Raw genomic sequence first — 115343 nt, forward strand, 5'->3', positions numbered from 1 at the left:
GGGGGGGGGGGGGGGGGGGGGCCCCCCGGCGGGCGGGGGGCGGGGGGGCGGGGGGGGGGCCGGGGGCGGGGGGGGGGGGGGGGGGGGGGGCCGGCCCGCCGCCCGCGGCCGCCCCCCCCCGCCGCCCGGAGCGCGTCGAACGCGGGTCCCGGCGGCCCCGGTTCACTTCGTGGCGCCCCGCGCGAACCCGTTGTAGATGTAGCGCTGGAGGAAGAGGAAGACGACGAGCGTGGGCACGATGACGAGGATCGCGCCGGCCGAGATGTCCTCCCAGTGGGCGCCGAAGGGGCCCTTGAAGCGGAACAGGGCGGTGGACATGGTGCCCAGGTCCTCGGAGGGCATGTAGAGGAACGGGATGTAGAAGTCGTTGTAGACCGTGATGCCCTTGATGATGACGACGGTGGCGATCGCCGGCTTGAGCAGCGGGAAGATGATCCGCCAGTAGATGGTGAGCGCGTTCGCGCCGTCGAGCCGGGCGGCCTCGTCGAGGGAGACCGGGATGGAGCGGATGAACTGCAGGAAGATGTAGATGGACACGATGTCGGTGCCCATGTAGAGCAGGATCGGCGCCCATCGGGTGTCGAAGAGGCCGAAGCTGTTGACCACCTGGAAGGTGGCGACCTGCGTGGTCACGCCCGGCACCAGGGTGGCGACCAGGAACAGCCCCATGACCAGCTTCTTGCCGCGGAAGTGGAAGCGGTCGATGGCGTACGCGGTCATCGAGCCGATGATCACCGTGCCGGTGATGGAGAACAGCAGGATGAACGCGGTGTTCCCGAACGCCGTCAGCATCTGGCCGTCACGGAAGGCGGTGACGTAGTTGGAGAAGTTCAGCCAGTTGCCGGGGAGCTGGAACGCGCCGCCTCCGTCGGTCGCCTCCTTCGCCGTCTTCAGCGAGGTGAGGAACACCACGGCCAGCGGGATCAGGACCACCAGCGAGGCCAGGACCAGGGACAGATAGATGAGGGCCGAGCCGATGCCCCGGGGGCGACGGCCGTCCACCGCGTTGGCGGTCATCGGAGCCTTCTTTCGTGGATACCCCGGCCGTCAGGCCGGGATAGGGATACCTCCCGCTTGCGGGGGAGGAACAAAGCTGCTGCGGAGCAGGGCAGGAGAGGCCGGTTCGCCGCCAAGGCGGACGGGCGTCCACCGCCAACCGACCGGTCCCGGCCACTCACAGAATGACTGATAGCGTGCGAGGCGTGACACGGCAGGTCAAACGGGCGTTCAAGTACCGCTTCTACCCCACGAACGAGCAGGCGGCGGAGCTGTCGCGCACGTTCGGCTGTGTCCGCCTCGTGTACAACAAGGCGCTGGAGGAGCGCACCCGGGCCTGGCACGACGAGCAGCGCCGGATCTCCTACGTGCAGTGCTCCGCCGCGCTCACGGAGTGGAAGAAGACCGAGGAGCTGGCCTTCCTGACGGAGGTGTCCTCCGTACCGCTCCAACAGGCGTTGCGGCACCTTCAGACGGCGTTCAGCAACTTCTTCGCCAAGCGCGCGAAGTACCCGCGCTACAAGTCGCTCAAGAAGTCCCGCGCGTCGGCCGAGTACACCCGCAGCGCCTTCAAGTGGCGCGACGGGCGACTGACGCTGGCCAAGATGGCCGAGCCCCTGGACATCCGCTGGTCGCGCCCTCTCCCGGAGGGTACGCAGCCCACGACGGTGACCGTGTCCCGCGACGCGACGGGACGCTGGTTCGTGTCCCTGCTCTGCGAAGACACCGTCACCCCGGCGCCAGCCACGCATGCGGCGGTCGGCCTGGACGCCGGGATCACCTCCCTGGTGACCCTGTCCACCGGGGAAAAGATCGCCAACCCGAAGCACGAACGGCGAGACCGCGCCCGCCTCGCCCGCGCGCAGCGCGAGCTGTCGCGGAAAGAGAAAGGCTCTGCCAACAGGGAGAAAGCCCGTCGCAAGGTCGCCCGCGTCCATGCCCGGATCGCCGACCGACGCCGGGACTTCCTGCACAAACTGTCGACCCGACTCGTCCGTGAGAACCAAACGGTCGTGATCGAGGACCTCACCGTCCGCAACCTGCTCAAGAACGGCAGGCTCGCGCGCGCCATCTCGGACGCGGCCTGGACGGAGCTGCGATCCATACTGGAGTACAAGTGCGCCTGGTACGGGCGCGAACTCGTCGTGATCGACCGCTGGTTCCCGTCCAGCAAGCTGTGCGGGGCCTGCGGCACGGTCCGCGAGAGGCTGCCGCTGAACTTCCGCGAGTGGACGTGCGCCTGCGGCACGGTGCACGACCGCGACGTGAACGCGGCACGCAACATCCTGGCCGCCGGGCTGGCGGCGTCCGCCTGTGGAGACGGTGTAAGACCTCAACGGGAGTCCTCCCGGACGGGGCAGTCGTCAATGAAGCAGGAACCCCAGCGGGTGACCGCTGGAGTCCCCCGCTTTTAGGCGAGGGAAGAAGTCAAACGAGGTCCACCTTTTCGTCGGGCACGAGGCGGCGCTGGATCCAGGTGATCAGCAGGATGAACAGGAGCAGGACGACGGCGGCGGCGGAGGCCAGGCCCGTCTTGTTGAACTGGAACGCCAGCTTCACCGTCTGGATGACGAACGTGGTGGTGCCGGTGGCGCCGCCGGTCATGATGTAGGGGATCTCGAAGACCGACAGGGAGCCGGACACGGCGAGGATCACGCTCAGGCTGACCACGGGCCGGATGCTCGGCAGGATCAGGTAGCGGAACTGGTGCCAGCGCGAGGCGCCGTCGAGTTCGGCCGCCTCGTACAGCTCGCCCGGGATGGACTGGATCGCCCCCAGGAAGAGCACGAAGTTCAGGCCGGTGAAGCGCCAGACGGACACGCCCGCCAGGGAGACGTTCGCGGACGTCGGGGTGGAGAGCCAGGCGTGGTCGGTGCCGGCGCCGAACCAGGACAGCACCGAGTCGAGGGTGCCGCCGTCCTGGAAGAAGTACAGGAAGACGAACCCGATGGCGACGCCGTTGATCAGGTACGGGAAGAACAGGATTCCCTTGAAGAGGTTGCGCAGGCGCAGGTTGAAGCTCAGGACGGTCGCGAAGTACAGGGCGACGACGATCTGCACGGCGGACGCGGCCAGGTAGTAGAAGCTGACGAAGAACACCCGGAACAGCTCGGGCCGGGTGAACAGCTCGACGTAGTTGTCGGTCCCGGTGAGGTGGATCTCCGGGCTGACGCCGTCCCAGTCGGTGAAGCTGTAGTAGATCATGTTCGCCACGGGCACGTAGGTGAACGTGATCAGCAGAACCAGCGGGACCAGCAGGAACAGCCACGGGGTGGCCCTGCGCAGCGCTCCGCGGCGGGGACGGGAGCGGGAACCGCCCGTCGCCCGGCCGGCGCCGGCGCCCGCGGCGGTGCTCTCCTTGTCCACGCGTGCGGTGGACCTGTGGGTGGTGTGGGTCATGTCGGCCTTTCGGTCGTCCGCGGACGCGGTCGGCGGGCCGGGCCCGGCGAGGAGAAGTCCGTCACCGGGCCCGTCGCCCGCGGTCCGTCAGGAGCCCGCGGTCTTCTCCGCCTCGCTCCACTTCTTGTCGAGCTCGGCGAAGTAGTCCTTCAGGCTTCCCTTCTGGACGCCGCGCGCCATGTCGACCAGCTTCTGCCGGTAGTCGGGCTTGGCCAGGCCGATCTCGGCGGCGTTGTCGATGGCGTTGACCTCGCTGCTCTTGGCGTCGGACCGCTCCAGCATCGTGACACCGTTGTCCTCGAAGGGCTTCAGGGTGTCGGGCAGGGCGCCGGACTTGAGCGTGGGGATCGAGCCTTCGTTCTGCGCGAAGCCGGACTTGTCGGCGAACCAGTCGACCCACGCCCGCGCGGCGGCCTTGTTCTTGGAGTGGATGCTCACCGCTTCCTGGTAGTCGGAGGAGAGCATGCTGCAGAACTTGCCGTTCGTCTGCGCGGGGAACGGCATGAAGCCGATGTCGTCGGGGTTCTTCCCGGCCGTCTTCGCCGCGTTCTGCATCTGGCTGATGGCCCAGGAGCCGAGCTGCATGGTGGCTATCTGACCGCGGGCGATCATGCCCTTGGAGTTCTCCCAGTTGGTGGTCGTGGGGTCCTTCTCGACGAGCTTGTCGTGGACGACGTCGTAGAGCAGCGTGTCGATGACGTTGAGGTCGGTGCCCGCCGCCCACGGGGCGGTGGAGGTGGCCAGCTTGTCGTTGGCCGTGGCGTCGCAGGTGACCGAGCCGACGCTCGCGGCGCCGGCGGTCAGCGGCCACAGGTCCTTGAAGTTCGTGTAGTACGGCACCGCGCCGGTCTTGGCCTTGATGGCCTTGAGGTCGGCGACGAACTCCTTCGGGCTGGTGGGCCAGTCGGTGATGCCGGCCTTCTTCCAGACCGCCTTGTTGTAGACGAAGCCGTCGGCGTTGCCCACGGTGGCGAGGCCGTAGACCTTGCCGTCGACGTTCGCCTTGTCGGTGAAACGGTACTTCTTGCTCAGTTCACCGGCGCTGCCGAGGGAGGCGAAGAAGGAGGGGTAGTCCTTCTTGGCGATCGCGTTCGGGATCATCAGCACGTCACCGTAGTTGTCGGTGTTCATGCGGATCTTGACTTCACCCTCGTAGTCGGTGATGCCGTCGAACTTCACCGTCACCTTGGGATAGATCTTGTTGAACGCGGCCGCGTACTTCTTCAACGTGCCGTTCTGCACCAGGTCCGTGCGGTGTGTCAGGACCGTGATGGTGCCGGACACCTTCGCCGGGTCGGTCGCCGCGTCGGCGGACTCGCCCTTCGTCGCCGCCGCCCCGGTGCACCCGGTCGCGGTGAGCGCCGTGACGGCGATCAGTGCGGCGACGGCCAGCGTCTTCCTCCCCATATACCCCAGCTCCCTCTGTCTTGCGGCTCAGGCCCGCCTTTGGGCTGTCGGCACTATGGCACCGACCAATTGAACCGGTAAAGCTCACCCCCTCGCCGTGATACCCAATCGTTACCCGAGGGTTTCCGGATGGGGCGGAATTCGACCGGTTGGACCTGCGCAAGAACAGCGGAAAACCCACCAAACAGGCTCGTACCGCACAGGACTATACCGGTTTATGGACATCGCTTGCCGGTACAGCTAAGTTGGCGTGCGCCACGACCAGAACGACCTTGCATCAGGTGAGGGGAGCCGCACATGAAGGACGTCACCCTGCTCAGCGACGGGTGGGGGCTGCGCCATGAGGACGCGGTGCTGCCCGCCCGGGTACCGGGCTGCGTGCACAGCGATCTGCTGGCCGCGGGGCTCATCCCGGACCCTTTCATCGGCGCCAACGAACACGAGGTGGCCTGGGTCGGCGACCGCGCCTGGACCTACGTCGCCCGGCTCACGGCCGACACCGCGCACGAGCGCACCGACCTCGTCTTCGACGGTCTGGACACCGCGGCCGAGATCGCCCTGGACGGGGAACCGCTCGGCCGGACCCGCAACATGCACCGCTCCCACCGGTTCGACGTCACCGGCCGCACCGGGGAGCTCCGGGTGCGTTTCGCCCCGGCCCGCGAGGAGGCGGAAGCGGTACGGAAGACGGTCGGCGACCGGCCCAACGTCTATCCCGAACCGTCCCAGTACATCCGCAAGATGGCGTGCAGCTTCGGCTGGGACTGGGGCCCGACCGTCGTCACCGCCGGAATGTGGCGGCCGGTCCGCCTGGAGCACTGGTCGACCGCCCGGATCTCCCAGGTCCGGCCCCTGGTCACGGTCAGCGGGAACCGGGGCCGGGTCGAGATCCACCTCACCGTGGAACGCACCGCCGGCGGCGGTGGCCGTCCGCTGACCGCACGGGCGTCGGTGGCCGGGGTGGACACCGAGGTCACCTTCGAGGACGGCCACGCGCTGCTCGAACTGGACGTGCCCGACCCGCGGCTGTGGTGGCCGCGCGGGTACGGCGAACAGCCGCTGTACGACCTGGCCGTCACCCTCGCCGACGGCGACACCGCGCTGGACACCTGGCAGCGCCGGATCGGCTTCCGCACGATCGAGCTCGACCGCAGCGCCGACGAGCACGGCACCGGCTTCACCCTGGTCGTCAACGGCGTACGCCTCTTCGCCCGCGGCGTGAACTGGATCCCCGACGACGTCCTGCCCTCCCGCGTCACCCCGGAGCGTTACCGGCACCGCCTCACCCAGGCCGCGGAGGCGAACATCGACCTCGTCCGCATCTGGGGCGGCGGCATCTACGAGGACGACGCCTTCTACGACGTGTGCGACGAGCTCGGGCTCATGGTGTGGCAGGACTTCCTGTTCGCCTGCTCCGCCTACCCCGAGGAGCAGCCGCTGCGCGGCGAGGTGGAGGCCGAGGCGCGGGAGAACGTCGTACGCCTGATGCCGCACCCCTCGCTGGTGCTGTGGAACGGCAACAACGAGAACCTCTGGGGCTTCCGCGACTGGGGCTGGGAGCCCGAACTCGCCGGTGACTCCTGGGGCGAGGGGTACTACCTCGGTCTGCTGCCGCGTGTCGTCGCCGAGTTGGACCCGACCCGGCCGTACACCGCGGGCAGCCCCTGGTCCGGTTCCTGGGACCACCACCCCAACGACCCGGCGCACGGCACCCACCACTCCTGGGAGGTGTGGAACCGCCGGGACTTCGCCGAGTACCGCGACAGCGTGCCCCGGTTCGTCGCCGAGTTCGGCTGGCAGGCGCCGCCCGCCCTGGCCACCCTGCGCCGCGCGCTGCCCGGCGAGGACCTCGCCCCCGACTCGCCCGGCATGCTGCACCACCAGAAGGCCGAGGACGGCAACGGCAAGCTCAACCGCGGTGTCGAGCACCACTTCGTGCTGCCCGAGGGCACCGGGGACGCCTTCGACCGCTGGCACTACCTGACCCAGCTCGTCCAGGCCCGGGCCGTCGCCGCGGGCATCGAGCACTGGCGCTCCCACTGGCCGCGGTGCGCGGGCACCGTCGTATGGCAGCTGAACGACTGCTGGCCGGTCAGCTCCTGGGCGGCCATCGACGGGGACGGCCGGCTCAAGCCGCTCTACCACGAACTGCGGCGCCTGTACGCCGACCGGCTGCTCAACCTGCAGCCCGCCCCCGAGGGCGTCGTACTCGGCCTGGTCAACCAGTCGGCCGAGCCCTGGCGGGCCGAGGTCACCGTGCGCCGGACGAACGCCGACGGGACGGTGGCGGCCCAGGTGCCGATCACCGTGGAGGTGGCGGCGCGTGACGCGGTGCGGACCCCGCTGCCCGTGGACGCGCTCGGCCTCCCCGGCGACGGGCAGTTCCTGGTCGCCGACGTGGACGGACTGCGCGCCGTGCACTTCCCCGTGCCGGACCGTGAATTCCCCTATCCGCATCCGGGGTTCGACGTCCGGGTGGAACCGATCGCCGGTGATGCCGATACAGTCGATGTCGTGGTCACAGCGCACACCCTGGTACGAGACCTCTTCCTGCAGCCCGACCGCCTGGCCCCCGACGCGGTGGCCGACACCGGTCTCGTCACGCTGCTCCCCGGCGAGGAGACGAGGATCCGGGTCGGCGGCTGGCCCGGCCCCGACGCCGGACGGGCCCGCGCGGCGCTCTTCTGTGTGGAACCGGCGTGAGCGCACCCACCCAGCGCGTCACCATCAAGGACGTCGCGGCCCGGGCCGGCGTGTCGAAGGGGGCGGTGTCGCTCGCCTTCAACGGCAGGCCCGGGGTCTCCGACGCCACCCGGGACCGCATCTTCCAGGCGGCCCGGGATCTGGGCTGGGCCCCCAACGCCCGCGCCCGCTCCCTGTCGACCGGCACCAAGGTGGACACCATCGGCCTCGCGATCTGCCGACCGGCCCGGCTGCTCGGCCTGGAGCCCTTCTACATGGAGTTCATCTCCGGGGTCGAGAGCGTGCTGGCCGAGCGGTCATGCTCGCTGCTGCTGCACCTGGTGCGGGACGTGGACGAGGAGATCGAACTCCAGCAGCGGTGGTGGCAGGGCCAGCAGACCGGCGGATCGATCCTGGTCGACTTCCGCGAGAACGACCCCCGGGTACCCGCGCTGCGCGCCATCGGGCTGCCCGCGGTGGCGGTCGGCCACCCGTCGCTGACGGGCGGCTTCACCTCGGTGTGGACGGACGACGCCACCGCCGCCACCGAGGCCGTGCGGTATCTGGCGGCCCTCGGCCATCGCCGCATCGCCCGCGTCGGCGGTCCCACCGGGCTCGGCCACAGCGCCATCCGCGCGAAGGCGTTCTCCGAGGCCACGCGGGAACTGGGCATCTCCGACGACCTGCAGATCGCCACCGGTTACGAGGGCGAGGAGGGCGCCCGCGCCACCCGTTCCCTGCTGCTCATGGCCGAGCGGCCGACGGCCATCCTCTACGACAACGACATCATGGCCGTCGCCGGTGCCGCCGTCGCCGCGGAACTGGGCCTCTCGGTGCCGCGCGACCTCTCCCTGCTCGCCTGGGACGACTCCCAGCTGTGCCGGCTGACCCACCCGCCGCTGTCCGCGATGAGCCACGACGTGCACGGCTTCGGCGCCGACGCGGCGCGGACCCTGTTCGCGGTCATCGACGGCGAGGAACCCGCCTCCCACCAGGTCGCGACCCCCTCACTCACCCCACGCGGATCTACGGCGCCACCGCTGAGGTGAGGCCGGTGCCCGCGTCTGCCCCAACACCGGCACCGGCACCGGCACCAGCACCGTGGCGGGTGCCATCCGCCCGGAACGGCACACCGCTCACCGGGACGTCGGTCGCAGGGCGCCGGCCGCAGCCCGGGGCGGGCAGCGCCGCGGGCCGCGGCCGGGTCTTCGGGGTCATGGGCCATGGGTCATGGGCCATGGGCCATGGGTCGTGAGTCATGAGTCATGGGTCGTGAGTCATGAGTCATGGGTCGTGAGTCATGGGTCATGGCCCGGACCCGGCCGGTCCCCGGGACCATGCCGTCAGGAGCCGCCGGCCGCCAGACCCCGGGCGTGCAGCCAGGCCAGGTGCTCCCGCGGGGTCGAGCCGTAACCGCCGCCGTGGTCGGCGTACCGCCACACGCGGATGTCCCGCTCGCCGGTGTACCCGTTGTACGCCGCGTAGACCGTGGACGGCGGGCAGACCGGGTCCATCAGGCCCACGCTGAACAACGCCGACGCGGTGGCGCGGGCGGCGAAGTGCACCCCGTCGAAGTAGTCCAGCGTCGCGAAGGCGCGCTCCCAGGCGTCGGGCTTGTGCCGGCGCAGGTACTTCACCACCTCCACGTACGGGCCGTCGGAGGCGACCTCCGCACCCCGCCGGTAGTGGCACAGGAACGGCACGTCCGCGAGCAGCCCCGCCACCCGGTCGCCGGCCAGCCCCGCGACGGCCAGGGCGAGGCCGCCGCCCTGGCTTCCCCCCTGGACCACGATCCGGTCGGCGTCCACCTGCGGCAGCGCGCGGGCGGCGTCCACGGCACGGACGCAGTCGGTGATCAGACGCCGGTAGTAGTGGTGGCGCGGGTCGTCGATGCCCCGGGTCATGAACCCCTCGACCCACTGGGTGCCCTCCCCCGCGTCCCGGTCCGGGGTGTCGTGCCCCTGGCCCCGGCTGTCGACCACGAGGTTGGCGAAGCCCGCGGAGGCGAAGAGGAGATGGTCGGTGGGCAGGCCCCGGCCACCGCTGTAGCCGATGTAGGTGACGACCGTGGGCAGCGGCTGCCCGGCTCCGGCCGGCACGATCAGCCAGGCGGCGACGGGCTCGCCGTTCCAGCCGGCGAAGCGCACGTCGTACACGTCCACCGAGGTGAGCAGCGTGTCGTGGACCGGGGTGACGCGGGGAGCGCTGTCCTGGGCGCGGGCCTGCTCCAGGGTGTCCTTCCAGAAGGAGTCGAAGTCCTCCGGGGCGGAGTGCGCGGCGCGGTAGGTGAGCAGGTCGTCGAGCGGTATGTCGGTCAGAGGCATGGGGCTGTTCCGTCGTCCTTCCGGTCTGGCGGGGGCGTCGACCACTATGCCGAGCGCGTGACAACGTTGTCCACACTGCTTCAGCACTTCGCGGATCCGGCCCACGGGCTCACCGTCGCAGCCGTCGCGAGCGCAGGCGTGACGGCTCCGTGAGGTCCGGCTGTCCGAGGGCACTGTTACCTTCCGCCCATGACCGCATCGGACGTTCTCCTCCGCCGCCTCGAGCAGGACTCGTCGCTGGCTGCCGCGCTTGCCTGGCCGGGTGGGTGACTTCGACATCGACCGCCGGAACCCCGTCGAGTACCTTGTCCTGCCGTCGGGCCGGCCGCTGCACCCGATAGCCGGATGCGGCGCCGGTGGCACCTATTTCCTCTGCGGGGAGACCGGGGCCGAGCAGCGGGTTGTCCTGCATCCCGATTCCGAGGGCCAGGCCACTCTGATCGGCGCCGATCTCATCGAGGCCATCACCCTCGTCGTCGTGCTGCCTTTCTGGCGCGACCTGGCGAAAGGCTGCGCGATCAGCGAACTCGGCTCGGACCTGCGAGCCGACCATCCGGACTTCGACGCCGAGTGCGACCGCCTCCTGCACACCCTTGGACTCCCTCCCGTCTCCGAGGAGGAAGCCGCCACGCGACTGCTGGCCGTGGCCGCACGCACGGCCCCGGACTACGTACCACGCGTACCTGACGACGATCACCTGCCGTACGAGCTTCTGTTCCCGAGCGGGCCTGCATAGGGAAGCCAGGGCTCACCCGAGGCGGTGGCGTACTCCGCGAGCAGGCCGACGTATTCGTCGACTCTGAGAACGCGCTCGGCCGGCAATGCCTGCAGCCCGTCCCGCGCCTCGTCCGCAATCGCCACTCACAGCGGCCAAGCGGTCAGCAGATCGCCGGGGCCGTAGGCGGCATCGAGGCCCGGACAGTCGACGCCGCTGCGCGAGACCGCCACGACGGGGACGGGTTCGTCGGTGAGGGCGGCCCGGTGCCGATGGAGAGCCGCCAGGTCGTGCCGGTCGAAGGGCGACTGCTCCAGCCACTTGATGGAGCCGACGAAGAGCAGCTCCTTGGCAATGGGGGCGCGATCCGCCCCGACGATGTCGATCTCGACGTCGTTGGTGCGGGTCCAGTAGCCGCCCACCGCGGGCGCCGCGGGGAGCAGGTCGTCGGGCAGTATCCGGGCGAGCGCCTCGCGGATGAGCGGCTCGATCGCCCGGCCGCGCCAGCTGGTCCAACTGTCCCGGATCCGCGCCAAGGTCAGATCGCCCCGCCCGCGCTCGATCTCCTCCATGGCGGGGCCGAGCAGGTGCAGCCAGAAGCGCAGGTAGGGATCTGCCACCCGGTAGCGCCTGTCCTTCGACGGACGCAGCGATACGGGCAGCTCCGCGGCGACGATCCGCTTGTGCGTGAGCAGCTCCAGGGCCCGCTGCAACGGCGTGGCCCCGATTCCGCCGGCCGCACGGGCGATGTTGGTGAAGGTCCGCTCACCGCTGCCGATGGCCGCCAGCACCGTACGCGCCTGAGCATGCGGGGGGAATTCGGCGGCCAACGAGCGCTCGGCCGACACCAGCAGGGCCGAGACGGGGTCATTCAGGGCCTCGCCGAGAAAGCCCCACAGCCCCGCGCCGTGCGGCCACTCCGCGCAGATCAGCGGCAACCCGCCGGTGACCAGCGCGGCGTCGAAGGCTTCCGCCGGCTCCAGCCCGAGCATCCTCCCCACCTCGGCGGGGTTCAGAGGCCCCAGCACCATCTCCCGGCCGCGCTGGTGGAAGGGTCGCCCGTAGCTGTTCAGAGCCTCCATCATCGACAGATCGGAGCCGATGAGGACCAGCAGCACCGGCCTGGTCTCCAGCACCCGGTCCCAGGCCCGTTGCAGCATCCCCTCGAAGGCACCATCGGCATCCATCAGGTACGGCACCTCGTCGATGACCAGCACGCTCGCCCGGTCGGCGGGCAGCGCCGCGGCCAGCACGTCGAACGCAGCGTCCCAGCTCTCCGGCCGCGCGGCGGCCACGAGCCCCGCCAACGGCAGTGTCGACGCCTGGGCGTCCCGGGCCAGCCCTGCCAGATCATCCCTGGAGGACGCACCAGTCGCCGCGTAGAACAGGAACGGAGCTCCGGAGCGCTCCGCGAAACGCTCGACCAGTCGCGACTTGCCCACCCGGCGCCGCCCGCGCAGCATCACGCACCGACCGGGCCGCTCGCCGCCGACCCCTGCCGCCACCTTCTGCAGCTCTCGCTCCAGCGTCGCCAGCTCCTGCCGACGGCCCACGAACTCCACCATGCCTGCCGACCTCCACGCACGTCACTAACAACAATGTTAGTAACATAGACGTTGGCAGAGTGCTCCGCCATGATTGTCCACGGGCCGCGACTTCCCAGCACCGTCCCGGGAGAGGCCAGGGGCCCGACCTCGGACGGCCGGGCCCGTTCGACCTGTACGTTTGCCAGATCGACGACGTGGCGACACGTCACCCGCCAGGCGTTGAAGCGGAACATCTGCGGGCTGATCCTGACCTGCTGCGGAGTCCACTTAAGGGCTCTGACCTGGACTTTCCACGTTGGCATGCGTTGGCCCCCAACGGCCGTTTACTGGTGTCCGCGGACTGGTCGGGGGTGCCGAGGCGGCGAAATCCATGGCACACCGGCGGGACGGGGGGACGACGGGGTCCAGTTCCGCTGGCCGACCATGGACGGCGGAGCGGACAAGGTCTCCCTGATCGAGGCCCAGCGCAATAACCAGGACTTCGGTGCCTGCGATCAGCACAGCTGGCGGTACGTCCGCCCTCCGGCCGAGGACGAGCCGCTCGACCCCGCCTGGCGCCCCATCGACCTGACACGTGACTCTCTCGAGGACTGGGCAGCCGAGGACCGCACTCCGTGGCCCGATGACCGCTCGGTGCTCTGCTGGTGGCTCGCCACCTTCTGGCGCCACAACCACCCGGCGTCATAACCTCCCACATCGAGCAACTCGTCCAGCAGCTCGTAGCACGACATTCGACTCACTGCCGCGCAGGACGCGGCAATCCGACGCGAAGGCGGGTGAGCACCCGACTCCCCTCTGTAGCATCATCTGACCAGGCGTTAGCAGCCCGGCACAGAGACTGGGAGGTCGGACGAGGGATGACGAGCACGCCGAAACCAGCGCAGCCGATCAGCCCAGCCGCCTACGGAGCCCTAGTCGGCGCGCTTAAGACGTCGTCTCATTTGGAGAGTCTGCGGTAGCAGATGAGGCTGCAGGCGATGGCGGTGAAGGCGAGGAAGTGTTCGGCCTTGCGCTCGTAGCGCCGGTGCAGGCGACGGCAGCCGGCAAGCCAGGACATCGTGCGCTCGATCGTCCAGCGGTGCCGGCCCAGCCGCGTGGATGACTCGATGCCCTTGCGGGCGATGCGGTGCCGGATGCCTCGCTTGCGTAGCCATCGGCGCAGGTGGTCGTAGTCGTAGCCCTTGTCCGCGTGGAGCTTGGCGGGCCGTCGTCTGCGCGGGCCGCGGCGGGAGCGGATCGGCGGGATGCCGCGCACCAGCGGTTCGAGTGCCTGGCTGTCGTGCAGGTTCGCGCCGGAGATGCCGACAGAGAGGGGTAAACCGGTCCTCTCGGTGATCAGGTGGATCTTCGAGCCCTTCTTGCCCCGGTCGACAGGATTCGGACCTGTCAGGTCCCCCCTTTCAGGGCCCGCATGTTCACCGAGTCGATCGCGCAGCGCGACCAGTCCAGGTCTCCGCGCGAGCCCAACTCGTCGAGGATGACGCGGTGGAGCTTCGCCCAGACCCGAGCGGCGGTCCATTCGGTGAAGCGCCGGTGCGCGGTCGGCCCCGAAGGGCCGAAGACCGGCGGCAACTGCCGCCAGGTGCAGCCCGTCGTGGCCACGAAGATGATCGCCGCGAGGACCTCACGGTCCCCGTACCGGCGCCGGCCTCCGCCCTGCGGCCGGGTCGGAGCAGGTGGTACCACCCGTTGGAACAGTTCCCACAGCTCGTCCGGCACCATGCGCTCAACCATCACCACACGGTGCAGACTACCCAGCACGCCAAATGAGACGGCGTCTTAGGCGAGGGCTTCGCGGGCGCGGCGCGCGAGATCGGCGGCGCCGGGAACGCGGCGGCGCTGATAGACCGCGAGCGTGGAGCGGATTGAAGTGATCGCCTTGCGGGTGCGGTCGGAGGTCATGCCCTCCATGAGGACGAGGGCCTGGGTCCAGGCGGCGACGGCCTCGTCGGCGCGGGCCAGCTCTGACCAGCCATTCGCCCCGGCTTCACCCGGAGGAACCAATGCGCCCGCCCTACCTGCTCCTCGACATCGACGGCGTCCTCGTACCCTTCCCCAACGCGGACGGCTCGACCCCGGCCACCCACGCCCGCCACGACGTCGTTCCCACCGGCCGGAGCGCCGACAACCCGGTCACCGTCTGGCTCGATCCCAACCATGGTCGCCTGCTCATGGACGTGATCCGTACCGGCCTGGTCACCCCCGTCTGGTGCACCAGCTGGCGGCAGGACGCCACCACCCTCATCGGCCCTTTACTTGGCCTCCCGGACCTGCCGTACGTCGACCTGCCGCGCCCCCGGATCACCACCAGCCACCCCAGCGGCTACCTCTGGAAGCGCGACCACGTCGACGCCTGGCTGGCGGACGCCCCCGCCGTCTGGATCGACGACGACTTCACCAGTCTCGACCACGCCTGGGCGGCGGAGCGCACCGCCGAGGGGACGGCAACTCTCCTCGTCCAGCCCGACCCACACCTCGGGCTGCAGCCCGAGCACCTGTCCGAGGTCACGAAGTGGGCCTCGCAGTTACCCACAGCCCGCGCCGCCTGACGACTGGTGCCCTCGCTGCCACGAGCAGCGAGGGCACCAGGGTGCGCTGTGGGGCCCAACTCGCCCAACCCGCTCCGCCGCAGGTCAGACGGCCTTTCGTTGAACGAGTCAGACGTTGAACCTGAACTCCACCACGTCCCCGTCCTGCATGACGTAGTCCTTGCCTTCCATGCGTGCCTTGCCCTTGGCGCGGGCCTCGGCGACCGAGCCGGCTTCCACCAGGTCGGCGAAGGAGATGACCTCCGCCTTGATGAAGCCCTTCTGGAAGTCGGTGTGAATGACGCCGGCGGCCTCGGGGGCGGTGGCGCCCTTCTTGATGGTCCAGGCGCGGGTTTCCTTGGGGCCGGCCGTCAGGTAGGTCTGCAGGCCGAGGGTGTCGAAGCCGACGCGGGCGAGGGTGGCGAGGCCGGGCTCGTCCTGGCCGACGGACTGCAGGAGCTCCAGGGCCTCGTCCTCGTCCAGCTCGGCGAGGTCGGCCTCCAGCTTGGCGTTGAGGAAGATCGCCTCGGCGGGGGCGACCAGGGTGCGCTGCTCGTTCTTGAAGTCCTCGTCGATCAGCTCGTCCTCGTCGACGTTGAAGACGTACAGGAACGGCTTGGCCGTCAGCAGGTGCAGGTCGTGCAGGAGCTCGTTGCGCTCGGTGCCCTGGACGATGCCGTGCGCGAAGAGGGTGTCGCCCCGCTCCAGGATCTCCTTGGCCTCCTCGACGGCCTTGACCTTCGGAGCGACGTCCTTCTTGATCCGCGACTCCTTCTGCAGGCGCGGCAGGACCTTCTCGATCGTCTGCAGGTCGGCGAGGATCAGCTCGGTGTTGATCGTCTCGATGTCGTCCTTGGGCGAGACCTTGCCGTCGACGTGGACGACGTTCTCGTCCTTGAAGGCGCGGATGACCTGGCAGATCGCGTCCGACTCGCGGATGTTCGCGAGGAACTTGTTGCCGAGGCCCTCGCCCTCGGAGGCGCCGCGCACGATGCCCGCGATGTCCACGAAGTCGACCGTCGCTGGGAGGATGCGCTGCGAGCCGAAGATTTCGGCCAACTTGGCCAGCCGCGGGTCGGGCACGCCGACCACGCCCACGTTGGGCTCGATCGTGGCGAACGGGTAGTTGGCCGCGAGCACGTCGTTCTTGGTCAGGGCGTTGAACAGGGTCGACTTGCCGACATTCGGCAGACCGACGATTCCGATCGTGAGCGACACGTTGCGACTTCCCGTACGTGAGAGGGGGCTGGGCTGCGGGCCCGGTCCTTCTTCGGTGCGCGGGCGGGCCGATCCCCCAGTCTACGGCGTGCCGGGGGCGGCCCCGGTTCCGCGCCGGTGCCTGGCCGAGCTGTGCCCGTCGGCGTGTCTGAGGGGCTATTCGACACATAAACCGACCTAAGTTGGTCCAGTGGAGCATCACAGGACGCGACCCCCGCACGACGGACCGCGACGCGGGACCCCGCCGCTGCCCTCACAGGCGGCACGCGGCGGGGTCGGTGGTGCGCGGCCCGGACAGCGCCGCCCGGCCCACCGGCCCCCGCCTCGGCGGGCACCGGTACGGCAGTCCGGGCCGGCCCCGGCCGAGGCGGCGCGGCGGCTGCCGAACCCACGGCTGACCGGGCTGGGCGGCGGGCTGTTCAGCTGTGCGGCGATGTTCGCGCTCGGCTGCGTGGACGCGGTGCTGTTCGGGTCATCCCTGACGGCCTACGGCGTGCTGTTCCTGCCGGTGTGCGCACTGACCGCGGCGTGGATCAGGCGGGGCGATCTGGTGACCGCGCCCGTCGTCGTGCCGATCGCCTTCACGGTCGGGCTCGCCGTGGTGGCCGACGGCGGAGGCGGGCCGGCCGGCCGGCTGATGGGCCTGGTGACCGCCCTCGCCACGCAGGCGGGCTGGCTGTACGGGGGGACCCTCGTCGCCGGCGCGATCGCCGCCGTGCGCGGGCTGCGTCCGGCCGGCCGGGGGGCCGCCTACCGACATCCGCCACCGGTGTGAGTCGGCTGTGAGCCACGGCCGCAAGGGGAGGAGGCCCCGTTCGGCAGGCCGGGAGGGGAGCAGTCCCCGTTCGGCGGGCCGGGAGGGGAGCAGGCCCCGTTCGGCAGCACTGCCCGGCCGCCCCACTCGGCCGCCTCGTCGCGACGGCCCTACTCGGCCGCCCGCATCGCCGCGCCCACGATCCCCGCGTTGTTCTGCAGCTGCGCCGGGACGATCTCCGCCTTGATGCCCTCGATGAAGTGCAGGAACTTCTGCGACTTGCGGCTGACGCCGCCGCCTATGACGAACAGTTCCGGAGAGAACAGCATCTCGACGTGGGCGAGGTACCTCTGCACGCGGCGCGCCCAGTGCTCCCAGGTCAGGTCCTCGTCGTCCTTGGCCTTGCTGGAGGCGCGCTTCTCCGCGTCGTGGCCGTGCAGCTCCAGGTGCCCCAGCTCGGTGTTGGGCACGAGGACGCCGTCGACGAACACCGCGCTGCCGATGCCGGTGCCGAAGGTCAGCAGGATGACCGTGCCCCGGCGGCCCTGGCCGGCGCCGAAGCGCATCTCCGCCACGCCGGCCGCGTCCGCGTCGTTGACCACCGTGGTGGGCAGCCCGCCCAGCCGCTCGGTGAACAACGCGCGCGCGTCGGTGTCTATCCAGCTCTTGTCGACGTTCGCCGCGGTGCGGACGGTCGCCCCGCCCGTGACCACGCCCGGGAAGGTCAGCCCGACCGGGCCGGTCCAGCCGAAGTGGTCGACGACCTGCCGCACGCCGTCCGCCACCCCGTCGGGTGTCGCCGGCTGCGGGGTGAGCACCTTGAAGCGCTCCTCCGCGAGGTCGCCCCTGTCGAGGTCCACAGGGGCGCCCTTGATTCCGGATCCACCGATGTCAACGCCGAAGATCTGCATGGCTCTACGTTACGACGAACGACTGACAGTCACTCCGCCGAGGTGCCGGTGCGCTCCGCGATGAGCGTCGCCGCCTCCTCGCGCAGGTCGCGCCGCAGCTCCTTCGGCAGCGAGAAGATGATGGACTCCTCGGCGGTCTTGACGATCTCGACGTCCTCGAAGCCGCGCCGCGCCAGCCACTCCAGCACCTGCTCGACCAGGATCTCCGGGACGGAGGCGCCGGAGGTGACGCCGACCGTGGACACGCCCTCCAGCCAGGCCTCGTCGATCTCGTCGGCGAAGTCCACGAGGCGGGCGTCGCGGGCGCCGGCGAGCTTGGCGACCTCCACCAGCCGCTTGGAGTTGGAGGAGTTGCGGGAGCCGACCACGATCACCAGGTCGGCCTCGGCGCCCATCTCCTTCACCGCGAGCTGGCGGTTCTGGGTGGCGTAGCAGATGTCGTCGCTCGGCGGGGAGATCATCTGCGGGAACTTCTCCTGCAGCGCGTCGACGGTCTCCATGGTCTCGTCGACCGACAGCGTGGTCTGCGACAGCCACACGACCTTGGACGGGTCGCGGACCTCGACCTTCGCGACGTCGCCGGGCCCGTCGACGAGCTGGATGTGGTCGGGGGCCTCGCCGGAGGTGCCGATGACCTCCTCGTGGCCCTCGTGGCCGATCAGGAGGATGTCGTAGTCCTCCTTGGCGAAGCGGACGGCCTCCTTGTGGACCTTGGTGACCAGGGGGCAGGTCGCGTCGATGGTGGCGAGCCTGCCGCGCGCGGCCTCCTCGTGCACGACGGGCGCCACGCCGTGGGCGGAGAACATGACGATGTTGCCCGGCGGGACCTCCTCCGTCCGCTCGACGAAGACGGCGCCCTTCTTCTCCAGGGTCTGCACGACGTACTTGTTGTGCACGATCTCGTGGCGCACGTAGATCGGAGCCCCGTACTGCTCCAGGGCTTTCTCCACGGCGATCACGGCGCGGTCGACGCCCGCGCAGTAGCCCCGGGGAGCGGCGAGCAGGACACGTCGGCCAGACGAAGCAGTCATGGCACCCATCGTAAGGCCGCGTCCGGGGCCGGAGATCACTCCGGGGCGAGGCAGGGGCGAGGCAGGGGCAAGGCGGGGCCGAGGGGGGCCGCGCTGTCGGTGGCGGCCGTTACCCTCGCGGCATGGCTGTCAACACGTCCGCGGAAGCGCCCCTGCCCGTGGGGGAGGTCTCCCGGCTCATCGGGGGGTGGATCGACCGGCTCGGGGCCGTGTGGGTCGAGGGACAGATCACCCAGCTGTCGCGGCGGCCCGGCGCCGGCGTCGTCTTCCTCACGCTGCGGGACCCGTCGTACGACATCTCCGTGAGCGTGACCTGCTACCGGCAGGTGTTCGACGCCGTCGCCGACGTGGTGGGCGAGGGCGCCCGGGTCGTCGTGCACGCCAAGCCGGAGTGGTACGCGCCGCGCGGGCAGCTGTCGCTGCGGGCCGCGGAGATACGGCCGGTGGGGGTCGGCGAGCTGCTCGCGCGGCTGGAGCAGCTGAAGAAGTCCCTGGCCGCGGAGGGGCTGTTCGCGGCCGAGCGGAAGAAGCCGCTGCCCTTCCTGCCGCAGCTGATCGGGCTGGTGTGCGGGCGGGCGTCGGCCGCCGAGCGGGACGTGCTGGAGAACGCCCGGCACCGCTGGCCCGCCGTCCGCTTCGAGGTGCGCAACGTCGCCGTGCAGGGCGTGCACGCCGTGCCGCAGGTCGTGCAGGCCGTGAAGGAGCTCGACGCGCTCGACGACGTGGACGTGATCATCGTGGCGCGGGGCGGCGGGAGCGTGGAGGACCTGCTGCCCTTCTCCGACGAGCAGCTGGTGCGCGCGGTCGCCTCCTGCCGTACGCCGGTGGTCTCGGCCATCGGGCACGAGCCCGACAACCCGCTGCTGGACTTCGTGGCCGACCTGCGGGCGTCCACCCCGACCGACGCGGCGAAGAAGGTCGTGCCGGACGTGGGCGAGGAGTACGAGCGGGTGCGGCTGCTGCGCGACCGGGCGCGGCGCTGCATGGCGGCGTTCGTGGAGCGGGAGGAGCGCGGGCTGGCGCACGCGCTCGCGCGGCCGGCGATGGAGGACCCGCACCGGATGATCGAGGCACGCGCCGGCGACGTGGAGGCGCTGCTCGAGCGGGGCCGGCGCTGCTTCGGGCACCAGCTGGACCGCGCCCTGTCGGAGCTGACGCACACGCACGCGCGTGTGGTGGCCCTCTCCCCCGCCGCGACCCTCAAGCGCGGGTACGCGGTGCTGCAGCGGGCGGACGGCCACGTCGTCCGCGCCCCGGACGAGGTCACGCCCGAGGAGGCGCTGCGGGCGCGGGTGGCCGAGGGCGAGTTCACGGTTCGAGTCGACGCATAGGGTGGGCGGATGACCAGCAAGGCGGATGAGGCGCTCGGGTACGAGCAGGCGCGGGACGAGCTGATCGAGGTCGTACGGCGGCTGGAGGCGGGCGGGACGACGCTGGAGGAGTCCCTCGCGCTGTGGGAGCGCGGCGAGGAGCTGGCGAAGGTCTGCCGGCGCTGGCTGGAGGGCGCGCGGGCGCGGCTGGACGCGGCGCTGGCGGAGGAGGAGGCGGCGGCCGAGGGGGGAGCGGCCGAGGGGAAGCGCGACGGAGCGTAGCCGCGCCGCCGGCGGCCTCTGGTCGCCCTGATACCCGGCGGCACCTTCGGTGCGTCCGGTGCCTCCGGTGCTTCCCCGGCGCGGCATACCGCCGGCGCGTCCGGTGCGGCTACTTCAGCTTCAGCGCGCGCGCCATCTCGGTCAGCTGCCCGAACGAGCCGGTGCCCGCCACCACGGTCGTCGAGCCCTTGCCCGGGAGCACCAGCGCGTCGTACCGGCCACCGCTGTAGCGCTTCCACGTCCGGCCGTCGATCTTCTGGGTGACTTCGGTCGCCCGCGCGCCCTGGCTGGCCTCGTCGATGAAGACGGCCGGCTTCTGAGTCGACTGCTCGATCTGCACGTACTGGTCGTCGGGGGTATGGAAGCCCAGATGCCAGGAATCGAAGTGGTCGCCCTGGAAGCGCACCGAGGTCGCCTTCCAGGTCTCCGGCAGTCCCTCCGGCGCGGCGACCGGGTACGACGCCGCGCGGCGCGCCGTGAGCAGCTCGACCCGGTAGTCGACCCGCTTGATGTCCGGAGCCGAGTCGTCGTGCGGGATGAAGACGTAGATGACCGCCGCCGCGATCCCGATCAGGCCCAGGGAAAGGATCATGTCCCGGACCGTCTTCTGCTTGCCGTTCGAACCTGCCACGCCCCCTATGGTCGCAGGTGTCCGGCGCGCTCATCCGTGGGGTCCCCTGCTCATTTTGTATGCTCGACGATAGAGTCGGGGGTAACCCTCATCCGGCCGTCGTCGTATCAGAAAGGTGCGCTCCGATGACCGAAAACCATCATCTGCCGTCCGAGCTCGAAGTGCCCAGCGAAGCCCCCGACCGCAACCTCGCCCTGGAACTCGTCCGGGTGACCGAAGCCGCCGCGATGGCCGCCGGCCGCTGGGTCGGGCGCGGCGAGAAGAACGGCGCCGACGGTGCCGCGGTGCGCGCCATGCGGACCCTGGTGTCCACGGTCTCGATGAACGGCGTCGTCGTCATCGGCGAGGGCGAGAAGGACGAAGCCCCGATGCTGTTCAACGGGGAGCGCGTCGGCGACGGGACCGGGCCCGAGTGCGACATCGCCGTCGACCCCATCGACGGCACCACGCTGACCGCCAAGGGCATGCCGAACGCGATCGCCGTGCTGGCCGCGGCGGACCGCGGGTCGATGTTCGACCCGTCCGCCGTGTTCTACATGGACAAGCTGGTCACCGGCCCGGAGGCCGCCGACTTCGTCGACATCGACGCGCCCATTTCGGTGAACATCCGCCGGGTCGCCAAGGCCAAGCGCTCCACCCCCGAGGACGTGACCGTCGTCATCCTGGACCGGCCGCGCCACCAGGGCCTCATCCAGGAGATCCGGGAGGCCGGCGCGCGCATCAAGCTGATCTCCGACGGCGACGTCGCCGGGTCGATCTACGCGCTGCGCGAGGGCACCGGCGTCGACATGCTGCTCGGCATCGGCGGCACGCCCGAGGGCATCATCTCGGCCTGCGCGGTCAAGTGCCTGGGCGGCACGATCCAGGGCAAGCTGTGGCCCAAGGACGACGAGGAGCGGCAGCGGGCGGTGGACGCGGGTCACGACCTGGACCGCGTGCTGACCACCGACGACCTGGTCTCCGGCGAGAACGTCTTCTTCGTCGCGACCGGCATCACCGACGGCGAGCTGCTGCGGGGCGTGCGGTACCGGTCCGAGACCGCCGTCACCGACTCGATCGTGATGCGGTCGAAGTCCGGGACGGTGCGGCGGATCAACTCCGAGCACCGGCTGAGCAAGCTGCGGGCCTACAGCGCGATCGACTTCGACCGGGCCAAGTAGCCGACTCGCCGGCTGCCCGCAGGGGCTGCTCGCGGCAACCGCGCTCAGCGCGAGAAGGGGCGCCCTCTGGTGCGGAGAGGGCGCCCCTCGGCGTTGGTGCCGGCTATCCCGCGGCCGCTATGCGGGCCGCTCTGGCGGCCTTCTTCAGCTCCATGTCGCGGCGGCGGCGCCGGGCCAGGACCACACGGCGCTCCGCGGCGGTGAGACCGCCCCAGACGCCGTACGGCTCGGGCTGCAGCAACGCGTGCTCGCGGCACTCGACCATGACCGGGCAGCGCGCACAGACGCGCTTGGCCGCCTCCTCGCGGGACAGCCGGGCGGCGGTGGGCTCCTTGGAGGGGGCGAAGAACAGGCCGGCCTCGTCGCGGCGGCACACCGCCTCGGTGTGCCAGGGCGCGTCTTGGTCCCTGTCTCGCACTGGCACCCGCTGGGCCGGCACGGCAGCTACCTGCAGGGACGAATGCGGCGGTTGCAGCACGGTCTACTCCTGACGACGGCTTCGCGAGCGAGAGACGATGCAGCAAGGCCTACCCGCTGTACGCGTGCCTATGCACTGAGTCCCCGACGGCCGGCGCCCCCGGCACCGCCCCCGCGCCACCGCCCCCCACCGCCGCCCGCACCATGTCACGCGAGCGGCCGGAGACGGCCGGACGACGGCCGGACGACGGCCCGACCGCGGCCGGGTTCACGACCGTCAACGGTCCAGGTGCCTGCGCAAACCCTTGTCGACCTTGCGCTGCACACGGTCGAGGATGTCCGCGACGACCTTGCCCCGCTTCGGCCGCCCCTCCACGTTGCCCAGCACGGCCCAGCCGTCGATGTAGACCACCGGCGCCTCGGGCTCGGGCGAGTCGAGCGCGTCCACCTCGAAGTTGCCGAGCACACCGCCGCCGGTGCCGCGCAGCGACACGTTCTCCGGGACGCGGACCTGGATGTCGCCGAAGACCGAGATCGCCTTGATCATGACCTGCTGGTGCTCGAAGAGCGCCTCGCTGAGGTCTATCTCCACGCTGCCGAACACCGCGTACGCGTGGATGCGGCGCCCGGCGCGCCAGCGGCCCCTGCGGGCGGCGGAGGAGAAGACCGCGACGACGCTGTCGTCGGCGTCCGCCGGTATCGCGCCGGCGGGGGGACGGCCCGGGGCCGCGGCGTACGCGGGCGCGTCGCGGCGCTGGTGCGCGCCCGGCAGGTCCTTCACCAGGGGCTCGAGCTGGCCGACGGTCTTGGCCCGGTAGACCTCCTCGACCCGCTCGGCGTGTTCCTCGGCGGTCAGGCGGCCCTCGGCGAGGGCGTCGCGCAGGATGTCTGCGATACGGTCGCGGTCGGCGTCCGAGGCGCGCAACTCGGAGACGGCGGGCGCGGGCGGCGGCTGCTTCTGAAGGTCCACGGCAGCAGCGTACCGAAACGCGATAGATCGCGACTACCCCTCGTCCCACGCCTGTGGAAAACCGTGCCGCCGCGCCGTGCCGCCCGGGACTGAGCCCAACCTCACAGGCTCCGCGCCGACGGCAGGTTCTACGCTGGTGAGCGCCCGTCGGCGCTGACGGGCCGCCGTCCGTCGAGTGAGGAATGGGCACGATGCCTGAGTTCGCGTACACCGATCTGCTCCCCCAGGGAGAGGACACCACCCCCTACCGGCTGGTGACCTCCGAAGGTGTCTCCACCTTCGAGGCCGACGGGCGGACGTTCCTCAAGGTGGAGCCGGAGGCGCTGCGCAAGCTGGCCGAGGAGGCCGTCCACGACATCCAGCACTACCTGCGCCCGGCCCACCTCGCGCAGCTGCGCCGGATCATCGACGACCCGGAGGCCAGCGCCAACGACAAGTTCGTCGCCCTGGACCTGCTGAAGAACGCCAACATCGCGGCCGCCGGCGTGCTGCCGATGTGCCAGGACACCGGCACGGCGATCGTCATGGGCAAGCGCGGGCAGAACGTGCTCACCGAGGGCCGTGACGAGGAGACCCTCAGCCACGGCATCTACGACGCCTACACCAAACTGAACCTGCGCTACTCGCAGATGGCTCCGCTGACCATGTGGGAGGAGAAGAACACCGGCTCCAACCTCCCCGCCCAGATCGAGCTGTACGCCACCGACGGCGGCGCCTACAAGTTCCTGTTCATGGCGAAGGGCGGCGGCTCGGCCAACAAGTCGTTCCTCTACCAGGAGACGAAGGCCGTCCTGAACGAGGCCTCCATGATGAAGTTCCTGGAGGAGAAGATCCGTTCGCTGGGCACGGCCGCCTGCCCGCCGTACCACCTGGCGATCGTCGTCGGCGGCACGAGCGCGGAGTACGCCCTGAAGACGGCCAAGTACGCCTCCGCCCACTACCTGGACAACCTGCCCACCGAGGGCTCGCCGCTCGGCCACGGCTTCCGGGACGAGGAGCTGGAGGAGAAGGTCTTCGAGCTCACCCAGAAGATCGGCATCGGAGCGCAGTTCGGCGGCAAGTACTTCTGCCACGACGTGCGCGTGGTGCGCCTGCCGCGGCACGGCGCGTCCTGCCCGGTCGCGATCGCGGTGTCCTGCTCCGCGGACCGCCAGGCGGTCGCGAAGATCACCGCCGAGGGCGTCTTCCTGGAGCAGCTGGAGACCGACCCGGCGCGGTTCCTGCCGGAGACGACGGACGAGCACCTCGACGAGTCCTCCGACGTGGTGAAGATCGACCTGAACCAGCCGATGGACACGATCCTCGCCGAGCTGACCAAGTACCCGGTCAAGACGCGCCTGTCGCTGACCGGTCCGCTGGTCGTGGCCCGCGACATCGCGCACGCCAAGATCAAGGAGCGGCTGGACGCGGGCGAGGAGATGCCGCAGTACCTCAAGGACCACCCGGTGTACTACGCGGGCCCCGCGAAGACCCCCGAGGGCTACGCGTCCGGCTCCTTCGGCCCGACGACGGCCGGGCGCATGGACTCCTACGTCGAGCAGTTCCAGGCGGCGGGCGGCTCCAAGGTGATGCTCGCCAAGGGCAACCGGAGCAAGCAGGTCACCGACGCGTGCGCCGCGCACGGCGGCTTCTACCTCGGCTCCATCGGCGGGCCGGCCGCGCGCCTCGCCCAGGACTGCATCAAGAAGGTCGAGGTCCTCGAGTACGAGGAGCTGGGCATGGAGGCGGTCTGGAAGATCGAGGTGGAGGACTTCCCGGCGTTCATCGTCGTCGACGACAAGGGCAACGACTTCTTCCAGGACCCGGCGCCGCAGCCGACGTTCACCAGCATCCCGGTCCGGGGCCCCGGCCTGTCCTGAGCCGCCCGCAAGAGCCCCGCGGACCCCCCGGCGTCGCCGGGGGGTCTGCGCATGTTCCGGGAGGGACCGGCAGTTCCCGCACGCCGGGCCGGACGGATCTCCCGGGCCTCGGCGACGAGTGCCGCCACGCCTGCGAGACACAGAACCTGATGCACCGGGTGGCTCGTCATGGAGGGGGAGCAAGGGCAGAGGGAGTGCGGACGGGAAGCCATGAGTGAGCGGGGCAGCGGTGCGACGGCGGCGGTGAAGGCAGCGACGTCCCGGGCGACGGGGTGGTGGCCCGCGTACGGAAGCGCGGGCCACCGGGCGTCCTGGACGCGGGGGCGGGCGCTCGCCGCGCCGGCCGTGCTGACAGCGGTGCTGCTGGCGTTCCATCGGCTGGTCCCGAACACCCCCGGGCACCTGGGCAGTCTGCTGGAATCCTTCCTGCCCTGGTCCGGCCTGGTGATCACGGTGCTGTTCGGCCTGGCACTGCTGCGCCGCTCGGCTGTCGCGCTGGTGGCCCTGCTCCTGCCGGTGGCGGCATGGACGCACCTCTTCGGCGGGCTGCTGCTGCCCGCGACGAAGCCCGGTGGACACGACCTGGTCGTGGTGCAGCACAACGTCAGCGACGAGAACACCGACCCCGCGGGCACAGCCCGCTCCCTGGCCGACGCCGGGCCCGCCCTCATCGGCCTGGAGGAGCTGCTGCCCGCGGCGCTGCCGGTCTACGAGAGAACTCTCGCCCCGCGCTACCCCTACCACGCGGTGCTGGGCTCCGTCGGACTCTGGTCGAAGCACCCGCTCAGCGATGTCCAGAAGCTGGACATCAAACCCGCCGGGATCACGGAGCCCTGGAGCCGCGGACTCCGGGCAGTGGCCCACACCCGGCGCCGTGAGATCGCGGTCTACGTCGCGCACCTGCCCTCGGTCCGGGTCCACGCGACCGGCCTCGCCTCCTCCTGGCGCGACGAAAGCGCCCGCCTGCTGGGCAAGGCCGTCGCCGCCGAAAGGCTGCGCACGGTGATACTTCTCGGCGATCTCAACAGCACGGTCGACGACCGCGGTCTGACCCCGCTGACCTCACGGATGAACGTGCCGGCACGGGGCTTCGCCCTCAGCTTCCCCGCTGTCCTCCCAGTGGCCCGGATCGACCAGGTCATGGCCCGTACGGCGACCGTCGGTCACATTCGCGCCCTGCGCGCCACCGGCAGCGACCATCTCCCGGTCATCGCCCGGGTCACCCTGGGCTGAGGACATCTCCCCGGAGCCGACTGGCGCGAATCGCGTCGGCGGTCCAGGCAACGCACCTCGGCGGGGGCCGGTTTCGCCCCCGCCGCCCCTTCCCGTCCCGTCCCCAGGGGCTGCCGCCCCCTTCCCGTCCCATCCCCAGGGGCTGCCACCTCCTTCCCGTCCCGTCCCCAGGGGCTGCCGCCCCCTGCGACCCCGCTCCCGGGGCTCCGCCCCGGCCCCCGTTCGGCCCTGAACGGGCCTCGTCCTCGAACGCCGCACGGGCCGAGTGGTGGGCCTCCGCCCCGAGCCCCGGACGGGCCCCGTGGCGGCCTCCGTCCCCGGACCCCGGACCCCGGACGGGCTGAGTGGTGCCCGTGACAATTCGCTCCTGCGGGGAACAGGGGGCCCGTCGTCGGTGCTGTGGATCGTGGAGGTGATCGTCGATGGGCGACGAGCAGGACAAGGGCGGGTACCGCATCGAGCGGGACTCCATGGGCGAGGTGCGGGTGCCTGCGGATGCCAAGTGGCGGGCGCAGACGCAGCGGGCCGTGGAGAACTTCCCCGTCTCCGGCCGGCGCCTGGAGCGCGCCCACATCGAGGCGCTCGCCCGGATCAAGGGCGCCGCCGCCAAGGTGAACGCGCGGCTCGGAGTGCTCGACGAGGACGTCGCCGGGGCGATCCAGGAGGCGGCGGCGGAGGTCGCCCGCGGTGAGTGGGACGAGCACTTCCCCGTCGACGTCTTCCAGACCGGGTCCGGCACCTCGTCCAACATGAACGCCAACGAGGTCATCGCCACCCTGGCGAGCGAGCGCCTCGGGCGGGCCGTGCACCCGAACGACCACGTCAACGCCTCGCAGTCGTCCAACGACGTCTTCCCGTCCTCGATCCACATCGCCGCCACCGCCGCCGTCACCCGCGACCTGATCCCGGCCCTGGAGCACCTCGCCGCCGCCCTGGAGCGCAAGTCGGAGGAGTTCGCGGACGTCGTGAAGGCGGGGCGCACGCACCTGATGGACGCCACGCCCGTGACGCTGGGGCAGGAGTTCGGCGGGTACGCCGCCCAGATGCGCTACGGCGTGGAGCGGCTGTACGCCTCGCTGCCCCGGCTCGCCGAGCTGCCCCTCGGGGGCACCGCCGTGGGCACCGGCATCAACACCCCGCCCGGGTTCTCCGCCGCGGTGATCGAGGAGGTCGCCCGGGTCACCGGGCTGCCGCTCACCGAGGCCCGCGACCACTTCGAGGCGCAGGGCGCGCGGGACGGGATCGTCGAGACCAGCGGGCAGCTGCGGACCGTCGCCGTGGGGCTGACGAAGATCGCCAACGACCTGCGGTGGATGTCGTCCGGGCCGCGTACGGGACTGGCCGAGATCAGCCTGCCGGACCTGCAGCCGGGTTCGTCGATCATGCCGGGCAAGGTCAACCCGGTCGTCCCCGAGGCCGTGCTCATGGTCGCCGCGCAGGTGATCGGCAACGACGCCACCGTCGCCGCCGCCGGGGCGTCGGGCAACTTCGAGCTGAACGTGATGCTTCCGGTCATCGCCGAGAACGTGCTGGAGTCGGTCCGGCTGCTCGCGAACGTCAGCCGGCTGCTGGCCGACCGCACCGTCGACGGGATCGTCGCCCACCGCGACCGCGCCCGCGAGTACGCCGAGTCGTCGCCCTCGGTGGTCACCCCGCTCAACAAGTACATCGGCTACGAGGAGGCCGCGAAGGTCGCCAAGAGGTCGCTGGCGGAGCGGAGGACGATCCGTGAGGTCGTCCTGGAGAGCGGGTACGTGGAGCGCGGGGACCTGACCGTCGAACAGCTCGACGAGGCCCTGGATGTCCTGCGTATGACGCGTCCGTAACCTTTCGCCACGGCACCGTGAACCGTGCCGCGTTCCGCGGCGTCGTATGCCTGGGGCACCTAAAATCTGTTCATGGCAGAGGGCGGAGCGGTGAGAGCGGTGAGAGCGGACGGGGAATCAGGCGGTTCGACGGCGTTCTGGGCGCCCGGGAGCCAGATCCTGTGGCGGTACCGGGAGAACGCGGGCGAGCGCTTCCACATCGCGCGCCCGGTCACCGTCGTACGGGACGACGAGGAGGTCCTCGCCGTCTGGATGGCGCCCGGGACGGAGTGCGTCAAGCCGGTGCTCGCGGACGGCACCCCGCTGCACCGGGAGCCGCTGCGGTCCCGGTACACCAAGCCGCGGACCGTCCGGCGCGACCGGTGGTTCGGCACGGGCGTGCTGAAGCTGGCCCGGCCGGGCGAGCCCTGGTCGGTGTGGCTGTTCTGGGAGCCGGGCTGGACGTTCAAGAACTGGTACGTGAACCTCGAGCAGCCGCTGGCCCGCTGGGAGGGCGGGGTGGACTCCGAGGACCACTTCCTGGACATCTCGGTGCGGCCGGACCGCAGTTGGTGCTGGCACGACGAGGACGAGTTCGCGCAGGCCCAGCAGGACGGGCTGATGGACGCCGGGCTCGCCCGGCGGGTGCGGGAGGCGGGCGCGTCGGCGGTGGAGGTGATCCACGCCTGGGGGCCGCCGTTCTCGGAGGGCTGGCAGAACTGGCGCCCGGATCCGTCCTGGGGGGTACCGTCTCTGCCGGAGGACTGGGACCGTACGTCCGCGCACGTGTCCGCATGAGACCCTTGATGCGCCCCCGGCCCACAACCGTAGGATCGTCCTCCGCAAGGGCGCACAGTGGCAACTCCCGGAGCATGCGCTGGGCTTGACGACGTCACCGAGGGGCGGCAGGACGTGAGCGAGGGGTACGAGGGGAACACCGGCGCGAGTCACGAAAGAGTCGCCGGTGACACAGGAACAACCTCTGACCACGCGGGAATTCCGTTCCGGGGACACGTATTCCGGGTATCGGGATTCCTGCGGGACGAACTGCACGCACGGCGCGCAGCCCCGGACGGACGGATTCGACACGCGTGACGGAGCAGCCCATCTCCTTCGAACGCCCGCAGCCGGGCGCCGACCCCGCGGACCCTCGCGGGGCGCTCCTGCACACCCCGACGCCGGTCACGCCGCCGGCCGGTGCTGCGGCCTTACCTCTTCAGGCGCGCACGGGTGAGACGCCCTCGACGCCGGGTACGGCCGTGCCGCGCGGCGCGGGCACGGATCCCGTCGGCACCGACCCGGAGCACTCCCAGCCCGCCGGCGTCGAGCCCGGCACCCACCGTCCGCGGCCGGTGTCCGAGACGATCCCGGTCCAGCCGGGCGGCGAGCAGGAGCGCCCGCAGGCCGGCCCGGGCCCGGAGCGGCGCACCGGTCAGGGGCTGCCGCCCGGGCGGCCCACGCCCATGCGGCGGGACGGGGACCGGCTGAGGTTCGTGGGGGCCGCGACCCGGCGGATCGCCCGCGGCATCGACCTGGACGAGATCGTCATGGGGCTGTGCCGGGCCACCGTGCCGACCTTCTCCGACGCGATCCTCGTCTACCTGCGCGATCCGCTGCCGGTCGGCGACGAACGGCCCACCGGCCCGCTGCTGCTGCGGCTGCGCCGCACCGACCGGATCCCGGCGGAGCGGGACACCGAGGGCGGCTTCGCGCCGGTGCCGCAGGCCGAGTCGCCGGACTTCCCGGAGCTCGCGGCGCTCGGTGCGGAGCTGTGCGAGGTGCGGCCCGGCAGCGCGCTCGCCGAGGTGCTGCGGGGAGTCCGCCCGGTCTTCACGGACGCGCCCGCCGCGCGCGCGGCGCTGCCGGAGCTCATCGGCGACGGCGGCGAGTTCTGCGTGCCGGACGGGCAGCGGGCGATCCTCGCCCCGCTGCGCGGCCGGCGCCGGGTGATCGGCGCCGCGCTGTTCCTGCGCCGCCCGGAGCGCCTCGCCTTCGAGCCGGACGACCTGCTGGTGGCGGCCCAGCTCGCCACGCACAGCGCGCTCGGCATCGACAAGGCCGTGCTGTACGGGCGTGAGGCGTACATCGCCGACGAGCTGCAGCGCACCATGCTGCCGGAGACCCTGCCCCGCCCGACGGGCGTGCGGCTGGCGTCGCGTTACCTGCCGGCCGCCGAGACCGCGCGCGTCGGCGGCGACTGGTACGACGCGATCCCGCTGCCGGGCAGCCGGGTCGCGCTGGTCGTCGGGGACGTGATGGGGCACTCCATGACGTCGGCCGCGATCATGGGCCAGCTGCGGACCACGGCGCAGACCCTCGCGGGCCTGGACCTGCCGCCGCAGGAGGTGCTGCACCACCTCGACGAGCAGGCGCAGCGGCTCGGCACGGACCGCATGGCGACCTGCCTGTACGCCGTCTACGACCCGGTCTCGCACCGGATCACGATCGCCAACGCCGGCCATCCGCCGCCCGTCCTGCTGCACCTGGGCGGCCGGGCGGAGGTGCTGCGGGTGCCGCCGGGGGCGCCGATCGGGGTGGGCGGCGTCGACTTCGAGGCCGTGGAGCTGGACGCGCCCGCCGGGGCGACCCTGCTGCTCTACACCGACGGCCTGGTCGAGTCCCGGCTGCGGGACGTGTGGACGGGCATAGAGCAGCTGCGCGAGAAGCTCGCCGCGACCGCGCAGCTGACCGGGCCCGACCATCCGCCGCCGCTGGAGGCGCTGTGCGACGAGGTGCTGGACATGCTCGGCCCGGGCGACCGGGACGACGACATCGCGCTGCTCGCCGCCCGCTTCGACGGGATCGCGCCGAGCGACGTGGCGTACTGGTTCCTGGAGCCGGAGGACGCGGCGCCCGGCCGGGCCCGCCGGCTGGCCCGGCGCGCGCTGGCCCGCTGGGACATGGAGGAGCTGAGTGACTCCGTGGAGCTCCTGGTGAGCGAGGTCGTCACGAACGCGGTGCGGTACTCCTCGCGGCCGGTCACGCTGCGGCTGCTGCGGACCGACGTGCTGCGCTGCGAGGTCGGCGACGACGTGCCGCAGCTGCCGCGGCTGAGGCAGGCCCGGGCGACCGACGAGGGCGGGCGCGGGCTGTACCTGGTGAACAAGATGGCCAGGCGGTGGGGGGCGACGCGGCTGAGCACCGGGAAGGTGGTCTGGTTCGAGCTGAACCGGACGTAGGTGCCTGCTGGGCCCCACCGGCCCCAGGAACGCGTGAAGGGCGCCCGGCGAATCGCCGCCGGGCGCCCTTCACGCGTGGTCGCCCGCTACGGGGCCACCGGGTTGACCGGATCGACCGGGTTGCCGCTCGTCGGGGTCTGGCTCGGCGTCTGGCTCGGCGTCTGGCTGGGTGTCTGGCTCGGCGTCTGGCTCGGCGTCTCGGTCGGTGCCTGCGACGTCGGCGCCTCGCTGGTCGGCGTCTCGCTGGTCGGCGTCTCGCTGGGCGTCTCGCTCGGCGTCTCGCTGACCGTCGGCGAGGACGTCGGCTGGACCGCCGCGCCCTGCGTGGTCTCCAGGTCGAACTTCAGGCCGGTCTTGGAGACGCCGAAGGTGTACGCCGCCCAGATCTGCGCCGGGAAGCCGCCGCCGTTGACGCGGGGCAGGCCGCCCGCGTTGTACATCGAGACCTGCGCGCCGGTCTTGGCGTCCTCGCCGAACAGGCCGACCGAGGTGACCAGGTCGGGCGTGTAGCCGGTGAACCAGGCCGACCGGTTCTCGTCGGAGGTGCCGGTCTTGCCGGCGACCTTGCGCCCGTCGCGCTGGGCGTTGTCCCGCACCGACACCTTGGCCGTACCGTCGTCGACCACGCCGGTGAGCACGGAGGTGACCGTGTCGGCGGCCTCCCGGCTGATGACCTGCGCGCCGATCGGGTCGGGCAGCTCGACGCTGTGGGTGCTGTGCTCGACGGCCTTGATGATGGTCGGGGTGACCTTCTTGCCGTGGTTGTCGAGGGTGGCGTAGACGCCGGCCATCTGCAGCGGGCTGGCGCCCATGGTGCCGAGGGTCTGCGCGGGCACCGCCTGCAGGTCGGCGGTGTCCATGCCCAGGTGTCCGGCGACCTCGAGCACCTTGTCCATGCCGACGTCGACGCCCATCTGCGCGAAGACGGAGTTGACGGACTTGTTCATCGCCGTCTGGACGGTGATGTCGCCGTAGTTCTGGTGGTCCTCGTTCTCGGGGGCGAACCCGACCTTGCTGCCGCCGTCGACGACCTGGCGGTTGCTGGTGCCGTCGTAGACGGTGTTCGCGCTGATCGTCTTCCCGTCCTGCGTCTCGGCGCCCTCGTCGAGGGCGGCGGCGAGGATGACCGGCTTGAACGTGGAGGCGGGCTGGTAGTCGGTGCGGGTGGCGTTGTTGCGGTAGTGCTCGTAGTAGTTCTTGCCGCCGTACATGGCGACGACCGCGCCGGTCTTCGGGTTCACGGACACGGCGCCGGCCTGGACGTTGCCGTCGACCTTGCGCTTCTTCTTGTCCAGCTTGCTGGTGAGCTGCGACTTGGCGGCCTTCTCCAGCGCCGTCTGCTTCTTCTTCTCGATGTTGAGCGTGACGGTCCAGCCGCCGGCGTTGACCATCGTCATGGCGTCGTTGGTGTTGTCCGCGGTGCCCTGGGCCACCAGATGCCGGGCCAGCTGGGCGTTGGCCGCGTCGACCAGGTAGCCGACCTGGCCGCCCATGCCGGGCGCGGCCTTGGGCGCCTTCGGGATCGGGAACTTCATCTCCTGGCGCTTGGTCTTGTCCAGCCAGCCCTCCTCGACCATGTTGTCCAGGACGTAGTTCCAGCGATTCCTGACCAGCTCCCTGCCGGTGTCGGAGGCGACCGCCCAGTCGTACTGGCTCGGCGCCTGGAGCAGCGCGGCGAGGTAGGCGCCCTGCTGGACGGAGAGCTTCTCGGCGTCGACGCGGTAGTAGGCCTGGGCGGCGGCCTGGATTCCGTAGGCGCCGCGGCCGTAGTAGCTGGTGTTGATGTAGCCGGCGAGGATGTAGTCCTTGGACTTCTCGCGGTCCAGCTTCAGGGAGATGACCAGTTCCTTCAGCTTGCGCGTGATGGTCTGGTTCTGGGTCAGGTAGTAGTTCTTGACGTACTGCTGGGTGATCGTCGAGCCGCCCTGCGCGCCCTTGCCGGAGAGCGTGTTGATCAGGCCGCGGGCCGTGCCCCGGAAGTCGACGCCCGCGTCCTTGTAGAAGGTCTTGTTCTCGGCGGCGACAAAGGTGAGCTGGACCTTCTTGGGCACCTTCGCCAGGTCCACGATCTCGCGGTTGCGCTCGCCGGTGCGGGTCATGAGGCTGCCGTCGCTGTACTTGTAGACGTTGCTCTGCAGCGTCGCGTCGGCGTTCCCCTTGGGGATGTCGATCATCATGTAGAGCACGACGAAGGCGAGCATGCCGAGCAGGGTGAAGCCGAAGACCGTGCCGACGATCTTCTTCCAGGTGAACAGCCGGCGTATGAGACTCCTGCCGTCGCCGTTCCCGTTGCCGCCCTTGCCCTTGCTCCTGCCCTTGGCCGCCCTGCGGGCCGCGGCCCGGCCGCCCCCGGCCGCCGGCGCCCCGGACGCGTCCGTGGTGGCCGTCGTTCCGGACGAGCTCAGGGGCGTCGCGCGGCGGGCACCGCGCTGCCGCGCTCGTCTCTCTTCCGCTCGTCCCATTGGTCCGTTCCGCTCCGCTTCGCTCATGTGTGCTCGGATGTCACACAGGTTCGCCGCACAGGTCAGCTCAGAAAGCTAACACCGTGAGGTGCGGCAAAGGCCCGCCGATCCGGCGTTCCGCGGGCGTGAGAATCAGCACCCGCCCCAACAGAGCCGACGGCCGGCGGGCGCCGAGGGTTGCCTCCGGGAGGCAAAGTGCGACGCACGCGACAGTGCGGGCACCCGGCGGTGCGCCCGACCGCGGCCACCGGCCGGGCCTCTGTTCCAGAACCGTGACAATCGGCCGCCACCTGCGCGGGCGCACGGGCCGCCACGGTCCCCGCACGCGGCGTATACACACGGCGTATACATGGTGCGTACAGTGCTCGCCATGTCCATCGGTCACACACTCCTGGGACTCCTGGAGTCCGGGCCCCGCCACGGTTACGACCTCAAGCGGGCCTTCGACGAGAAGTTCGGTCACGACCGGCCGCTGCACTACGGCCAGGTCTACTCGACGATGTCCCGCCTGCTGAAGAACGGGCTCGTCGAAGTCGACGGCATCGAGCCGGGCGACGGACCCGAGCGGAAGCGGTACGCGATCACCGAGGCCGGCGTCACCGACGTCGAGCGGTGGCTGGCGACGCCGGAGAAGCCCGAGCCGTACCTCCAGTCGACCCTCTACACCAAGGTCGTCCTCGCGCTGCTCACCCGGCGCGACGCCGCCGACATCCTCGACACCCAGCGGGCCGAGCACCTGCGCATGATGCGGATCCTGACCGACCGCAAACGCACGGGCGACCTGGCCGACCAGCTCATCTGCGACCACGCCCTGTTCCACCTGGAGGCCGACCTGCGCTGGCTGGAGCTCACCGCCGCGCGCCTGGACAGGCTCGCGGAGGCGGTGACCCCGTGAACCGCACGCCCCCTCACCCGCCCGCGCCGGCCGGCTCCCTGCTGGTGGCCCGGGACCTGCACAAGGCCTACGGGCCGACGGCCGCCCTCGACGGCGCGGGCTTCTCCATCCACCCCGGCGAGGTCGTCGCCGTGATGGGCCCCTCCGGGTCCGGCAAGTCGACTCCGGGTTTGTGCACCTCAATACTCCCACAGGGGCGCGACCCTGTGTAGCCGAACGCGCGCGGGCGGCAAACTCGCAGGTCGGGGCACAGACGCGAGGCGCCCCCAACTGCGTGCCTTGCTCGCACAGTTGGGGGCGCTGGGGACCGCCCTGGACGGGGGCACCGGGACGGGGTCATGCGTGCTGCCCTTGCGCCTCGCAGCGCCCCGGAGCGGCAGCCATCGGGGGTGGTGCTAGGCGCCCTGTATGGCGCCCTGGGGTGCGTCGCTCTCGCGGTAGGGGTTGCCCTCGGCTGGAGTCACGCGCCAGAAGGTTTCCGCCATCGCCTTGAACTGACGGTGTGTCGGATTCAGGCCCGTGTGTTTCAGCGCCCAGACCTCAACTGGCAAACGCTCATTGTCAGTTGGTTGCGCCTGCGCCCCACACGCGAGGCACTCGGCGGAGTAGATGCCCTGCGGGGTGCCCGCGCCGGTTTCCGGCCCGAGTGTCCATTCAGCGGCTTTGATGATCGAGCGGGTCACAGTTCCCCCCTGCTGCGCCGGTTTGCTTCGGCCACAAGGGCATGCAGCCTGATCCTGCTGCCCTTTCCCTCGCAGTGCGGACACGCGCAGGGCGGATATCCGCTGGAGAGATCAGGCACGGTCGCAGGTTTCACTGTGTGCTTTCGGCGCACTTCGGTGCGGACGCCGGTTTCCGGATTGATCCGGTACACCTCAATGGTCATCACTGGACGCGCCCCCCGGGGCCCACCTGGGCGCCTGCGCGGGCGCTCCTCGGCTGGGGAACGATGTGTGCCACGTAAGGCCGGACCAGGGAGCCCGTGCGTTCCCAGGCTTCCTCTGCCTCCCAGTCGCGGGGTGGGAACCGCTCGGCGCGCTCCTGCGGACGCGGCTGCCGCGACTGGGCCGGGGGCGGGGCGTGCCGCTCCCTGCGGGTCCTGCGCGCTGTGACCAGCCTCGCACCCCAGACGTCCGGCGTGGGGCGCCTGCGGGGCGCTGGGGGCGCAGCGGGGGGTGTATAGGCGGCAGTGTGCTTGCCGGGGGTGCGTCGCCGGAATACGGCTCTCACCCGTTCGAGGGTTCGTGATAGGTAGGACATTGTCAGCGCTCCTCTGAAGCGTTGGCCACGCCCCCGGACGTTCGCCGCGTCGCGGGGGTACTTGCTGTCTGTCCAAGCTCCCGTCCGGCTGAGTCGCTGCCTAGCGGCCCCATGTAGGCCCGTTGTAGGCCAGACTTGAGACATGCGCGGAGAGACAGCGGCCCACATGATCCGGCGCCTGCGGCTGGGCGAGGGGTGGAGTCAGGCACGGCTAGCGGCAGAGGCTTGCCGCGCGGCCGGTTTACCGCCCGACACACTTACGAGGCAGGACGTTTACCGGTGGGAGAAAGGCAAACGCACTCCGCGCGAATGGCTTCCGTTCCTTGCTGCCGCGCTCGGCGTGCCTGCGGTCGAGCTTGAACAGGCAGCCGCAATGGGTGCCCAGGGAAGCGCCCCGGTAACCGTCGCTGACTTCCTGCCGGAGACTGATCCGCTTACCCCTTTGAAGGTGCGTCAGGGGCGCCGTATTGGCGCGGGTGATGTGACGGACCTAGCCGGACGCGTCCACGGTCTGCGCCTTGCGGATGACGTCCTGGCAGGGGGTGACCTAATCGGGCCTGCGCTGCGTGAGCTGAAATCCGCTATCAAGCTCTACCGCGAGGGAAGCCACACAGAGGATATCGGGCGCGCTTTGCTTTCCCAGATTGGCGAGTTGGCACAGATCGCCGGATGGATTGCCTCTGACGCTGGGCGCCACGAGGAGGCGGAACGTATTTACAAACTGGGCATGAGTGCTGCCCAGCAAGCGGGGGACGCAACGCTAGTCGGTAATCTCGCCGGATCGCTTGCTTATCAGTACAGCAATACCGGACAGGAACAGCAAGGCTTGTTGCTCGCTCGCGCAGCGCTGGAACAGGCAGGCGACGACGCGTCCCCGAAAGCACGTGCGCTGTACCTTGACCGCGTCGCCTGGGCGCATACGAAAGCTAATGAGGCGCAGCCTGCAATGCGCGCCCTGGGCGAGGCATCCGAAGCTCTGGCCGAAGATAGCGAGGGCCGCGAATCTCCCCAGTACCTCTACTGGGTTGAGGCAGGCGAATTGCAAGTCATGGAATCGCGCGTCTATACGGAGCTGAAGCGCCCATTGCGCGCCGTGCCGTTGCTGCGGGAAGTCCTCGCCCGGTACGACGCAACGCATACGAGAGAACTTGCTCTCTACCTTTCTTGGCTTGCCGTTGCTTTGGCTGATGCTAACGAGCCGGAGGAGGCAGCAGCAACCGCCCAGCGCGTCATCACGCTTTCTGCGGACGTGGCAAGCGAGCGGACAGCAGAGCGCGTAAAGGTGGTCCTGCGTAGACTTGAGGAGTACCAGGACGTGCCAGAGGTGCGGGAAATCTTGGATGAGGCAGCATAGGGGAACTTATGCGACGCATGGCCCGGGCAAGCGATCTGGCGAATATGGCATTCGCAGGGAGATGCGACCGCTGTTTTCGGCAATTCCCGTTTACTCGCCTTCATCCTTCAGACCACGAGGAAGATCGCTTGTATTGCGACTCATGCTTTATTGAGGTGTTCGAGTACGATCCGCCTCCCGCACATCACTAGACGCAGGAAACGCCCCCTCCGTCCGCCCGTAGGCGAGACAGGAGGGGGCGTTTCCGTGGTCGACTGTTCAGCGCTCGCGCGTCAGGAGCAAGTATTTCTGCCGCTCGAAGATTTCTGCCTTGACTCGCTCGACCTCCGCGCGACGCTCGACGCGCTTCCTCGCCCGATGCTCCTGCACCCTGGCCAGGACCCAACGCGCGCGCTCCTCGGACAGCGGGCGCCCGACAGGCGGCCCCCACTCCGCAGGGAAGACAGAGGCGCCCCGCATAGCGTCCGCCCTTTCGACCCTGCCCGTTCTCAGCGTGCTTGTTTCCATGACTACTCAACCTCGATTCCGGACGGCGTCTTTCTTTTCGCTGCGCCTCGCAGTGCACCGACTGCCGCAGCGACTAGCGAACCCTCTTCCGATTCGTCGACGTACGCGAGTTTTACGTAGTCACGGCTGCCCATAAATTCTGGGCGAGGATTACGCCGCTCGTATTGCTCGCCTGCGTGCATGGCGCCCTCGCGTCGAGCTGCCGCTACCTCGCCCGGAGAAAGGGGGCCGTCCGCGCCGGACAGGCGCCTGCTCCGCATTGCTCGACGCGTCTCCTTTTCCTGGGCTGCGTTTGCCCCCGCCCTTACGGCAGCCTCGCGCCCTTCCCGCCATTCTTCAACGGCGCGTAGGTGTGCGCTCAAAGCGCGCTCGTGCTCCTGCGCGCGTCGAGCCGTGCCGTTCACCAGGGCGCGCGCGTCACTCTCGCTTATCGCAGGGTGCCCGGACCAGGTTTCGCGAATCGACATACCCAGCTCTGCGCACTCCTCGCGCACCTTCAACGCGGAACGCCGGGTTTCCTTCGCTACCTCGGCGAGGGGTATCAAACAGTCACACATGCTTTCTCTCCTAAATGGTCCTACGGGAATGACGGGGCTGCCCATCGAGGGCGATTTGAACGGCTCCGGAACGGCGAGTGCCGGCGGAGCGGGAACCTTTGCAAGATCGTGGCTAAAGCCTGGCTAAAGCACCTCGTCGCGTGCATTTTTCATCAACTCCTTGACAGCGTCATCACATGCCCCCAACTCATTATCGAACTGATTGGAATTGAGAGGCTCCCAGCCGTTGAAGGCCCTCCACAGCAGAGTGTCAACCTGCTCGGATTTGGAGTGCGACCACTCCAACAATTTGATGTTTTCCTCCGAAGCAACCAGTTTTGCTGCCGCCTCTGTCTGCCACAGATTTTGGCGGGCCGGGATGTACTGACGGTTCCACTGATTCAGGCGTTCCGTCGCCGTCGCCTGGAGGTAGTTTCGTACTGCCTTGCTCGCATTCTTGAAGGACTCAAAGCTTGCTTCAAACTGGACGTACGCGGTCCGTCGAGCGTCGGCCTGCCTCGCCTCCGCGTTCGCTTTGAGTTCCCTCTCTCCGTGGGCGTAGACGAGCATGCTGCCTGCCAGACCCCCGATCAGAGCTCCGACAAGCGACGTGACAGCGCTACTCGATTTCCCTCTCATCTGTTGCATGTAATACGTCTACCTCGGGACACGAGACTCGGCACGCTGTTAGCAGCCGTACGGGTGATCGTTCCGCCAGAATTCGCCCCGCGCAATTTTTTCCGAGTTTGGGCCGGGGCTGGGAAGCGTGCCCCACTAAAAATCGCAGGCGCTCAGAGTCCGCGCGCTCGACGTTCGGCCCGCCATTCGCGGTGGTAGTGGGTAAGGCACATGCCGCGCGAGTGCTGGAGGCGCGCGCAGTCCGGCACGGTGCACGGTCCTAGCCGTTGTTCTCTGGCGTGCCGGTAGCAGGGGGCGCATAGGCCCTTTACGTGCGCGTGCCCTGGGCATCCCTGGGTGCGGCATTGCTCGGTCATGGCTGCCCCCTCTGCTGTGTCGGCACGGCTGCCGGTCGAGAGCGCCCAGGCGGGCACGTGCGGGGCGCTCCTGCGTCGGGGGGGGGCGCCCCCCGGTACCGGCGGGCGCCTGCGGGGCGCCCAGGCGGCAGCGTGGGGGCGCCGTGCGGGGCGGTATGGGAATGGCTCCGGACCAGTGGGGCGCGGAGCCTGATTGCCTTGTCCAGGTTGGGCATGGCGAATGCGCCTCAATCTTCGCTGCGTTTCTTGCATTGGTCCAGTGATGCAAGGCGCCCATTTTTGTGATGTGCACTGCCCCGGCATTGCACCCTGCCGTGATCTTGTTTCCTTTCTCTCTGCCTTTCCTGGCCCGTTCCCTGCCCTGCCGCCTGCCCTGCCTTATAGGCAGGGGCAGGGAGGCAGGGTTGCAAAGGGACATACAGCCCTGCCGCACGGCAGGGTTAAGGCAGGGTTCCGGCAGGGTCGGCAGGGTAGTGCTTATGAGCCTGCCCGACAGTCTTAGGGATCACCTGGGCGTGATCTATAAGCCATTCCAGCGCCCAGTCAATGTCTGCGTTTCCCCCTGTGACTCCTCTACGTATCGCGCTCTTGCTCACCCCTGGGCTGTCCGCGACAAAGCCCAGGACGGCCGTACGCAGCTTCTCCGGAGGTTCTGGCCTATACCCCTTATCTTCCATTGCCCGCGCTGGCCATAGGTTGGCTACGGGCATAGGCTTTTCCTTGAAGTCGATCACTAGGTCTGCGAAGTGTTGCGGAGTCTTTCCCGGTACAGCATGGGCGCGCACCCATGCTGGCCGGTCTTTCTCGACTCGGAGTCTGCTCTTTCCGATCACACCCCTGCCAATCGGATGGACAGGGTCAAGGAAGTACGAGACTCCCGTAATCGCTGACTTTTTATGCTGTGAGCCGATGGCGCGGTTTCCGTCGTGCGGTACATGGTCGAGCACTGCGACGGCCCATTGAGCGGCAGCGAACGGCTTCGTCACCTTTGCATGCCATGCCGCTACGTCCTCGGCATCCTTCCCGTTCAAACCTTCCAATGCCATGGCCTCTGTCATGCCGTCGAATATGGCGAGGCTGCCGCCGATAGAGACGAGTCGTTGAAACTCGGTTTCGTCGGCGTCCGTAAGCGGGCCGTTCGGGCTGTAGTAGTGGAAGTAACCGGCTATCTCGTCACGGCTTGCGCCGAGCAGCTTTAGGCGCCGGACAATAGAGGCTGCGTCGTCCTCGAAGTCGATATAGGCAACGTGCCTGCGCGCCCGGATCTCCTGTACGGTCACCAGACAGGCAAGCCACGACTTGCCCGCTTCCGACTCGGCATGTACGCCGTTGATTTTTCCACGGTAGAAAATACCTAGCGCCATATCGCCGGACAAATGACCGACGTCGGTTTGTGTCTCACTCCCTGCCGCTTCCCATACTTCAGCAATGTCTATCGGCGCCCACGACAGACCGCCCCCGTTTCTCTGTGCGAGGATTTTACGGACGCGCGTCTTAACTTCCTCAATGTCAAGTTGCCGTTGCACCTCACGGAGTATGACTCCCTCGCGTTTTTGCCCCTCAATGAGGGCGTCTATTTCCGGGTCGAGACCTTCTACGGGCAGCACTCCGGCCACCTGAGAAATAAGGCGCTGAACTTCCTCGGGCAGTGATGCAAACTCCATCGAATTCGGGTTGAGCATCCATGCAAGAGTGAGCCGCCTGTATCCGTTCGACTGGGCTATTCTCTCCGCCTCACTCACTCGACGCCCTCGCCGTATGGGCCAGATATGACCCCCGTAACTCCGCCTGCCGCTACGGCTGCCCGTACGGCGTCGTGCACGTCCGTGAGGGCGCCTCGCAATACCGGGCATGTGTCGTCGTGGCCAACCACCATGCGCCAAATACCGGATGGATCTCTAACGATGCCGTCAACGCTCGATCGGCAATGCGAACAACGGTACTGCCGGGCAAACTCCTTGATTGCTTTCGGGGGTCCGCTGGGCGCCGGCACAGGCTTTCTGGGACGTCTTTTCTTGGGCATATTCTCTGCCTCTCTGATAGATGGGCTGTCTCTCTCGGCTGCACTCTGTTGAGTTGTCAATGTGCACGCGCGTGAGGCGCTGTCATTACTGGTGGAAGTTGGGCAGCAAAAGTTCTGCGAGGCGTTCCCGCTGTTCGTCGGTGAGGGGTGGCCATTCATTCACTGTGGCGAGGTGTTCGGCCAGAGTGAATGCCTTGAGTTCTCTCCGGGCATCGTCGGCAAGCTCGGGTCTGTCCGCGTGCCAACGTTCGTGTGCGGCTATCTGCGCCTGTACGCGTCGCGCGTCTCTTGGAAGAGTCATGTACTCATGCTGTGCGCATGCGGATATCGGCCAGCCCTGGGCGCCCTCTTTCCTGAAAGCGTGTCAGTGCAGATTGCTAGATCAAAAATGGGCAGCGCCCCGGAATCCGCATTAGGATTCCGGGGCGCTGCCTTTCAGGGTGCGGACTGGGGGAGACCTTCGGCACACGGGCAGTCCGGTACTTCCGGCGCTGCGCCCCTGCCCCCTACGGCGCCCCCTGGGCGCCTGCCGGACGCTACGGCGTCCCTGCGGCGCCCTGCCCGTCCCCCGGCTGCCCCTGGCGCCCCTGGCTGCCCCTGGCTGCCCCTGTACGGCCCCGAAGACGCGAAAGCGCCCCGCCCAGAGTCGAGGGCGGGGCGCTGCGCGCGGACGGCTACGCGGCTAGCTCCTGGGCGTGCGTAAGGCTCTTGGGCGTAATGACGATGGTGGACACGTCGAGTTCCTCCGAGGGCGCGCCTGCGGGGCGCCTGCCCCGCCTGCGCGTAGGCGCCTGCATGACCTTGACTGTCATAAGGGTGCGGATGATTTCCCGCTTACGGCCCAGGCTCAATCCGGCCCAGATGCTTTCAGCGTTCGCAGGGTCGAGGGCGAACGGCGTAAGCGGAGACTCGCCGACAGCGTCAATCAGGGTGCGCTGAATCTCGCCCAGGCGCTTAGTGATTTCTGCCGTTCCCGCTTCTAGCTGCGTCATGTCGATAGCGCCTTTAGCGAACGCTACGGCTAGCCCGTCCTTACGCCCCTGAAGTTGCGTCCGCTCCTCGCATAGCGCGCCGAAATCAGCGTCCTGCCTGGGCGCCATCAGTACGGCGACGTCCGGCCGCGACAGGCGCTCAATCACCGTTGCCTCAATGTATGCGTCGAGCAACAGGGCAGACTGCCGACCCTTGCCGCACTGATTGCAGAGGTACAACGGCATTTTGTCACTCGGCCTCTTGAGACGCTGCCGCATGACTCCCCCCTCGCACTGACCACACTCGAAAATGAGGCTGCCCAGCCACTTAGGCTGATTACCGGGCGACGTCCGACGCTTAGGGTCGCTGAAAAGCTCGATAAGCGCTTGCCGTTCCTCCTCCGTAATGATCGGTTCATAGACGTTCCGAGCGACAATTTCGCCCCGCCAAACGGCGTGACCGGACACGCGCGGACTCGTCAGAATACCTACAACGGTTTCCCGCGACCACTTATACGTGAGGATGTTCCGACCGTTGCGCAGCATCTTGCGCCCATCTTTCTCTGACACAGTCTTGACGCCTCGCCGATTAATGTCCGCGATCAAAACGGAGACTTTGACGCCTGCGAACAGTTCATCTTTCCAGTGGCAGATTTCCGCCGCTTCCTCTGCGTTGTGCTGGGACATGTCCAGTACCGGCCGGTCCTCATAAACCCGGTCGGCAATATCCGCTTTCGGGTTGACGCAGTAGGAGCGGACGCGCCCAGTGTCTACGCCCCAGCCGAACGGCCTTACGCCTCCGCCCCATTCACCGTTCCTGGCACGGCGCTTGTGTGACAGGGCGACGCGCTCACTCTTGTGCCCGGACTCCTCTTCTGCCTTGACGATATCCCGCAGGAAGTCGGCACGTCCGGCAGCGCGCTCGAAGTTGTACTCTCCGCCCCGCTGTTGACTGAACAGCTTTACGCCGTACGTTCGGGCGAGGCGGATGAATTCACGTCCCTCGCCTACATCGCGTGTCAACCGGTCTGCATGCCACACGATGATGATTGCGATAAGCCCTAGCCGAATGTCCCTCAACAGGGCCTGAAATCCGGGGCGTTCCTTCCTCTGGTCGAAAGCGCTAATGCCGACGTCCTCATAGCGCGCGGAGACAGGGTGACCGATTTCCTCGCCGAAGTCGTCGTTTTCGTTGTGCTGCGAGGCAACGCCCTGCCCCAACTTCAGTTCGTCGAGCGACACGCGCCCATAGGACGCGTTGAGCTGGGCGAGGGCGACGGATGCGGGCACGTCCGGCCTGGTCAGCGCTGTTGTCATGGGTCCGGGTAACCTCCGCTTGCGGCCCCTGCTAGGGGCGAGGCGATTGGGTCACACAAACCCGGAGTGGGGAAGTCGACGCTGCTGCACTGCCTCGCCGGGATCGTGACCCCCGACTCGGGATCGATCCTGTACGACGGGCGCGAGATGGCGACGATGAACGACGCCGAGCGCAGCCGGCTGCGGCGCTCGGAGTTCGGGTTCGTGTTCCAGTTCGGGCAGCTCGTGCCGGAGCTGACCTGCGTCGAGAACGTCGCCCTGCCGCTGCGCCTGAACGGCACCCCCCGCAAGGAGGCCGAGCAGACCGCGCTGTCCTGGATGCGGCGGCTGGAGGTCGACGACCTCGGCAGGAAGCGCCCCGGCGAGGTCTCCGGCGGCCAGGGGCAGCGCGTCGCGGTCGCCCGGGCGCTGGTCACCGGCCCCCGGGTGGTGTTCGCCGACGAGCCGACCGGCGCGCTCGACTCGCTCAACGGCGAGCGCGTGATGGAGCTGCTCACCGACGCCGCCCGCTCGGCGAACGCCGCGGTCGTGCTCGTCACGCACGAGGCGCGGGTGGCCGCCTGGTCCGACCGCGAGATCGTCGTACGGGACGGCAGGTCCCGGGACATGGAGCGCATCGCATGAGCGTGCGGCGGTGGGCCGGGGATCTGGCCCTGGGGGTCCGCTTCGCCTTCGCCGGCGGACGTGAGGGCTGGACGCGCGCCCTGCTGACGGCCGTCGGCGTCGGGTTGGGGGTCGCGCTGCTGCTGCTGACGACCGCGCTGCCGAACGTGCTGGCCGCACGGCACGACCGGGAGACCGCGCGCACGGACATCACCTACAACCAGGATCAGCTGCCGAAGGCGGACGACACCCTGATCGTGGCGAACCTCGAAACGACCTTCCGCGACAAGGACATCCGGGGCCGGGAGCTCGAACCCGAGGGGGCGCGGGCGCCGCTGCCGCCGGGGCTCGCGAGGTTCCCGGCGGCGGGCGAGATGTTCGTCTCCCCGGCGCTGAAGCGGCTGCTGGAGTCCGACGAGGGCAAGCTGCTGCGCGAGCGGCTGCACGAGAGGATCGTCGGGACCATCGGCGAGAGCGGTCTGATCGGCCCGGCCGAACTCGCCTTCTACCGCGGTGGCCAGGGGCTCGAGTCGAGGATCAACAACGGCCTGATCACCCGGATCGACCGGTTCGGGGACCCGCACCCGAGCCCCGAGCGGTCCGACCCGGTGCTGCTCCTGTTGATCCTCGTCGTGTTCGTGGTGCTGCTGATGCCGGTCGCGGTGTTCATCGCGGCGGCCGTGCGGTTCGGCGGCGAGCGACGCGACCGGCGGCTCGCGGCGCTGCGACTGGTCGGCTCCGACAGCCGGATGACCCGGCGGATCGCGGCCGGGGAGGCGCTCGGCGGCGCGGTGCTGGGGCTGGTCCTCGGGGGCGGTCTCTTCCTGATCGGACGTCAGCTCGCGGGTTCCGTGGAGGTGTTCCGCATCAGCGTGTTCCCGAGCTGTCTCAACCCCTCCCCCGCGCTGGTTCTGCTGGTCGCCGTAGCGGTCCCGGCGGCCGCCGTGCTGGTCACGCTGCTCGCGCTGCGCGGGGTGGTCATCGAGCCGCTGGGCGTGGTCCGTACGGCGAAGCCCGCGCGCCGGCGGCTGTGGTGGCGGCTGCTGCTGCCGCTGGCCGGCCTGGCGATGCTCTACCCGATGGTCGGGAAGGGCCGGGACAACGGCGACTTCAACCAGTACCTGGTGATCGGCGGCGTCATGCTGCTCCTGGTCGGCGTCACCGCGCTGCTGCCGTGGATCGTCGAGACGGTCGTCGCCCGGCTCGGCGCGGGCGGGGTGGCCTGGCAACTGGCAGTGCGCCGACTCCAGTTGAGCAGCGGCACGGCCGCACGCATGGTCAACGGCATCGCGGTGGCGGTGGCCGGGGCGATCGCGCTGCAGATGCTGTTCGCCGGCATCGAGGGCGACTACACCAAGGACACCGGGTTCGACATGAAGCGGGCGCAGATGCAGGTGTCGGTGCCGAGGGAGGTGCCGCTCGACCGGGCGGCCGCGCAACTGCGGGGGACCCGGGGGGTGCGCAAGGCGTACGTGTACTCCGAGGGCTATGTCGGCGACCGGCGCAGCGATCCACGCGTCACCGCAAGACTGACGGTGGGCGACTGCGCGTCGCTGCGCGAGCTGGCCGACCTGCCGTCCTGCCGCGACGGGGACGTCTTCGCCATGCACGGCGCCGACGACGGGGACACCCAGACGGCCGCGCTGGCCAAGGACTCCGGGACCGTGTACCTCGACCCGGGCTACCAGGACACCGGGAAGAACGCGGAGATCCCCTGGAGCCTCCCGGCGACCCTGAAACCGGCCGCGGCGCGCAAGGACATGACCGGATACAAGCGGGACGGCTTCCTGTCCACGCCGAAGGCGGTGACCTCCCGGGCCGCACCGGCCCTGAACAGGCAGGTCTACCTCGACATCGACGAGTCCGTGCCCGACGCGCGCGACCGGGTGCGGAACACGGCGGCGGCCATCGATCCGCTGACGGAGCCGATGGTGTGGACCGCCGCCCGGCAGTCGCACCGGTTCGCCTCCATCCGCACCGGCCTGAACGTGGGCGCCGCCTGCGTGCTGGCACTGATCGGAGCGAGCCTGCTGGTGTCACAGCTCGAACAGTTGCGGGAACGCCGGAAACTGCTGTCGTCCCTCGTCGCCTTCGGCACCCGGCGCCGCACCCTCGGCCTGTCCGTGCTGTGGCAGACGGCGGTCCCGATCGGCCTGGGGCTGCTGCTGGCGGCCGCGGTCGGGCTGACGCTGGGCACGGTGCTGCTGCGGATGACCGGCACGACGGTGCGCGTGGACTGGGCGTCGGTGCTGTCGATGACCGGCGTCGGGGCGGGGGTCGTCCTGCTGGTGACCCTGCTCAGCCTGCCCCCGCTGCTCAGGCTGATGCGCCCGGACGGCCTGCGCACCGAGTAGCCCCGGCGCGGGGACGGCAGCCGTCCGGCTTCCCGTCCGGGATCCCGTGCGGCTTCCCGTCCGGGAGGCCGGACGGTTTCCCGTCCGGCCTCGGCCGTCCGGTGAGCCCTTCGCCCCCGCGGGCGCGGGGCTCACCCGGTTGAGCCGAGGACCCGTACGGGAAGCGGGCGCAGCGCCTCGCGCAGGGCTGCCGCCAGTTCGGTGTACTCACCGCCGCGGGCGGCCCCGGTGCGCATGGCGAGGGCGACGCGGCGGGTGGGGGCGGGGTCGGCGAAGCAGGCGGTGAGGAGCCGGCTGCTGCGGGTGGTCTCCACCTTCAGCGCGGTGCGCGGCAGCAGGGTGCAGCCGAGACCGCCGGCCACGAGCTGCACGAGGGTGGACAGCCCGGCCGCCGTGGTGGTGACCGGCGCGCCCTCCCGTCGCCCACCACCACCCTCAACCGAGGGGCTTCGCCCCGCCCCCTTGATCCCGCGGCCGGCCTCGCGGCAGATGTCGAGGGCCTGGTCGCGCAGGCAGTGCCCCTCGTCCAGGAGCAGCAGGTTGAGTTCCTTCAGGGCCTCGCGCGGGATGCCGTCACGGCCGCCGAGCCAGTGGTCGGAAGGCGTGACGAGCACGAAGTCCTCGTCGAACAGCGGCAGTTCGACGATGCCGGGCACGCCGAGGGGCACCGCGAGCAGCAACAGGTCGAGGCGGCCGCCGGTCAGGCCGTCCAGCAGGCTGGCGGTCTGCTCCTCGTGGACCTGGAGGTCGAGGTCCGGGTAGCGTTCGTGCACCAGGTTCAGGACGGTGGGCAGCAGGTAGGGCGCCACGGTCGGGATCACGCCGAGCCGCAGGGCTCCGGTGAACGGGGCCCGGACCGCCTCGGCCTCCTCCATGAGCGCCGCGACCTCGTCCAGCACCGCCCTGGCCCGCCCCGCGAGCCGCTCGCCCGCGGGCGAGAGCAGCACCTTTCGGGTGGTGCGCTCCAGCAGCGTCACCCCGAGGGTGTCCTCCAGCGCCGACACGGCGCCCGAGAGGGCGGGCTGGCTCATGCCGATGACGGCGGCCGCGTCCCGGAAGTGCAGGTGCTCGGCCACCGCCGCGAAGGCGCGCAGCTGGGCCAGCGTGGGCTGCCGCCTCTTGTTGCTCACCGTCACTGATAGCCACCTCCGATCAACACGACCCAGTGTAGCTATTTCCGTAATCAATGCACCGTGTGCCAACATCAGCAGCGTCCAACCCATGGGAAACGCTGCCAAAAGCAGCGTTTCTTCGCTGCAAGGAGAGCGCGTGCTCACTGTCGGTGACAAGTTCCCCGAGTTCGAACTGACCGCCTGCGTCTCGCTGGAGAAGGGCAAGGAGTTCGAGAAGATCGACCACAAGACCTACGAGGGCAAGTGGAAGGTGATCTTCGCCTGGCCCAAGGACTTCACCTTCGTGTGCCCGACCGAGATCGCCGCCTTCGGCAAGCTGAACGACGAGTTCGCCGACCGCGACGCCCAGGTCCTCGGCTTCTCCGGCGACTCGGAGTTCGTCCACCACGCCTGGCGCAAGGACCACGACGACCTGCGCGACCTGCCGTTCCCGATGATGGCGGACTCCAAGCACGACCTCATGCGGGCGCTGGGCATCGAGGACGAGGAGGGCTTCGCCAAGCGCGCCGTCTTCATCGTCGACCAGAACAACGAGATCCAGTTCTCCATGGTGACCGCCGGCTCCGTCGGCCGTAACCCCAAGGAGGTCCTGCGGGTCCTGGACGCCCTGCAGACCGACGAGCTGTGCCCGTGCAACTGGTCCAAGGGCGACGAGACGCTCGACCCGGTCAAGCTGCTGGCCGGGGAGTGACCTGAGATGTCGCTCGACTCCCTGAAGTCGGCCGTACCGGACTACGCCAAGGACCTCAAGCTCAACCTGGGCTCGGTCATCGGCAGCTCCGACCTGCCGGCGCAGCAGCTGTGGGGCACCGTGCTGGCGACCGCGATCGCCTCGCGCTCCCCGATCGTGCTGCGCGAACTGGCGCCGGAGGCGAAGGCCAACCTGTCGCCGGAGGCGTACACCGCCGCCAAGTCCGCCGCGGCCGTCATGGCGATGAACAACGTCTTCTACCGCACCCGTCACCTGCTCTCGGACCACGAGTACGAGAACCTGCGCGCGGGCCTGCGGATGAACGTCATCGCCAACCCCGGCGTGGACAAGGTCGACTTCGAGCTCTGGTCGTTCGCGGTGTCCGCGGTCAACGGCTGCGGCGCGTGCCTCGACTCGCACGAGCAGGTGCTGCGCAAGGCGGGCATCGGCCGTGAGGTCGTCCAGGAGGCGTTCAAGATCGCCTCGGTGGTCCAGGCGGTCGCCGCGACCCTGGACGCCGAAGCGGTGCTGTCCGAGCTCGCGTGACTTGTGCCAACCGGCCGTCGTACGAGGGCCCCGCTCACCCCTGGTGGGCGGGGCCTTCGGCGTCCCGGCCGCCGTCCGCGGCCGCGAGCGGGGCCTTCCCGGCCGGCACGGCCGCTTCCTGGGGCGCGGTGGCGGCCGGGAAGGGCTGGGCGCGCAGCACCGCCTGTTCGCGCGCGTACGACCGCAGGTACCCGACCACCGTGTTCGTCACCGCCACCAGCGGTACGGCGACCACCGCGCCGCCGATGCCGGCCACCATGCCGCCCGCGGCCACCGACAGCACCACCGCCAGCGGGTGGACGCGCACCGCCCGGCCCAGGATGAACGGCTGGAGGATGTGCCCCTCGATCTGCTGCACCGCCAGCACGACCGCGAGCGTCATCACCGCCGTGAACACGCCCTGGGTGACCAGCGCGACCACCACCGCCAGCGCCCCGGAGGCCACGGCGCCCACCAGCGGGATGAAGGAGAACAGGAAGATGAACACGGCCAGCGGGACGGCCATCGGCACGTCGAGGAAGTAGATGCCCAGGCCGATGAAGATGGCGTCTATCAGCGCCACGAGCACCGTGCCGCGCACATAGGCCGTCAGCGTGCGCCACGCCCGCGGTCCGGCGCCCGCGATGCCCGGCCGGGCCGCGGCCGGCACCAGCCGGAGCAGCCAGCGCCAGATGTTCTCGCCGTCGTAGAGCAGGAACAGCGTCGAGAAGAACGCCAGCAGGATGCCCGTCAGCGCCTCGACGACCACCGTCACGCCCTCGAGCCCCGCGGACGTGATCTGGTCGGTGTTGGCCCCGACCGCGTCCCGCAGGTTCTTGGCTATCTGGTTGACCTGCTTGTCGGTGACGTGGAAGGGGCTGTTGAGCAGCCACTTGCGCAACTCGTCGATGCCGTCCTGGATCTGGCTGGAGAGGTTGTCGATGTTCTCCATGACCTGCCAGGTCACGAACCACCCGATCAGACCCATGACGACGAAGCCGAGGATCGCGGTCAGCGCGGTGGCCGGGCCGCGCGGCACCCCGTGCCGCCGCAGGCGGGCCACCGTGGGCTGCAGCAGCGCGGTGATGAGCACCGCGACCACGAAGGCCAGCACCACGAGCTGAACGGCGCTGATGACCCGCATCAGCACCCACACCGTGCCGGCCAGCACCAGCAACCGCCAGCCGGCCTCGGCGGCGACGCGCACCCCCCAGGGAACGGCCTGCGCGGGATCGGGGCGGGCCGCGACGACGGTCACCCGGTCGGGGAGCGGGATCTGGTCCTCGGCGGGCGCCTGTTCCTCCTCGGCCGCCTCCCGCGCCACCTCGGCACGACGCTCGTCGAGCCGCTCACTCACCTCGGTCAGTCCGGCACCGAGCCGGCCGAGCCACCCTGGCACTCGCGACATGATCCGTCCTCTTCCCCCGTCTGTCCCCATCACTCCCCCCTGGAGCCCCTGGAGCCGCCGTGTCCGACCGTACAGGGCGAAAGCCCCTCCCCCTAGGACGGGGAGGGGCTGCGCGAGGTTGAGAGACGAGGCCGCGGGCCTCGGCGGCTCAGTACCAGTGGTTGGCCTGCCAGAACGACCACGCGTCACACGGGCTGCCGTACCGGCTGTTCATGTAGTTCAGGCCCCACTTGATCTGGGTGGCCGGGTTGGTCTGCCAGTCGGCGCCGGCGGACGAGTACTTGGAGGCCGGCAGGGCCTGGAAGAGGCCGTAGGCGCCGGAGGACGCGTTGACCGCGTGGTAGTTCCAGCTGGACTCGTGGTCCACGATGTTGCTGAAGCACTGGAACTGGCCGCTCGGCACCATCTGCCGCGCCATCGCCTGGATCTCGGCGACGGAGTAGGAGCTCTGGACGGCGAAGGTGGAGGCGTCGCGGGTGGCGTCGCGGCTGGCCGCGGCCTTCGCCTCGGCGCGCTCCTTGGCCTCCTTGGCCGCCTTCTGCGCGGCTTCCTTCTTCGCGATCGCGGTCTCGGCGGCTGCCTTGCGGGCGGCCTCCTCGGCGTCCTTCTTGGCGGTGGCGTCGGCGGCGATGGCCTGCGCGTCGGCCTGCTGCGTCAGGGACGCGGTCTGCACCTGGGCCTGCTGGCCCGCCGGGATGTCCGCGAGAAGCGTCGCGTCTGCTGCCGCCTCTGCGTCGTTGGTCTGAGCGGTGCTGCCCGAGGCAACGCCGACGACGCTTCCGACAGCGGTGACCGCGGTGGCCGAGGCCACTGCGAATCCCCGGACCGAGATCCGGCTCACACGGTTTCCTTCCAGCATCGCCCGCTTCGGTGACCCTGGCGGACGCAATCGTGCCCCTGACGCTGGCCTCCCAACTGCGGGGTCACGGGAGGCACGGGCCCGGTGGGCAACTCCCGCGGGGGGAGCGCCGCGTGGTGCTCGGGCGGCATACGACGACGCTATGGAGTTGGCGGTGGTGCTTCGGTTGTGCCGTACCTCCCCCGGCGCCCGAAGGGGCTGGGGGCACCCACAGGGGGTACAGATACAGGTGTGTCGTATGCGGGGCCTGACAGGAGTGAGACTCTGCCGCAAGCGGACGCCGGGTGGCAATTCCGCGTTGCGTGTGAAAGCTCACATCCGTTTTCACCCTGGGTATTTCAAGGAACCGCCACATACGAAGGCGCCGCCCGGCTAGGCTCTCGACCTTTGCCGGGCGGCGCCGACTGACGCGCAATTACCCCTTATGGGTCATCGATCATCAGATCTGTCAGACCTTTCAGACCTTTCAGACTTGTCAGATCTGCCCTTCTTCCAGCATTTCGGTCACAAGGGCCGCGATCTGGGACCTCTCGGACCGGGTCAGCGTGACGTGCGCGAACAGCGGATGCCCCTTCAGCTTCTCCACGACGGCGACCACACCGTCGTAGCGGCCCACCCGCAGGTTGTCGCGCTGCGCCACGTCGTGGGTCAGCACGACCCGCGAGTTGGCGCCGATGCGGGACAGCACGGTCAGCAGAACGTTCCGCTCCAGCGACTGGGCCTCGTCCACGATCACGAACGCGTCGTGCAGGGAGCGTCCGCGGATGTGGGTCAGCGGGAGGACCTCCAGCATCCCGCGCGCGGTGACCTCTTCTATGACCTCGCGGCTGGTGACCGCCGACAGCGTGTCGAAGACCGCCTGCGCCCAGGGGCTCATCTTCTCGGCCTCGGTGCCGGGCAGGTAGCCCAGCTCCTGGCCGCCCACCGCGTACAGCGGACGGAAGACCATCACCTTCTGGTGCTGGCGCCGCTCCAGCACGGCCTCCAGGCCGGCGCACAGCGCGAGCGCCGACTTGCCGGTGCCGGCCCGGCCGCCCATCGACACGATCCCGACGTCCGGGTCGAGCAGCAGGTCCAGCGCGATGCGCTGTTCGGCGCTGCGGCCCTTGATGCCGAACGCCTCCCGGTCGCCGCGCACGAGGCGGACGTTGCCGTCGGGTGCGACGCGGCCGAGGGCCTTGCCGCGCTCCGACTGGATCGTCAGGCCCGTGTGCACCGGGAGGTCGGCGGCCTCGGGGACGTAGACGTGCCCCTCCTCGAAGAGGATGTCCACCTGGTCGCCGGGCAGCGTCAGTTCGGACATCCCGGTCCAGCCGGAGGAGTCGGTGATGGCGAGCTCGGCCCGGTACTCCTCCGCGAGGAGCCCCACCGACGACGCCTTGATCCTCAGGGGCAGGTCCTTCGACACGACGGTGACGTCGAACCCCTCGGCCTGCAGGTTGCGGGCGACCGCGAGGATGCGGGAGTCGTTGTCCCCCAGGCGGTAGCCGCTGGGCAGCACGCTGGGGTCCGAGTGGTTGAGCTCGACACGCACGGTCCCGCCGAGTTCCCCGATCGGTATGGGGGCGTCGAGGCGGCCGTACCTGACCCGGTAGTCGTCGAGCAGGCGCAGGGCCTGCCGGGCGAAGTAGCCGAGTTCGGGATGGTGCCGCTTCGCCTCCAGCTCCGTGACCACCACGATGGGGAGCACGACCTCGTGCTCGTCGAAGCGGGTCAGGGCGTTCGGGTCGGCCAGCAGGACGCTGGTGTCGAGAACATAGGTGCGCCGGTCGGGCTTGTGGCGCTTTGTGCTGGTCACCACGGAAGGACGTACCCCCTCGGATGAGGTCGGGGAGCGACGAGAAGGAGCTGGACCGGTCGACGGCCGCGTTGCACAACGGGCCGAGAACCGGCCCTCCGCCGCTGCGTCAGTGCTGTGACCGCACGATCGGGCTGGTGCAAAGGGCCTCCCGGGCGGACGGCCCCGTGCCGTCCGCTGAGATCCGACACCCGTGGTTCGGGCGTCGACCTGCTTGCCTTATGCCCTCGATTTCACGCCGCCATGCCACGGCGCGCCACAGCGCCCTGGTGAACTCCTCGTTACTTCCGCCCCAGGAACGGCGCTACGGGGCTCCCCCGGGGAGCGCGTGGGGAGCCTGCCGGGAGCGCGTGGGGAGCGCGTGGGAAACCCAAGGGAAACCCGTGGTGGGCCCGTGGTGGGCCCGTGGTGGGCCCGTGGGGAGCCCGTGGGTCAGCCGCCGTAACGGCGGTGGCGCATCGCGTAGTCGCGCAGGGCGCGCAGGAAGTCGACCTTGCGGAAGGCCGGCCAGAAGACTTCGCAGAAGTAGTACTCCGAATGGGCGGTCTGCCACAGCATGAATCCGGACAGCCGCTGCTCGCCGCTGGTGCGGATCACGAGGTCCGGGTCGGGCTGGGCGCGGGTGTAGAGGTGGCGGCCGATCATGTCGATGTCGACGGCCTCGGCGAGTTCCTCCATCGAGGTGCCCCGCTCCGCCGCGTTGAGGAGCATCGAGCGCACGGCGTCGGCGATCTCCTGGCGGCCCCCGTAGCCGATGGCGACGTTGACCAGTATCCCGTCGACGTTCGCGGTGGCCTCCTCGGCCTCCTTCAGGGTGCGCTGCATCCCCGACGGCAGCAGGTCCAGCGCGCCGACGTGGTGCACGCGCCAGCGGCCGTCGGCGGCGAGGGAACGGACGGTGTCCTCGATGATGCCGAGGAGGGGGACGAGTTCCTCCTGCGGCCGGCCGAAGTTGTCGGTGGAGAACAGCCAGAGGGTGACGACCTCGACGTCCGTCTCGGCGCACCAGCCGAGGAACTCCTCGATCTTGTCGGCGCCGGCCTGGTGACCCTGAGCGGTGGTGGAACCCGCGGCCTTCGCCCAGCGCCGGTTGCCGTCCATGATGACGCCGATGTGCTTGGGCACCTGGGCGTGGTCCAGGTGGCCTTCCACCCGGCGTGCGTAGACCCTGACCAGCAGGCCGCGCAGCTTGTCGCGCAGGTTCACGTGATTGTCAGCCCCTCCGTACTGATCGGACAGGCACGGCCCGGGCTCGGCGTTCGGCCGAGGGCGGGCCCTGTCCGCTGGCGGTCCGGGGGCTCCGCAGGGCGGTCCCCGGAGGCGAAGCCTACCCCCGCCGCGCCGAGTCTCCGCCAACGGGTGCGGGGCCGGAGGGCCCGTGGGACACGGCCTGTTGGCGCGTACGGGGGGCTGCAGGGGGCTGCGGGGGCCTTTCGGCGAGCCAGTGGGGTCGGGGGGCCGCCCACCCCACCTGCGGCTCCCGACCGGGAGGGGCTGCGGCTCCCGACCGGCAGGGGGCGCGTGCCGCCGCGCGCCGGGGGCTGTGCCGCCGCGCGCCTGAGTCCGGGACGAACGGGCGCCGGAGTCCGTGACGAACGGGCGCTCGCCGTCGTCGGTCGGGGCACAAAAAACGGGCCGGTCCGTGGGGGGGAGACGGACCGGCCCGAGGGGGGGGCTTCCACCATAACCCTTCGTAAGTGCTCCTGCGTGCATCGGCGGCCCACAATTACTCTCCGAATTCGCGCGGCGACGCCCCGATGCCCACGCGGTGGATCACGGCGGGGTGGCGCGCCACCCTCATCCAGGCCCCTCACCAGGGCAGATGCGGCGGAATCGATGGGGAACGCGGGCGGGACCCCAGGCCTTGCCGCGCTCGGAGCGCCGTACGACGACTTGCCCCGGCGTCCCTCCGGCGGGTGAACGTCCGCTCGCGCCCCGTCGCCCCGAGACGCCGGCCGAGTGACGCGGCACCGCGCAGCCCCCTCCACTGCGCGGTGCCGCCCGCGCAGCTTTGCTGGCGCGAATTACCTTGGTCTGAACTTACGCGATGAACGGGGACGGAGGCGAGTCGCCGTCGATAACAATGCGATCAACGCGCGTAGCCTGCAAAACTGCGGGCGCGATATGCCCGCAATGCACCGATTCTCCCGGCGGTCCGTCGTCCCGCAGTCTCATCCCGGGCTCAGTGGCTTCCGGGCCTCGATGAGGTGCCGGGTGCTGTGGGCGACGAAGGGGCCGTCGGACTCGATTCGCTGGTGCAGGGTGCGGAGCCGCGGTGCGTACGCCTCGACGGTGAAACCGGGGACCATCCAGATCACCTTGCGCAGGAAGTGGACGACGGCGGCGATGTCGTGGAACTCCATGCGCAGCCGCTCGGCCCTCAGGTCGACGACCTCCAGTCCGGCTGCCTCGGCCCCGGCGCGCTCGCGGTCGGGGTGGCGGGCGTTGCGGGACGCGTCCGGCTGCGGCCCGAGGAAGTACTCGACGAGTTCGACGGCGCTGCCGGGTCCCACGTGCTGGGCGAAGTAACTGCCGCCGGGCTCCAGGACCCGGGCGATCTCCGCCCAGTGCGGCGTCACCGGGTGACGGCTGCTGACGAGGTCGAAGGCGCCGTCCGCGAAGGGCAGCGGCGCGTCCTCGGCTGCGGCGACGACCACGGTGCCGCGCGGCCGGAGCCGGGCGGCGGCCTTCGCCACGTTCGGCGGCCACCCTTCGGTGGCGGCCGTGAGCACCGGCGTTCTCCCGGCCCGGCCGAGGGCGAAGTCCAGCACCTCCCCTCCCCCGGTCTGCACGTCCAGCGCGGCCGTGGCCCGCGCGAGCCGCCCGGCCAGCGACACGGCGTACCCCCAGGAGGGCCGCTCCTCCGTGGCCCGCCCCTCGAACCAGGAGAAGTCCCAGCCCTCCGTGGGGACGGAGGCACCCTCGGCCACGAGGTCGTCGAAGGCACGGGAAGCGGCGGAGGTGCTGGATCTGTCGTCGGCGGCCATGAGGCGATCGTCGCAGGATCAGGCGGGCGGGCGCCGCCGGTTTCTCGGCGCCGTCCCGCCCGCCGCGTCGCGCCGTCCCGCCCATCGCGTCGCGCCGTCCCGCCCGCCGCGTCGCGCCGTCCCGCCCGCCGCGTCGCGCCGTCCCGCCCATCGCGTCGGCGTCGTGCTACGGCACGAGCGGCCGGACCTCCTCGGCCACGAACCGGACGAAGCCCTCGGGGTCGGGTTCGTCGCCCGTCGGCTGGAGGATCACCCGGTCGGCCCCGGCCTCGGCGAGCCGCTGAACGGCCTCCGCGACGGCGCCGGCGTCTCCGGCGGCCCCGAGGTCCGGCACGGACTGCAGCCCCTCGGCGACGAGTTCGGCGTGCAGGCGTTCGGCGGCACCGGGCCCGGTGACAGCGAGCAGATAGACGACGACCTCGTGCGGATCCGCCTGCCGCCCCGCCGACTCGCGTCCCTCCTCGATGAGCCGGCGGGCGTGCCGCACCCCGTCGGGCGAGGTGGACGCGGTCAGCAGCGTGCCGTCCGCGGCCTCACCGGTGAGCCGCAGGGATCGCGGCCCGGTGGCTCCGGCGAGGACGGGCGCGGGACCGGCGGGCGGCCAGTCGAGTGCTACGTCGTCGAGGGTGACGTACCGTCCGCTGTGGGTGACCCGTTCTCCGCGGAGCAGGGCACGCAGGGCGAGGAGGTACTCCCGCAGCAGGGTGACGGGCGACTCCGCTCTGGCGCCCACCTGTCCCATCCAGTCCTGCACTCCGTGTCCGACGGCGAGGACGGGGCGTCCGGGGAACATCCGGTGCAGGGTCGCGGCCTCCATCGCGGTGAGGGCGACGTTCCGCAGCGGTACGGGCAGCAGACCGACCCCGATGCGCACACGCTCGGTCCAGGCGAGGGCCGCGGCGGCCGCCGAGATGCCGCCCTCCATGAAGCAGTCCTCCCACAGCCAGAGTTCATCGAGCCCGCTGGCGTCCGCGACACGAGCGACATCACGGAGTCTTTCGGGAGGCAGTTGGGGCCGGAAAACGGCGCCGAGTCCAGTCATGCACCCTTCCTAACCCGGTCGGCGGCACGAGGACAACACGTTAACGATCAGCCGACGCCGCCGGCGCTGCCGCCGTGGGGGTCGGGGGCGTGGCGTTCGTAGTGCAGGAGGACGACACCGTTGCCGAAGGTGCGGCTCGCCACGAGCCGGAGGGCGGCGCCGATCTCACCGCCCTCCGGGGAAGAGACGCCTGCCCTGCCCGAGGATCACGGGATGGACGTAGACCCGGTACTCGTCCACCAGCCCCAGCCGCATGAACTCCGCGGCGACCTCGGCCCCGCCCAGCCCGAGATCCCCACCGGCCCGCTCCTTGAGCGCCCTGACCTCACCGGGCACCACGTCCCGCACGACGACGGTGTTCCACTCGCCCTTCTCCACCGTCCGCGAGTACACGACCTTCGGCATCTCCCGCCAGATCCCGGCGAACTCGACGATCGCCGCGGGGGCGTCCGGATCGGCGTCGGCGGCGGGCCAGTAATCGGCCATGAGCTCATAGGTACGCCGCCCGCTGAGCAGCCCCCCGAACCGCCGGACGGTGTCATTGAGGTGCCGGTGCAACTCGTCGTCGACGCAATGCCAGGAAATGTCGTGCCCGGGCCCCTCGGTGTAGCCGTCGAGGGAGACGGACATCATCAACACGATTTTCCTCATCACTCACTTCCCTGGTGGCGGCCCCAGTTGCTGTCCGTGGGCCGCTCACTGCGGTCCGGACCGTCCCCGCAGGCTTCGGTGGGCATGCCCGGGTTGCGGCTCAGGCGCTGGTGGATCACATAGAGGTGGCGCGGGCCCGGGACGGCGATCACACCGGCGGAGCGTGGGTCGCCGGCGAAGAGGACCTCCCGTACCTGTGCCTTGCGCTCGGGTTTGGCGCGCTTGCCAAGGCGTCCACCCCACCAGACGGAACGCACATGAGAATGCATGACCATCGTCACCTGCTCACCCGGCGTTCCGGGGTCGGGGAACTTCAGCCAGGCGTGACCACTGCGTACGCCCGGCATGTTGCCGATACCGCTTTCCGGGGCCTCGTGGACCTGCCAGGGGTACTGACGCAGGAGACGCCGCGCGCGAAACGCCCCTCTCCAGTAAGCCCACTGGAGGAACGTCCGGTAGAACGTGTAGGCCATCGGGACGAAGAAGAGCCAGAGAGTCCACGTGATCGACATGCCTACGTACCACGCCAGGAGGCCCGCCCAAGCGGCGGGCCAAAGGATCTGACCGAGGGCGGCCCCGGTGAGAAGTCTCGCCCAGGCACGCCGAGTCGCCGGATCGTCCCATGCCGTGGCGTGGTGGGTGGGGGACATGTCAGTCCTTGCCGGATGCGTCGTCGAATACGTCTCGGAGTGGGTTGTCGAAGCTGACAGTGCGGGCGACGTCCTCGAGAAGGGCGCGGTAGTGACGTGCACGATTCACTGCTGTCGTGGCCAGCGCGAGGATCGCGATCCGCCGACCGTCGGGGCACGGAACATAGGCCGTGGCCTGAAGCAGCTCGCGCTGGGCGCCGTTTCCCTTCTCCGGTGGCACAGACAGGCGACGCTGTACGAGCGAACCCGGACCACACGGCAGATCGAGTGTCTCGATGTGCTCGGCATCCTGCGCGCCGGCAGCGGCGCGAGCGGCCAGGACGCTGCGCGGGGCCCAGTCGCTGGGTCGTGACGCAAGGGTGAACAGGGACAGCAGCATCCTGCCGTCCCCCTCGTCGTCCGCGTGCACTCCAAGGCAGCAGAGCACAGTGCCGGCCTCCAGGAACAGCTGAGCCAGCCGGAGGACCGGACCGAGATCCGTCGGCGGCTGTCGCCGGGCCATGGCGTCGGGCAGCGCGGCCGGCAGGAGACCCGGGGTGCTCCCTGAACCCGCCCCGCCAGACCTGTCTTCGGCCTCCGCCAGTTCTCGCAGCGGGAGTGGGACGAAGCCGGGGGGCAATGCGAACCAGACGTCGGCGTCCTGACTCCGGGCCGAGACGTCGATCACGTATGAGTCGCTGCTCATGACGCTTCGCCTGCTCCGACGACGAAGAAGTGCAGGACACCCAGGGTCGCCGGGATGTCGACGCCGAGAGTTCTGGGCCCGTCGAGAAGGTTGGTGGCAGTCGTGGCCGTATCACTGTCGAGGCTGTCCACTGCGCTGCTGACGACGCCGTAGGCGGCTGTGCCGGCTCCCAGGTAAGTCGCCGGTTTGTCGACCGCCTCGACCGCCGGTGCGAGCCGGCCGCCGAACACCCAGGGCTTGGCCAGAATGTTCACCGCGCCTTCGGTCGCGGCGGCCTCGGTCCTGATCGAACTCCCCATCGTCCTCCCCGATGTCATCGCGTTGGTTCCGAGTCTCGTCAGCTTCTGATTGAGAGTCAGCACCTCGTCGGCCTCTCCGGCGAGGGAGAGCAGTTCGCCGGACTCCCCGATGGCACGGAAACCCAGGTAACCGCCTTTGAGTACCGCTCCCAGCCCAGGCAGCATCCCCAGAAAGTCCCCCGCGACCCCGAGCGTGTTGCTCCAGAACTCGGCATCCAACTCGCCGTGAAGGAAACCGTCTTTCAGGGAGGACATGACCTCCGGGTCGGTGACGCGAAGGCTGAAGGCCGCTCCGCTCAGCAGGCCGGCCGCAAGGAACAACACCCATGGCGCGACAACGGTGAGGCCCAGCAGGGCGATCACGCCGAGCACGGCCGCACACGCGCTGAGGATGTCCGGCAGGTTGTCCGCCGCCCAATTCGTCAACTTCTCCCAAGCGTTCGGCTCGTGCGGAGCAAGCTTGTGCGTGGCGTCGCCGATGTGCCGTGCTCTCTTGCGGGCCGTTTCCTCATGTTCGGTCGCGAGGGCGCGTGCACGACGGAGTACGTCGTTCAAGTCCTCCTGTGCCGTCGCCGCCGCGGCGTTCGCTCTGGTCAGCGCCGAGTCGGCGTCGTCGTCGGCCCGGTTCTCGCCCTTGACCGGCGCGGAATCATTCCCGGTCCCGTCCGCACGACCCCGAGCCCGTTCCAGCGCCTCTCGCGCGTGCTCGGCCTCACCGTCCAGCTTCTTCGCCCGTCGCTGGAATTCCTCCAACTCAATTATCCAGAGATGTAGTTGCTTGGCGGCCTTACTGACGGAGCGAGCGCCGTTCTTCAGGTTGAGCGGCAAGGGGCCACCCTCGAGCTGATCACGGAAGGCTACCGCCGCATCCCCCTCCCAGTAACTTCCGTCCATCAGTGCGGTGACTTTGGAGTGGGCTTTCTCCATCTCCTTCGCACAGCCTGTCAGCCTGTGGTGGATGTCCCGTACCAAGTCGGTTCTGCCGGGGCACGGATTGAAGCCGAGATGCGGGTACGGGTTTTTCACGCCCGGGTCAGATTTCAACCCCTGTGGCCGGTCGGCGTCCGCGGCGGGCACCGTCACTTCCCCCCGCCTTTCCGTCTCGCCTTTTCCAAGGCCTTCTCCAAGGCGACGTCCACCTCGCGGAAGTCGTCCCTGGCCTTCTTGGTGATGTCCGTGAGTTCCTCGATCTGCTCAGCGATCTCCTTGGCCCCGAAGTGCCAGTCTTTCTGGAATCCGTCGCAGGCCTGGTCGAGGTCATCCGTGCCGAGCCCGCTGACGCCCGAGTCGTGCAGCACCTTCTGCAGGGCGACGAAGGAGTTCTTCGCCTTCTTCAGATCCTTGAAGAACCTCTCCAGCTCGGTTCCGTCGACTCTGAGCCGTTCAGCCACGTGTGGCCCCTGTTCATGTCTTGCCCGGCTTCACGTTCTGCGTCAGCGGTTGACGGCCTGGATCTCCTGGACGACTACGTCCTGCGTCGCGCCGAAGGTGCCGTCGGGAAGGTCGCCGCCCGCACCGCCGGAGCCCGTCCAGTGGATCTTCCAGGTGACGGTGGCCTTGAGCGGGTACGAACCGTCGCCCGAGGAGCGCAGGTACCTCACCCCGCAGGGCGGGGTCTCGTCGGCCTTGCCCTTGGCGTAGGGCTCGCCGATACGGCCGTCGTGTATCTCGCACACGCCGGAGGCCGGGAAGGTGACTGCGTCCTCCGTGCCCGGGTCGATCTTCACGGACACCGGCTCGGCGGTGGTGGCGGCGGAGATGCCGAGCAGCGGGACGCTGGCGGTGACGGAAACCGGCTTGAACTTCGCCGCGTCCAGCCACGCCCACGTCGGGAGATTCACCTTCGTGGTGTTCTCCGGGGCCAGGTCCACCTTCGTGGAAGGAACACGCACCTCCGCGTAGGCGAGCTGCGCGAGGACTTCCGGGGTCACCGCCTGGGGGATGTCGGCCGGCGGGTCGTCGTTGTCGTCCACCCAGAAGATGGGCTTGGTGCAGTCGAGTGACGCGAGGTCGCCCTCACGGCCGGGCGTGACGTAGGAGTCCCACCAATAGCCCTTACCGCTCTTCTCCTTGTTGAAGTCCTTGTACGGATGACCCTCGACATAGTGGTCGCGCTGTTTCGCGTCCCACTCGTAGCCCGTCGACCCGGCCTCCCAGATCGGCTTCAGGTACGCCTCGAGTTCCTCCGGCGTGTACTTCGGCGCGTAGTAGCAAGCGGGTGGGGTCCAGGTCGTCGCGGACGTCACCGGCCCTGCCGACTGGCCCGAGCCGTTCTTGGAACGGTCGAAGACGACAGCGCCTGCCGTCGCGGTGACCTCCTGACCGGTCCGCCCGCCCCCGACCTGGGTCTCGGAACCGGTTCCCTTGCCTCCGGGCACGAAGTCGGCCCAAGCCGCCGGGCCTGAGGCGAGCACCGTCACGCCCGCCACGAGGACGGCGCCGCCCATGATTCTCGTTACGGCTGGCACTGAGCAGCCCCTCGCGCGGAGATGATCTGCGACGTCTGCCAGACACCCTCGGCGTTCTTGTCCAGCCTGGTGTTGTACAGCACGTAACTGTTCTTCGTCGCCGGGGTCTTGGCGATCTTGTTCGTCTTCTTGTCCTTGCTGTAGCCCTTGCTCTCGTCGGCACAGAAGGTGAGAACGGCGGATGTCTTGCTCTTGAGTGTCACGACACGGTCGTAGTAACGGGCTTCACCGGTGATCGTCGCACCGGCCTCCTTGAACTGATCGACCCAGGAGAGCGCAGCCCCCAATGCCTTACCGGTGTTGTAGTAAGCAAGTGCGCTGCCTTTGGGGTCCGTGCCTGTAATGGCGGCATCGACGGCGCGCATGCGTTCCGCGCTGTCGGCGAGCACCGCATCCTTGACCGGGTCGCCGGTCTCCGTGTCCTCGAAGACCAGTTTCAGGTCCGACGGAAGTTCGATCTTCGGTCGACCAGCCGCCGACGTGGCGGACCTGCTCGGTGAAGCGGATGCCTTCTCTCCCGTGTCGGCTCCCGCGATCTTGTCGTTGGCCTTGTTCTTGGAGCTGTCGTCGCTCCCGCACGCGGACAACGACAGGGCCGCAGCGGCGGTCAGAGCGATCGCTGCGAGCAGGGTGGGGCGGGGGTTCACAGTCGGCTCCCGGTGAGGCGAGGCTTCTCTCGAGCGAACCAACGCTATCGGCGCACAAGAAGTGACACCAGCGCGAGACTTGTCAACCGATGGAGCGTATGAGAGCAAATCGGCGGTTCGAACGCCTACTTGAGCAGTAACGGTTACGTAACACGCTGTGCGGCGTGGCGGGGGAGGTGAGCGTTCCGTTCACGAACCCGCAAAGGGTTTCACGTCGCTGTGACCGCTCCGAGCACCAGTCCCGTCAGCGTGCCGGTCAGCATGAATGGGCCCAAGGGGATTGAGGACTTGCGGGTGACGCGGCGGGTGGCGAGCATGGCCGCGCCGTACAGGGCGCCGTAGAGGAGGCCGGTGAGGGCGCCGGTCAGGAGGGTCGGCCAGCCGTACCAGCCGAGGGCCGTGCCGAGGGGGAGGGCGAGTTTGACGTCGCCGAAGCCCATGCCGGACGGGTTGATGAGGAAGAGGACGAAGTAGGCGGCGCACAGGGCGAGGCCGCCGAGGAGGGCCGTCGGCCAGGAGCCTGCCGCGGCGGGGAGCAGGGCCGCGACGGCCAGGAGGAGCGTGGTCGTGGCGGCCAGCGGCAGTGTCAGGACGTCGGGCAGGCGGTGAACCCGGACGTCGATCAGGGCGAGCAGGATCGCCACCGGCGTGAGCAGGAGCCAGACCGCCGTCTCCGGGTGGGGGCCCGACGCGGTGGCCAGCGCCGCGCAGACCAGTGCGGTCGTCGTGGACGTCGTGAGGGTGCGCGGGCCGTACGCACCGCAGGGGCCGCTCGCGTCGAGGGTGGGGCAGGTCGCCCGGCCCAGCCAGCCGCCGTACGCGCCGGTGATCGGGTGACCGGCGGGGCAGCGGGAGTTCCAGGGCTCGTCCGGTTCGACGGAGAAGCGGTGGGCGGCGCGGGGCAGTACGAGACCCGTGCCCGCTCCCCAGAGGGCGGCCGCGACGATCAGCAGTACGCGCACGGCGGGGACACTACGGGCACGGCGGTCGGCAGCGCATGGGTCCGGGGGCCCATCCGGGGCCTACTCGGGCGCGGACGGGGCGGATAGGTTCGGTCGGCGGACGTGGTGGTGGCGGATGTGGTGGTGGCGGGAGGGGGCCTGGCGTGGGGCGGCGTTGGCGGGACGGGCGGGGCAGGCTGGTCGTGCACCGGGAGGGTGGCGCGGGGGCCCCGCTCGCCGTGCCTCTGGAGATCGCCACCTCCTATCGGGCCCGTACCAAGGGGTTGTTGGGGCGGGACTGCGTCGACGGGGCGATCCTGCTGTCGCCCGCCAGCGGCGTGCACACCTTCCGCATGCGCATCCCCATCGACGTCGCCTACCTGGACCGCCGCCTGCGGGTCATCGCGGTGCGCACCATGAGGCCGGGGCGGCTGGGGTTGCCCCGGCTGCGTTCACGGCACGTGCTGGAGGCCGAGGCCGGGGTGATGGCCGGGTGGGGGCTCCGGGTCGGCGTGCGGGTCGAGGTGGAGGAGGAAGTGGTGTGAGGTGCGTGGTGGGAAGTGGGGGGTCAGTCGGCTGGTTGTTCGTCGTCGGTGGGCCAGGGGGTGTGGCTTGGGCGTCTGTGCCGCCACCAGTGTTCGGGGTTCTCGGTGGACGTGGGCTCGGTGCGGTCGCGGAAGGTTTGGTCCAGGAGTGTCACCGCTGAGCGCAGGGCGTCCGCGTGTGTCTCGTCGATCTCGGTGAGCAGCCGGCCCAGTTCGTCCCGGGATTCCAGGTCCCTGCGGAACAGGTCCTCCCGGTAACGCCCCGAGGGACCCCAGTCGGCCTCGAGGCGGCGGACCAGCCTCTCCCACACGCGCAGGCTGTAGTGGACACGCCCTTCCACGCTCGCCGTCGTACCCCTCGGGTATCCGGTGAGGAAGGCGTCGGCCACGGGTGTGGGGACGGGCTCCCGGTCCAGGACCTCCGGCAGGAACTCGACCCGTGCGCGCGGCAGGTCCGGCACCGGTTCCTCCACCGCGTCGACCCGGTACGCCGTGCCGGCGGCGGCCTCCGTGTCGACGGCCTCCAGGCGGCAGCGGACCGCGCGCCCGTCCGGTACGGCGACCCAGTACGCGCTCGGCAGATCGAGGTCCGCGGGGTCGGCCGGGTACAGGACGGAGCCGTCCAGGCGGGCCGCGAGGCCGTGCGCCAGTCGCGGCTCCGTCAGGTCGCCGGCCGTCTCGTCGGCCACGGTGACGGTGACGTCCAGTTCGAGCGCGAGGTCGCCCGGGGGCAGCCGGCGGTACGTGCACAGCACCGGAGCCTCCCAGTGCCGTCCTTCCTGGTCACCGTCCGCGTCGGCCACGTCGACCGACCCCTCCGGGAGCCCGAGCAGGTCCGCCAGGGCTCGCCGGAGACGCGCCGGGTCGCCGTCCGCGACGGTGAAGAGGTTCGCGATCATCTGTACGTCCCGTCGTAGATCTCCTTGGCCTTCTGGACCTTCGCGGGATTGTTGACGAACTTGGGGTCGCGCTGCAATTGCTGCGACCTGCTCAGGTCGCCCTTGTTCCGGGCGATCTCCTTCAGCGCGGCGTACTCGATGCGGTCCAGTTCGACCAGGCCGGGACCGGACTTGGGGAAGACCGTGCCGTTGCCCTCCACCTCGTACCTACGGCCGTTGATCTCATACGTGTTGCCGTCGGCCGACAGGGTGGCGCGGCCGTTGGCGATGCCCTCGATGTCGGAGCGGACCAGGTCCTCGTTGCCCCGCAGGATGATGGTGTTGCGCTCCTTGACCTGGCCGCCCGCCGCTCCGCTGACGGTGTGCCGCTTGTTCGGGAACTTGAGGGTCTTCCCGCGCGCCGGGCCGGCGATGTCGTCCCGCGCCTTCCACTCGTTCGCCGGCCTGTTCTTCCCCGCGGCGTCCTCGGCGGCCTGCTCGGCCTCGTCGGCCTGCTTGCGGGCCTCCTGGGCCTGCTGCTTGGCCTCCTCGTCGCAGCCTTCCTCGGCGAGGACGACGTACGGGGAGGCCGCGCGGCCGGAGGCGAGCACGGTCGTGCCGGTGCCGGGTCCGCCCGCGTACGGCACCCTGCGGGCCGGTGCGGCGATGGTGCAGCCGGACTCGCGTGCCTTGCGCTCGGCCTCGTCCGCGGCCTCGTCGGCCTTCTTCGCCGCTTTCTCGGCGCCCTCGACGTCGCCGGCCTTCGCGGCGCGCTTCGCGTCCTCCGCCGCCTCGCCCGCCTTCTCCGCGAGCCGGCCCAGCTTGCCGAGTTTGCCGAGCACTCCGGCCTTCTCGGCGACCTTGCCGATGTCGTAGCCGGGGATGAAGAGGGAACCGACGTTCCAGATGACGGTCGTGACGGCGCGGGTCTTGTTGCCCTTGTTCCACTGGTCGGCCACGTCGTCGCCGATGAAGGTGTCGTACAGGACCGTGCCGCCGGTCTTCAGGGACGCGCCGCCCCAGTCCCGGAGGGCGCCGAGGTAGTCGCCCTGGGACCACTTGCCGGAGGCGTCCTCGGAGTTCTTCAGCCAGTCGTCGCCGAGCTGCTTGCCGTAGTCGGCGAGGCCGCTGAGCGTGTCGCCGGGGTGGCTGACCATGTCCCAGATGCCGGTGAGATCGCCCCAGACGCCGTCGACGAAGAGGCCTTGGCCGACCTGTTTGACCTGGTCGCCGGCGCAGCTCAGGAATGCGCCGAAGCCGCTGAAGCAGCCGTCGTCCTTCTTTTCCTCGTCGTCGGGCTGCTTGTCGTCGGCGTTCTGCTTGTTGTCGTTACGGTCGTTGTCGGTGCCGTCGTTGTCGGTGCCGTCGTTGTTGTTGCCGTCGTTGTTGTTGCCGTCGGCGTCGTCCGCGGGGTCGTCGTTTCCGGTGCCGGACGTGGTGCCGGCGTTGCTTCCGGTGGTGCCTTCCGTCGTGCCGCCGGTGGTCTTCTGGGGGTTGCCGTTGTCGTCCCCCGCCCGGACGTCCGTGCCGCCGCCGTCGGAGGGGGCCGGGCAGGCCGAGCCCGTGACCTCGCAGACCTTCGCGCGGATGCCGCCGTATATCTGGGTGCCGAGGCCGCTGACCAGCAGCGCGACGATGATCGCGGCGACGATGGCGACGAGGCCGGCGTACTCCACCGCCGTCTGTCCCTCGTCGCGGCGCCAGCGGATCATGCGGGCCAGGGAGAAGGGGCAGCGTTCGGCGCGCTCCAGACCGGGGGTCTCGTACCACTGGCGGCTCTCCCCGCGGAGCAGGAAGACGAGGACGAGGACCGGCAGGACGAGCTGCACACCACCGCGGGCCGACCCGGCGACGAGGTTGGCGAGGCCGGTGAGGATCAGCCAGACCTGTACGGCGATCAGGCCGCGCCGGACCCGCGGCCCGCCCTCCCAACTGCGCCGGGCCAGCCACCAGCCGAGAGTGCCGGGCGCGGCGGCGTAGACGAGCAGGGCCAGGACGCCGCCGTCGAAGGCGTCGTAGGAAGCCGCGGTGAGCAGCAGGCCCAGGCCGCCGACGATCGTGATCGCGAACAGGGCGTGGACGATGACGAGAGCGGCCGACAACGGTGCGGGCATGCTCCGGCGCCCGCTCCCCGGCTCCCCCGACGGCCACGCGGCCGCCCCGCCTTCCGGCACTCCCCCGAGCGACGACATGTCCTCCCCCTCGTCAACTCCGGCGGCTCGGGGGTGTGTTCACGTCCTCGCGGGCAGCGTCACCCGGATCCCCCGCCGCTCCCCCGCCGCCGGTCCACGCCATGGGTCGACGGTAGGGAGGGGACGGCTGGGCCGCATGGGCCCGTGGGCCCAAATCGGCGCCCAATGCCGCCGCGTCGGCCGCACGGTCCCGGCGAGCGCGCCGACGTCGTGGTCGTGGCTGAGGTGTACGAGACAGACCGCCGTGTGACGCATGGTGCGGTGCCTGCGGTACCTGCGGTGGCGGCAGGGAGCGCAGGAACCGTTCGCCGTGCGGTGTCCTGAACTCGCCGGACGGGGTACTCGCGCCCCCATCGGATCGGACGGCGGCCGGTCACGGACCCCGCCCGGCCGACAGGACCAGGAACAACAAGAGAAGAAGAAACAGGAACAGGAACAGGAACAGGAAGACGGGAGGTGATCGTCGTGTCGAGTACGCAACCGCACTCCGTTCCTCGCGGCGGGGAGCCGGACGGTTCCGGCGCGGAACCGGTCAGCGAACTGGTGCAGCGGGCGTCGCACCAGCTGACGGAGCTGGTGCGCGGCGAACTGAGGCTGGCGCAGGCGGAGATGAAGGAGAAGGGCAAACGGTACGGGAAGGGCGGCGGGCTGTTCGGCGGCGCCGGCGTCGTCGGCTTCCTGACCCTGCAGGCCCTCGTGGCCACCGCCGTCGCCGCGCTCGCGGTGCCGTTGCCGGTGTGGGGCGCGGCGCTGATCGTCACGGCTGTGCTGGGGCTGATCACCGGGCTCATGGCACTGAGCGGGAGGAAGCAGATCCGCGAGGGCGCGCCACCGGCCCCCGAACAGGCCATCGCCGGCGTGAAGTCCGACATGACCGAGATCAAGGAGCGTGCACACCGATGACCCAGCCGCCTCACGACGAGCAGACCGCCTCCAGCACGGAGGAACTGCGCGAGCAGGTCGAGGAGACCCGCAAGGAACTCGGGCAGACGGTGGAGGCGCTGGCGGCCAAGACCGACGTCAAGGCGCGGGCGCAGGAGAAGGCCGCCGACGTCAGGGCGCAGGCCCAGGAGAGGGCGGCCGACGTCAAGGCGCAGGCCGTCGCCAAGGCCGGGGAGTTGCGGGCCAAGGCGTCCGACGTCGCGCACCAGGTGCAGGAACGCCTGCCCGACCCGGTGTGCCAGAAGGCGGCCGAGGGGGCGCGGACGGCGCGGGACAACCACAGGGTGCTGCTGGCGGTGGCCGCGGGCGCCGTGCTGGCGTGGATGGCGTACCGACGCGGGAAGTGACGGGAAGGGCGGGGCCGTGAAGCCCCCGAAGCCGGCGGATTCGATCGTCGGCGGCGTCACCACGGTCCCTTGAGCGGCCGAGCAGCCGAGCAGCCGTCGGCCCGTCCCTGTCGTTGGCCGTTCGGGTCGGGACGGGACGGGCCTGGGCGTCGGGAGTTCGGCTCGCTCAGCCGTCCGAGCGGGGGAAGGACACCTCCACTCGGCGGTTCTTCTTGCGGCCGGCCTCCGTCGAGTTGTCGGCGATCGGGTACTGCTCGCCGTAACCGCGCACCTCGAAGGTGATGCCGGGGTCGTTCAGCTCGTCGTCCAGGACCTCCTGTACGGCGTTGGCGCGCTGCCGGGACAGGACGTCGCCGTGCGCGGACGAGCCCAGGTTGTCCGTGAAGCCGAAGACGCGGATCTTCGTCGCGTTCTGGTTCTTGATCTCGTCGGCGATCGCGGCGATGCGGGACTTGGCGTCGGCGCTGAGTTTGGCGCTGTCCTTGCCGAACAGGACCTCCGCCTGCAACGCGAATTTCACGTCGCTGTTGGTGTCCTCGCGCCGTTCGTCGCCGCTCTCGTCCTCGACGACCGACTTGATGTCCAGCACCTTGGGCTCGGCGAGGGTGGCGCCCTCGGGGAGCTTGAGGTCGGGGTCGTTCGGGTCGACCTTGACGGGGGCGGAGGCGGAGGGTTCGGTGCCCGGCGGGACGCTGGGGTTGTCGTCGGCACGGGCCCCTACGGCGCCGACGATGTTGGCGGCGACCATGAGGGATGCCGCGGTGACGACCACCACCAGGCGGGGGGCCGCCGTTCGGGTCTGGGTGTGGGTCATGATCGGCCTCACCCGGAGATCTTGATGGTCGCCGAGGCGAAGGTCGGCAACTGGAACGTGACTTCAGCCGTGCTGGACGGAGGCGCGGGGAACTGCATGAACACGGGAATGGAGTCGCCAGCCTTGATTCTAGGCATGTCCGTTGTCGTCAGTGGGCGACCGTCGGTGTCCCGCAGGACGTAGTACCGCTTCTTGGTCGAGGAGTCCACGAGTGTCGCTCCGCCCAGCGATGACCCGTGCCTGATGATCTCGGTTTCATCACCCTGCGTACGAATGGGGATCCGGGTCGCCTCAGAGCCGTCGTTCTTCACCTCACCGTTGACGGTGATGAACCCCCCGGAGTCCCTCGTGGCAGAGGTGATCTTGAGGATCAGGCCTGACTCGCCCTTGAGCTCCGCCAAAGGCTCATCCGTCCCCTCCTGAGGATTCGGGTCGGATCCCCCACCCTTGGAAGCGGAAGCCGACGCCTCAGGCTTCTTGTCGTCACTCCCACCACCGCAGCCGGCCACGCCGAGGGCCAGACCGGCCGCAACGGTCAGCGCGACCACTCTCCTGCGGGCCTTCGCAGTGAACCGAATGCTCATGCTTCTGCTTCCTTCGTCACTCGTCGTTCGCTTGTCAGTCGGCCAGATGGACGTCGAAGAGGTCCTCGGGTCCCGGCAGGTCGGTGAGGTCTTTCGGGTCCAGCTCCCAGTCCCGGTCCTTGCATGTGAGCTTCGGCAAGGTGTCCTTCCCGGCTTCCTCGCCGGGGAGTTGGAACGTGCAGAGCGGTTCGATCACGGCGGTGGCGGAAGCCGTCGCGTACTTGTTCTCCGTGCCGGGCACGATGGTTTTCCCCACTGGCTTGTCCGTCTTGACGTCGACCGTGAAGCCCAACAGGTCTTTCGGAACGCACTTCTCGACATGAGCGCCGTTATGTGCGGCGAGTGCGTCGGCTCGCCAGCACGACGGCTCGAGCCCTGTCACGTTCCCGTCGAAGACGTCCTGCCACTTCGTCGGGTCGAGCACGTCCTCCGCCCATTTGCCGGCGAGCTTGTCCCGAAGGTCCTGCGCCGCCGCGAGGGCAGCCGCGTCGGCTGCCGTCTGGGCCCCGTTCCGGGTTGCCGCGGCCTGGCCGACCGCAAGGTAGGCGAACGCGAGAAAGAGCAGGCCCGCCACCACCGTGATGTAGATGGGGAAGGCCTGCCCTGCGTCGCCGTACTTGCGCAGCGGCATCAGCCGCCGATGACCTCGTCGATCTTGTTCGTGATGGCCTCGTAGATCGACTGCCCGATGTCCGTACCCGTGATCGCCAGCACGATCGCCACGACCACCGCGATGATGCCCAGGTACTCCACGGCCGTCTGGCCCTTGTCGTTGCGGGCGGCGCGGGTCTGCAGGTACGCGACGGTGGTGTTGATCCAGTTGCTCATGGTGTTCCCCTCCCGGTACGGCCGGCCGGGCACCGGCCGACGGCTGCGTCTCTGGGTCGTGGACGTAACCGGCTTCCTCCCCGCCGGTGCCGCTTGCGACACGAGAACCGTACGGCGGGACTTCCCGTCGGTCGGAGGGTCCCAGGGCCCAATCCCGGGCCCAATGCGAGACCCAGACGCTCCCCCGTGACGTCATCACGCCTCACCCCACCCCTCGGCCCGAACCCGGCGCCGTTCCCAGCCACTTGGCGGCGGCCTCGGAACGGCTGGTGCTGTGGAGCTTGGCGAAGATGCGGTTGATGTGGTTCTTGACCGTCTTCTCGCTGATGAAGCAGGTGGCGGCGATCTGCTGGTTGTTCATGCCGGACGCGATGAGGTCCATGATCTCCGCCTCCCTCGTGCTCAGTTGGTACCGCGACCTGTCGGGAGCGGTCGGTCGGCCGTTCATCCATGCCGACGACGACTGTCCCACATCCGGTTGCAGTTGCGAAAGGTTTTCTGAAGAAATAGCCGGAACGGGGACATTGACGTGCGAGAAGTTGCCGAGCGCGTACGGACGTTGGGCTGACGGGTTAACAGAGGGGGTCGCGGGGCCGCTGTGTGCAGTCGCATCCGCCCCGCCCAAACCCTCGGGCAGCGGTGTCGCGCTCGGGCTCCCTTCCCGGCGCAGTTGTTCCAGCAGTGCTCCCGCCGCCGTCGGCGTGAAGTGGGCTCGCCCTTCCTTGATGTCCCGTACCGCCGCGACCAGTTGGTCCGCCGTGAACTCGCCGTGCACCAGGTAGCCGCCCGCGCCCCGGCGCAGGGCCTCCTGGACGATCTCCGACTCGCGGCTGTAGGTCAGCATCACCACCGGGGCGATCCGCACCAGGTACGGAAGCGCCGAGATGCCGTCCACGCCGGGCATGCGGACGTCCAGCAGGACGACGTCGGGACGGTGCTGCTGGGCCGCCTCCCAGGCCTGGCGGCCGTCCGCCGCCTCCGCGACCACGGTGATGTCCTCGCGGCCGGACAGGAGGGCCGTCAGGCCCGCGCGCACCACGGGGTTGTCGTCCGCGACCACGACCCTGAGCGGCGCGGGGGGCGAAGGGGACGGGAAGCCGTCGAACGGGTGGGGCGGCGGCTGCGGAGGGCCGGGGGGCGGTGTCGTCGGGTCCGGCATCGGGCGGCCTCCTCTCGTGTCGTCGGGGGTTCGGGAGTGACGGCGGTTCAGGGACTCATGCCTCATGTGTTTGCTGTCGCGACGGCTGCCAGCGGCAGCTCCAGGCGGACCTCCGTGCCCCGGGGGTGTCCGCCGCGGCCGATACGGATGCGGGCGCCCACCGAGGCGGCCCGCTCGACCATGCCGACCAGGCCGAAGTGCCCGGCCCTGCGGAGTTGTTCGAGGTTGGTGCCGGGGGGCAGGCCGCGGCCGTCGTCGTACACGCTGATGCGCAGCAGGTCGCCATGGACGCCGGCGCGTACGTCGACCCGGGTCGGGTCCGCGTGGCGGTGGGCGTTCTCCATGGCCTCCGAGGCGATGGTCAGGAGCTGGCGGGCCACCGCCGGGGGCACCGGCGGCACCGCGTGCTCGCCGGTCGGCCGGTAGTCGGCGGTCAGGCCGGTGCGGGCGCTGAAGTCGCTGGTGCGGGCCGCCAGTTCGACCAGTACGTCGATGCCCTGGCCGGGATCCGACTCGCGGCGCAGGTCCGCGAGGAGTTCGCGGGACTCGGCCGCGGCGCGGCGGGCCGAGCGGGCGACCAGTTCGGCCTGCTGCCTGACCAGTCGCGGGTCCATCCGGGCCGCGCCCGCTGAGCCGGCCAGGCCGTCCGCGGCCAGTGCCACGCCGTGCAGGGTCTTGGCGACCGAGTCGTGCATCTCCCGTGCCAGCCGGGCGCGTTCGGCGCTCACCGCCTCGGTGACCGCCAGTCGCGCCTGCACCGCGGTCAGGGCCTGGGTGGCGGCGCCGAAGCGGAGCAGCAGGTTGCGCAGGGCCGAGCCGACCGCGCCCGCGACGATGCAGAGGCCGGGCAGCAGCAGGGACTCGGCGGGGCTGGTGTGCAGGTCCTTCGCGGTCTGGTGGACCAGCAGGAGGATCAGGGACTGGAGGGAGGCGAAGACGGCCGCGCCCCGCCAGCCGTAGACGATGCCGGCGAGGAGGGGGGTGCAGACGCTGACGTAGGCCAGGGTGGTGTCGGGGCCCGCGGAGATCAGCAGCAGCGAGCCGAAGAGGGTGTCCACCGCCAGGAGGGTGGGGTGGCGCAGGAGCAGCGGGCCGAAGCGCTCCCAGTCGCGGAACAGGACGTAGGAGCCCATGAACGTGACGACCACCGCCGCGCCCACCAGGCGGGTCGCCAGGCCCGGGGAGGCGTTGAGCAGGGCGGAGGGGGCGGCCAGGGCGATCATGGCGAGGCGGAAGCCGAAGACCTGGCGGCACATCGCCTGGAGGGCGTTGATCTGGATGGGGATGGTGGCCGAGGCCGGATCGGCGGGCGTGAGGGCGGAAGCGACGGAAGCGACGGGGGCGGCGGAAGCAGCGGGAGCAGCGGGAGCAGCGGGCGGAGTCTGCGGGGACCGGTCGGGACGGGCTGCTTCCGCTCGCGGCAACGGAGGCAACGGGGGCATCGGGGCCGACGGGACCGACGGGACCGGCGGGGTCGTCCGCTCAGGTTCGTCGCCCGCTGCCCGGCGCTGCTCCTGCGGCGGCTTCGACTGTGCCGACCGAGGCTGCGGCAGTCCTGGCTGCGGAGCCCCCGGCTGCGGAGCCCCCGACTGCGCCGGAACCACGGCCCCGCCGGGCTCCGAGTCATTCGCCGGCACGGCCACGCCCGGCATGTCCACCGCCCCCGCGCCCCCCGCCCGAGACCCGTCCGCCCGCTCCCACCCTGGCGGCAGTGCCGGCGGCAGTGCCGGCGTCACCGATGTCACCGGGATGTCGGGGGCGCCCGTGCGGACGTGGGCCGGGAGGACCGTGCCTGCCGGAGGGGTGGTGATCTCCGGCGTCTGCGGGCGGCGCCGCCGGATCCCGAGGCGTTCCTTCGTCGTCGTCATCGCCAGTACACCCGCCCGCCGTCTACTTGCCCGTGATCGAGCCGAAGTCCGTGCCGGAGCCGAGGATCAGGCCGGCGCCGAGGAGGATCATGGTGGCCGGGACCATGAAGGTCGTGATCATCATGGTGGCCTTGGGGACCGCGCGGGCCGCCTTGCGGCGGGCGTTCTGCGCGTCCGTGCGCCGCATGTCCTTCGCCAGGGACACCAGGGTGTCCACGATCGGCGCGCCCAGTTCCTCGCCCTGCTGGAGTGCCGTCACGAACATGGCGACCTGCTCGGACTCGTTGCGCCGGCGCAGTTCCGCGAACGCCTGGCGGCGGCTCATGCCCAGGTCCATCTGGCGCAGGGTGATGCGCAGTTCGTCGGCCCAGGGGCCCTCGTACTTGGCGGCGACGCGGTCCAGGGCCTGGCGGAAGCCGAGGCCCGCGCTGACCACGACCGCCAGCACGTCCAGGAAGTCCGGCAGCGTCCGCTCGATGACGTCCTTGCGGATGCGGATCGCGGACCAGATGCCGACCTCCGTCCAGAACGCGCCGAAGGCGAACAGGACGACGGCCAGGATGAAGTTGCCCTTCATCAGGAACACCAGGCCGCCGACGCCGCCCAGGAAGCCGTAGACCGCGCGGCGGGCGGCGTAGCGGTCGATGGTCAGGCCGCCCGGGTTGCCCGCCAGGTCGATCTTGCGGCGGTACTTGGCGACCATCTTGGGGCCCATCAGGCGCAGGATCGCGGGTGCGTAGCGCATGCCGAGGCGGTCAACGACCGAGTCGACCGCGCCGGTGCGCGTGGCGCCCACCTCCAGCGCCAGCGCCAGGTCGCCGGGGAGCTTGGCGTCCGCGCGGTACATGCGGATGCCGGCGAAGACGCCGTACACGCTGAGGCCCGTCACCAGTGCGAGCAGAAGTGCCATGGTCGTCCTCCCTCCGGGTCTCAGACGTCGATGCGGGACAGGCGGCGGATGAGGACGAAGCCGACGGCGTAGAGCGCGAAGGCGACGATCACCGCGCCCTGGCCGACCGGTGAGCCTGTCATGCGGTCCAGTGCTCCGTCCTTGACGCCGTTCATGAGGAACAACGAGCCGATGCCCAGGACCGGAACGGCGTACGACGTCATGTTCACCTGGGAGAGCTGGGTGCGGACCTCACGGCGGGTCTCCTTGCGCTCCTCCAGCGTCTCGGTGAGGTTGCGCAGGGCGCTGACGACCTGGCCGCCCGCCCGGTTCGACAGGACCAGCGTGGTGACCAGGACGACCAGTTCGCGGGAGGGGAGCCGGTCCGCCATCTCGCCGAGGGCGTCGTCCATGGACGCGCCGAGGGCCAACTGGTTGGCGACCTGGCCGAGTTCCTCGCCGGCCGGCGCCTCCAGCTCCTCGGCGGCCATGCCGATCGCGGTGCGCAGCGCCAGTCCGGCCTGGGTGGCGTTGGCCAGGATGCGGGACATCTCCGGGAGCTGGTTGATGAACTTCTCGATGCGCTTCTGGCGCTGCCAGTTGAGGAACTGGAGCGCCAGCCAGATGCCGAGCAGCCCGGCGAGCGGGCCGAAGAAGGGCGCCAGGGCGGCCTGGCCGACCAGCCACAGCCCGGCCACCAGGGCGAGCATGGCGGCGAAGAACTCGCCCGGGGTGACGTCCAGACCGGTGGCCGCCAGGCGCAGCTCCAGCTTCCTGCCCATCTTGGTGCGGCGCAGGCGGCGGTCCAGGCCGGGGAAACGGCGCCGCCGGCCGGCCACCGGGATCTGGCCGGTCGCCGACAGGCGGTCGACGAGCGCCTGTCGCTGCGCCTTGCCGGTGGCGTAGGCGTGCAGGCCCGCGACGGCCAGGACGCAGGTCAGCAGGGTGATGCCGGTGGTGAGCGTGATGAGCGTGTGCAGATCCATCGGTCGGTCCTACCTGGCTTCTCGGGTGGCTAGCTGGTCTGCGGACTGGGCGACGCCGAAGGCCTGGGGGATGGGCTGGCTCGCCATGTAGAGGCGGTCGGCGGTGCGGCGCGGCAGCGGGTAGTACTCGAAGGCGCCGTAGATGCGGCCGTCGGCGGCCATCGGCCGGGCGTTGAAGCGGGCCACCGTCGCCAGGCGGTACGGGTCGCTGCCCTGGCTGTCGAGGATCGCGATCTCGGTGATGCGGCGGGCGCCGTCGGCGAAGCGGGTCAGCTGGATGATCACGTCGATGGCGCTGTTGATCTGGTCGTGCAGCGCCTCGAAGGGGATCTCCACCTCCGACATCGACGCCAGCGTCTTCATGCGCATCAGGGCGTCCTCGGCGCTGTTGGCGTGCACGGTGGCGAGGGAGCCGTCGTGGCCGGTCGACATCGCCTGGAGCATGTCCAGGGACTCGCCGCCGCGGACCTCGCCGACGACGATGCGGTCGGGGCGCATCCGCAGCGAGTTGCGGACCAGGTCGCGGATGGTGACCTGGCCCTTGCCCTCGACGTTCGGCGGGCGGGACTCCAGGCGGATGACGTGGGCCTGCTGGAGCTGGAGCTCGGCGGAGTCCTCGATGGTGATGATGCGCTCGCCCTCGGGGATCAGGCCGGAGAGGGCGTTGAGCAGCGTCGTCTTCCCGGTGCCGGTCGCGCCGGAGACGATCACGTTGAACTTCGCCTGCACCAGGCCCGCCAGCAGGTACAGCATGTGCTCGTCCAGCGAGCCGAAGCCGATCATCTCCTGCAGCGTGAACGAGCGGGGGAAGCGGCGGATGGTGAGCGTCGCGCCGGTCAGGGACAGCGGCGGGATGATCACGTTGACGCGCTCGCCGGACGGCAGCCGCGCGTCCACCATCGGGTTGGACTCGTCCACCCGGCGGTTGACGGTGGAGACGATGCGCTCGATCGTCTGCATCAGCTGGTCGTGGGAGGGGAAGCGCAGCGGGAGCTGCTCGACCCGGCCGCCGCGCTCGACGAAGATCGCGTCGGGGCCGTTCACCATGATCTCGGTGATCGACGCGTCCTCCAGCAGCGGCTCCAGGATGCCGAGGCCGAGCGCCTCGTCGACCACCCTGCGGATCAGCTGTGAGCGCTCGACCGTCGACAGCACCGGGCCCTCGCGGCTGATGATGTGCCCGAGGACGCGCTCCAGCCGGGCGCGGCGCTCCGCCGCGGCCAGCGACGACATCTCCGCGAGGTCGATCTCCTCCAGCAGCTTGGCCCGGTAGGAGGTGACGAGGTGGCCGTCCTCGCCCCGGTGGCCGTTCTCCTCGGGGGAGTTGATGCGTGCCCGCAGGCTCATGGTCCGGTGCTCCTCGTGCTGTCCTCGTTCAGTGGTCGAGCGGCATGGTGGCGGTCTTGTGGGCCGGGCCGAAGTCCCAGCCGGGGACGATCGACGGGATGTGCACGGTGGCGGTGACGGTGACCTCGTCGCCGCCGAAGGCGGACGCGCAGCTGGTGTCGTCGGCCAGGAAACCGCTGACGGCCTGGTCGCAGGCCGCGTCGGCGCCCCGGTCGAGGGAGGCGCTGCGCGCCCCCGCCCGCGCGGCCGTCCCCGCCTGCTGGGCGGTGTAGGCGATCAGGCCGAGCTGCACGACCGCCATGCCGACGATGAGCAGGACGGGCAGGAAGCCCAGGTATTCGAGAGCGACCTGGCCGCGGTCGCGGACGGTGCGGCGGCGCGGCGTCCTCGTGGACCGGTACCGGTACGGCATCTCAGTGCGTCGCCTCCTCGACCGCGCCCGCGTGCCCCTGCACGGTGAACGGGAAGCTGACCGTGCCCGGGAAGAGGATGGGGACCTCGATACGGACGTCCGCGGTGACATAGCCGCCCCCGGCGCCGCACCGCACGTCCGCACCCCCCTGCCACGCGCCCGACAGGTCCTTCAGGCCCGCCTCGGCGCACCTGGCCTGCATGTCCCCCTCGGCGGCGGTCCCCGCCCGTACCGCTTCGTCGGCAGCATTCCCCGCGAGCGTCCACGTGTACCCCACCAGCACGAGCTGCCACAGCACCACCAGCGTGATGAGGATCGTCGGCGTCATGCCGAGGAACTCGACGGTGACCTGGCCGCTGTCCCGTCCTCGGTCCCGCCCTCCGCCCTCTTTCCTGTCCTCTCTGCGCGGGTCCGTCCGCATCCTCATCCCCCTGCCTCCCTGCGGCGCCGGAAGCTCACCGATCCCCGGTCGCCCCGCAGCCGTCCGCCCCTCTGGGCGCCCTCCGCGGGCTTGACCAGGCCCAGTTCGCCGGCCAGGCCCCACAGTGCCTGCTTGACCGCGCCCTTGCTGTCCAGCTCGTGGATGCGGCCCGCGTCCACCGCGCCCTGGAGTTCCTTGAAGTTGGCGGGGATCGCGATCCCGGCGACCGCCGTGCCGGTGATCTTCTGGATGAGCGGCGGCTGGATCTCCGTGGCGCGGGTGTGCCGGTTGACGACCACCGTCGTCTCCTCCGCCTTGCGGATCTGCAGCCGGTCCCACATCCGCACCGTCCGCTTGGCGCCGCGGACGGCGACCACGTCCGGGGTCGTGACGAGCAGGGCCCGGTCGGCCATCTCCACCGCGGCCGCGCCGGCGCCGCCCAGTTGGGCGCCGCAGTCGATGACGACGACCTCGTAGCGGGAGCGCAGCGCGCTGACGATCTGACGGGCGGCCCGGTCGGTGACCTCCTCGCCGCGTTCGCCCTCGCCGGGGGCGAGCAGCAGCGCGACGCCCGTGTCGTGGCGGAAGACCGCGTCCGCCAGCACCCGCGGCGAGATGTCGGTGATAGCGGCCAGGTCCACCACCGACCGGCGGAACTGCACGTCCAGGTACGACGCCACGTCCCCGGTCTGCAGATCCATGTCCACCAGCACGGTGCCGCGTCCCGACGCCTGTGCCGCGAGCGCCAGCTGGATCGCCACCAGCGTCGCCCCGACCCCGCCCTTGGCGCCGCTGACGGTGACGACGGTGCCGCCGACGCCGGTGAACACGTCGCCGGCGCTGCCCAGATGGCGCCGTACGCCGACCGACCACTGGGCCACCGCCTGCACCCGGCTCGCCAGTTCCTCGTAGCTGAGCGGGAGGGCGACCAGGCCGCGCGCGCCGTAGTCCATCGCCGCCTGGAACAGCCCCGGACTGGCGTCCGAGGTGACCAGGATGACGCCCACCGCCGGGAAGCGCAGTGCCACTTCGCGGATGAGCTCGAGGGCCGGGACGGGGCCGATCCGCTCGTGCACGACCACGACCTCGGGCAGTTCGTCGATCGACTCGGCGGCCAGCCGGGCGAGGGTGTCGACGAGCTGGGTGGAGTCGACGACCGGGGCCACCGGTTCGGCGTCCGGGAGCTGGCTGAGCAGGGTCGTGATGGACCGGACGGCGTCCGCGTCGCCGACTGCCGGGAGGATCCTCGTGGGCATGCGGGCCTCTCACTTGTCCTTCGCGAGCTGGTACGTGCGGTCGCGGTCGGGGACCGTCGTGTCGCTGCCCGGCGCGACCAGCGCGAGCCGGACCCGCTGGGCGAACGACTCGGCGTAGGTGATGCGCTGGGCGTCGAGGGTGGAGAGCGCGAAGGTGATCGGGACGGCGTCGGTGGGCTGCCGGTTCTTGCTGCTCTCGGTGGGATCGAGCGCGGTGATCCGGCCGACGTCCAGGACCTTGGCGTTCGTCACGATGATCTTGGACTGCGCGGGGTCGCCGTCCCGCTCGCCCGCGAAGGTGGCGTACACGTTGACCGTCGAACCGGGCGTGATCTTCCCCGCCACGCCGGTCGCCGCGTCGATCATGATGGCGACCTCCTGCTGCCCCGGCTGCAGGGCGGGCTGGTCCACGATCATGTCCCGCTGGAGCAGGGATCCCGCGCGCAGGGTCGTCACGGCGATCTTGCCCCGGATGTCGCGCAGGTCGGTGACCGCGGTGTCGGACAGCCAGCGTTCGGGCATCTTGATCTTCTCGAACTGGCCCGTGTTCAACTGGGTGTAGGGCGCCACCTCGGACTTGACCTGGTAGGCCGTGACCTCGGGGCCGACCTTGGACTTCACGTCGCTGATGACGGACAGGACACCGGCGAACGCGCCGAGGGCGCAGACGACCGACAGGAGCAGGAGCAGCACGCCGCGGCGCTGACGGGAGTTCATGAACCGTACAACCTCATCGGGGATATCGGTCGAGCGGAATCGAATGACGTGCGGGGTGTGAGCGGCCGGTCCGGGAGCGGACGGGCGGGACACGAGTCCCGTGCGGCGCCCCGGTGTTCAGTCCTCATCCGGCGGGGATCTGGTTCTCGTGGTACGGCGATGTGGCAGAGCAGAAGACGCACCGGTCGCCGATGACGTCGATCCCGCACCAGTGGCAGGTGCCCTGCCGCACCGACGTGACCAGCTGGTACAGCACCGACAGGTCGGGCAGGTAGGCGGCGAACTCGATCAGCTTGCCGGTCCCCCACCAGACCGCGGACTCGGCCGGCGCGGCGGTCTCCCTGAGTCCTTGGACGTTCCAGTCCTTGGCGAGGGTTCCGGCGACCCAGTCGGACTGGAGCTGGCCCTTGGCGACGAGCATCCAGGTGCCGAACTCCGGTCCGGACAGGGTGGCTCCGGGGCCGATCCTCACCAGCTGCGGCTCCGGATGGGCCAGCACGCCGAACTGGCTGCCCGGCACCCAGGACTTGGCGTGCGACTTCAGACCGACGGGGACGCGGTCGAGCCGGGCGACGGAACCGAGCAGCGCCCCGGCGTGGATGTAGTGGGTGAGCAGCCGGCCGGCCGAGGCGAGCACGCCGGGGCTGAGGTCGCAGGATGCCAGCTGCCGCAACTGGCGGGCCAGGACCGCGAGTCCGAGCGGCGGCAGGTCGGGCCGGAACAGGGCGATACGGTCGCTCTCGAGGAGGGAGCGGATCGTGTGCAGCCGTCGCTCCACGCCGCGGGAGACGGCCTGCGAGCACACGACGACGACGTGCCCGTGCTGGTCGATCAGGCCCTGCATCCCGGCCAGCGCCTGCTCCAGCGGCTGTCGGTCCAGGTCCTGCAGGACGACGGCGGGCAGGGTCCGTTCGTCCTGCGGTGGCAGCGCCATGTCGGCACTGGTCACGGCAATGGCAGTTGGCACGCGCAGCTCCCCGTGTTACGCCTGTCGATCCACCGGGGTTACGCCGGTACACCGAGATGACTTCACTGCGTGACTACCTCAGCACTGTATCCACGCCTCCGTGGCCGGAGAACAGCGATTCCGTAGCTGACGGGCAACTGTCCGCTCGCAAGACACGCCAAACCAGGGCACGTTGAGCATCTCGCCGGTCCCCTCGCCCCGCCGGGTCTCGAATTTGGGTCCGCATTTGGGCCCCCGGGCCCATGCGGTGGGCCCACGCGGCTTCGGGGCCGGGTACCTCCGCCCCGGACCCACGCCGCCCCGGGGCGGGGCACCGCAGCCAAGGACACCGCCAGGAGCGAGAGATTTGGTCTGGACCTATTGACAGGCCGATTGGTCTGGACCAACTTGTTGTCATGTCCCCACACATCAGATCGGCACGGCTCTGGTCAGGAGCCGTCACAGCCGCCCTCGCCCTGTGCCTCACCGGCACCGGCCAGGCGTCCGCAGCGGACGTGAACAACGCCAGGAACTCCGGGTTCGAGTCCGGCCTGAGCGACTGGACCTGTTCGGCGGGGAGCGGAACCACCGTCTCCTCGCCGGTCCACGGCGGCTCCGCCGCGCTCAAGGCGACGCCCGCCGGGCTGGACAACGCCCGGTGCGCCCAGACCGTGGCCGTGCAGCCGGGCACGACGTACACCCTGAGCGCCTGGGTCCAGGGCGGGTACGCCTACCTGGGCGTCACCGGCACCGGCAGCACGGACGTGTCGACGTGGACGCCGGACTCCACGAGCTGGAAGCAGCTGTCCACGACCTTCACCACGGGCTCGTCGACCACCTCGGTCACGGTGTACACGCACGGCTGGTACGGGCAGGCGGCCTACTACGCGGACGACGTGTCGGTGTACGGGCCGGACGGGGGCGGCGGCAGCGACCCGGCCCCGACGGTCCCGGCGGCGCCGGGCGGCCTCGCGGTCTCCGGCACCACGTCCTCCTCCGTCTCCCTGGCCTGGAACGCCGTGTCGGGCGCGACCGGGTACAACGTCTACCGGGACGGCACGAAGGTGACGGCGGTGACCGGCACGTCGGCGACGGTGACCGGCCTGGCGGCCGCCACCTCGTACTCCTTCCAGGTCACCGCGACCAACGCGGCGGGCGAGTCGGCCAGGTCCGGCGCGGTCACCGGGACGACGGCGGCGTCGACCGGCACCGGCGGCGGCACCCTGCCCGCGCACGCGGTCACGGGCTACTGGCAGAACTTCGACAACGGCGCGACGGTCCAGAAGATCTCGGACGTGCCGTCCCAGTACGACATCATCGCGGTGGCCTTCGCGGACGCCACGACGACGCCGGGCGCCGTGACCTTCACCCTGGACTCGGCCGGGCTCGGCGGCTACACGGTCGACCAGTTCAAGGCGGACATCAAGGCCAAGCAGGCGGCCGGCAAGAAGGTCATCGTGTCCGTGGGCGGCCAGAACGGCACGGTGTCGGTGCGCGACGCGACGTCGGCGGCGAACTTCGCGGACTCGGTGTACTCGCTGATGCGAACCTACGGCTTCGACGGTGTGGACATCGACCTGGAGAACGGGCTCGACGCCACCTACATGACGCAGGCGCTCAGGGCGCTGTCGGCGAAGGCGGGTCCGTCGCTGATCCTCACGATGGCCCCGCAGACGATCGACATGCAGTCGACGTCGAACGCGTACTTCCAGACGGCGCTGAACGTCAAGGACATCCTCACGGTCGTCAACATGCAGTACTACAACAGCGGTTCGATGCTCGGCTGCGACGGCAAGGTCTACAGCCAGGGCTCGGTGGACTTCCTCACCGCGCTGGCCTGCATCCAGCTCGAGGGCGGTCTCGCCCCGTCCCAGGTGGGTCTCGGCCTGCCCGCCTCCACGCGCGGCGCGGGCAGCGGGTACGTGTCGCCGACGGTGGTGAACAACGCCCTGGACTGCCTGACCAAGCTGACCAACTGCGGCTCCTTCAAGCCGTCGAAGGCGTATCCCGACCTGCGGGGCGCGATGACGTGGTCGACGAACTGGGACGCGGCGAGCGGCAACGCGTGGTCCGGCGCGGTGGGCCCGCACGTGCACGCGCTGCCGTAAGTCCGGCCGGAGACACCGACCGTCCGTGACCCTGATGTGGCGAGCCGGCAGGCCGGAGGGGCTAGAAGAACTCCGACCACGGCTGGTCCCAGATCTGCTTCCCGCACAGCACCAGGAACAGCAGCCCCGCGACGGCCAGCGCGGTGTTGCTCAGCGGGCCGTTGCGCCACTGCCGCGGTGTGCGCGAGGAGTTGAGCAGCCACATCAGGGTCAGCGCCAGGAACGGCAGGAAGGCCGCGCCCAGGACGCCGTAGAGGATGACCAGGCGGAAGGGCTGGCCCTGGAAGAGCAGCACGATCGGCGGGAAGGTGAGCCACAGCAGGTAGGCGCGGAACGGCCAGGAGCGCTCGCGGGCGCCGGAGGCGACCTGCTCGCCGCTCGCCGTGCCCGTCCCCGTCCCGCGGGAGCGCGCGACGAAGTCCGCGAACATCAGGCTGACCCCGTGCCAGACGCCGATCAGCGACGTGAAGGAGGTGGCGAAGAAGCCGATCAGGAAGAACTTGGCCGTCGCGGTGCCGTATTCGGCCGCGAGGATGTCGCCGAGCTGGATCAGGCCCTTGTCGCCGCTCGCGACGGCCACGTGCGCGGAGTGCAGCAGCTCCGCCCCGACGAACAGCATGGCCACGACGAAGACGCCCGTGGTGGCGTAGGCGACGCGGTTGTCCAGCCGCATGACCTTCATCCAGCCGGTGTCGGTCCACCCCTTGGCGTTGACCCAGTAGCCGTACGCGGCGAGCGTGATGGTGCCGCCCACGCCGCCGATCAGGCCGAGGGTGTTCAGGACGGAGTCCTTCTCGTCCGGCAGGACCGGCAGCAGGCCCGCGAAGGCGTCGGCCAGGTTCGGGGCGACCCTGACCGCCAGGTACACCGTCACCAGGAACATGACGCCCACCAGGACCGTCATCACCTTCTCGAACACGGCGTACTTGTTGAACCAGACGAAGACCAGGCCCACCAGCCCGCAGCCGACCGCCCACCACTTCAGGTCCGTCACGCCGGGGAACAGCGCCTGCAGCGGCAGCGCGCTGGACGACATCGCCGCCGCGCCGTAGACGAAGCCCCAGACCACGGCGTAGACGGCGAAGAAGTACGTCGTCCAGCGGCCCAGGCTCGCCCAGCCGTCGAACAGGGTGCGGCCGGTCGACAGGTGCCAGCGGCCCGCCGCCTCGGCGAGGGAGATCTTCACCAGGCAGCCGACGACCGCCGCCCACAGCAGGGTGTAGCCGAAGTTGCTGCCGGCGACGAGCGTGGCCACCAGGTCACCGGCGCCGACGCCGGTCGCGGCGACGACGATGCCCGGGCCGATGTGCCTCCAGCGCGCGCGGGGGACGGGGGCGGGGGTGCCGGCCGTCCGGGTCTCCTCGGTGTTTCCCGTGGTGTCCGCCATGAAGGTCAAGAAAGCTCAAAGCGGGCGGGCAGGCAAGAGGGCGTGCGAGACACGGCCGGATCGCGCGGGGTCCGCCGCACCACCCCTTGGCCCGCTATTGACCTGTCCATGCCATTCATTGACGATGGCGCCACCCGCACAGCACGTCGCTGAACCACCCCCCGGCTCCACTCCCCACGTCCGGCGACCCCGGACTCCCCGGAGAACCAAGGAGATGTCATGCGACTACGTGTACGAGGCACCGGCGCCCGCGGCGGCAGACGCACCGCCGCACTCGCCGGTCTGCTGGCCCTCGCCCTCGCCGCACCCGTCTCGGCGACCGCCGACAGCGCGCACCGCAGGGCCCCCTCGGCCGACGACGTCCGCCAGTACGAGATCCACGTCGACCACAGCACGCCGGTCACCCGCACCGCCATCGCGGCGGCCGGCGTGACCGTCGACGAGGCGGACGAGGAGACGGTGGTCGTCTCCGGGCGGTCCGACCAGATCCGCACGCTGCGGGCGGCCGGGTACGACGTCGCGCCCGTGGGCGCCGTTCCGGACAGGTCCCAGGGCGAGGCGCGGCTGTACGACTTCCCGTCGGCCGACTCGAAGTACCACAACTACGCCGAGACGAACGCCGAGATCGACCAGCGGCTCGCGGCCTACCCGGCCATCATGAGCCGGCGGGTGATCGGCACCTCGTACCAGGGCCGGGACATCGTCGCCATCAAGGTCAGCGACAACGTGGCCACCGACGAGAACGAGCCCGAGGTGCTGTTCACCTTCCACCAGCACGCGCGCGAGCACCTGACCGTGGAGATGGCGCTGTACCTGCTGCGCGAACTCGGGGCGGGCTACGGCAGCGACTCCCGGATCACGGACATGGTGAACAGCCGGGAGATCTGGATCGTCCCGGACCTCAACCCGGACGGCGGCGAGTACGACATCGCGACGGGTTCCTACCGCTCCTGGCGCAAGAACCGCCAGCCCAACTCCGGCTCGTCCTACGTCGGCACGGACCTGAACCGGAACTGGAACTACAAGTGGGGCTGCTGCGGCGGCTCTTCGGGTTCGACGTCGTCGGAGACGTACCGGGGCGCCGCCGCCGAGTCGGCGCCCGAGGTGAAGGTGGTCGCCGACTTCGTACGCAGCCGGGTCGTCGGAGGCAAGCAGCAGATCACCGCGGGGATCGACTTCCACACCTACAGCGAGCTGGTGCTGTGGCCGTTCGGGTACACGTACTCCGACACCACGACCGGGATGACGGCGGACGACTACAACGCCTTCAAGACGGTCGGGCAGAAGATGGCCGCCAGCAACGGCTACACCGCCGAGCAGTCCAGCGACCTGTACATCACCGACGGGTCCATCGACGACTACCTGTGGGGCGTGCACAGGATCTTCTCGTACACCTTCGAGATGTACCCCACGTCGTCCTTGGGCGGCGGCTTCTACCCGCCCGACGAGGTGATCGAGCGGGAGACGTCACGCAACCGGGACGCGGTGCTGCAACTGCTTGAGAACGCCGACTGCATGTACCGGTCGATCGGCAAACAGGCCCAGTACTGCGGCTAGTCGGGCACCCGGCTGCCCGGTCGCCCGGCGCCCGCCCGGCTCTTACTCGGCGTCCTCTTCGAAGTAGGCGTCGAGGACCGCGTCCAGCCGCTCGTCCCACTCCTTGAAACGGCTCCTGGCCGGCGCCTCGATCTCGATCGGGTACCAGCGCCGGTCAGGGGTGTGCACCGTGATGGTGAGCCGCTTGCCGAAGCGGGGGACCGTGGTCTCCACCGCGCCGATCTCGTCCCAGCGGAACTCGCACTCCTGGTCGTCCAGGACGAGGCGGACTCCCTTGCGGTCGGCGACGATCCGGGCCCGGCGGTCGGCGGCCTCGAAGACGGGGCCGCCGGCGGGCTCGTCGCCGTCCGCGGTGCCGTCTCCGTCGGCGGCCTCCCGCTCGGCCGCGCCGGGCTCCACGGACGCCTCGGACGCCTCCGGCTCCGCCGTGTCCTCGACGGCCTCGGTGTCGGCCTCGGCGACGGCGTCCCGGTCCTCGGCCTTCTCCGGCTCGCCGGTCGCGGGCGAGGTGAGCCCGGGGATGAAGGCCGGGTCGAACCCGGCGCCCGTCACGGGCTCGCCCTTCAGGGGCTGGCTGCTCGAACCTATGCGCTGCTCCACAGCGGGCAGTATGGTCGACGATCCTGTGCCGGGGACAGTCAGCCCCGACTTCGTTATCAGACCCCTACACGAACACCGCTCAGCACCGCCGCCACCGCGAACCCGGCACCCGACAGCACCGTTTCGAGCGCCGTCCCCGTCCGGGTGGCGACCGATCAGGGAGGCTCCATGACCGCCGGCAGTCCCTCCGAAGCGCTCGCGCGCCTGGCCGGGGAACGCGTCGACCACCGCTTCAAGGGCCTCCCGCCGGACGCCGACGGCCTGACCGTCGGCGAGCTGGCCGCCCAGCGCCGCAACCTGTTCACCGGCGGTTTCACCACGCCCGTGCTCGCCCTGTCCGCCGAACGCCTGGAGCACAACCTGGCGCTGATGGAGGCGTACGCGGCCCGGCACGGCCTCGCCTTCGCCCCGCACGGCAAGACGTCCATGGCGCCCCAGCTGTTCCACCGGCAGACCGGGCGCGGCGCGTGGGGCATCACGCTGGCGGTGCCGCACCAGGTGCGCGTGGCACGGGCGTTCGGCGTGCGGCGGGTCTTCCTCGCCAACGAGGTCGTCGACCCGGCCGCCCTGCGCTGGATCGCGGCCGAGCAGGACGCCGACCCGGACTTCCGGCTGATCTGCTACGTCGACTCCGTGCGCGGGGTGGAGCTGATGGACACCGCCCTGCGCGGGGCGGCCCGCCCGCTGGAGGTGGTGGTCGAGCTGGCGGCCGGCGCCGGTGCGCGCACCGGCGTGCGGACGGAGGCGGAGTGCGCGGCCGTCGCCGACGCGGTGGCGGCGACGCGGACCCTGCGGCTGGCCGGGGTCGCCGGGTACGAGGGCGAGGTGGAGCGGGCCGACCCGGAGCGGGTGCGGGCGTGGCTGCGGCGGCTGGTCGCGCTCGCCGTCGGCTTCGACCGGGCCGGGCGCTTCGCCGGGCGCGACGAGATCGTCGTCAGCGCGGGCGGCAGCGCCTGGTTCGACGCGGTGGCCGAGGTGTTCGCGGAGATCCCCGGGCTGTCCTCGCCGGTGCTGAAGCTGCTGCGCTCCGGGGCCTACGTCTCGCACGACGACGGCCACTACCGCAGGCTCACCCCCTTCAACCGGGTGCCCGAGGAGGGCGCGCTGGAGCCGGCGTTCCGCCTGTGGGCGCAGGTCGTCTCGCGCCCCACCCCCGACCAGGCCTTCGTCAACGCGGGCAAGCGCGACGCCGCCCACGACCTCGACCTGCCCGTCGCCCAGGTGGTACGCAGGGACGGCGCCGAGCGCCCGGCCGCAGGGATCTCGGTGACCGCGCTGTCCGACCAGCACGCCTGGCTGCGCACGACCGCCGAGGCGGACCTCGAGGTCGGGGACTGGCTGGGCCTGGGCCTGTCCCACCCGTGCACGTCGTTCGACAAGTGGCCGCTGATCCCGGTGGCCGAGGCGGACGGCACGGTCGTCGAGTACATCCGTACGTTCTTCTGAGGCGTACGTTCTTCTGAGGCGTGCGGGGAGTCCGGGGAGTCCGAGGGAGAGGAGCCGGCCGTGGAGGATCTCGTCATCCGGGACGCGGACGTGGTGGACGGCAGCGGTGAACCGTCGTACCGCGCGGACGTGGTGATCGACGACGGCAGGATCGTGTCGATCGTCAAGGAGGCCGCGGCCGCCGGCTGCCAGCGCCCCAAGGCCATGCGGGAACTGGACGCGGAGGGCCTGGTCCTCTCCCCCGGCTTCATCGACATGCACGCGCACAGCGACCTCGCCCTGCTGCGCGACCCCGACCACAGCGCGAAGGCCGCGCAGGGCGTGACCCTGGAGGTGATCGGCCAGGACGGGCTGTCGTACGCGCCCGTCGACGACCGCACGCTCGCCGAGGTGCGCGACGCGATCGCCGGCTGGAACGGCCACGGCGACGACGTCGACTTCGACTGGCGCTCCGTCGGCGAGTACCTGGACCGCCTCGACCGCGGGATCGCCGTCAACGCCGCCTACCTGGTTCCGCAGGGGACGGTGCGCGCGCTCGCCGTCGGCTGGGAGGACCGCGAGGCCACGCCGGAGGAACTGGACCGGATGCGGCGACTGGTCGCGGAGGGCCTGGAGCAGGGCGCGGTCGGCATGTCGTCGGGGCTGACCTACCCGCCCGGCGGGTACGCGAGGGACGCCGAACTGACCGAGCTGTGCCGGGTGGTGGCGTCCCACGGCGGCTACTTCTGCCCGCACCACCGCTCCTACGGGGCGGGCGCGCTGGAGGCGTACGCGGAGATGGTGGCCGTGGCCCGGGAGGCGGGCTGCCCGCTGCATCTGGCGCACGCCACCATGAACTTCGGCGTCAACGAGGGCCGGGCGCCCGAGCTGCTGGCCCTGCTGGACGAGGCGCTGGACGCCGGGGCCGACATCAGCCTCGACAGCTACCCCTACGCCCCGGGCTGCACGACCCTCGCGGCGCTGCTGCCGGGCTGGGCGGGCGAGGGCGGTCCGCGGGAGACCCTGAAGCGGCTGGCGGACGAGGAGACGGCCGAGCGCATCCGGCACCAGCTGGAGGACGTCGGCTCGGACGGCTGCCACGGCGTGCCCGTCGACTGGGACACGGTCGAGGTCTCCGGGGTGCGCGACCCGCGGCTGGCGGGCCATGTGGGCCGCACGGTGCGGCAGTCGGCGGACGCGCGCGGCGAGGCCCCCTGGGCGACCGCCCGCCGCCTGCTGCTGGCGGACGGCCTCGGCACGACGGTCCTGCTCCACGTCGGCCACGAGGAGAACGTGCGGGCCGTCCTGCGCCACCGCGCGCACACCGGCGGCTCCGACGGCGTCCTGCACGGCGCCAGGCCGCACCCGCGCGCCCACGGCACCTTCCCCCGGTATCTGGGCCATTACGTCCGCGAGTTGGGCCTGCTGTCGCTGGAGGAGTGCGTGGCCCACCTCACCTCGCGCCCGGCGGCCCGGCTGCGGCTGCCGGACCGGGGGCTGGTCCGCGAGGGGTTCCGGGCCGACCTGGTCCTGTTCGACCCGCGGACGGTGGCGGCGGGCGCGACCTTCGAGGAGCCGCGCAGGCTGCCGACGGGCATCCCGTACGTGCTGGTCGACGGGCGGTTCGTGATCGAGGACGGCCGGCGCACGGACGTGCTCGCGGGGCGGGCGGTCCGCCGGACTCCGGTGTGACCGCCCGCCGTCGACGCGCTACGGCTTGGGCAGCGTGCACCCGCTCGCGCTCAGGTTGAGCTTGTTGCCGGCGCCGAAGCAGGCCGGGATCTGGTAGGTCTCCTCGGCGTAGTTGATGCCCTGACGGACGGTCACGTTGCCGCTCTCGTCGACCTCGCAGGGGTTGTTCACGGTGCAGGTCTGGCCGTCCTCGTTGCCGGTGTTGTTGACGGCGACGACCTTGCCGGTGGCGTTGTCGACGACGGGCGATCCGGACGTGCCGCCGATGGTGTTGCAGGCGGAGGTGTAGCGGACGGAGTCCTTCCAGGTCCAGTCGCCCTCCTTGAGGCGGTAGACGAAGCCGTCGATGTTGCAGGCGTAGGTCTTCTTCCAGTAGCCGGAGACGACCGTGATGGCGGTCCCGGCGACCGGGTGGGTGTCGTTCAGCGTCAGCGCGCTGATCCCGTACGTGCTCTTGATCTGCGCGTAGGTGGTGGTGAGCTGGTAGATCGTGACGTCCGTGTCGGTCATCGTCGAGTACGCGACCTTGCTGGCGCGCAGCGTGCCGACCCGGGTGGCCGAGGCGTTGAGCAGGCCGAAGCTGCGGCTGGACGCCTGGTCGACGATGACCTCGCCGGGCGCCGGGAACCCGGTCTCCAGGCAGTGGCCGTTGGTGAGCACGAGCGCCGGGTCGGTGTCCGCGGAGTTCGGGAAGCGGATGACCGAGCCGGAGCAGTTGCTGAGCGACACGGTGCCGGCGAAGTTGACGGCCTGGAGGGTGGGCGCGGCGGCGCGCTCGGTGGGCGCCGGTGCCGCGACCGCGGGTGCCGCACCCGCCCCGGCGATCACCAGGGCGAAGAGCGCGGCGCCGAGAGGCTTCTTCATGTGGGGTCCCCTCTTGCGACGGGGCGACCGGAGATCCTCCGGCCGCCCGCGAATTTGTCATGTGCATTGTGAGGGGAGGGGGGCGGATGGGCAAGAAGGTGTTTCCGGCCGCGACTCCGGCCCCCGGGGCAGCGCTCGGGGCGCCCCTCGGGGTGCCCGACGGGCGCCGGGACTTACGGCGGGCGCCGGGACTCGCGGCGGGCGTCAGGACTCCCGGCGGGCCGACGGTGACCCGGCCGCGCCCAGCGTGTCGTCGACTTGCCGGTGGAGCAGCGCCTCGCGGCTCATGGAGACGCGGCTGGAAAAGGACACCGCCGGCCCGAGGTACCGCTCGCGCCTGCGCCGGTCATCCAGGCCCTTGACGCCCGCGTCCCGGTCGAGTCCGCACCGCGGCTCGGCGACCGGCGGGTCGGCCCGGCAGCGGTCCAGCACCCGCGGCCCGCTCCCGGTCGGGGGCCCGCCGCAGGCGCGAGCCCAGGGCTTCCGGCCGCTCGACGAACTCGGCGTTGCGGCCGGGGTGATCACCGCCCCACCGCGCCGTTCAGCGCCGACTGCCGCGACAGCGCCTCCCACGCCGTACTCATGCGCCGGAGCCGGACCGGCGCGAACCGGACCGGCACGGACCGGACCGTCACGAACCGAACCAGCGCGAACCGGACCGGCGCGAAGCGGAGCGCCGCGGACGGCTGACCGGCGGGACCGCCACCGCCGACCGGACCACAGTCAGGCGCGGCCGTCCGGCACAGCGCCACGGTCAGGCCGCCGTCCCCCGCGCGGGGACCGACACGCCGGCTCGGTGCAGACGTAGCGCTCGGGCGGTCGTGCCCGACCGGCACATACCCGCCATCGGGACCACCGGGCCGCGACCGACCGACGCGCCGACCCGGAACCGGCGGCCCGCTCCGGTGGCCGTGCCGATCCCACACAGGCCCCCCCTCGGGACCGCCGGGCCGTTCGGGCGGTGCCGGCGACTCGGCGCAGACGTGCTGTCGGGGCGACCGGGCCGCGACCGACCAATGCGCCGACCCGGAACCGGCGGCCCGCTCCGGTGGCCGTGCCGATCCCACACAGGCCCCCCTCGGGACCGCCGGGCCGTTCGGGCGGTGCCGGCGACTCGGCGCAGACGTGCTGTCGGGGCGACCGGGCCGCTCGGGACGGGGGTGCCGGCTCAGGCACCGGCGTGCCGGCACCGGGGGCGTGGCCGGCGGGAGGGACGGGCGGTGGTTGGGAGGGGGCTCACCTGGGGCCCTTGGTCGCTCCTCTGCCGCGGCCCGGCTTGCCGCCGTTGCCCCGGGCCGGTTCGGTCGTGGTGGCGGCGGACGTGGTCGCGGGCGCCGTGGTGGGGTCCGCGGTGTCGCCGCCGCCCGCGGCGGCGGTCGGGGAGGCGGACTTCTCCGCGGCGGTGGGCGACGGACTCGCGGACGGGTTCGCGTCGCCGGAGCCGGACGACGCGGCGCCGCCGGGCGGCGCGGCGGGTGCGACGGACACCCCGTCCTTCTTCTTCGCCCCCTCCTCCTGGCCCTGCGTCCCCGGCCGCGGACCGTCGGCCGAACCGGAGCCGAGGAGACCGGCGACGACGGCGACCAGCAGCACGCAGGCTCCGCCCACGGCGACCGGGACCCGGCGCGTCGGCCGTCCGTGCCGCCGCGAGCCGCCGACGACCGCCGGCCCGTCGTCCTCCGCGGGCTCACCGGGCTCACCGGGCTCACCGGGCTCACCGGGCCGCGCCGGGTCGGCGTAGCCCACGTACTGCTCGTACTGCTCGAGCACGCCCGGACCGGCCGAGTGACCGTCCGCCGGGTACCCGTCCGCCGGGTACGCGTCCGGCGGGTGCCCGTCCGCCGGATACCCGTCCGCCGGATACCCGTCCGGCGGATACGCGTCCGCCGGGGCGGCGATCACGGGCAGCTCGGCCGTCTGGTCGAACGCGTTCTGCCAGCCGTGGGCGGCCGCCGGATCGGCGTACTCCTCGTAGCGGGGGGCCGAATGGGGCATCGGCTGGTACACGTTCGGCGGCACCTGGGGCTCGTCCATGGCCGGATACGCGCCGTCGCCGCCGTGCGCACCGGTCGCGCCGTTCGCGGCTTGTGCGCCGTGCGCCCCGTTTTCGTGCTGAGGGTGCCAGGACATGGCCGCGCATTGTAGGGACAGGTGGGGCCCGCGGGACAGCCGTAGGCGATAACCGCACAAACCGCCGCGTCTCACGTGGCGGAAAACACGGCCCAAAGGGCGTTACCGGGCCGTAAGCTCCCTGTCATGCAGGTGATCCAGTCGACCAAGCTCGCCAACGTCTGTTACGAGATCCGGGGCCCGGTTCTCGAGGAGGCGATGCGCCTGGAGGCGGCCGGCCACCGCATCCTCAAGCTCAACACGGGCAACCCGGCCGCGTTCGGCTTCGAGTGCCCGCCGGAGATCCTGGAGGACATCCTCCGCAACGTCTCCACGGCCCACGGCTACGGCGACGCCAAGGGCCTGCTGGCGGCCCGCCGCGCGGTCGTCATGCACAACCAGACCCTGGGCATCGAGACGGACGTCGAGCACGTCTTCATCGGCAACGGCGTCTCCGAGCTGATCGTGATGGCGATGCAGGGCCTGCTGGACGACGGCGACGAGGTGCTCGTGCCCGCGCCCGACTACCCGCTGTGGACGGCCGCGGTCTCGCTCGCCGGCGGCACGGCCGTGCACTACCGCTGCGACGAGCAGTCCGACTGGATGCCCGACCTCGCCGACGTGGAGCGGAAGGTCACCGACCGCACCAAGGCGATCGTCATCATCAACCCGAACAACCCGACCGGCGCGGTCTACGAAGAGGCGATGCTCAAGGGCCTGACGGACATCGCCCGCCGCCACAACCTGCTGGTCTGCTCGGACGAGATCTACGACAAGATCCTGTACGACGGCGCCACCCACACGCCCACCGCGAAGATCGCCCCGGACCTGCTCACCCTCACCTTCAACGGCATGTCCAAGGCCTACCGGGTGGCCGGCTACCGGGTCGGCTGGATGGCGATCTCCGGTCCGCGCGCGCACGCCGAGTCCTACATCGAGGGCCTGACGATCCTGGCGAACATGCGCCTGTGCGCGAACATGCCGGGCCAGCACGGGGTCGTGGCCGCCCTCAGCGGGCGCCAGACGATCAACGACCTGGTGCTGCCGGGCGGGCGCCTGAAGGAGCAGCGGGACACGGCGTACGAGCTGCTGACGCAGATCCCGGGGGTGAGCTGCGTGCGGCCGAAGGGCGCGCTGTACCTCTTCCCGCGCCTCGATCCCAAGGTGTTCAAGATCAAGGACGACCGGCGGATGGTGCTGGACCTGCTGCGCCAGGAGAAGATCATGGTCGTCCAGGGCACCGGGTTCAACTGGCCGGAGCCGGACCACTTCCGGGTCGTGACCCTGCCCACGGTGGGTGACCTGCGGGACGCGGTGGGCCGGATCGGCACCTTCCTGGACGGCTACAGCCAGCCCTGAGGCCGCGCAAGAGGACGAACGGCCCTGTTTCCCGAACGGCGCCACTTTAGACGAAATCTAAGCTAGGATGGCTTCCTGTCAGCGCGCAGGAGGCCATCCATGTACGAACCGATCCGCACTGCTCCGTCCAGTCGGTCCGTCCACAGCACGATGGCCGGCGCGCACACGAACGCGAACACGAACACCGACTTCCCCCACCGTTCCCGCGAGGAGGAGCTGGACATCCAGCTCGCCGGCCATCTGGCGGCCCTGCTCGCCGTCACGGACGAACTGCGGGCGCTGAGCCCCTGCTCCGCCTGGGACGAGGCGGCCGAGCGGGTCGCCGGCCAGGTGGCCCGGCTGCGCGGCGGACGGCCGCCGGCCCGTACGTCCGCGGCGCCCGCCGGCGCCGACCCCGCCGCCCTGCACCGGCGGGCGCACGCCCTGGCCGGCCGCGCCCTGGTCGTGGCGGCCTCCCGCGCCGACACGGGGGCCGCGATCCTGGCCGCCGAGCAGATGGACGCCCACGCGGCGGCCCTGGAGCCGCGCGAACTCGCGTCCCGCTGAGCCCCCGAGGGCTCCCCCGAGACGGCCCCGGTCCGCGTGCACCCGCAGCGACGCGCGGACCGGGCGCCATGAAAGTGACGGCGCGAAAATGACGGCGGCCGTTCCGGTTGCGTACCGGGACGGCCGCTTCACTCCCCGTTCACCCCCGCGGCCCGGGAACGTTCCCTTCCGCGCACACGATCACCCTGTGAGACGCATCGCAGGAATCGTCCTCGCGGTCCTGCTGATCGGCGGCGTGGTGGCAGCCGTCGTAGCGGGCCGGAAGGCTGAGGACACGAGCACGGCAGCGAAGACCGTGCGCATGGTGATCGGATCGGAGAAGGCGGACTACTTCGCCGATCCCGACGTGGTGAAGGCCCTGGCCGCCAAGGGTTACACCGTGCAGGCCGAGACCTCCGGCTCCTGGGCCATGGAGGGGCTCGACCTCAAGGGCTACGACCTCGCGTTCCCGTCCAGCCAGGCGCCCGCCGCCCAGCTGGCGGCCCGGTACAAGGTGCACGGCAGCCTGCCGCGGCCGTTCTACTCGCCGCTCGTCGTGGTCGCCCACCGCGGCGCCGCCAAGGTACTGGCGGCGAACGGCCTGGCGACCCTCGACACCGCGCACCGCGGCACCCTGGACATGGCCGCCTACCTGGACGCCGCCCGCCACGACCGCACCTGGCAGCAGCTCAAGGGCGCGGACGGGTACGGCGAACTGGGCGGGACCCTCTTCGTCGCCAGCACCGACCCGGAGACCTCCAACTCGGGCGCGCTCTACCTCGCCGCCGCCTCCTACGTGGCCAACGACGGCCGGGTGGTCGCGAGTGACGCCGACCTGAACCGCACCGCGCCGCTGCTGCGCAAGCTGGTCAGCGTCCAGGGGGCCCAGCAGGCCGGCAGCGACGCGCTCTTCCGCGACTTCGTCAGCGGCGCCGGCAACCCGCTGGTGCTGGTCTACGAGTCGCAGGTCGCCTCACTCCTGGCGGACGGGCAACGGCCCGACGACCTCGTCGTGCTCTACCCGGACACCACCGTCGACAGCGACCACACCGTCGTACCGCTCACCGAAGACGGCCGGGCCCTCGCGCAACTGCTGTCCACCGACCCGCTGTTGCGCAAGCTCGCGGTCCGGCACGGGTTCCGCCCGCAGGGGGCGGCCGCCGGATTCGGCGCCTCCGAGACCTATCTGAAGAAGGAACTGACCGGCGTCCGGCAGGCGCCCGTGCCCACCTCCGCGGTGCTGCACGAGATGGCGCGCCGGGCCAGGGGGGACGACAAGTGACCGACAACGGCAACGACTTCACCCTCACCCCGCCCGAGGCCGTCACGCCCGTGCCGGCCGAGAAGGCCGGCGGGCTGGTGCCCGTGGCGGACGACGTCCGCGCGGCGATGGCCGAGAAGGCCGCCGCGTACGTCCAGGGGCTCGCCGCCCTGGACGCCCGCTCCCCCGAGTTCGCCGGCAAGGTCGGCGAGATCACCGCCCTCGGCTCCGGCGAGATGCGGGCCGCCGCCGCGCAGTCCAACCGGATGCTGGAGCGCACGGTGCGCAGTCTGCCGTCCAAGGGCGGCGACGCGAGCGCGAAGGTGGCCGGCTCGCTCGTCGAACTCAGGCGGGTGGTCGAGGACCTGGACCCGCGCGACCAGCCGGCCGGCCGTGGCCGCAGGCTGCTGTCCCGGCTGCCCGGCGGCAACCGGCTGCGCGACCACGTCGCCAAGTACGCCTCCGCGCAGGGAACGTTGCACGCCATCGTGGGCTCGCTGCGCGGCGGGCAGGACGAACTGCGGCGCGACAACGCCGCGTTGCAGACCGAGCGGGTCCGCCTGTGGGAGACCATGGGCAAGCTGCAGGAGTACGTGGTGCTGACCCAGGCGCTGGACGCGGCCGTCGAGCGGCACCTCGACGAGACCGCGGATCCGCAGGCGGCCGACTCGCTGCGGGCCGACGTGCTCTTCCCCGTCCGGCAGAAGCACCAGGACCTGCTCACCCAGCTCGCCGTGTGCGCCCAGGGCTACCTCGCCATGGACGTCGTACGCCGCAACAACGAGGAGCTGATCAAGGGCGTGGAACGCGCGGCCACCACCACGGTGTCCGCGCTGCGCATCTCCGTGATGCTGGCCTCCGCGCTCGACCACCAGAAGAAGGTCGCCGACCAGGTCGACGCCCTGCGCGGCACCACCGAGGACCTGGTCCGCGGCAACGCCGAGATGCTGGCCACGCAGAGCGGGGAGATCCAGCGGATCGCCGCCGACCCGGCCGTCGGCGCCGAGACCCTGCGGTCGGCGTTCCAGCAGATCTACCGCACCCTCGACGCGATCGACACCTACAAGGTGCAGGCGACGGAGGCGATGGCCGCGACGGTGGAGTCCCTCAGCGCCGAACTGCGGCAGGCGAGCGCCCACCTGGACCGCAGCCGGTCGCAGGGCGCGCTGGACGGAGGGCTCGCATGAGACGCCCGCTGGCCGCCGTCCTCGCCGCCGTCGCCCTGCTCACCGCCTGCTCCGCGCAACGGGACGAGGACCCCGGCGACCCCGGTGCCGCCGAACCCGGCACGCTGCGCGTCCTGGCCTCCAGCGAGCTCGGCGACATGACCCCGGTCCTCGACCGGGTCCGCCGGGACACCGGCATCCGGGTCCGGCCCACCTACATGGGCACGCTCGACGCGGTGAACCTGCTCGCGGAGGGCAAGGCGGACGGGCGGTACGACGCGCTGTGGCTGTCGTCGAACGACTATCTGCGGCTGCGTCCCGAGGCGGCCCGCCGGGTGGTCTCCGAGACGCCGGTCATGTCCAGCCCGGTCGCCGTCGGCGTCCGGACGGCCACCGTCAAGGCGCTCGGCTGGCGCCCGGACGACGTCACCTGGTCCCAGGTCGAACAGGCCGTCCAGGACGGCAGGCTCACCTACGGCATGACCGACCCGGCCCGCTCCAACTCCGGCTTCGCCACGCTCGTCTCGGTCGCCTCCGCCCTCTCCGGCGCCCAGTCCGCGCTCACCGACGCGGACGTCACGAAGGCCACCCCGCGGCTGAAGGAGTTCTTCGCCGGGCAGAAGCTGACGTCGGGTTCGTCGGGCTGGCTGGCGACCGCCTACCGGCGGCGCGGCACCGTCGACGCCCTGCTCAACTACGAGTCCGTGCTGAAGTCCCTGCCGGGCCTGACGGTGATCCGCCCCCGGGACGGCGTCGTCACCGCCGACTACCCGCTCTCCTCGCTCCGTTCGACGACCGCGACGGCCCGCAAGGACGTCCGCCGGCTCACCGAGGCGCTGCGCACGCCGGCCGTCCAGCGGCTGATCACCGAGCGCACGCACCGCCGCCCGGTGGTGACCTCCGTGCGGCCCGCGGCCGGTCTCGACCCCGGCCGGCGGCGGGAACTGCCCTTCCCGGGCAGCCGGTCGGTCGCCGACGGACTGCTCGACGCGTACGAGAACGAACTGCGCCGCCCCTCGCGCACGGTGTACGTCCTCGACACCTCCGGCTCGATGGACGGCGACCGGCTGACCCGGCTGAAGACGGCGCTGCGCGACCTCACCGGCGACTTCCGCGACCGCGAGGAGGTCACCCTGATGCCGTTCGGGTCGGACGTGAAGAGCGTGCGCACCCATGTGGTCGACCCGGCCGATCCGCGGGCGGGACTGGACGCGATCCGCGAGGACACCGCACGGCTGTCCGCCGACGGCGGCACCGCGATCTACACGTCGCTGGAGAAGGCGTACGAGCATCTGGGCGCCGGCGAGGACACGTTCACGTCGATCGTGCTGATGACGGACGGCGAGAACACCACGGGCGCGAAGGCCGGCGAGTTCGACGCCTTCTACCGCTCGCTCACCCCGGCGCGGCGGCAGACCCCCGTCTTCCCGATCCTCTTCGGCGACTCCGACCGCCGCGAGCTGGCGCACATCGCCGACCTGACCGGCGGCCGCCTCTTCGACGCCCGGCAGGGCTCGCTGGACGGCGCCTTCGAGGAGATCCGTGGCTACCAGTAGACGCCTGGCGGGATACCTGGAGTCCCGCAAGAACATCACCGGCAGCCTGTGCGGGCTCGCCGGGCTCGGGCTCACCTTCGCCGGGGCGGCGGGCCCGTACTGGCCGGTCGTGGTGGCCGGACTGTACGGCGCGGGCGCGCTGATCGCGCCGCCGGAGCGTCCGGCGCTGCCGGACTTCCCCGACCCGTCCGCCCGGCTGGAGGCGGTGCGGGACGACTTCGAGCAGCTCGGCGGCTATCTGACGGACGTCGAGCTGCCGCCCGCGGCCGCCGGGCGGCTGACCGAGCTGACGCGGCTGCTGGCCGGGCTGCTGGACCCGGGGTGGGCCGCCGAGGTGCTCGCCCAGGACCCGGAGGGCGTGCACGTGCTGTCCCGGACGGTACGGCAGGACCTCCCCGAGGCCGTCGACGCGTTCGTCCGCACCCGGTGGTGGACCCGGCTGGCGCCGGGTCAGGAGCCCCCCGAACGCCACCTGGAACGGCAGCTCACACTGCTGCAGGAGGAGGCGGAACGCCTCGCCGCCTCCCTCCGCGAGGCGGAAGCCCGCCGACAGGAGTCGCACACCCGGTACCTGGAAGGCCGGGGCGGAACGCCCTGAGCCGAGCGCGGCCGCGGGCTGGGCCGGCGCGCAACCCGCCGGACGCAGGCGGCGCACCGGACGCGGACGGCCCGCCGGGCACGGCCGCCGGGGGGCGCGCGGCGCACCGGACGCAGGTGGCGCACCGGACGCAGGTGGCGCACCGGACGCGGTCAAGCACGCACGGCGCAGCCGGCACGCGGCGCGGGCAGAACGCCGGGAGCAGCCGACACGCCGGGCGGGGAGACGCGCCCCGGCGGAGAACAGGCGAGGACCCGCCACACCGACGTCCGGGACCTCCCCGGATGGTCACCACGGCCAGCCGTGAGCCAAGGCAGAGCGACCTGAGCCGGCGCGCGGACGGCCCGCCGGGCGCGGGCAGAGGTCCGGGTGCGGACGGCCCGCCGGGCGCGGGCAGAGGTCCGGGTGCGGACGGCCCCGCCGGGCGGCAGGCAGCGCACCGGGTGCAGGCAAGCGCACGCGGCGCGGGCGGCGCTCGGCGCGGGCAGGGCGCCGGGCGCAGGCGGCGCACCGGGCGCGGACGGCGCGCCGTGGTGGGGAAACGCGCCGCGGTGGGGAACAGGCGAGGGCCTGCCGTCGCGGGTCCCGTCGGGGCGGACGGGGGGTGGGACGGCAGGCCCAGGGCCCCTCACGCCGTTGTGCGGGACCTCGCCGGCTTGTCACCGCGGCCGGCCGTGACGATCACTGGTCAGGGCAGATCGGACCGGCCGCGGAGTTCGGTGCCCGGGCTCAGCCCAGGCGCTCCACCAGGGCGTGGTACTGGTCCCACAGCTCCTTGGGCGTGTGGTCGCCGAAGGTGTTCAGGTGCTCGGGCACCAGGGACGCCTCCTCGCGCCAGACCTCCTTGTCGACCGTGAGCAGGAAGTCCAGGTCGGACTCCGACAGGTCCAGGCCGTTCGTGTCGAGGGCCTCCTTCGTCGGCAGGACGCCGATCGGGGTCTCGACGCCGGCGGCCTTGCCGTCCAGGCGCTCCACGATCCACTTCAGGACGCGGCTGTTCTCGCCGAAGCCGGGCCAGACGAACTTGCCCTCGTCGTTCTTGCGGAACCAGTTGACGTAGTAGATCTTCGGCAGCTTGGACTGGTCCTTGTCCTTGGCCACGTTGATCCAGTGGGCCATGTAGTCGCCCATGTTGTAGCCGCAGAAGGGGAGCATGGCGAAGGGGTCGCGGCGCAGCTCGCCGACCTTGCCCTCGGCGGCGGCGGTCTTCTCGCTCGCCACGTTGGCGCCGAGGAACACGCCGTGGTTCCAGTCGAAGGACTCGGTCACCAGCGGCACGGCGCTGGCGCGGCGGCCGCCGAAGAGGATCGCCGAGATCGGCACGCCCTTGGGGTCCTCCCACTCGGGCGCGATGATCGGGCACTGGGCGGCCGGGACGGTGAAGCGGGCGTTGGGGTGGGCGGCGGGCTCGGCGGAGTCCGGGGTCCAGTCGCGGCCCTTCCAGTCCGTGAGGTGGGCCGGGGTCTCCTGGGTCATGCCCTCCCACCACACGTCGCCGTCGTCGGTGAGGGCGACGTTGGTGAAGACGGAGTTGCCCCACAGGGTCTTCATCGCGTTGGCGTTGGTGTGCTCGCCGGTGCCGGGCGCGACGCCGAAGAAGCCGGCCTCGGGGTTGATGGCGTACAGGCGGCCGTCCTCGCCGAAGCGCATCCAGGCGATGTCGTCGCCGATCGTCTCGACCGTCCAGCCGGAGACCGTGGGCTCCAGCATGGCGAGGTTGGTCTTGCCGCAGGCGCTCGGGAAGGCGGCGGCGACGTACTTGGACTCGCCGGTGGGCGGGGTCAGCTTCAGGATGAGCATGTGCTCGGCGAGCCAGCCCTCGTCGCGCGCCATGACGGAGGCGATGCGCAGGGCGTAGCACTTCTTGCCGAGCAGGGCGTTGCCGCCGTAGCCGGAGCCGTAGGACCAGATCTCGCGGGTCTCGGGGAAGTGGGAGATGTACTTGGTCCGGTTGCAGGGCCACGGAACGTCCTGCTCGCCCTCTTCGAGCGGGGCGCCGAGGGAGTGGACGGCCTTCACGAAGAAGCCGTCGGAGCCCAGCTCGTCCAGGACCGGCTGCCCCATGCGCGTCATCGTGCGCATCGACACGGCGACGTAGGCGGAGTCGGTGATCTCGACGCCGATGGCGGACAGGTCCGAGCCGAGGGGTCCCATGCAGAACGGGACGACGTACATCGTGCGGCCCCGCATCGAGCCGCGGAACAGGCCGTTCTCGCCCTGGAATATCTCCCGCATCTCCGCCGGGGCTTTCCAGTGGTTGGTCGGGCCCGCGTCCTGCTCCTGCTCGGAGCAGATGAAGGTCCGGTCCTCGACGCGCGCGACGTCGGTCGGGTCGGAGGCGGCGTAGTAGGAGTTGGGGCGCTTGATCGGGTCGAGTTTCTTGAAGGTGCCCTTCGCTACGAGCTCCTCGCACAACCTCTCGTACTCGGCCTCGGATCCGTCACACCAGACCACGCTGTCCGGCTGGGTCAGTTCGGCGATCTCGTTCACCCATGAGATCAGTTCCTGGTGGTTGGTGGGGACGACGGGGGGAGCCGCGATGTCGCGCGCCACGATTGCTCCTAAATGAGGGATTTTTTTGTTGGAGGCCCCGTGGGGGCTGCGACCCGGATGCTTCGTGGCTGGATCTTCAGCGCTCATCCGGTGCCGACCGCACTCATTTGATCATCCGATCATACCGCCCATATGTCCAGAGGACCTCACAGGTGAGCGGAGTGAGGATCGCCACGTCCGATTCGTGTTCACCGCGTTTATTTGCCCGTACGTAGCGTTCACCTGAAGTTTTCTTTGCGTAACGGCCATCGGGCCCGCGTGAGACGATGGCAACGCCCGGCCAGGTCAACGGGGCGACCAGTCCCTGAACTTACGGTTGCGTAGGTACGATGACCCGTATGACTGCGTCCGTCCCCGACGCGGCCACGGACTCGCCGGCCGACGGCCGTGGTCCCGCCGCGCACTCCGTGCCCCGCCAGATCAAGCAGCACGCCCAGCACCTCGCCGAGCCGCTCAAGCCGAAGCTGCGCGGCTGGCTGCACCTGGGCATGTTCCCGGCCGCGCTGGTCGCCGGCCTGATACTCACCGCCCTCGCCGACTCGGCCCGGGGCCGCATCGCCTGCGGGATCTACGCCCTCACCGCCTGCCTGCTGTTCGGCGTGAGCGCGCTGTACCACCGGGGGAACTGGAGCCCCCGCATGGACGGCATCCTGCGCCGGCTGGATCACGCCAACATCTTCCTGATCATCGCCGGCACCTACACCCCGCTGACCCTGCTGCTCCTGCCCGGCACGAAGGGGCAGTGGCTGCTGTGGGGCATCTGGGCCGCGGCGGCCGCCGGCATCCTCTTCCGGGTCTTCTGGGTCGGCGCCCCGCGCTGGCTGTACACGCCCTGCTACATCGCGATGGGCTGGGCGGCCGTCTTCTTCCTGCCCGACTTCATGCGCACCGGCGGTATCGCCGTCCTGGTCCTGGTGGTCGTCGGCGGCCTCCTCTACAGCGCGGGCGGTGTGATCTACGGCATCAAGCGGCCGAACCCCTCCCCGCGCTGGTTCGGCTTCCACGAGGTGTTCCACACGCTGACGCTCGCCGCGTTCGTCGTGCACTACGTCGGCATCTCACTGGTGGCGTACACCCACATCTGACCGCTCCCCTTCCCCACCGCACGGCCACGGCTTTCGAGCCGTGGCCGTTTTTCGTGCGCCCGCGACGGATGCCGCGGGCGGGAGCGGACACGTATTGACACTCCCTTGATTTTGAGAGTTACTCTCATTTCATGGCTACTTTCATTCCTGCGCCCGAGGTGCGGCCCGACCCGCGCCGCTGGTGGGCCCTCGGGGCCCTGGTCGCGAGCATGCTGACGCTCGGCTTCGACATGACGATCCTCAACGTGGCGCTGCCCACCATGGCCGCCGACCTCGGCGCGACCACCGGCCAGCAGCAGTGGATGGCGGACGCGTACGTCGTCGTGTTCGCCGCGCTGATGCTGCCCGCGGGGCTCCTCGGCGACCGGTTCGGACGGCGCCGCATGCTGATCACCGGTCTCGCGGTGTTCCTCGCCGGCTCGCTGGTGGGCGCGCTGGCCGGGGACGTGCACTGGGTGATCGCGGCCCGGGCGTTCATGGGCGTGGGCGGCGCGCTGGTCACCCCGCTCGCCCTGTCCGTGCTGCCCTCGCTGTTCGGGCCCGACGAGCGCACCAAGGCCGTCGGCGTCATCTCCGCCGCCTCCGCGCTCGGCCTGCCGCTCGGCCCGATCATCGGCGGCTGGCTGCTCGACCACTTCTGGTGGGGCTCGGTCTTCCTGGTCAACGTCCCGATGGCGGCGATCGGCATCACCGCCTGCCTCTTCCTGCTCCCCGAGACGCGCGACCCCGCCTCCCCCGAGGTCGACGCCGTCTCCACCGCGCTCACCGCGGCCGGGCTCGGCGCCCTCGTCTACGCGATCATCGAGGCGCCCGGCCGGGGCTGGGGCGACCCGCTGGTGGTGGCGATGCTCGCCGGTGCGGTGGTCCTGCTCGCCGCGCTGGTGCTGCGCGAGCGCCGGGCCGCACGGCCCATGCTCGACATGGCCCTCCTCGCCCACCGCGGCTTCCTGTTCAACACGCTCGCCGCGACCCTGGTCATGTTCGTCCTGTCCGGCCTGCTGTTCGTGCTGCCGCCCTACCTCCAGGCCGTCCTCGGCCACGACGCGCTCGGCACCGGTGTGCGCCTGCTGCCGATGATGGGCGGGCTGCTGGTCGCCGCGCGGGGCGCGCAGCCGGTCGTCGAACGGTTCGGCGCGCGGGCCGTGGTCACCGCGGGGCTCGCGGTGCTGGCCTTCTCCGCACTGCTGGGCAGCCGTACGACCGCCGACTCCGGCTACGGCTTCACCGCGCTGTGGCTGTCCGTCACCGGCGTCGGCTTCGGCTTCTCCGTCGTCCCGGCGATGGACGGCGCGCTCGGCGCGCTGCCCCGCGACCGGGCCGGCAGCGGGTCGGGGCTGCTGATGACGCTGCGCCAGGTCGGCGGCGCGCTCGGCATCGCGCTGCTCGGCAGCCTGCTCTCCGGCGCCTTCCGCGACCGGCTCGACGTCACCGGGCTGCCCGCGTCCGCCGCCGGCACCGCCCGGGAATCGGTGGTCGCCGCGCACATCGTCGCCGGCCGGACGCACTCCGCCGGCCTCACGGCCTCCGCGAACGAGGCGTACGTCCACGGCATGGGCCTGGTGCTGCTGGTGTGCGGCGTCGCGGCGCTCGTCGCGGCCCTGCTGGCCGGCGCGCTGCTCCCCGGCACACGGACCGCCGGAGCCGAGGCACAAACCAACGGGACCGAGCCGCACGCAGCCGGAGCCGAGCCACAGACCGACGGGACCGAGGTACAGCCCACCGGAGCCGAGCCGCAGGCCACCGGGACCGAACCGCAGGCCACCGGGACCGAGCCGCAGGCCCCCGACATGGCCGTGCCGCCCGCCGATGCCCGACAATGAAGCCCATGACGGCCGCACCCTCCCCCCTCTCCCCCTCCGAGCGCCCCCGGCTGAGCCTGCGCGAGCGCAAGAAGATCAAGACCCGCGAGGCGATCCGCACCGCGACCTTCGAACTGATCGGGGAGCAGGGCTACGAGGCCACGACGATCGACCAGATCGCCGAGCGGGCCGAGGTGTCGCCGTCGACCGTCTTCCGGTACTTCCCGACCAAGGAGGACATCGTCCTCACCGACGAGTACGACCCGGTGATGCTGGAGGAGCTGCGCGCACGGCCCGTCGACGAGCCGTGGATCGATTCGGTGCGGCACATCATGGGCAAGGCGCTGGACCTGCTCGTGCAGGAGAGTCCCGAGGTGGTCCGGATGCGGGCGCAGCTCGGGGTCCAGGTCCCCGCCGTCCGCTCCCGGATCTTCGAGAGCATGTCGCAGACCGCGCGGCTGATGCGCGGGGCCATAGCCGAGCGCTTCGGCCTGGACCCGGACAGCCTCGAGGTCCGCGTCTACGCGATGTCCCTCATCGGCGGCCTCATGGAGGTCAACATGTACTGGGCGGAGCACGACTTCACGGGCGACCTCGGGGACCTCATGCACCGCGCCCTGGACGTCCTGGAGCACGGCCTGCCCACCGAAAAGCCCTGAGACCGGACCCCTCTCCCGTGACATCCTGACCGGGTGAACGGTCCCGAGATCCACGTCGAGTTCGCCCCCGGCCTGGCCCTGTTCGTCCCGCACGGCCGCCGCGGCGCCGCCACCGCCCTGACCACCGACGGCGTCTCCTCCCTCGGCCACGTCGTGGAGTCGGCCGGCGTCCCGCTGACCGAGGTCGGGTCGCTGTGGGTGAACGGCCGCGAGGTGCCGTCCTCGTACGTCCCCGCGGCCGGCGACAGCGTCTCGGTCCGGCCCGTCGAGCGCCCCCAGCAGGTGCCCGGCGCGCCCCTGCGTTTCCTGCTCGACGTCCACCTCGGCACCCTCGCCCGCCGTCTGCGCCTGCTCGGCGTGGACACCGCCTACGAGTCGACGGACATCGGCGACCCCGCCCTCGCCGCCCGCTCGGCCGCCGAACAGCGGGTCATGCTCAGCCGCGACCGGGGCCTGCTGCGCCGCCGCGAACTGTGGGCCGGCGCGTACGTCTACAGCACCCGGCCCGAGGACCAGCTCCGGGACGTCCTGGACCGGTTCCGGCCCGAACTGCGGCCCTGGACCCGGTGCACCGCCTGCAACGGGCTGCTGCGGGAGGCGAGCAAGGACGAGGTGGCGCATCAGCTGGAGGGCGGCACGCAGCGGACGTACGACGTCTTCGCGCAGTGCCTGGACTGCGGGCGCGCGTACTGGAAGGGCGCGCACCACGACCAGCTGGTGGCCATCGTGGAGCGCGCCCTCGCCGAATTCGCGGGCTGACCCCCGGACCGGCCCGAACCGGCCCGAACCGGCCCGGACCGGACCGGCCCAGGGGTCAGCCCGTAGGTCACCTCTTCTTCACGTCGCCCTTTCCGCAGGCCGTCCCGTCCTTGTTCCGGTCCAGGCCGAGCGGGTCGTCGCGGCCGTTGAGCTTCAGCCGGCCGTAGTCGTTCTTCTTCAGCCAGTCGCACCGCGCGGCCGCCGACTTCCTCACCCCGGGCGGGAAGGCGGTCGGCACGCACACGTTGACCGAGCCGTAGTGCCGGTCGCAGCCCGCGATGAAGGCGCTCACCTTCTGCGAGGCGCGCTTCGTGCCGGGCCCGGCGACCTTGCCCGACAGGGAGTCGGCGAAGGAGTGGACGTGCGCGGAGGCGCCGGTCGCGCTCAGCGCCTGCGGGCCTTGCAGGTGCACCCACTTGGCCACCGACGGCACCCCGCCCGCGTCGACCGCGAAGAGCATGTACCAGCCGGGCGGGGCCAGGTTGGGGTTGCTCGTGACGTTCAGGTCGACGGTGTTCCCGTCGTTTGCGTCCACCGACAGCGGCAGGTCCACGAACCGCTGGTTGGGGTCGGAGGAGTGGGTGACGGCGGCCGGGCGGATCAACTCGGCCTTGGCGATGGGCCGGTCGACGGTGATCCGCTGGGTGTCGCCGTAGTTCCACTCGGTGTCGATCACCGAGGTGATGGCCGGCCGCGTGCCCTTGAGCAGGTAGGGCGGCGTGTAGATGGACACGTTGTGGTTCCAGGTGCCGTTGCCCGGGTTGTCGCCGGTGGCCATCACCCGGCCGTCGGGCAGCAGGAACGCGGACGAGTGGTAGCCGCGGGCCTGGGGGTCGGCGGTCACCGGGTCGAAGGTGTCGGTCGCGGGGTCGTAGAGCGAGGACTCGTAGACCGGGTCGGCGCGGTTGTGCAGCGCGCCGCCGGTCTCCAGCACCTTGCCGTCGGGCAGCAGCACGGCGGAGACGTACATCTTGCCCTGGCCGCCGGTCTCGGCGACCTTGCCGGCGCCCAGGTCGACCGTGCCCTGCGGGATCGGCGGGCCGGCGACGTAGGACGGGTCGGCCTGCTTGAGGTCGATGACGTCGGTGAGCCGGTTCGCGTCCGGGTTGGAGTCGATGTTGCCGCCGCCCAGGGTGAGCACCTTCTGGTCCTGCGCGGGCGGCAGCAGCACGCTCGCCGACTGGTCGCGCTGGTCCTTGTTCTGCAGGCCGGGGACCTGCGTGATGGTGTTGGCGGCGTAGTCGTAGATCGCGCTGCCGGTGCCCGGGATGTTGTTGCCGAAGACGTGGCTGCCCGAGTAGAACAGGCGGCCGTCCTGCATGAGGATCATCGACGGGTACAGGCCCCAGTACGACCAGGTCTGGTTGACCTGCCACAGCGGCAGCCACTTCTGCTGCGCGTCGGACCAGTACTCGGCGGTCACCGAACCGGTCGAGTCCTCGCGCAGGCCGCCGAAGGAGATGACGTCGCCGTTGCCGAGTTCGGTCGCCGACGGGTACCAGTGGCCGTCGTTGAGGTCGTTGGTCTTGCTGTAGGTCTCGGTGACCGGGTCGAAGACGTACGAGTCCTTGAAGCCCTCGTAGCCGTGCGAGCCGTCCGCCGCCGGGAACGCCTTGTTGCCGCTCATCACCAGCACCCGGCCGTCCTGCAGCTGGACGTGCCCGGCGCAGAACATGTCCTTCGGCGTGGGGATGATCTTGTAGCTGCCGTCGGCCGGGTTGTAGACCGCCGAGGTGAAGGTGCCCGCGGCGAAGTTCTCCTCGCTGTTGCCGGAGCCCGCGATCAGCAGCACCTTGCCGTTGTTGAGCACGACGGAGTGCATGGAGCGCACCGGGTTCTGCGTCGGCAGCACGTCCCAGCGGCCGTTGGCGCACTCGTCGGCGGTGGCGGTGCAGGTCGCCGGCGGGAGCGTGTCGGGGACCTGCTCCATGGTGTAGTCGTCGGTGGTCGCCGAGCCGGTGCCGTAGACGGACACGCCCCAGGTGATGCGGTCGGTGCCGGCCGGGACCTCGGGCGTGCGGACGGTGGCCCGGGTCCAGGCCGACTGCATCTCCAGCGTCTTGAGATCGGTCCAGTACTGCCAGCCGGCGGTGGTGTCGTGCCGGAAGAGGGTGACGTTGGCGTCGGGCGTGGTCGTCTTGTACCAGAGCCCGAGGTCGTACTGCTTGCCCGCGGTCACCACCGGCGCGCACTCCGCCGACTCGGTGATCAGCGCCTTGCGGTCGCCGTCGGCCCGGCGGGTCAGCGACACCTTCATGGCCGCCGAGCCGCTGTGCGCGTCCGCCGTCGTCTCGAACGTGAAGTCGTTGTCGCCCCAGCCGGACTTCTCCCAGCAGTACGGCATCCCGTCGGTGCCGGCCGTCTCGAAGCCGGGGTTCTTGACCAGGTTGGCGGCCTGGGCGGACTGGGGCGAGGTGAGGAGGAGACCGGCGGTCAGGGCCCCCACCCCGACCAGTGCGGTCCTTCTTCGGCGCTTGTTCACACGGCTCTCCTTGCTGCGGTGCGGCTGCTGTCTTTCCCGGGACCGGCTTTTCCGGGACCGGCTTTTCCGGGACCGGCTTTTCCGGGACCGGCTTTTCCGGGACGCGGTCGGCGCGGGAGGTAGACCAGCGCTTCGGTGCCCATGAAGCGCAGGACGAACGTCGTCACCAGCGCGAGCGCGGTGGCGGGCAGCGCGCCCAGCCCGAACCGGTGGACGAGCACCGCGATCAGCGGGATGCGCAGCACCAGGTCGGCGTTGGCGAGCAGCGCGAACCGGCCGACGCGGTCCCACCCGCCGCGGTGCCGGCGGCGGTCGCGGAACAGCAGGTGCTCGATGAGCAGGAAGTTCCAGGCGACACCGAACTGGTTGGCGAGGATCTCCGCCGGCACGTAGTGCATCCCCGCCCGGTTCAGGGCCCACAGGCCGAGCAGGTTCGGCACGAAGCCGCTCGCGCCGATCAGGCCGAACGCCAGCATCCGGGCGAGAGGTGAGGCGGTGCGCAGGCCGATCAGGTGGCGCAGGAAGCGAAAACCCTCCCGCGCCGTCGACTTGGACTCCCCGGCGAACCGGTCCTGGAAGACGAACGGCACCTCGGTGACCGCACGCGGACGGCTGCGGACCGCCAGCTCGAGGAGGATCTTGTAGCCGAGGGGCTTGAGGGCGCCCGCGGCGATGTCGCCGCGCCGGATGGCGAAGAAACCGCTCATCGGGTCGCTGATGCCGCGCAGCCTGCGCGGGAAGAGCGCCTTGGTCAGCCAGGTGGCGCCGCGCGAGACGGCCACCCGGTAGCCGTCGGCGAGCCCGGCCCGGCTGCCGCCCTCGAGGTAGCGGGAGGCGACCACCAGGCCGGCGTTCGCCCGTTCGCCGGTGGCCACCAGCTCCGGCACCAGGGACGGCGGGTGCTGGCAGTCGCCGTCCATGACGACGATCCAGTCCGACCCGGCCGCCCTCATGCCCTCGACGACCGCGCCGCCGAGCCCGCCGACCGGTTCCTCGCGGTGCAGGACGGTCACCGGGAACGGGCAGTCCTCGGCCGCCTCGCGGATGACCTGCGGGGTGTCGTCGGTGGAGTCGTCGACGAAGACGACCTCGCAGGGCAGCCGGGACGGCACCGACTCGGTGATCTGGTGCAGCAGCCGGCGGACGTTCGCCGACTCGTTGAACGTCGGTACGACGATGGTGACGGCGCCGGGTTCGGGGACCTCGACGGCCCGCGCGGCGGGGTCGTGCAGTTCTCCGGGGGCGGTGTACTCGTGGGTCATCGGACGCCTCCGGAGGTCGTCCGGATCTGCCGGATCTCGATGCGGTCGGGCCCGGTGCCGAAGGTGGCGACCGGCGTCGAGTGCTCGATGGCGGCCTTGACGTTGGGCAGGTCGACCGCGTCGCGCCGCACGGTCGGGGAGGCGACGACGTAGTCGAGGTCCCGCCAGCCGCGCGGCATCGTCTTCGTCACGGCCGGGTCGAGGTCGGCCTTGTAGAACCAGATGACGCCGAGCCCGGGCCGGTAGCCCTGGTGCACGAGGTCCAGCCAGAGGGCGTCGTCGACGAGGACGCGGGTGTCCTGCGGGTCCTCGACCTCGGTGGCCAGCCAGTGCGAGGCGGCCCGGTAGGGGGCGTTGGCGTCGGTGGTGACGGCGGTGCGGTCGCCGTCGTACCAGCGCGGTACGACGTAGGAGCCGGCGGCGACGGCGAGGACGGCGGCGAGCGCGTACCGGCCGCCGGTGACGTACCGGCTCTCACCCGCCGAACGGCGCCTGCGCAGCACGGCGTGGGCGACGGAGGCGGCGCCTCCGGCGAGCACCAGGGCGAAGAAGGGCAGGGCCTGGATGACGTACATCGCGGGCAGGTAGCCGGTCGGGCGCATGGCGACCAGCGCCAGGATCGCCACCGCGAGCGACGGTCCGGCCAGCGCCCGGGCGGTGACCGACCACCGCCAGGTGACCAGGAGCAGCAGGGCTCCCGCGAGGCCGCCGACGATCAGCACGCGGTCGTAGTACAGCCACGACCGCAGCACCCCGTGCGAATCGGAGCCCGCGTCCAGGATGAAGCCCGAACCGGGCCTGGTCATCTGGTACTTGAGGCCTTCGAGCAGCGAGACGTGCCCGTCGCCGGGGATCAGCTCGCCCTTGAGGAGGGCGAAGAGGGGGTAGGAGAAGCCGATCAGCGCGCAGGCCGTGACGGCGCCGGTGACGGCGAACTTGCGGGTGTCGCGGTGGCTGTGCCGCCACATGGTCAGCAGCAGGGCCGGCAGGACGACGAGCATCGTCTCCTTGGTGAGGACGGCCGTGGCGGCCGCCAGTCCCGCGCCGAAGTGGTGCCACAGGTGGCGGCTCGGGGAGGCGGCGAGGGCGAACGCCAGCAGCGTCCACATCACCGCGATGTTGTCGAGGAAGATCTCCCGCTGCAGGACCACCGACAGCGGCGAGAGCCCGAACAGCGCCATCGCCAGCCCGGCGGCCCAGCGCGGCAGCGACAGGCGGCGGGCGACGACGTAGACGAGGACGGCGCTGACCGCGCTGATCACCAGCATCGCGCCGCGCATGCCGGCCACGGTCATCGCGCCGGGGCTGACCAGCGACGGGATCCAGGTCAGCAGGGCGATCTGGATCCAGCCCAGCGGCGGGTGGTCGTACCAGTAGGTGTAGTGGGCGAGCCCCCGGCCCTGCTGGACCGCCCAGGCCTGGGCGAGGTAGGTGCCCTCGTCGTCGCTGAGGGTCGGGTAGGCGGCGATGTTCCAGCCCTGCACGACGAGGATCGCCACGAGCATGCCGCACAACAGGAGGTCGGGCCGGGAGGAGCGCAGCCGCTGCGGCGGGCTCGTCCGGCCGGCCGAACCGGTTTCCGGCGCAGGCCGGCGCTGCGCGGCGACCTGGACCGCGGTCACCGCGGGGAGGGTGGAGGTCACGCGGGGACGTCCTCTCGGAGGTCGCGGTTCACTTCGGCTTCGGCGAGATGCGCGCCGACATGGGTCGTCAGCTCCCAGTCGCTGCGGCCGCGTTGCTCACGCCAGACGGCGCGGATCGCGGCCCCGGCGAGGAGGACCTGGTAGAACGGGGCGCCCACGACGAGCTTGAGGTAGTGGACGAAGCGGACGCGCAGCTCGTACTGCCTGCCGAAGTCGTGCAGTCCGACGACCTCGAAGACGAACGTGACCGCCGCGGTGACCAGGGGCAGGAAGGTGAGGAGGGCGATCCCGACGGGCACGTCGAGGAACAGCGCGACGGCCGCGTTGAGCGGGATGACGACGCCGGAGAACGCCTGCAGGAACGGCGTCATGAGCGTGTACCGGGCGAGCAGCCGCTGCCCGAAGCCGGGGAGCTGCTTCCAGTCCTTCTTCCGGTACACCTGGAGGAAGCCCTGGTTCCAGCGGGTGCGCTGCTTCAGCAGCGACATCAGGGTGCCCGGGGTCTCCTCCCGGGTGACCATGTCGGAGTCGTAGGCGACGACGACCTTCTTGCCGACGCTGGACAGGCGCACGCCCAGGTCGCAGTCCTCGGCGAGGCAGCCGGGGTCCCAGCCGCCGGCCTCCCGGAGCACGCCGGTCCGCACGAAGACGGTGTTGCCGCCGAGCGGGATGAACCCCTTCTGGGCGTGCAGGTGGAGGCGGGAGCGGAACCAGAAGAAGTACTCCAGGCAGTTGCGCAGGCTGTACCAGCTGGAGTGGAAGTTGATCAGCTGGACGCCGCCCTGGACGACGTCCGCCCCGGTGGTGCGGAAGGCGTGGTCGACGTGCGCGAGCAGCTCCGGATGGACCTGGTCCTCGGCGTCGAAGACCCCGACGACGTCGCCGTGGCAGTGCGGCAGCGCCGTGTTCATGGCCTTCGGCTTGTTCTTCTTCTCGTGGGTGTCCACGACGACCCGCACGCGCGGGTCGCGCCCGGCCGCCCGCTCGGCGACGGCCGTGGTCTCCGGATCGTCGTGCCCGACGATCACGATGATCTCGAAGTCGGTGTGTGCGGACTCCAGCAGCCGCTGGATGGTGTGGTCCAGCACGGCCTGCTCGTGCCGCGCCGGGAGCAGCAGCGAGAAGGAGACGTGCTCGTCCCCGTCGGGTCTGCTGAACCGGGTGGCGGCGAGCACCTCGGGCGTGCGCCACGCGTGCATCTGCCACCACAGGGTGAACGCCGCCATCCAGAACAGGGTCAGCGAAACGGCAGCGATGAGTAACGACGTCAGCAAAAGGTTCCTCCAGATCCCCGAACCCCCCAACAAAGCGATTTGTCCCTCTCGCACCACTGTGCAGAGATTAGGGGGGTGAAGGGCGCAGGGCCTTTCAGTGAAGAGCGCGTTTCGCAACAACAGGCCCCAGAGTGAACAATTCGAACGTCTGTTGCGTCTCGGTGCCGCGTTCTGGGCCGTTTCAGCTGTTCAGCGCGGTGCGCAGCCGCTCCGGGTCGGTCGTCGGGGCGTCGCAGGTGAAGTTGCGGCAGACGTAGGCGGCGGCCCCTCCGTCGATCAGCGGGCGCCCTTCGAGCAGCGGGAACTCGTCACCGTCCACCGCCCCGACCGCGACGACCGCGCCCGGGGCGGTGCCCAGGAGCGCCGTACGGTGCAGGGTCCGCGTCGCCTCGTCGTCCAGGGACGGACCGACGACCGCGACCTCGCGCGGCCCGTCCAGCCACGCCTCGGCGACGGCCAGCCCCCAGCCGATGAACCGGGGCACCCGCGGCCCCAGCGCCTTCACCACCCCCAACGCCCGCTCCGCGGCGGTCCGGTGAGGCTCGGACCCGGTGTGGGCGGCATAGCTCAGCAGGGCGCCCGCGGCCGCGCTCCAGCCGGACGGCGTGGCGTTGTCGGTCGGGTCCTGCGGCCGGCGGATCAGCTTCTCCGCGTCGTCCGCGGTGTCGTACAGCGCGCCCGAGCAGGCGTCCACGAAGCGGGCGAGGACGTGGTCGAGCAGCAGCCCGGCGAATTCCAGCCACACGCCCTCGCCGGTCACGGACGCGAGCGCGAGGAAGCCCTCGGCGACGTCGGCGTAGTCCTCCAGAACCCCCGCGTTGGCGCCGGCCCGCCCGTCCTTGCTGGTGCGGGTGAGCCGGGCGTGCTCGTCCAGGTGCAGCCGTACGAGGAGATCGGCGGCGCCGGCCGCGGCCTCGACCAGGTCCGGACGGTCGAAGCAGGCGCCGGTCTCGGCGAGCGCGGCGATGGCCAGACCGTTCCAGGCGGCGACGACCTTGTCGTCCCGGCCCGGGGCGGGCCGCCCGGCACGCGCGGCGAACAGCCGGCCGCGGACCGACTCCACCCTCTCCGCGTCGAACACGCCCTCCTGCTGCGGCAGTCGCAGCACCGAACGGCCGTGCTCGAAGGTGCCCTCCTCGGTCACCCCGAAGTACCGGGCGGCGAGTTCGGCGTCGTCGTCGCCGAGCACCTCCCGCAACTGCGCCGGATCCCACACGTAGTACGCGCCCTCGACGTGCCGGCCGCTGCCGTCGTCGCTGTCCGCGTCCAGCGCGGAGGCGAACCCGCCCTCGGCGGTGCGCAGTTCGCGCACCATGAAGTCGGCCGTCTCCAGGGCGACCCGGCGGGCCGTCTCCGAGCCGGTGGCGCGCCACAGGTGGGTGTAGACCCGGCACAGCAGCGCGTTGTCGTACAGCATCTTCTCGAAGTGCGGGACCACCCAGCCGCGGTCCACGGCGTAACGCGCGAAGCCGCCCCCGAGCTGGTCGTAGATCCCGCCGCGCGCCATCCGCTCGCAGGTGTCCTGGGCCATCTGCAGGGCGCCCTCGGCACCGGTGCGGGCGTGGTGGCGCAGCAGGAACTCCAGCACCATGGACGGCGGGAACTTCGGCGCACCGCCGAACCCGCCGCGCTGCGCGTCGTACTCCCGGGTCAGGCCGAGCAGCGCCTGGGCGATCTCCGCCTCGCCGGGCGCCTGCGTGCCGCCGAAGCCGATCTCCCGGCCGGCCAGGTCGCGCACGATCTTCCCGGCGACCTCCGCCACCTCCCCCGGCCGGTCCGCCCAGGCGGCCCGTACCCCCTCCAACACCTGCCGGAACGACGGCGTGCCGTGGCGGGGCTCGGGCGGAAAGTAGGTGCCGGAGTAGAAGGGCTCGGCATCCGGCGTGAGAAACACCGTCATGGGCCAGCCCCCCTGCCCGGTGGCGGCCTGCACGGCCTCCATGTAGACGGCGTCCACATCGGGCCGCTCCTCACGGTCCACCTTGACGCTGACGAAGTGCTCGTTCAGGAACTCGGCGGTGGCCTGGTCCTCGAACGACTCGTGAGCCATGACATGGCACCAGTGGCAACTCGAATAGCCGACGCTGAGCAGCACCGGTCTGCCGGTCCTGCGGGCCTCCGCGAAGGCCTCCTCCGACCAGGGCCACCAGTCGACGGGGTTGTCGGCGTGCTGAAGCAGGTACGGGGACGTCTCATGGGCCAGTCGGTTCACCGTTCCACTCTCCCACGGGCTCGGGCGCCGCGTGGAAGCGTCCCCGGCGCGGCGCTCCCTGCTGCGAGCGCCCTCCGGTGAGCTCCCTCCTATGAGCTCCCTCCTGTGAGTGATCGCCGCCCTCTCGCGCTGTCGCGCGGCCCGAAGGACACTCGTAGGCAAAGGAGTTGCCGCCGGAGGGGGACGTGGCATGCGGGAGAGTCATCGGGCGGAGGCCGAGCGGCTGCTGGCCCGGGCCGTGGAGGAGGAGGTGCGGCGGTCGGGCGGCCGGGTCGACGGGGGTGTGCTGCTGTCGCGGGCGCGCGGGGCGCTGGACGCGATGGCGCAGACGGCCGCCGAGGAGTACGAGACGTACACCCGCGCGCTGGACGAGGCCGAGGCCGGCCGGCTCACCTTCGCACAGAGATACGCCAGAGAGGCTTCGGGGACCCCGCTGCTGGTGGCCGCCGTCGCCGCGCTGGCCGCCTGCGCGGCCGACCTGGCCCTCGGCACCGGCACGGGGACGGCCCTCGGCGCGGGCGCCACCGTGGGCGTGGCGGGCGCGGCGGCGACGGTCGTGAAGGTGGCCGGTTCCCATCTGCCCGCCGCGCACCACCGCGCCGGCGCCGTGAGTCAGCCGGGCGGGCCGGAGCAGCTGCGGCTGCAGTGGCTGACCGCGCTGGAGGTGCGCGGCATCCGTCCCTTCCTCGACCAGCAGCGCGTGCGCGCCGCCTCCACGGGCCCGAAGAAGGCGGGTCCGCAGCTGCGGGGCGCGGACAAGAGCGCGGCGGCCCGCGGCCGCAGCGTGCTGGCCCAGTCCTTCGGCCAGCTCCCGGAGGCGGTCGGCCCGTTCGCCGGGCGCCGGCCGGAGACGGCGC

The 115343-nt window shown here is 70.8% G+C and carries 97 protein-coding genes and 3 pseudogenes (1 of these 100 cut by a window edge); 40 read left to right on the plus strand and 60 right to left on the minus strand.

The genetic code is table 11. The features are described 5' to 3' along the window. Positions 1-162: 162 nt before the first annotated feature. A complete protein-coding gene (locus tag ACH4ZX_RS05720; RefSeq protein ID WP_398267992.1) occupies positions 163-1017 on the minus strand; it encodes a carbohydrate ABC transporter permease in 855 nt (284 codons plus the stop codon). 185 nt (positions 1018-1202) lie between these two features. Between ACH4ZX_RS05720 and ACH4ZX_RS05725 the strand changes: the two genes are divergently transcribed. Next, on the plus strand, positions 1203-2411 hold the full coding sequence (locus ACH4ZX_RS05725) for an RNA-guided endonuclease InsQ/TnpB family protein (protein ID WP_398267995.1): 1209 nt from the start codon (positions 1203-1205) through the stop codon (positions 2409-2411). Positions 2412-2424: 13 nt separating this feature from the next. Here ACH4ZX_RS05725 and ACH4ZX_RS05730 read toward each other — a convergent pair whose 3' ends face one another. After that, complete coding sequence (locus ACH4ZX_RS05730) at positions 2425-3396, minus strand: carbohydrate ABC transporter permease (protein ID WP_398267998.1); 972 nt, start codon at positions 3394-3396, stop codon at positions 2425-2427. A gap of 87 nt (positions 3397-3483) precedes the next feature. After that, positions 3484-4803 (minus strand): ABC transporter substrate-binding protein, encoded by a 1320-nt coding sequence (locus ACH4ZX_RS05735; protein WP_398268001.1) that lies wholly within the window; start codon positions 4801-4803, stop codon positions 3484-3486. Between the two features lie 297 nt (positions 4804-5100). On the opposite strand from ACH4ZX_RS05735, the gene ACH4ZX_RS05740 reads away from it, so the two are divergent. Further along, a complete protein-coding gene (locus ACH4ZX_RS05740; protein ID WP_398268004.1) occupies positions 5101-7506 on the plus strand; it encodes a glycoside hydrolase family 2 protein in 2406 nt (801 codons plus the stop codon). Continuing rightward, positions 7503-8534, plus strand: a complete 1032-nt coding sequence (locus tag ACH4ZX_RS05745; RefSeq protein ID WP_398268007.1) for a LacI family DNA-binding transcriptional regulator — start codon at positions 7503-7505, stop codon at positions 8532-8534. The genes ACH4ZX_RS05740 and ACH4ZX_RS05745 overlap by 4 nt, the downstream gene beginning before the upstream one ends. Before the next feature lie 294 nt (positions 8535-8828). On the opposite strand, the gene ACH4ZX_RS05750 is transcribed toward ACH4ZX_RS05745, so the two are convergent. After that, entirely contained in the window at positions 8829-9809 is a 981-nt protein-coding gene (locus tag ACH4ZX_RS05750) for an acetylxylan esterase (protein WP_398268010.1), read from the minus strand. Between the two features lie 262 nt (positions 9810-10071). Here ACH4ZX_RS05750 and ACH4ZX_RS05755 point away from each other — a divergent pair, with 262 nt between their 5' ends. Beyond that, positions 10072-10545: a hypothetical protein gene (locus ACH4ZX_RS05755; protein WP_398268013.1), complete on the plus strand. Its 474-nt coding sequence runs from the start codon at positions 10072-10074 to the stop codon at positions 10543-10545. Positions 10546-10670: 125 nt separating this feature from the next. Here ACH4ZX_RS05755 and ACH4ZX_RS05760 read toward each other — a convergent pair whose 3' ends face one another. After that, complete coding sequence (locus ACH4ZX_RS05760; protein WP_398268016.1) at positions 10671-12089, minus strand: ATP-binding protein; 1419 nt, start codon at positions 12087-12089, stop codon at positions 10671-10673. A 282-nt stretch (positions 12090-12371) separates the two neighbouring features. Between ACH4ZX_RS05760 and ACH4ZX_RS05765 the strand changes: the two genes are divergently transcribed. Continuing rightward, positions 12372-12758 carry a CPCC family cysteine-rich protein gene (locus tag ACH4ZX_RS05765; protein ID WP_398268019.1) on the plus strand — a complete coding sequence of 129 codons (387 nt, stop codon included), beginning with the start codon at positions 12372-12374 and terminating at the stop codon, positions 12756-12758. Positions 12759-13008: 250 nt separating this feature from the next. Here ACH4ZX_RS05765 and ACH4ZX_RS05770 read toward each other — a convergent pair. Both ACH4ZX_RS05770 and ACH4ZX_RS05775 read right to left on the minus strand, forming a co-directional pair. Further along, positions 13009-13805 (minus strand): IS5 family transposase gene (locus ACH4ZX_RS05770; RefSeq protein WP_398268022.1). Its coding sequence is split into 2 segments (ribosomal slippage): positions 13009-13467 and positions 13470-13805, totalling 795 coding nucleotides; the frame shifts between segments, so codons are not numbered across the junction. A 45-nt stretch (positions 13806-13850) separates the two neighbouring features. Continuing rightward, positions 13851-14030 (minus strand): annotated as a pseudogene (locus ACH4ZX_RS05775) (tetratricopeptide repeat protein); the annotation flags it as partial. A 44-nt stretch (positions 14031-14074) separates the two neighbouring features. Here ACH4ZX_RS05775 and ACH4ZX_RS05780 point away from each other — a divergent pair. Next, positions 14075-14620 (plus strand): HAD domain-containing protein, encoded by a 546-nt coding sequence (locus ACH4ZX_RS05780; RefSeq protein ID WP_398268025.1) that lies wholly within the window; start codon positions 14075-14077, stop codon positions 14618-14620. A gap of 108 nt (positions 14621-14728) precedes the next feature. Here ACH4ZX_RS05780 and ychF read toward each other — a convergent pair whose 3' ends face one another. Further along, on the minus strand, positions 14729-15817 hold the full coding sequence (gene ychF / locus ACH4ZX_RS05785; RefSeq protein ID WP_398268028.1) for a redox-regulated ATPase YchF: 1089 nt from the start codon (positions 15815-15817) through the stop codon (positions 14729-14731). Between the two features lie 433 nt (positions 15818-16250). On the opposite strand from ychF, the gene ACH4ZX_RS05790 reads away from it, so the two are divergent. After that, entirely contained in the window at positions 16251-16592 is a 342-nt protein-coding gene (locus ACH4ZX_RS05790; RefSeq protein WP_398268031.1) for a DUF6542 domain-containing protein, read from the plus strand. A gap of 149 nt (positions 16593-16741) precedes the next feature. Here ACH4ZX_RS05790 and ppgK read toward each other — a convergent pair whose 3' ends face one another. After that, complete coding sequence (gene ppgK / locus ACH4ZX_RS05795; protein WP_360742028.1) at positions 16742-17482, minus strand: polyphosphate--glucose phosphotransferase; 741 nt, start codon at positions 17480-17482, stop codon at positions 16742-16744. Positions 17483-17511: 29 nt separating this feature from the next. Continuing rightward, positions 17512-18522, minus strand: coding sequence for a 4-hydroxy-3-methylbut-2-enyl diphosphate reductase (locus tag ACH4ZX_RS05800; protein ID WP_398268034.1), 1011 nt, complete (start codon positions 18520-18522; stop codon positions 17512-17514). Positions 18523-18635: 113 nt separating this feature from the next. Between ACH4ZX_RS05800 and xseA the strand changes: the two genes are divergently transcribed. Both xseA and ACH4ZX_RS05810 read left to right on the plus strand, forming a co-directional pair. After that, the gene (xseA, locus tag ACH4ZX_RS05805; protein WP_398268037.1) at positions 18636-19844 is read left to right on the plus strand and encodes an exodeoxyribonuclease VII large subunit; all 1209 of its coding nucleotides are present in this window, start codon (positions 18636-18638) and stop codon (positions 19842-19844) included. Positions 19845-19853: 9 nt separating this feature from the next. Beyond that, positions 19854-20105 (plus strand): exodeoxyribonuclease VII small subunit, encoded by a 252-nt coding sequence (locus tag ACH4ZX_RS05810; RefSeq protein ID WP_398268039.1) that lies wholly within the window; start codon positions 19854-19856, stop codon positions 20103-20105. Between the two features lie 109 nt (positions 20106-20214). Here the strand turns inward: ACH4ZX_RS05810 and ACH4ZX_RS05815 are convergent, their stop codons facing one another. Further along, positions 20215-20736, minus strand: a complete 522-nt coding sequence (locus ACH4ZX_RS05815) for a DUF4245 domain-containing protein (RefSeq protein ID WP_398268042.1) — start codon at positions 20734-20736, stop codon at positions 20215-20217. A 125-nt stretch (positions 20737-20861) separates the two neighbouring features. Between ACH4ZX_RS05815 and glpX the strand changes: the two genes are divergently transcribed. Beyond that, positions 20862-21896 (plus strand): class II fructose-bisphosphatase, encoded by a 1035-nt coding sequence (glpX, locus tag ACH4ZX_RS05820; protein WP_398268045.1) that lies wholly within the window; start codon positions 20862-20864, stop codon positions 21894-21896. A 103-nt stretch (positions 21897-21999) separates the two neighbouring features. On the opposite strand, the gene ACH4ZX_RS05825 is transcribed toward glpX, so the two are convergent. Together ACH4ZX_RS05825 and ACH4ZX_RS05830 are read right to left on the minus strand one after the other, a co-directional pair. Further along, a complete protein-coding gene (locus tag ACH4ZX_RS05825; protein ID WP_360742045.1) occupies positions 22000-22374 on the minus strand; it encodes a WhiB family transcriptional regulator in 375 nt (124 codons plus the stop codon). A gap of 216 nt (positions 22375-22590) precedes the next feature. Next, positions 22591-23283, minus strand: a complete 693-nt coding sequence (locus ACH4ZX_RS05830) for a DUF1707 domain-containing protein (protein ID WP_398268049.1) — start codon at positions 23281-23283, stop codon at positions 22591-22593. A 182-nt stretch (positions 23284-23465) separates the two neighbouring features. Here ACH4ZX_RS05830 and ACH4ZX_RS05835 point away from each other — a divergent pair, with 182 nt between their 5' ends. From ACH4ZX_RS05835 to ACH4ZX_RS05855, 5 genes are all read left to right on the plus strand, one after another. Then, positions 23466-25142, plus strand: coding sequence for a fumarate hydratase (locus tag ACH4ZX_RS05835; protein ID WP_398268052.1), 1677 nt, complete (start codon positions 23466-23468; stop codon positions 25140-25142). A gap of 210 nt (positions 25143-25352) precedes the next feature. Further along, a complete protein-coding gene (locus ACH4ZX_RS05840) occupies positions 25353-26375 on the plus strand; it encodes an endonuclease/exonuclease/phosphatase family protein (RefSeq protein WP_398268055.1) in 1023 nt (340 codons plus the stop codon). A 422-nt stretch (positions 26376-26797) separates the two neighbouring features. Next, positions 26798-28201, plus strand: coding sequence for a class II fumarate hydratase (locus tag ACH4ZX_RS05845; protein ID WP_398268058.1), 1404 nt, complete (start codon positions 26798-26800; stop codon positions 28199-28201). A 72-nt stretch (positions 28202-28273) separates the two neighbouring features. Then, positions 28274-28978: a DUF402 domain-containing protein gene (locus ACH4ZX_RS05850; RefSeq protein WP_398268061.1), complete on the plus strand. Its 705-nt coding sequence runs from the start codon at positions 28274-28276 to the stop codon at positions 28976-28978. Positions 28979-29271: 293 nt separating this feature from the next. Beyond that, complete coding sequence (locus ACH4ZX_RS05855; RefSeq protein WP_398268064.1) at positions 29272-31359, plus strand: SpoIIE family protein phosphatase; 2088 nt, start codon at positions 29272-29274, stop codon at positions 31357-31359. 86 nt (positions 31360-31445) lie between these two features. Here ACH4ZX_RS05855 and ACH4ZX_RS05860 read toward each other — a convergent pair whose 3' ends face one another. Continuing rightward, positions 31446-33821, minus strand: coding sequence for a transglycosylase domain-containing protein (locus ACH4ZX_RS05860; protein ID WP_398268067.1), 2376 nt, complete (start codon positions 33819-33821; stop codon positions 31446-31448). A 370-nt stretch (positions 33822-34191) separates the two neighbouring features. Between ACH4ZX_RS05860 and ACH4ZX_RS05865 the strand changes: the two genes are divergently transcribed. Further along, a complete protein-coding gene (locus tag ACH4ZX_RS05865) occupies positions 34192-34716 on the plus strand; it encodes a PadR family transcriptional regulator (RefSeq protein WP_398268071.1) in 525 nt (174 codons plus the stop codon). Further along, positions 34713-34880: pseudogene (locus ACH4ZX_RS05870) on the plus strand (ATP-binding cassette domain-containing protein); the annotation flags it as partial. The gene ACH4ZX_RS05865 and the pseudogene ACH4ZX_RS05870, both read left to right, overlap by 4 nt. 231 nt (positions 34881-35111) lie before the next feature. On the opposite strand, the gene ACH4ZX_RS05875 reads toward ACH4ZX_RS05870, so the two are convergent. Continuing rightward, positions 35112-35399, minus strand: a complete 288-nt coding sequence (locus ACH4ZX_RS05875) for a hypothetical protein (protein ID WP_398268074.1) — start codon at positions 35397-35399, stop codon at positions 35112-35114. A gap of 719 nt (positions 35400-36118) precedes the next feature. On the opposite strand from ACH4ZX_RS05875, the gene ACH4ZX_RS05880 reads away from it, so the two are divergent. Continuing rightward, complete coding sequence (locus tag ACH4ZX_RS05880; RefSeq protein ID WP_398268077.1) at positions 36119-37330, plus strand: transcriptional regulator; 1212 nt, start codon at positions 36119-36121, stop codon at positions 37328-37330. A gap of 1187 nt (positions 37331-38517) precedes the next feature. Here the strand turns inward: ACH4ZX_RS05880 and ACH4ZX_RS05885 are convergent. The 3 genes from ACH4ZX_RS05885 to ACH4ZX_RS05895 form a co-directional block, all read right to left on the minus strand. Next, the gene (locus ACH4ZX_RS05885; protein WP_398268080.1) at positions 38518-38943 is read right to left on the minus strand and encodes a hypothetical protein; all 426 of its coding nucleotides are present in this window, start codon (positions 38941-38943) and stop codon (positions 38518-38520) included. An 865-nt stretch (positions 38944-39808) separates the two neighbouring features. Next, on the minus strand, positions 39809-41110 hold the full coding sequence (locus tag ACH4ZX_RS05890; protein ID WP_398268083.1) for a hypothetical protein: 1302 nt from the start codon (positions 41108-41110) through the stop codon (positions 39809-39811). A gap of 955 nt (positions 41111-42065) precedes the next feature. Then, on the minus strand, positions 42066-43679 hold the full coding sequence (locus ACH4ZX_RS05895; RefSeq protein WP_398268086.1) for a recombinase family protein: 1614 nt from the start codon (positions 43677-43679) through the stop codon (positions 42066-42068). Between the two features lie 60 nt (positions 43680-43739). Between ACH4ZX_RS05895 and ACH4ZX_RS05900 the strand changes: the two are divergent. Further along, a pseudogene (locus tag ACH4ZX_RS05900) lies at positions 43740-44303 on the plus strand (ABC transporter ATP-binding protein); the annotation flags it as partial. Continuing rightward, the gene (locus ACH4ZX_RS05905) at positions 44300-46636 is read left to right on the plus strand and encodes an ABC transporter permease (protein ID WP_398268089.1); all 2337 of its coding nucleotides are present in this window, start codon (positions 44300-44302) and stop codon (positions 46634-46636) included. The pseudogene ACH4ZX_RS05900 and the gene ACH4ZX_RS05905, both read left to right, overlap by 4 nt. Positions 46637-46767: 131 nt before the next feature. Here ACH4ZX_RS05905 and ACH4ZX_RS05910 read toward each other — a convergent pair whose 3' ends face one another. Beyond that, a complete protein-coding gene (locus ACH4ZX_RS05910) occupies positions 46768-47772 on the minus strand; it encodes a LysR substrate-binding domain-containing protein (protein ID WP_398268092.1) in 1005 nt (334 codons plus the stop codon). 133 nt (positions 47773-47905) lie between these two features. Between ACH4ZX_RS05910 and ACH4ZX_RS05915 the strand changes: the two genes are divergently transcribed. Further along, positions 47906-48460 carry a peroxiredoxin gene (locus ACH4ZX_RS05915; RefSeq protein WP_360742075.1) on the plus strand — a complete coding sequence of 185 codons (555 nt, stop codon included), beginning with the start codon at positions 47906-47908 and terminating at the stop codon, positions 48458-48460. A gap of 6 nt (positions 48461-48466) precedes the next feature. After that, a complete protein-coding gene (locus ACH4ZX_RS05920; RefSeq protein ID WP_398268095.1) occupies positions 48467-49006 on the plus strand; it encodes an alkyl hydroperoxide reductase in 540 nt (179 codons plus the stop codon). 34 nt (positions 49007-49040) lie between these two features. Here the strand turns inward: ACH4ZX_RS05920 and ACH4ZX_RS05925 are convergent, their stop codons facing one another. From ACH4ZX_RS05925 to ACH4ZX_RS05990, 14 genes are all read right to left on the minus strand, one after another. Then, entirely contained in the window at positions 49041-50393 is a 1353-nt protein-coding gene (locus ACH4ZX_RS05925) for an AI-2E family transporter (RefSeq protein ID WP_398268098.1), read from the minus strand. 148 nt (positions 50394-50541) lie between these two features. Continuing rightward, positions 50542-51252: a transglycosylase SLT domain-containing protein gene (locus ACH4ZX_RS05930; protein WP_398268101.1), complete on the minus strand. Its 711-nt coding sequence runs from the start codon at positions 51250-51252 to the stop codon at positions 50542-50544. A 475-nt stretch (positions 51253-51727) separates the two neighbouring features. Continuing rightward, entirely contained in the window at positions 51728-53053 is a 1326-nt protein-coding gene (locus tag ACH4ZX_RS05935) for a PhoH family protein (protein ID WP_360742087.1), read from the minus strand. 429 nt (positions 53054-53482) lie between these two features. Continuing rightward, a complete protein-coding gene (locus tag ACH4ZX_RS05940) occupies positions 53483-54256 on the minus strand; it encodes an isoprenyl transferase (RefSeq protein ID WP_398268105.1) in 774 nt (257 codons plus the stop codon). Between the two features lie 965 nt (positions 54257-55221). Next, positions 55222-56037 (minus strand): class I SAM-dependent methyltransferase, encoded by an 816-nt coding sequence (locus ACH4ZX_RS05945; protein ID WP_398268108.1) that lies wholly within the window; start codon positions 56035-56037, stop codon positions 55222-55224. A 166-nt stretch (positions 56038-56203) separates the two neighbouring features. Then, on the minus strand, positions 56204-57079 hold the full coding sequence (locus tag ACH4ZX_RS05950; RefSeq protein WP_398268111.1) for an LLM class flavin-dependent oxidoreductase: 876 nt from the start codon (positions 57077-57079) through the stop codon (positions 56204-56206). A 165-nt stretch (positions 57080-57244) separates the two neighbouring features. After that, positions 57245-57730, minus strand: a complete 486-nt coding sequence (locus tag ACH4ZX_RS05955; protein WP_398268114.1) for a dihydrofolate reductase family protein — start codon at positions 57728-57730, stop codon at positions 57245-57247. Beyond that, entirely contained in the window at positions 57730-58242 is a 513-nt protein-coding gene (locus ACH4ZX_RS05960) for a hypothetical protein (RefSeq protein WP_398268117.1), read from the minus strand. The genes ACH4ZX_RS05955 and ACH4ZX_RS05960 overlap by 1 nt, the downstream gene beginning before the upstream one ends. A gap of 139 nt (positions 58243-58381) precedes the next feature. Then, complete coding sequence (locus ACH4ZX_RS05965) at positions 58382-59065, minus strand: hypothetical protein (RefSeq protein WP_398268120.1); 684 nt, start codon at positions 59063-59065, stop codon at positions 58382-58384. After that, positions 59062-60447, minus strand: a complete 1386-nt coding sequence (locus ACH4ZX_RS05970) for a hypothetical protein (RefSeq protein WP_398268123.1) — start codon at positions 60445-60447, stop codon at positions 59062-59064. Before ACH4ZX_RS05970 ends, ACH4ZX_RS05965 begins: the two co-directional genes overlap by 4 nt. Further along, complete coding sequence (locus tag ACH4ZX_RS05975) at positions 60444-60755, minus strand: hypothetical protein (RefSeq protein ID WP_398268126.1); 312 nt, start codon at positions 60753-60755, stop codon at positions 60444-60446. Before ACH4ZX_RS05975 ends, ACH4ZX_RS05970 begins: the two co-directional genes overlap by 4 nt. A 42-nt stretch (positions 60756-60797) precedes the next feature. Next, positions 60798-61832, minus strand: coding sequence for a hypothetical protein (locus ACH4ZX_RS05980; RefSeq protein ID WP_398268129.1), 1035 nt, complete (start codon positions 61830-61832; stop codon positions 60798-60800). Further along, the gene (locus ACH4ZX_RS05985) at positions 61820-62479 is read right to left on the minus strand and encodes a hypothetical protein (RefSeq protein WP_398268132.1); all 660 of its coding nucleotides are present in this window, start codon (positions 62477-62479) and stop codon (positions 61820-61822) included. Before ACH4ZX_RS05985 ends, ACH4ZX_RS05980 begins: the two co-directional genes overlap by 13 nt. Before the next feature lie 209 nt (positions 62480-62688). Further along, positions 62689-63441, minus strand: coding sequence for a prepilin peptidase (locus ACH4ZX_RS05990; protein ID WP_398268135.1), 753 nt, complete (start codon positions 63439-63441; stop codon positions 62689-62691). A gap of 143 nt (positions 63442-63584) precedes the next feature. On the opposite strand from ACH4ZX_RS05990, the gene ACH4ZX_RS05995 reads away from it, so the two are divergent. Beyond that, entirely contained in the window at positions 63585-63965 is a 381-nt protein-coding gene (locus ACH4ZX_RS05995; RefSeq protein WP_398268138.1) for a DUF192 domain-containing protein, read from the plus strand. A 23-nt stretch (positions 63966-63988) separates the two neighbouring features. Here ACH4ZX_RS05995 and ACH4ZX_RS06000 read toward each other — a convergent pair whose 3' ends face one another. Further along, the gene (locus tag ACH4ZX_RS06000; RefSeq protein WP_398268141.1) at positions 63989-64864 is read right to left on the minus strand and encodes a hypothetical protein; all 876 of its coding nucleotides are present in this window, start codon (positions 64862-64864) and stop codon (positions 63989-63991) included. After that, on the minus strand, positions 64861-66957 hold the full coding sequence (locus ACH4ZX_RS06005) for a hypothetical protein (protein ID WP_398268144.1): 2097 nt from the start codon (positions 66955-66957) through the stop codon (positions 64861-64863). Before ACH4ZX_RS06005 ends, ACH4ZX_RS06000 begins: the two co-directional genes overlap by 4 nt. A 534-nt stretch (positions 66958-67491) precedes the next feature. On the opposite strand from ACH4ZX_RS06005, the gene ACH4ZX_RS06010 reads away from it, so the two are divergent. Beyond that, a complete protein-coding gene (locus ACH4ZX_RS06010; RefSeq protein ID WP_398268147.1) occupies positions 67492-67938 on the plus strand; it encodes a phage holin family protein in 447 nt (148 codons plus the stop codon). Next, entirely contained in the window at positions 67935-68324 is a 390-nt protein-coding gene (locus ACH4ZX_RS06015; protein ID WP_398268150.1) for a DUF3618 domain-containing protein, read from the plus strand. The genes ACH4ZX_RS06010 and ACH4ZX_RS06015 overlap by 4 nt, the downstream gene beginning before the upstream one ends. 166 nt (positions 68325-68490) lie before the next feature. Here ACH4ZX_RS06015 and ACH4ZX_RS06020 read toward each other — a convergent pair whose 3' ends face one another. From ACH4ZX_RS06020 to ACH4ZX_RS06085, 14 genes are all read right to left on the minus strand, one after another. Next, on the minus strand, positions 68491-69138 hold the full coding sequence (locus tag ACH4ZX_RS06020; protein WP_398268153.1) for an OmpA family protein: 648 nt from the start codon (positions 69136-69138) through the stop codon (positions 68491-68493). Between the two features lie 8 nt (positions 69139-69146). Beyond that, the gene (locus ACH4ZX_RS06025; RefSeq protein WP_398268156.1) at positions 69147-69722 is read right to left on the minus strand and encodes a hypothetical protein; all 576 of its coding nucleotides are present in this window, start codon (positions 69720-69722) and stop codon (positions 69147-69149) included. Between the two features lie 34 nt (positions 69723-69756). Further along, positions 69757-70353, minus strand: a complete 597-nt coding sequence (locus ACH4ZX_RS06030; protein ID WP_398268158.1) for a pilus assembly protein TadG-related protein — start codon at positions 70351-70353, stop codon at positions 69757-69759. Continuing rightward, a complete protein-coding gene (locus tag ACH4ZX_RS06035; protein ID WP_398268161.1) occupies positions 70353-70550 on the minus strand; it encodes a hypothetical protein in 198 nt (65 codons plus the stop codon). Before ACH4ZX_RS06035 ends, ACH4ZX_RS06030 begins: the two co-directional genes overlap by 1 nt. A 202-nt stretch (positions 70551-70752) precedes the next feature. Then, the gene (locus tag ACH4ZX_RS06040; protein WP_398268164.1) at positions 70753-71709 is read right to left on the minus strand and encodes a response regulator; all 957 of its coding nucleotides are present in this window, start codon (positions 71707-71709) and stop codon (positions 70753-70755) included. A gap of 62 nt (positions 71710-71771) precedes the next feature. Then, positions 71772-73151, minus strand: a complete 1380-nt coding sequence (locus ACH4ZX_RS06045) for a sensor histidine kinase (RefSeq protein ID WP_398268167.1) — start codon at positions 73149-73151, stop codon at positions 71772-71774. Between the two features lie 448 nt (positions 73152-73599). Next, positions 73600-74487: a DUF5936 domain-containing protein gene (locus tag ACH4ZX_RS06050; protein ID WP_398268170.1), complete on the minus strand. Its 888-nt coding sequence runs from the start codon at positions 74485-74487 to the stop codon at positions 73600-73602. Between the two features lie 20 nt (positions 74488-74507). Further along, on the minus strand, positions 74508-75452 hold the full coding sequence (locus tag ACH4ZX_RS06055) for a type II secretion system F family protein (protein ID WP_398268173.1): 945 nt from the start codon (positions 75450-75452) through the stop codon (positions 74508-74510). A gap of 9 nt (positions 75453-75461) precedes the next feature. Then, positions 75462-76799, minus strand: coding sequence for a CpaF family protein (locus tag ACH4ZX_RS06060; RefSeq protein ID WP_398268176.1), 1338 nt, complete (start codon positions 76797-76799; stop codon positions 75462-75464). Positions 76800-76827: 28 nt separating this feature from the next. Further along, positions 76828-77211, minus strand: a complete 384-nt coding sequence (locus ACH4ZX_RS06065) for a TadE/TadG family type IV pilus assembly protein (protein WP_398268179.1) — start codon at positions 77209-77211, stop codon at positions 76828-76830. A gap of 1 nt (position 77212) precedes the next feature. After that, on the minus strand, positions 77213-77638 hold the full coding sequence (locus tag ACH4ZX_RS06070; protein ID WP_398268182.1) for a TadE/TadG family type IV pilus assembly protein: 426 nt from the start codon (positions 77636-77638) through the stop codon (positions 77213-77215). Beyond that, complete coding sequence (locus tag ACH4ZX_RS06075; RefSeq protein ID WP_398268185.1) at positions 77635-78888, minus strand: CpaE family protein; 1254 nt, start codon at positions 78886-78888, stop codon at positions 77635-77637. Before ACH4ZX_RS06075 ends, ACH4ZX_RS06070 begins: the two co-directional genes overlap by 4 nt. Before the next feature lie 9 nt (positions 78889-78897). Then, positions 78898-79605 (minus strand): Flp pilus assembly protein CpaB, encoded by a 708-nt coding sequence (gene cpaB, locus ACH4ZX_RS06080; RefSeq protein ID WP_360742156.1) that lies wholly within the window; start codon positions 79603-79605, stop codon positions 78898-78900. A gap of 124 nt (positions 79606-79729) precedes the next feature. Further along, on the minus strand, positions 79730-80572 hold the full coding sequence (locus ACH4ZX_RS06085; RefSeq protein WP_398268188.1) for a hypothetical protein: 843 nt from the start codon (positions 80570-80572) through the stop codon (positions 79730-79732). A gap of 395 nt (positions 80573-80967) precedes the next feature. Between ACH4ZX_RS06085 and ACH4ZX_RS06090 the strand changes: the two genes are divergently transcribed. After that, positions 80968-82659, plus strand: a complete 1692-nt coding sequence (locus tag ACH4ZX_RS06090; protein ID WP_398268190.1) for a chitinase — start codon at positions 80968-80970, stop codon at positions 82657-82659. 61 nt (positions 82660-82720) lie between these two features. Here ACH4ZX_RS06090 and ACH4ZX_RS06095 read toward each other — a convergent pair whose 3' ends face one another. Then, a complete protein-coding gene (locus tag ACH4ZX_RS06095) occupies positions 82721-84046 on the minus strand; it encodes an Nramp family divalent metal transporter (protein ID WP_398268193.1) in 1326 nt (441 codons plus the stop codon). A 219-nt stretch (positions 84047-84265) separates the two neighbouring features. Here ACH4ZX_RS06095 and ACH4ZX_RS06100 point away from each other — a divergent pair, with 219 nt between their 5' ends. Further along, positions 84266-85603, plus strand: coding sequence for a M14 family metallopeptidase (locus tag ACH4ZX_RS06100; protein WP_398268196.1), 1338 nt, complete (start codon positions 84266-84268; stop codon positions 85601-85603). A 42-nt stretch (positions 85604-85645) separates the two neighbouring features. Here the strand turns inward: ACH4ZX_RS06100 and ACH4ZX_RS06105 are convergent, their stop codons facing one another. After that, positions 85646-86203, minus strand: a complete 558-nt coding sequence (locus tag ACH4ZX_RS06105) for a hypothetical protein (RefSeq protein WP_398268199.1) — start codon at positions 86201-86203, stop codon at positions 85646-85648. 168 nt (positions 86204-86371) lie between these two features. On the opposite strand from ACH4ZX_RS06105, the gene ACH4ZX_RS06110 reads away from it, so the two are divergent. After that, the gene (locus tag ACH4ZX_RS06110; protein ID WP_398268202.1) at positions 86372-87649 is read left to right on the plus strand and encodes an amino acid deaminase; all 1278 of its coding nucleotides are present in this window, start codon (positions 86372-86374) and stop codon (positions 87647-87649) included. A 60-nt stretch (positions 87650-87709) separates the two neighbouring features. After that, the gene (locus ACH4ZX_RS06115) at positions 87710-89320 is read left to right on the plus strand and encodes an amidohydrolase family protein (RefSeq protein ID WP_398268204.1); all 1611 of its coding nucleotides are present in this window, start codon (positions 87710-87712) and stop codon (positions 89318-89320) included. An 18-nt stretch (positions 89321-89338) separates the two neighbouring features. On the opposite strand, the gene ACH4ZX_RS06120 is transcribed toward ACH4ZX_RS06115, so the two are convergent. The 3 genes from ACH4ZX_RS06120 to ACH4ZX_RS06130 all read right to left on the minus strand — a co-directional run bounded on the left by ACH4ZX_RS06120 (position 89339) and on the right by ACH4ZX_RS06130 (position 92314). Then, positions 89339-90184, minus strand: coding sequence for a serine protease (locus ACH4ZX_RS06120; protein ID WP_398268207.1), 846 nt, complete (start codon positions 90182-90184; stop codon positions 89339-89341). A 204-nt stretch (positions 90185-90388) separates the two neighbouring features. Then, complete coding sequence (locus tag ACH4ZX_RS06125; protein ID WP_398268210.1) at positions 90389-90616, minus strand: hypothetical protein; 228 nt, start codon at positions 90614-90616, stop codon at positions 90389-90391. A gap of 804 nt (positions 90617-91420) precedes the next feature. Continuing rightward, positions 91421-92314: a hypothetical protein gene (locus ACH4ZX_RS06130; RefSeq protein WP_398268213.1), complete on the minus strand. Its 894-nt coding sequence runs from the start codon at positions 92312-92314 to the stop codon at positions 91421-91423. Positions 92315-92440: 126 nt separating this feature from the next. Here ACH4ZX_RS06130 and ACH4ZX_RS06135 point away from each other — a divergent pair, with 126 nt between their 5' ends. From ACH4ZX_RS06135 to ACH4ZX_RS06160, 6 genes are all read left to right on the plus strand, one after another. Further along, on the plus strand, positions 92441-93652 hold the full coding sequence (locus tag ACH4ZX_RS06135; RefSeq protein ID WP_360742185.1) for a pyridoxal phosphate-dependent aminotransferase: 1212 nt from the start codon (positions 92441-92443) through the stop codon (positions 93650-93652). 99 nt (positions 93653-93751) lie between these two features. Further along, positions 93752-94198, plus strand: a complete 447-nt coding sequence (locus tag ACH4ZX_RS06140; protein ID WP_398268217.1) for a hypothetical protein — start codon at positions 93752-93754, stop codon at positions 94196-94198. A gap of 187 nt (positions 94199-94385) precedes the next feature. Beyond that, positions 94386-95459: a substrate-binding domain-containing protein gene (locus ACH4ZX_RS06145; RefSeq protein ID WP_398268219.1), complete on the plus strand. Its 1074-nt coding sequence runs from the start codon at positions 94386-94388 to the stop codon at positions 95457-95459. Next, a complete protein-coding gene (locus ACH4ZX_RS06150) occupies positions 95456-96625 on the plus strand; it encodes a toxic anion resistance protein (protein ID WP_398268222.1) in 1170 nt (389 codons plus the stop codon). The genes ACH4ZX_RS06145 and ACH4ZX_RS06150 overlap by 4 nt, the downstream gene beginning before the upstream one ends. After that, positions 96622-98160, plus strand: coding sequence for a substrate-binding domain-containing protein (locus ACH4ZX_RS06155; RefSeq protein ID WP_398268225.1), 1539 nt, complete (start codon positions 96622-96624; stop codon positions 98158-98160). Before ACH4ZX_RS06150 ends, ACH4ZX_RS06155 begins: the two co-directional genes overlap by 4 nt. Further along, positions 98147-98758, plus strand: coding sequence for a hypothetical protein (locus ACH4ZX_RS06160; protein WP_398268228.1), 612 nt, complete (start codon positions 98147-98149; stop codon positions 98756-98758). Before ACH4ZX_RS06155 ends, ACH4ZX_RS06160 begins: the two co-directional genes overlap by 14 nt. Positions 98759-99487: 729 nt before the next feature. On the opposite strand, the gene ACH4ZX_RS06165 is transcribed toward ACH4ZX_RS06160, so the two are convergent. After that, positions 99488-101311, minus strand: a complete 1824-nt coding sequence (locus tag ACH4ZX_RS06165) for a phosphoenolpyruvate carboxykinase (GTP) (RefSeq protein WP_398268231.1) — start codon at positions 101309-101311, stop codon at positions 99488-99490. 338 nt (positions 101312-101649) lie between these two features. Here ACH4ZX_RS06165 and ACH4ZX_RS06170 point away from each other — a divergent pair, with 338 nt between their 5' ends. From ACH4ZX_RS06170 to ACH4ZX_RS06185, 4 genes are all read left to right on the plus strand, one after another. Beyond that, positions 101650-102396: a hemolysin III family protein gene (locus tag ACH4ZX_RS06170; RefSeq protein WP_398268234.1), complete on the plus strand. Its 747-nt coding sequence runs from the start codon at positions 101650-101652 to the stop codon at positions 102394-102396. A 131-nt stretch (positions 102397-102527) separates the two neighbouring features. Then, the gene (locus ACH4ZX_RS06175) at positions 102528-104216 is read left to right on the plus strand and encodes an MFS transporter (protein ID WP_398268236.1); all 1689 of its coding nucleotides are present in this window, start codon (positions 102528-102530) and stop codon (positions 104214-104216) included. Then, positions 104213-104854 carry a TetR/AcrR family transcriptional regulator gene (locus ACH4ZX_RS06180; protein WP_398268239.1) on the plus strand — a complete coding sequence of 214 codons (642 nt, stop codon included), beginning with the start codon at positions 104213-104215 and terminating at the stop codon, positions 104852-104854. The genes ACH4ZX_RS06175 and ACH4ZX_RS06180 overlap by 4 nt, the downstream gene beginning before the upstream one ends. Before the next feature lie 33 nt (positions 104855-104887). After that, positions 104888-105613, plus strand: a complete 726-nt coding sequence (locus ACH4ZX_RS06185; protein ID WP_398268242.1) for a Mut7-C RNAse domain-containing protein — start codon at positions 104888-104890, stop codon at positions 105611-105613. 67 nt (positions 105614-105680) lie between these two features. Here ACH4ZX_RS06185 and ACH4ZX_RS06190 read toward each other — a convergent pair whose 3' ends face one another. The 5 genes from ACH4ZX_RS06190 to ACH4ZX_RS06210 all read right to left on the minus strand — a co-directional run bounded on the left by ACH4ZX_RS06190 (position 105681) and on the right by ACH4ZX_RS06210 (position 114486). Then, complete coding sequence (locus ACH4ZX_RS06190; RefSeq protein WP_398268245.1) at positions 105681-108095, minus strand: galactose oxidase-like domain-containing protein; 2415 nt, start codon at positions 108093-108095, stop codon at positions 105681-105683. Beyond that, positions 108092-109357 carry a glycosyltransferase gene (locus tag ACH4ZX_RS06195; protein ID WP_398268248.1) on the minus strand — a complete coding sequence of 422 codons (1266 nt, stop codon included), beginning with the start codon at positions 109355-109357 and terminating at the stop codon, positions 108092-108094. Before ACH4ZX_RS06195 ends, ACH4ZX_RS06190 begins: the two co-directional genes overlap by 4 nt. Then, positions 109354-111000, minus strand: a complete 1647-nt coding sequence (locus tag ACH4ZX_RS06200) for an ArnT family glycosyltransferase (protein WP_398268251.1) — start codon at positions 110998-111000, stop codon at positions 109354-109356. Before ACH4ZX_RS06200 ends, ACH4ZX_RS06195 begins: the two co-directional genes overlap by 4 nt. Continuing rightward, positions 110997-112274: a glycosyltransferase gene (locus tag ACH4ZX_RS06205; RefSeq protein WP_398268253.1), complete on the minus strand. Its 1278-nt coding sequence runs from the start codon at positions 112272-112274 to the stop codon at positions 110997-110999. Before ACH4ZX_RS06205 ends, ACH4ZX_RS06200 begins: the two co-directional genes overlap by 4 nt. A gap of 181 nt (positions 112275-112455) precedes the next feature. Next, a complete protein-coding gene (locus ACH4ZX_RS06210) occupies positions 112456-114486 on the minus strand; it encodes a thioredoxin domain-containing protein (RefSeq protein WP_398268256.1) in 2031 nt (676 codons plus the stop codon). 190 nt (positions 114487-114676) lie between these two features. Between ACH4ZX_RS06210 and ACH4ZX_RS06215 the strand changes: the two genes are divergently transcribed. Next, positions 114677-115343, plus strand: the 5' end (the start) of a protein-coding gene (locus ACH4ZX_RS06215) for a tetratricopeptide repeat protein (RefSeq protein WP_398268259.1). It continues 2534 nt past the right edge of the window; the window shows 667 of its 3201 coding nt (coding positions 1-667); the start codon lies at positions 114677-114679; its stop codon lies beyond the right edge, outside the window.

It is taken from the genome of Streptomyces sp. NPDC020490, assembly GCF_044335305.1.
GTDB lineage: Bacteria > Actinomycetota > Actinomycetes > Streptomycetales > Streptomycetaceae > Streptomyces.

Bases quoted from the DNA above. Each gene is read 5' to 3' on its own strand.
- ACH4ZX_RS05920 (WP_398268095.1), top strand. From the start codon at position 48,467: ATGTCGCTCGACTCCCTGAAGTCGGCCGTACCGGACTACGCCAAGGAC.
- glpX (WP_398268045.1), top strand. From the start codon at position 20,862: ATGACCGAAAACCATCATCTGCCGTCCGAGCTCGAAGTGCCCAGCGAA.
- ACH4ZX_RS06095 (WP_398268193.1), bottom strand. From the start codon at position 84,046: ATGGCGGACACCACGGGAAACACCGAGGAGACCCGGACGGCCGGCACC.
- ACH4ZX_RS05865 (WP_398268071.1), top strand. From the start codon at position 34,192: ATGTCCATCGGTCACACACTCCTGGGACTCCTGGAGTCCGGGCCCCGC.
- ACH4ZX_RS05735 (WP_398268001.1), bottom strand. From the start codon at position 4,803: ATGGGGAGGAAGACGCTGGCCGTCGCCGCACTGATCGCCGTCACGGCG.
- ACH4ZX_RS05955 (WP_398268114.1), bottom strand. From the start codon at position 57,730: ATGAGGAAAATCGTGTTGATGATGTCCGTCTCCCTCGACGGCTACACC.
- ACH4ZX_RS06195 (WP_398268248.1), bottom strand. From the start codon at position 109,357: ATGACCCACGAGTACACCGCCCCCGGAGAACTGCACGACCCCGCCGCG.
- ACH4ZX_RS06065 (WP_398268179.1), bottom strand. From the start codon at position 77,211: ATGCCGTACCGGTACCGGTCCACGAGGACGCCGCGCCGCCGCACCGTC.
- ACH4ZX_RS06090 (WP_398268190.1), top strand. From the start codon at position 80,968: ATGTCCCCACACATCAGATCGGCACGGCTCTGGTCAGGAGCCGTCACA.
- ACH4ZX_RS05850 (WP_398268061.1), top strand. From the start codon at position 28,274: ATGGCAGAGGGCGGAGCGGTGAGAGCGGTGAGAGCGGACGGGGAATCA.
- ppgK (WP_360742028.1), bottom strand. From the start codon at position 17,482: ATGCAGATCTTCGGCGTTGACATCGGTGGATCCGGAATCAAGGGCGCC.
- ACH4ZX_RS05950 (WP_398268111.1), bottom strand. From the start codon at position 57,079: ATGACTGGACTCGGCGCCGTTTTCCGGCCCCAACTGCCTCCCGAAAGA.
- ACH4ZX_RS06130 (WP_398268213.1), bottom strand. From the start codon at position 92,314: ATGTCCTGGCACCCTCAGCACGAAAACGGGGCGCACGGCGCACAAGCC.
- ACH4ZX_RS06135 (WP_360742185.1), top strand. From the start codon at position 92,441: ATGCAGGTGATCCAGTCGACCAAGCTCGCCAACGTCTGTTACGAGATC.
- ACH4ZX_RS05800 (WP_398268034.1), bottom strand. From the start codon at position 18,522: ATGGGTGCCATGACTGCTTCGTCTGGCCGACGTGTCCTGCTCGCCGCT.
- ACH4ZX_RS06070 (WP_398268182.1), bottom strand. From the start codon at position 77,638: ATGAGGATGCGGACGGACCCGCGCAGAGAGGACAGGAAAGAGGGCGGA.
- ACH4ZX_RS06050 (WP_398268170.1), bottom strand. From the start codon at position 74,487: ATGGCACTTCTGCTCGCACTGGTGACGGGCCTCAGCGTGTACGGCGTC.
- ACH4ZX_RS05790 (WP_398268031.1), top strand. From the start codon at position 16,251: ATGTTCGCGCTCGGCTGCGTGGACGCGGTGCTGTTCGGGTCATCCCTG.
- ACH4ZX_RS05945 (WP_398268108.1), bottom strand. From the start codon at position 56,037: ATGGCCGCCGACGACAGATCCAGCACCTCCGCCGCTTCCCGTGCCTTC.
- ACH4ZX_RS05885 (WP_398268080.1), bottom strand. From the start codon at position 38,943: ATGCTCGTCTACGCCCACGGAGAGAGGGAACTCAAAGCGAACGCGGAG.
- ACH4ZX_RS05905 (WP_398268089.1), top strand. From the start codon at position 44,300: ATGAGCGTGCGGCGGTGGGCCGGGGATCTGGCCCTGGGGGTCCGCTTC.
- ACH4ZX_RS05960 (WP_398268117.1), bottom strand. From the start codon at position 58,242: ATGTCGATCACGTGGACTCTCTGGCTCTTCTTCGTCCCGATGGCCTAC.
- ACH4ZX_RS05750 (WP_398268010.1), bottom strand. From the start codon at position 9,809: ATGCCTCTGACCGACATACCGCTCGACGACCTGCTCACCTACCGCGCC.
- ACH4ZX_RS06040 (WP_398268164.1), bottom strand. From the start codon at position 71,709: ATGCCGGACCCGACGACACCGCCCCCCGGCCCTCCGCAGCCGCCGCCC.
- ACH4ZX_RS06175 (WP_398268236.1), top strand. From the start codon at position 102,528: ATGGCTACTTTCATTCCTGCGCCCGAGGTGCGGCCCGACCCGCGCCGC.
- ACH4ZX_RS06060 (WP_398268176.1), bottom strand. From the start codon at position 76,799: ATGAGCCTGCGGGCACGCATCAACTCCCCCGAGGAGAACGGCCACCGG.
- ACH4ZX_RS06170 (WP_398268234.1), top strand. From the start codon at position 101,650: ATGACTGCGTCCGTCCCCGACGCGGCCACGGACTCGCCGGCCGACGGC.
- ACH4ZX_RS05840 (WP_398268055.1), top strand. From the start codon at position 25,353: ATGAGTGAGCGGGGCAGCGGTGCGACGGCGGCGGTGAAGGCAGCGACG.
- ACH4ZX_RS05895 (WP_398268086.1), bottom strand. From the start codon at position 43,679: ATGACAACAGCGCTGACCAGGCCGGACGTGCCCGCATCCGTCGCCCTC.
- ACH4ZX_RS06045 (WP_398268167.1), bottom strand. From the start codon at position 73,151: ATGCCCCCGTTGCCTCCGTTGCCGCGAGCGGAAGCAGCCCGTCCCGAC.
- ACH4ZX_RS06055 (WP_398268173.1), bottom strand. From the start codon at position 75,452: ATGGATCTGCACACGCTCATCACGCTCACCACCGGCATCACCCTGCTG.
- ACH4ZX_RS05740 (WP_398268004.1), top strand. From the start codon at position 5,101: ATGAAGGACGTCACCCTGCTCAGCGACGGGTGGGGGCTGCGCCATGAG.
- ACH4ZX_RS06140 (WP_398268217.1), top strand. From the start codon at position 93,752: ATGTACGAACCGATCCGCACTGCTCCGTCCAGTCGGTCCGTCCACAGC.
- ACH4ZX_RS06025 (WP_398268156.1), bottom strand. From the start codon at position 69,722: ATGAGCATTCGGTTCACTGCGAAGGCCCGCAGGAGAGTGGTCGCGCTG.
- ACH4ZX_RS06000 (WP_398268141.1), bottom strand. From the start codon at position 64,864: ATGATCGCGAACCTCTTCACCGTCGCGGACGGCGACCCGGCGCGTCTC.
- ACH4ZX_RS06005 (WP_398268144.1), bottom strand. From the start codon at position 66,957: ATGCCCGCACCGTTGTCGGCCGCTCTCGTCATCGTCCACGCCCTGTTC.
- ACH4ZX_RS06075 (WP_398268185.1), bottom strand. From the start codon at position 78,888: ATGCCCACGAGGATCCTCCCGGCAGTCGGCGACGCGGACGCCGTCCGG.
- ACH4ZX_RS06035 (WP_398268161.1), bottom strand. From the start codon at position 70,550: ATGAGCAACTGGATCAACACCACCGTCGCGTACCTGCAGACCCGCGCC.
- ACH4ZX_RS05860 (WP_398268067.1), bottom strand. From the start codon at position 33,821: ATGGGACGAGCGGAAGAGAGACGAGCGCGGCAGCGCGGTGCCCGCCGC.
- ACH4ZX_RS05810 (WP_398268039.1), top strand. From the start codon at position 19,854: ATGACCAGCAAGGCGGATGAGGCGCTCGGGTACGAGCAGGCGCGGGAC.
- ACH4ZX_RS05730 (WP_398267998.1), bottom strand. From the start codon at position 3,396: ATGACCCACACCACCCACAGGTCCACCGCACGCGTGGACAAGGAGAGC.
- ACH4ZX_RS05765 (WP_398268019.1), top strand. From the start codon at position 12,372: ATGCGTTGGCCCCCAACGGCCGTTTACTGGTGTCCGCGGACTGGTCGG.
- ACH4ZX_RS05925 (WP_398268098.1), bottom strand. From the start codon at position 50,393: ATGTCGCGAGTGCCAGGGTGGCTCGGCCGGCTCGGTGCCGGACTGACC.
- ACH4ZX_RS05720 (WP_398267992.1), bottom strand. From the start codon at position 1,017: ATGACCGCCAACGCGGTGGACGGCCGTCGCCCCCGGGGCATCGGCTCG.
- ACH4ZX_RS06120 (WP_398268207.1), bottom strand. From the start codon at position 90,184: ATGAAGAAGCCTCTCGGCGCCGCGCTCTTCGCCCTGGTGATCGCCGGG.
- ACH4ZX_RS06100 (WP_398268196.1), top strand. From the start codon at position 84,266: ATGCGACTACGTGTACGAGGCACCGGCGCCCGCGGCGGCAGACGCACC.
- ACH4ZX_RS06180 (WP_398268239.1), top strand. From the start codon at position 104,213: ATGAAGCCCATGACGGCCGCACCCTCCCCCCTCTCCCCCTCCGAGCGC.
- ACH4ZX_RS06030 (WP_398268158.1), bottom strand. From the start codon at position 70,353: ATGCCGCTGCGCAAGTACGGCGACGCAGGGCAGGCCTTCCCCATCTAC.
- ACH4ZX_RS06015 (WP_398268150.1), top strand. From the start codon at position 67,935: ATGACCCAGCCGCCTCACGACGAGCAGACCGCCTCCAGCACGGAGGAA.
- ACH4ZX_RS05845 (WP_398268058.1), top strand. From the start codon at position 26,798: ATGGGCGACGAGCAGGACAAGGGCGGGTACCGCATCGAGCGGGACTCC.
- ACH4ZX_RS05880 (WP_398268077.1), top strand. From the start codon at position 36,119: ATGCGCGGAGAGACAGCGGCCCACATGATCCGGCGCCTGCGGCTGGGC.
- ACH4ZX_RS06110 (WP_398268202.1), top strand. From the start codon at position 86,372: ATGACCGCCGGCAGTCCCTCCGAAGCGCTCGCGCGCCTGGCCGGGGAA.
- ACH4ZX_RS05835 (WP_398268052.1), top strand. From the start codon at position 23,466: ATGGGCACGATGCCTGAGTTCGCGTACACCGATCTGCTCCCCCAGGGA.
- ACH4ZX_RS05760 (WP_398268016.1), bottom strand. From the start codon at position 12,089: ATGGTGGAGTTCGTGGGCCGTCGGCAGGAGCTGGCGACGCTGGAGCGA.
- cpaB (WP_360742156.1), bottom strand. From the start codon at position 79,605: ATGAACTCCCGTCAGCGCCGCGGCGTGCTGCTCCTGCTCCTGTCGGTC.
- ACH4ZX_RS06020 (WP_398268153.1), bottom strand. From the start codon at position 69,138: ATGACCCACACCCAGACCCGAACGGCGGCCCCCCGCCTGGTGGTGGTC.
- ACH4ZX_RS05965 (WP_398268120.1), bottom strand. From the start codon at position 59,065: ATGAGCAGCGACTCATACGTGATCGACGTCTCGGCCCGGAGTCAGGAC.
- ACH4ZX_RS05780 (WP_398268025.1), top strand. From the start codon at position 14,075: ATGCGCCCGCCCTACCTGCTCCTCGACATCGACGGCGTCCTCGTACCC.
- ACH4ZX_RS06155 (WP_398268225.1), top strand. From the start codon at position 96,622: ATGAGACGCCCGCTGGCCGCCGTCCTCGCCGCCGTCGCCCTGCTCACC.
- xseA (WP_398268037.1), top strand. From the start codon at position 18,636: ATGGCTGTCAACACGTCCGCGGAAGCGCCCCTGCCCGTGGGGGAGGTC.
- ACH4ZX_RS05930 (WP_398268101.1), bottom strand. From the start codon at position 51,252: ATGCTGGAAGGAAACCGTGTGAGCCGGATCTCGGTCCGGGGATTCGCA.